At 75.2% G+C, this 115,343-nt stretch carries 102 protein-coding genes, 2 pseudogenes and 1 riboswitch (2 of these 105 cut by a window edge); of the genes and pseudogenes, 60 read left to right on the plus strand and 44 right to left on the minus strand.

Features of this window, described 5'->3' with window-relative positions:
- Positions 1-91, plus strand: partial view of a tRNA (adenosine(37)-N6)-threonylcarbamoyltransferase complex transferase subunit TsaD gene (gene tsaD, locus SJY06_RS10250; RefSeq protein ID WP_380167197.1) — the 3' end only. It extends 977 nt beyond the left edge of the window; 91 of the gene's 1,068 nt are visible here — the last part of the coding sequence; its start codon lies beyond the left edge, outside the window; it ends in the stop codon at positions 89-91.
- Between the two features lie 99 nt (positions 92-190).
- Positions 191-1,087, plus strand: a complete 897-nt coding sequence (locus tag SJY06_RS10255; RefSeq protein WP_380167199.1) for a PAS domain S-box protein — start codon at positions 191-193, stop codon at positions 1,085-1,087.
- Positions 1,088-1,102: 15 nt separating this feature from the next.
- Here the strand turns inward: SJY06_RS10255 and SJY06_RS10260 are convergent, their stop codons facing one another.
- On the minus strand, positions 1,103-2,377 hold the full coding sequence (locus SJY06_RS10260) for a hypothetical protein (protein WP_380167201.1): 1,275 nt from the start codon (positions 2,375-2,377) through the stop codon (positions 1,103-1,105).
- 228 nt (positions 2,378-2,605) lie between these two features.
- On the opposite strand from SJY06_RS10260, the gene groES reads away from it, so the two are divergent.
- Positions 2,606-2,905, plus strand: coding sequence for a co-chaperone GroES (groES, locus tag SJY06_RS10265; protein WP_336920765.1), 300 nt, complete (start codon positions 2,606-2,608; stop codon positions 2,903-2,905).
- Positions 2,906-3,097: 192 nt separating this feature from the next.
- A complete protein-coding gene (groL, locus tag SJY06_RS10270; protein ID WP_380167203.1) occupies positions 3,098-4,720 on the plus strand; it encodes a chaperonin GroEL in 1,623 nt (540 codons plus the stop codon).
- A gap of 160 nt (positions 4,721-4,880) precedes the next feature.
- On the opposite strand, the gene SJY06_RS10275 is transcribed toward groL, so the two are convergent.
- Positions 4,881-5,177 (minus strand): WhiB family transcriptional regulator, encoded by a 297-nt coding sequence (locus SJY06_RS10275; protein WP_380167205.1) that lies wholly within the window; start codon positions 5,175-5,177, stop codon positions 4,881-4,883.
- A gap of 255 nt (positions 5,178-5,432) precedes the next feature.
- Here SJY06_RS10275 and SJY06_RS10280 point away from each other — a divergent pair, with 255 nt between their 5' ends.
- The 6 genes from SJY06_RS10280 to SJY06_RS10305 all read left to right on the plus strand — a co-directional run bounded on the left by SJY06_RS10280 (position 5,433) and on the right by SJY06_RS10305 (position 12,383).
- Positions 5,433-6,698: a MerR family transcriptional regulator gene (locus SJY06_RS10280; protein WP_380167207.1), complete on the plus strand. Its 1,266-nt coding sequence runs from the start codon at positions 5,433-5,435 to the stop codon at positions 6,696-6,698.
- A gap of 84 nt (positions 6,699-6,782) precedes the next feature.
- Positions 6,783-7,391, plus strand: a complete 609-nt coding sequence (locus tag SJY06_RS10285; RefSeq protein ID WP_380167209.1) for a response regulator — start codon at positions 6,783-6,785, stop codon at positions 7,389-7,391.
- A 154-nt stretch (positions 7,392-7,545) separates the two neighbouring features.
- The gene (gene shbA / locus SJY06_RS10290; protein ID WP_380167211.1) at positions 7,546-8,154 is read left to right on the plus strand and encodes an RNA polymerase sigma factor ShbA; all 609 of its coding nucleotides are present in this window, start codon (positions 7,546-7,548) and stop codon (positions 8,152-8,154) included.
- Positions 8,151-9,650 carry a hypothetical protein gene (locus SJY06_RS10295; protein WP_380167213.1) on the plus strand — a complete coding sequence of 500 codons (1,500 nt, stop codon included), beginning with the start codon at positions 8,151-8,153 and terminating at the stop codon, positions 9,648-9,650. The genes shbA and SJY06_RS10295 overlap by 4 nt, the downstream gene beginning before the upstream one ends.
- A gap of 47 nt (positions 9,651-9,697) precedes the next feature.
- A complete protein-coding gene (gene guaB / locus SJY06_RS10300; protein ID WP_380167215.1) occupies positions 9,698-11,215 on the plus strand; it encodes an IMP dehydrogenase in 1,518 nt (505 codons plus the stop codon).
- A gap of 46 nt (positions 11,216-11,261) precedes the next feature.
- The gene (locus SJY06_RS10305) at positions 11,262-12,383 is read left to right on the plus strand and encodes a GuaB3 family IMP dehydrogenase-related protein (RefSeq protein WP_380167217.1); all 1,122 of its coding nucleotides are present in this window, start codon (positions 11,262-11,264) and stop codon (positions 12,381-12,383) included.
- Here the strand turns inward: SJY06_RS10305 and glpK (SJY06_RS10310) are convergent.
- Both glpK (SJY06_RS10310) and SJY06_RS10315 read right to left on the minus strand, forming a co-directional pair.
- A complete protein-coding gene (gene glpK / locus SJY06_RS10310) occupies positions 12,368-13,927 on the minus strand; it encodes a glycerol kinase GlpK (RefSeq protein WP_380167219.1) in 1,560 nt (519 codons plus the stop codon). The two genes, SJY06_RS10305 and glpK (SJY06_RS10310), sit on opposite strands and share 16 nt — an antisense overlap.
- Positions 13,928-13,933: 6 nt before the next feature.
- A complete protein-coding gene (locus tag SJY06_RS10315) occupies positions 13,934-14,704 on the minus strand; it encodes an IclR family transcriptional regulator (protein ID WP_380167221.1) in 771 nt (256 codons plus the stop codon).
- A 158-nt stretch (positions 14,705-14,862) separates the two neighbouring features.
- Here SJY06_RS10315 and SJY06_RS10320 point away from each other — a divergent pair, with 158 nt between their 5' ends.
- The 7 genes from SJY06_RS10320 to guaA all read left to right on the plus strand — a co-directional run bounded on the left by SJY06_RS10320 (position 14,863) and on the right by guaA (position 25,271).
- Positions 14,863-15,600 (plus strand): MIP/aquaporin family protein, encoded by a 738-nt coding sequence (locus SJY06_RS10320; protein WP_380167223.1) that lies wholly within the window; start codon positions 14,863-14,865, stop codon positions 15,598-15,600.
- A gap of 84 nt (positions 15,601-15,684) precedes the next feature.
- Positions 15,685-17,205 carry a glycerol kinase GlpK gene (gene glpK, locus SJY06_RS10325; RefSeq protein ID WP_380167225.1) on the plus strand — a complete coding sequence of 507 codons (1,521 nt, stop codon included), beginning with the start codon at positions 15,685-15,687 and terminating at the stop codon, positions 17,203-17,205.
- Between the two features lie 65 nt (positions 17,206-17,270).
- The gene (locus tag SJY06_RS10330; protein WP_380167227.1) at positions 17,271-19,043 is read left to right on the plus strand and encodes a glycerol-3-phosphate dehydrogenase/oxidase; all 1,773 of its coding nucleotides are present in this window, start codon (positions 17,271-17,273) and stop codon (positions 19,041-19,043) included.
- 67 nt (positions 19,044-19,110) lie between these two features.
- Positions 19,111-20,733, plus strand: a complete 1,623-nt coding sequence (locus SJY06_RS10335) for a succinic semialdehyde dehydrogenase (protein WP_380167229.1) — start codon at positions 19,111-19,113, stop codon at positions 20,731-20,733.
- Positions 20,730-22,439, plus strand: a complete 1,710-nt coding sequence (locus SJY06_RS10340; RefSeq protein ID WP_380167231.1) for an FAD-dependent oxidoreductase — start codon at positions 20,730-20,732, stop codon at positions 22,437-22,439. The genes SJY06_RS10335 and SJY06_RS10340 overlap by 4 nt, the downstream gene beginning before the upstream one ends.
- Before the next feature lie 70 nt (positions 22,440-22,509).
- Positions 22,510-23,664: a hypothetical protein gene (locus SJY06_RS10345; protein ID WP_380167233.1), complete on the plus strand. Its 1,155-nt coding sequence runs from the start codon at positions 22,510-22,512 to the stop codon at positions 23,662-23,664.
- 26 nt (positions 23,665-23,690) lie between these two features.
- Entirely contained in the window at positions 23,691-25,271 is a 1,581-nt protein-coding gene (gene guaA / locus SJY06_RS10350) for a glutamine-hydrolyzing GMP synthase (RefSeq protein ID WP_380167235.1), read from the plus strand.
- A 61-nt stretch (positions 25,272-25,332) separates the two neighbouring features.
- Here guaA and SJY06_RS10355 read toward each other — a convergent pair whose 3' ends face one another.
- Positions 25,333-25,821, minus strand: a complete 489-nt coding sequence (locus SJY06_RS10355; RefSeq protein ID WP_380167237.1) for a GNAT family N-acetyltransferase — start codon at positions 25,819-25,821, stop codon at positions 25,333-25,335.
- A 190-nt stretch (positions 25,822-26,011) separates the two neighbouring features.
- Between SJY06_RS10355 and SJY06_RS10360 the strand changes: the two genes are divergently transcribed.
- The 7 genes from SJY06_RS10360 (at position 26,012) to SJY06_RS10390 (ending at position 30,587) form a co-directional block, all read left to right on the plus strand.
- On the plus strand, positions 26,012-26,335 hold the full coding sequence (locus SJY06_RS10360; RefSeq protein ID WP_380167239.1) for a hypothetical protein: 324 nt from the start codon (positions 26,012-26,014) through the stop codon (positions 26,333-26,335).
- A 104-nt stretch (positions 26,336-26,439) separates the two neighbouring features.
- A complete protein-coding gene (locus SJY06_RS10365) occupies positions 26,440-26,994 on the plus strand; it encodes a peptidase (RefSeq protein ID WP_380167241.1) in 555 nt (184 codons plus the stop codon).
- Between the two features lie 99 nt (positions 26,995-27,093).
- Positions 27,094-27,915, plus strand: coding sequence for an SURF1 family protein (locus tag SJY06_RS10370; RefSeq protein WP_380167243.1), 822 nt, complete (start codon positions 27,094-27,096; stop codon positions 27,913-27,915).
- Positions 27,912-28,253, plus strand: coding sequence for a DUF3817 domain-containing protein (locus SJY06_RS10375; protein WP_380167245.1), 342 nt, complete (start codon positions 27,912-27,914; stop codon positions 28,251-28,253). The genes SJY06_RS10370 and SJY06_RS10375 overlap by 4 nt, the downstream gene beginning before the upstream one ends.
- Positions 28,250-29,224 (plus strand): NUDIX hydrolase, encoded by a 975-nt coding sequence (locus SJY06_RS10380; protein ID WP_380167247.1) that lies wholly within the window; start codon positions 28,250-28,252, stop codon positions 29,222-29,224. Before SJY06_RS10375 ends, SJY06_RS10380 begins: the two co-directional genes overlap by 4 nt.
- A gap of 321 nt (positions 29,225-29,545) precedes the next feature.
- The gene (locus tag SJY06_RS10385; RefSeq protein ID WP_380167249.1) at positions 29,546-30,205 is read left to right on the plus strand and encodes a glutathione S-transferase C-terminal domain-containing protein; all 660 of its coding nucleotides are present in this window, start codon (positions 29,546-29,548) and stop codon (positions 30,203-30,205) included.
- A 22-nt stretch (positions 30,206-30,227) separates the two neighbouring features.
- A complete protein-coding gene (locus tag SJY06_RS10390) occupies positions 30,228-30,587 on the plus strand; it encodes a hypothetical protein (RefSeq protein ID WP_380167251.1) in 360 nt (119 codons plus the stop codon).
- A gap of 4 nt (positions 30,588-30,591) precedes the next feature.
- Here the strand turns inward: SJY06_RS10390 and SJY06_RS10395 are convergent, their stop codons facing one another.
- Positions 30,592-31,425 (minus strand): SMP-30/gluconolactonase/LRE family protein, encoded by an 834-nt coding sequence (locus SJY06_RS10395; RefSeq protein WP_380167252.1) that lies wholly within the window; start codon positions 31,423-31,425, stop codon positions 30,592-30,594.
- 154 nt (positions 31,426-31,579) lie between these two features.
- A complete protein-coding gene (locus SJY06_RS10400) occupies positions 31,580-32,305 on the minus strand; it encodes a PIG-L deacetylase family protein (protein WP_380167254.1) in 726 nt (241 codons plus the stop codon).
- A gap of 147 nt (positions 32,306-32,452) precedes the next feature.
- Here SJY06_RS10400 and pcrA point away from each other — a divergent pair, with 147 nt between their 5' ends.
- The 3 genes from pcrA (at position 32,453) to SJY06_RS10415 (ending at position 35,919) form a co-directional block, all read left to right on the plus strand.
- Entirely contained in the window at positions 32,453-34,906 is a 2,454-nt protein-coding gene (gene pcrA, locus SJY06_RS10405; protein WP_380167256.1) for a DNA helicase PcrA, read from the plus strand.
- A gap of 64 nt (positions 34,907-34,970) precedes the next feature.
- Positions 34,971-35,357, plus strand: a complete 387-nt coding sequence (locus SJY06_RS10410) for a PadR family transcriptional regulator (RefSeq protein ID WP_380167258.1) — start codon at positions 34,971-34,973, stop codon at positions 35,355-35,357.
- A gap of 1 nt (position 35,358) precedes the next feature.
- A complete protein-coding gene (locus tag SJY06_RS10415; RefSeq protein WP_380167260.1) occupies positions 35,359-35,919 on the plus strand; it encodes a hypothetical protein in 561 nt (186 codons plus the stop codon).
- A 40-nt stretch (positions 35,920-35,959) separates the two neighbouring features.
- Here the strand turns inward: SJY06_RS10415 and SJY06_RS10420 are convergent, their stop codons facing one another.
- Positions 35,960-36,424, minus strand: coding sequence for a cobalamin B12-binding domain-containing protein (locus tag SJY06_RS10420; RefSeq protein WP_380167262.1), 465 nt, complete (start codon positions 36,422-36,424; stop codon positions 35,960-35,962).
- A 184-nt stretch (positions 36,425-36,608) separates the two neighbouring features.
- Here SJY06_RS10420 and sucC point away from each other — a divergent pair, with 184 nt between their 5' ends.
- From sucC to SJY06_RS10435, 3 genes are all read left to right on the plus strand, one after another.
- Complete coding sequence (sucC, locus tag SJY06_RS10425) at positions 36,609-37,781, plus strand: ADP-forming succinate--CoA ligase subunit beta (RefSeq protein WP_380167264.1); 1,173 nt, start codon at positions 36,609-36,611, stop codon at positions 37,779-37,781.
- A 16-nt stretch (positions 37,782-37,797) separates the two neighbouring features.
- Complete coding sequence (gene sucD / locus SJY06_RS10430; protein WP_380167266.1) at positions 37,798-38,697, plus strand: succinate--CoA ligase subunit alpha; 900 nt, start codon at positions 37,798-37,800, stop codon at positions 38,695-38,697.
- A gap of 88 nt (positions 38,698-38,785) precedes the next feature.
- Positions 38,786-40,225 (plus strand): DUF6350 family protein, encoded by a 1,440-nt coding sequence (locus SJY06_RS10435; RefSeq protein WP_380167268.1) that lies wholly within the window; start codon positions 38,786-38,788, stop codon positions 40,223-40,225.
- Here the strand turns inward: SJY06_RS10435 and SJY06_RS10440 are convergent.
- Positions 40,206-40,658, minus strand: coding sequence for a hypothetical protein (locus tag SJY06_RS10440; protein WP_380167270.1), 453 nt, complete (start codon positions 40,656-40,658; stop codon positions 40,206-40,208). The genes SJY06_RS10435 and SJY06_RS10440 overlap by 20 nt on opposite strands.
- Before the next feature lie 76 nt (positions 40,659-40,734).
- On the opposite strand from SJY06_RS10440, the gene purN reads away from it, so the two are divergent.
- On the plus strand, positions 40,735-41,406 hold the full coding sequence (gene purN, locus SJY06_RS10445) for a phosphoribosylglycinamide formyltransferase (protein ID WP_380167272.1): 672 nt from the start codon (positions 40,735-40,737) through the stop codon (positions 41,404-41,406).
- A 10-nt stretch (positions 41,407-41,416) separates the two neighbouring features.
- Entirely contained in the window at positions 41,417-43,069 is a 1,653-nt protein-coding gene (purH, locus tag SJY06_RS10450; RefSeq protein WP_380167274.1) for a bifunctional phosphoribosylaminoimidazolecarboxamide formyltransferase/IMP cyclohydrolase, read from the plus strand.
- A gap of 245 nt (positions 43,070-43,314) precedes the next feature.
- Here the strand turns inward: purH and SJY06_RS10455 are convergent, their stop codons facing one another.
- Entirely contained in the window at positions 43,315-44,322 is a 1,008-nt protein-coding gene (locus SJY06_RS10455; protein WP_380167276.1) for a malate dehydrogenase, read from the minus strand.
- Positions 44,323-44,472: 150 nt separating this feature from the next.
- Between SJY06_RS10455 and SJY06_RS10460 the strand changes: the two genes are divergently transcribed.
- The 4 genes from SJY06_RS10460 (at position 44,473) to SJY06_RS10475 (ending at position 48,484) form a co-directional block, all read left to right on the plus strand.
- Positions 44,473-45,690 (plus strand): NADP-dependent isocitrate dehydrogenase, encoded by a 1,218-nt coding sequence (locus SJY06_RS10460; protein ID WP_380167278.1) that lies wholly within the window; start codon positions 44,473-44,475, stop codon positions 45,688-45,690.
- Between the two features lie 92 nt (positions 45,691-45,782).
- Positions 45,783-46,316 (plus strand): NUDIX hydrolase family protein, encoded by a 534-nt coding sequence (locus SJY06_RS10465; protein WP_380167280.1) that lies wholly within the window; start codon positions 45,783-45,785, stop codon positions 46,314-46,316.
- 61 nt (positions 46,317-46,377) lie between these two features.
- Positions 46,378-47,886: a GntP family permease gene (locus SJY06_RS10470; RefSeq protein WP_380167282.1), complete on the plus strand. Its 1,509-nt coding sequence runs from the start codon at positions 46,378-46,380 to the stop codon at positions 47,884-47,886.
- A gap of 1 nt (position 47,887) precedes the next feature.
- A complete protein-coding gene (locus tag SJY06_RS10475) occupies positions 47,888-48,484 on the plus strand; it encodes a gluconokinase (RefSeq protein ID WP_380167284.1) in 597 nt (198 codons plus the stop codon).
- Here the strand turns inward: SJY06_RS10475 and aqpZ are convergent.
- Positions 48,417-49,130, minus strand: coding sequence for an aquaporin Z (gene aqpZ / locus SJY06_RS10480; RefSeq protein WP_380167286.1), 714 nt, complete (start codon positions 49,128-49,130; stop codon positions 48,417-48,419). The two genes, SJY06_RS10475 and aqpZ, sit on opposite strands and share 68 nt — an antisense overlap.
- Before the next feature lie 94 nt (positions 49,131-49,224).
- Positions 49,225-50,127: a formyltetrahydrofolate deformylase gene (gene purU / locus SJY06_RS10485; RefSeq protein ID WP_380167288.1), complete on the minus strand. Its 903-nt coding sequence runs from the start codon at positions 50,125-50,127 to the stop codon at positions 49,225-49,227.
- 56 nt (positions 50,128-50,183) lie between these two features.
- Positions 50,184-50,266, plus strand: a riboswitch (ZMP/ZTP riboswitch).
- Between the two features lie 26 nt (positions 50,267-50,292).
- On the opposite strand from purU, the gene glyA reads away from it, so the two are divergent.
- Together glyA and SJY06_RS10495 are read left to right on the plus strand one after the other, a co-directional pair.
- Entirely contained in the window at positions 50,293-51,612 is a 1,320-nt protein-coding gene (glyA, locus tag SJY06_RS10490) for a serine hydroxymethyltransferase (protein ID WP_380167290.1), read from the plus strand.
- Complete coding sequence (locus SJY06_RS10495) at positions 51,609-52,490, plus strand: bifunctional methylenetetrahydrofolate dehydrogenase/methenyltetrahydrofolate cyclohydrolase (protein WP_380167292.1); 882 nt, start codon at positions 51,609-51,611, stop codon at positions 52,488-52,490. Before glyA ends, SJY06_RS10495 begins: the two co-directional genes overlap by 4 nt.
- A gap of 225 nt (positions 52,491-52,715) precedes the next feature.
- On the opposite strand, the gene SJY06_RS10500 is transcribed toward SJY06_RS10495, so the two are convergent.
- On the minus strand, positions 52,716-53,951 hold the full coding sequence (locus SJY06_RS10500; RefSeq protein ID WP_380167294.1) for a M20 family metallopeptidase: 1,236 nt from the start codon (positions 53,949-53,951) through the stop codon (positions 52,716-52,718).
- 24 nt (positions 53,952-53,975) lie between these two features.
- Between SJY06_RS10500 and SJY06_RS10505 the strand changes: the two genes are divergently transcribed.
- Both SJY06_RS10505 and SJY06_RS10510 read left to right on the plus strand, forming a co-directional pair.
- A complete protein-coding gene (locus SJY06_RS10505) occupies positions 53,976-54,887 on the plus strand; it encodes an exodeoxyribonuclease III (RefSeq protein WP_380167296.1) in 912 nt (303 codons plus the stop codon).
- Entirely contained in the window at positions 54,887-55,813 is a 927-nt protein-coding gene (locus tag SJY06_RS10510; RefSeq protein ID WP_380167298.1) for an SDR family NAD(P)-dependent oxidoreductase, read from the plus strand. Before SJY06_RS10505 ends, SJY06_RS10510 begins: the two co-directional genes overlap by 1 nt.
- A 6-nt stretch (positions 55,814-55,819) precedes the next feature.
- On the opposite strand, the gene SJY06_RS10515 is transcribed toward SJY06_RS10510, so the two are convergent.
- From SJY06_RS10515 to SJY06_RS10570, 12 genes and pseudogenes are all read right to left on the minus strand, one after another.
- Positions 55,820-55,993, minus strand: a complete 174-nt coding sequence (locus SJY06_RS10515; RefSeq protein ID WP_380167300.1) for a hypothetical protein — start codon at positions 55,991-55,993, stop codon at positions 55,820-55,822.
- 48 nt (positions 55,994-56,041) lie between these two features.
- Complete coding sequence (locus SJY06_RS10520; protein WP_380167302.1) at positions 56,042-57,025, minus strand: hypothetical protein; 984 nt, start codon at positions 57,023-57,025, stop codon at positions 56,042-56,044.
- The gene (locus tag SJY06_RS10525) at positions 57,022-58,398 is read right to left on the minus strand and encodes a hypothetical protein (protein ID WP_380167304.1); all 1,377 of its coding nucleotides are present in this window, start codon (positions 58,396-58,398) and stop codon (positions 57,022-57,024) included. Before SJY06_RS10525 ends, SJY06_RS10520 begins: the two co-directional genes overlap by 4 nt.
- On the minus strand, positions 58,395-59,237 hold the full coding sequence (locus tag SJY06_RS10530; protein ID WP_380169694.1) for an alpha/beta fold hydrolase: 843 nt from the start codon (positions 59,235-59,237) through the stop codon (positions 58,395-58,397). The genes SJY06_RS10525 and SJY06_RS10530 overlap by 4 nt, the downstream gene beginning before the upstream one ends.
- Positions 59,238-59,434: 197 nt before the next feature.
- Entirely contained in the window at positions 59,435-60,493 is a 1,059-nt protein-coding gene (locus SJY06_RS10535; protein ID WP_380169695.1) for a Gfo/Idh/MocA family protein, read from the minus strand.
- Positions 60,490-61,137, minus strand: a pseudogene (locus SJY06_RS10540) (Gfo/Idh/MocA family oxidoreductase); the annotation flags it as partial. The pseudogene SJY06_RS10540 and the gene SJY06_RS10535, both read right to left, overlap by 4 nt.
- Positions 61,138-61,189: 52 nt before the next feature.
- A pseudogene (locus tag SJY06_RS10545) lies at positions 61,190-61,735 on the minus strand (Gfo/Idh/MocA family protein); the annotation flags it as partial.
- A 474-nt stretch (positions 61,736-62,209) separates the two neighbouring features.
- Positions 62,210-63,736, minus strand: a complete 1,527-nt coding sequence (locus tag SJY06_RS10550) for a dihydrolipoyl dehydrogenase family protein (protein ID WP_380167306.1) — start codon at positions 63,734-63,736, stop codon at positions 62,210-62,212.
- 23 nt (positions 63,737-63,759) lie between these two features.
- Positions 63,760-64,989, minus strand: coding sequence for a galactokinase (gene galK, locus SJY06_RS10555; RefSeq protein WP_380167308.1), 1,230 nt, complete (start codon positions 64,987-64,989; stop codon positions 63,760-63,762).
- Positions 64,986-66,185 (minus strand): galactose-1-phosphate uridylyltransferase, encoded by a 1,200-nt coding sequence (gene galT, locus SJY06_RS10560; protein WP_380167310.1) that lies wholly within the window; start codon positions 66,183-66,185, stop codon positions 64,986-64,988. The genes galK and galT overlap by 4 nt, the downstream gene beginning before the upstream one ends.
- The gene (locus tag SJY06_RS10565) at positions 66,182-67,027 is read right to left on the minus strand and encodes a DeoR/GlpR family DNA-binding transcription regulator (RefSeq protein WP_380167312.1); all 846 of its coding nucleotides are present in this window, start codon (positions 67,025-67,027) and stop codon (positions 66,182-66,184) included. The genes galT and SJY06_RS10565 overlap by 4 nt, the downstream gene beginning before the upstream one ends.
- Positions 67,024-69,090 carry a beta-galactosidase gene (locus SJY06_RS10570; RefSeq protein ID WP_380167314.1) on the minus strand — a complete coding sequence of 689 codons (2,067 nt, stop codon included), beginning with the start codon at positions 69,088-69,090 and terminating at the stop codon, positions 67,024-67,026. Before SJY06_RS10570 ends, SJY06_RS10565 begins: the two co-directional genes overlap by 4 nt.
- Positions 69,091-69,372: 282 nt before the next feature.
- Between SJY06_RS10570 and SJY06_RS10575 the strand changes: the two genes are divergently transcribed.
- The 7 genes from SJY06_RS10575 to SJY06_RS10605 all read left to right on the plus strand — a co-directional run bounded on the left by SJY06_RS10575 (position 69,373) and on the right by SJY06_RS10605 (position 77,627).
- On the plus strand, positions 69,373-70,725 hold the full coding sequence (locus tag SJY06_RS10575) for an ABC transporter substrate-binding protein (RefSeq protein ID WP_380167316.1): 1,353 nt from the start codon (positions 69,373-69,375) through the stop codon (positions 70,723-70,725).
- Between the two features lie 4 nt (positions 70,726-70,729).
- A complete protein-coding gene (locus SJY06_RS10580; protein ID WP_380167318.1) occupies positions 70,730-71,656 on the plus strand; it encodes a carbohydrate ABC transporter permease in 927 nt (308 codons plus the stop codon).
- Positions 71,653-72,567 carry a carbohydrate ABC transporter permease gene (locus SJY06_RS10585; protein WP_380167319.1) on the plus strand — a complete coding sequence of 305 codons (915 nt, stop codon included), beginning with the start codon at positions 71,653-71,655 and terminating at the stop codon, positions 72,565-72,567. The genes SJY06_RS10580 and SJY06_RS10585 overlap by 4 nt, the downstream gene beginning before the upstream one ends.
- A gap of 62 nt (positions 72,568-72,629) precedes the next feature.
- Positions 72,630-74,813: an alpha-galactosidase gene (locus SJY06_RS10590; RefSeq protein WP_380167321.1), complete on the plus strand. Its 2,184-nt coding sequence runs from the start codon at positions 72,630-72,632 to the stop codon at positions 74,811-74,813.
- A 12-nt stretch (positions 74,814-74,825) separates the two neighbouring features.
- Positions 74,826-75,869, plus strand: a complete 1,044-nt coding sequence (gene trpS / locus SJY06_RS10595; protein WP_380167323.1) for a tryptophan--tRNA ligase — start codon at positions 74,826-74,828, stop codon at positions 75,867-75,869.
- Positions 75,870-75,876: 7 nt separating this feature from the next.
- Positions 75,877-76,470, plus strand: coding sequence for a 2'-5' RNA ligase family protein (locus SJY06_RS10600; protein WP_380167325.1), 594 nt, complete (start codon positions 75,877-75,879; stop codon positions 76,468-76,470).
- Positions 76,467-77,627 (plus strand): YihY/virulence factor BrkB family protein, encoded by a 1,161-nt coding sequence (locus tag SJY06_RS10605; RefSeq protein ID WP_380167327.1) that lies wholly within the window; start codon positions 76,467-76,469, stop codon positions 77,625-77,627. The genes SJY06_RS10600 and SJY06_RS10605 overlap by 4 nt, the downstream gene beginning before the upstream one ends.
- Before the next feature lie 60 nt (positions 77,628-77,687).
- Here the strand turns inward: SJY06_RS10605 and SJY06_RS10610 are convergent, their stop codons facing one another.
- The 7 genes from SJY06_RS10610 to SJY06_RS10640 form a co-directional block, all read right to left on the minus strand.
- Positions 77,688-79,118, minus strand: a complete 1,431-nt coding sequence (locus SJY06_RS10610) for a threonine/serine exporter ThrE family protein (RefSeq protein ID WP_380167329.1) — start codon at positions 79,116-79,118, stop codon at positions 77,688-77,690.
- A gap of 13 nt (positions 79,119-79,131) precedes the next feature.
- Positions 79,132-80,526 (minus strand): D-alanyl-D-alanine carboxypeptidase family protein, encoded by a 1,395-nt coding sequence (locus tag SJY06_RS10615; RefSeq protein WP_380167331.1) that lies wholly within the window; start codon positions 80,524-80,526, stop codon positions 79,132-79,134.
- A gap of 7 nt (positions 80,527-80,533) precedes the next feature.
- Positions 80,534-81,373, minus strand: coding sequence for a succinate dehydrogenase iron-sulfur subunit (locus tag SJY06_RS10620; protein ID WP_380167333.1), 840 nt, complete (start codon positions 81,371-81,373; stop codon positions 80,534-80,536).
- On the minus strand, positions 81,373-83,190 hold the full coding sequence (gene sdhA, locus SJY06_RS10625) for a succinate dehydrogenase flavoprotein subunit (protein ID WP_380167335.1): 1,818 nt from the start codon (positions 83,188-83,190) through the stop codon (positions 81,373-81,375). Before sdhA ends, SJY06_RS10620 begins: the two co-directional genes overlap by 1 nt.
- Before the next feature lie 61 nt (positions 83,191-83,251).
- Entirely contained in the window at positions 83,252-83,686 is a 435-nt protein-coding gene (locus SJY06_RS10630; protein ID WP_380167337.1) for a succinate dehydrogenase, read from the minus strand.
- Between the two features lie 4 nt (positions 83,687-83,690).
- Positions 83,691-84,098, minus strand: coding sequence for a succinate dehydrogenase, cytochrome b556 subunit (gene sdhC / locus SJY06_RS10635; RefSeq protein ID WP_380167339.1), 408 nt, complete (start codon positions 84,096-84,098; stop codon positions 83,691-83,693).
- 176 nt (positions 84,099-84,274) lie between these two features.
- Complete coding sequence (locus SJY06_RS10640) at positions 84,275-85,456, minus strand: glycosyltransferase family 4 protein (protein ID WP_380167341.1); 1,182 nt, start codon at positions 85,454-85,456, stop codon at positions 84,275-84,277.
- A gap of 39 nt (positions 85,457-85,495) precedes the next feature.
- Between SJY06_RS10640 and SJY06_RS10645 the strand changes: the two genes are divergently transcribed.
- From SJY06_RS10645 to SJY06_RS10685, 9 genes are all read left to right on the plus strand, one after another.
- Positions 85,496-86,656 carry a mannose-1-phosphate guanylyltransferase gene (locus SJY06_RS10645; RefSeq protein ID WP_380167343.1) on the plus strand — a complete coding sequence of 387 codons (1,161 nt, stop codon included), beginning with the start codon at positions 85,496-85,498 and terminating at the stop codon, positions 86,654-86,656.
- A 26-nt stretch (positions 86,657-86,682) separates the two neighbouring features.
- Positions 86,683-88,299, plus strand: coding sequence for a methylmalonyl-CoA mutase (locus SJY06_RS10650; RefSeq protein WP_380167345.1), 1,617 nt, complete (start codon positions 86,683-86,685; stop codon positions 88,297-88,299).
- A gap of 183 nt (positions 88,300-88,482) precedes the next feature.
- Positions 88,483-89,589, plus strand: coding sequence for a BMP family protein (locus SJY06_RS10655; protein WP_380167347.1), 1,107 nt, complete (start codon positions 88,483-88,485; stop codon positions 89,587-89,589).
- 97 nt (positions 89,590-89,686) lie between these two features.
- Positions 89,687-91,297 (plus strand): ABC transporter ATP-binding protein, encoded by a 1,611-nt coding sequence (locus SJY06_RS10660; protein WP_380167349.1) that lies wholly within the window; start codon positions 89,687-89,689, stop codon positions 91,295-91,297.
- Positions 91,294-92,520 carry an ABC transporter permease gene (locus SJY06_RS10665; protein WP_380167351.1) on the plus strand — a complete coding sequence of 409 codons (1,227 nt, stop codon included), beginning with the start codon at positions 91,294-91,296 and terminating at the stop codon, positions 92,518-92,520. The genes SJY06_RS10660 and SJY06_RS10665 overlap by 4 nt, the downstream gene beginning before the upstream one ends.
- Positions 92,517-93,812 (plus strand): ABC transporter permease, encoded by a 1,296-nt coding sequence (locus SJY06_RS10670; protein ID WP_380167353.1) that lies wholly within the window; start codon positions 92,517-92,519, stop codon positions 93,810-93,812. Before SJY06_RS10665 ends, SJY06_RS10670 begins: the two co-directional genes overlap by 4 nt.
- Entirely contained in the window at positions 93,809-94,258 is a 450-nt protein-coding gene (locus SJY06_RS10675; RefSeq protein ID WP_380167355.1) for a cytidine deaminase, read from the plus strand. The genes SJY06_RS10670 and SJY06_RS10675 overlap by 4 nt, the downstream gene beginning before the upstream one ends.
- 82 nt (positions 94,259-94,340) lie before the next feature.
- Entirely contained in the window at positions 94,341-95,651 is a 1,311-nt protein-coding gene (locus SJY06_RS10680; RefSeq protein WP_380167357.1) for a thymidine phosphorylase, read from the plus strand.
- Positions 95,652-95,701: 50 nt separating this feature from the next.
- The gene (locus tag SJY06_RS10685) at positions 95,702-96,796 is read left to right on the plus strand and encodes an adenosine deaminase (protein WP_380167359.1); all 1,095 of its coding nucleotides are present in this window, start codon (positions 95,702-95,704) and stop codon (positions 96,794-96,796) included.
- A gap of 46 nt (positions 96,797-96,842) precedes the next feature.
- Here SJY06_RS10685 and SJY06_RS10690 read toward each other — a convergent pair whose 3' ends face one another.
- Positions 96,843-97,565: a response regulator gene (locus tag SJY06_RS10690; RefSeq protein WP_380167361.1), complete on the minus strand. Its 723-nt coding sequence runs from the start codon at positions 97,563-97,565 to the stop codon at positions 96,843-96,845.
- Positions 97,562-98,872 (minus strand): sensor histidine kinase, encoded by a 1,311-nt coding sequence (locus SJY06_RS10695; protein WP_380167363.1) that lies wholly within the window; start codon positions 98,870-98,872, stop codon positions 97,562-97,564. The genes SJY06_RS10690 and SJY06_RS10695 overlap by 4 nt, the downstream gene beginning before the upstream one ends.
- A gap of 153 nt (positions 98,873-99,025) precedes the next feature.
- Here SJY06_RS10695 and SJY06_RS10700 point away from each other — a divergent pair, with 153 nt between their 5' ends.
- The gene (locus SJY06_RS10700) at positions 99,026-100,039 is read left to right on the plus strand and encodes a CPBP family intramembrane glutamic endopeptidase (protein ID WP_380167365.1); all 1,014 of its coding nucleotides are present in this window, start codon (positions 99,026-99,028) and stop codon (positions 100,037-100,039) included.
- 30 nt (positions 100,040-100,069) lie between these two features.
- Here SJY06_RS10700 and SJY06_RS10705 read toward each other — a convergent pair whose 3' ends face one another.
- The 5 genes from SJY06_RS10705 to deoC all read right to left on the minus strand — a co-directional run bounded on the left by SJY06_RS10705 (position 100,070) and on the right by deoC (position 106,577).
- Positions 100,070-102,277 (minus strand): MMPL family transporter, encoded by a 2,208-nt coding sequence (locus SJY06_RS10705; protein WP_380167367.1) that lies wholly within the window; start codon positions 102,275-102,277, stop codon positions 100,070-100,072.
- Between the two features lie 107 nt (positions 102,278-102,384).
- Complete coding sequence (locus SJY06_RS10710) at positions 102,385-103,032, minus strand: uridine kinase (RefSeq protein ID WP_380167369.1); 648 nt, start codon at positions 103,030-103,032, stop codon at positions 102,385-102,387.
- Positions 103,029-103,976 (minus strand): aldehyde dehydrogenase family protein, encoded by a 948-nt coding sequence (locus SJY06_RS10715; protein ID WP_380167371.1) that lies wholly within the window; start codon positions 103,974-103,976, stop codon positions 103,029-103,031. Before SJY06_RS10715 ends, SJY06_RS10710 begins: the two co-directional genes overlap by 4 nt.
- A gap of 11 nt (positions 103,977-103,987) precedes the next feature.
- Complete coding sequence (locus tag SJY06_RS10720; RefSeq protein WP_380167373.1) at positions 103,988-105,463, minus strand: aldehyde dehydrogenase family protein; 1,476 nt, start codon at positions 105,461-105,463, stop codon at positions 103,988-103,990.
- A 67-nt stretch (positions 105,464-105,530) separates the two neighbouring features.
- Entirely contained in the window at positions 105,531-106,577 is a 1,047-nt protein-coding gene (gene deoC, locus SJY06_RS10725) for a deoxyribose-phosphate aldolase (RefSeq protein ID WP_380167375.1), read from the minus strand.
- A 33-nt stretch (positions 106,578-106,610) separates the two neighbouring features.
- Between deoC and SJY06_RS10730 the strand changes: the two genes are divergently transcribed.
- Positions 106,611-107,273: a PH domain-containing protein gene (locus SJY06_RS10730; RefSeq protein ID WP_380167377.1), complete on the plus strand. Its 663-nt coding sequence runs from the start codon at positions 106,611-106,613 to the stop codon at positions 107,271-107,273.
- Between the two features lie 27 nt (positions 107,274-107,300).
- On the opposite strand, the gene SJY06_RS10735 is transcribed toward SJY06_RS10730, so the two are convergent.
- Both SJY06_RS10735 and SJY06_RS10740 read right to left on the minus strand, forming a co-directional pair.
- Positions 107,301-109,124, minus strand: coding sequence for a phospho-sugar mutase (locus SJY06_RS10735; protein WP_380167379.1), 1,824 nt, complete (start codon positions 109,122-109,124; stop codon positions 107,301-107,303).
- Positions 109,121-110,017 carry a purine-nucleoside phosphorylase gene (locus tag SJY06_RS10740; protein WP_380167381.1) on the minus strand — a complete coding sequence of 299 codons (897 nt, stop codon included), beginning with the start codon at positions 110,015-110,017 and terminating at the stop codon, positions 109,121-109,123. Before SJY06_RS10740 ends, SJY06_RS10735 begins: the two co-directional genes overlap by 4 nt.
- 36 nt (positions 110,018-110,053) lie before the next feature.
- Here SJY06_RS10740 and SJY06_RS10745 point away from each other — a divergent pair, with 36 nt between their 5' ends.
- Complete coding sequence (locus tag SJY06_RS10745; protein WP_380167383.1) at positions 110,054-111,292, plus strand: DUF418 domain-containing protein; 1,239 nt, start codon at positions 110,054-110,056, stop codon at positions 111,290-111,292.
- On the opposite strand, the gene SJY06_RS10750 is transcribed toward SJY06_RS10745, so the two are convergent.
- On the minus strand, positions 111,247-111,699 hold the full coding sequence (locus tag SJY06_RS10750; RefSeq protein WP_380167385.1) for a gamma-glutamylcyclotransferase: 453 nt from the start codon (positions 111,697-111,699) through the stop codon (positions 111,247-111,249). The two genes, SJY06_RS10745 and SJY06_RS10750, sit on opposite strands and share 46 nt — an antisense overlap.
- A gap of 77 nt (positions 111,700-111,776) precedes the next feature.
- Here SJY06_RS10750 and SJY06_RS10755 point away from each other — a divergent pair, with 77 nt between their 5' ends.
- Positions 111,777-113,183: an NAD(P)H-quinone dehydrogenase gene (locus tag SJY06_RS10755; protein ID WP_380169696.1), complete on the plus strand. Its 1,407-nt coding sequence runs from the start codon at positions 111,777-111,779 to the stop codon at positions 113,181-113,183.
- Positions 113,184-113,262: 79 nt separating this feature from the next.
- On the opposite strand, the gene SJY06_RS10760 is transcribed toward SJY06_RS10755, so the two are convergent.
- Both SJY06_RS10760 and SJY06_RS10765 read right to left on the minus strand, forming a co-directional pair.
- A complete protein-coding gene (locus SJY06_RS10760) occupies positions 113,263-114,129 on the minus strand; it encodes a sugar phosphate isomerase/epimerase family protein (protein WP_380167387.1) in 867 nt (288 codons plus the stop codon).
- Between the two features lie 190 nt (positions 114,130-114,319).
- Positions 114,320-115,343, minus strand: partial view of a biotin carboxylase N-terminal domain-containing protein gene (locus tag SJY06_RS10765; protein WP_380167389.1) — the 3' portion only. The gene runs 779 nt beyond the window's last position; 1,024 of the gene's 1,803 nt are visible here — the last part of the coding sequence; the start codon falls outside the window, past its right edge — the gene reads right to left on this strand; its stop codon occupies positions 114,320-114,322.

Below are 115,343 nucleotides of genomic sequence, written 5' to 3' on the forward strand. Positions count from 1 at the left end.
GGGCAGCATGCTCGTCGCCGCGGGCCGCGAGCCGTCACCGCTGGGCCTGGGCACCGACCCGTCGATGCCGGTCACCAGCATCCAGGGCTGAGCGGGGCGGGCGGCCCCGGCCCGCCCGGGTCCTCGGCCGACCGGCTGACGGGCGGGCCGGGGGGTCAAGACGGGCCCCGAGCCGGCCGACGATCCCGAGGTGCAGCTGGACCCGGGCCTGGAGCGGCTCATGGCGGTGTTCGACCGGACGTCGGTCGCCATGGGCCTCGTCGCCGTCGACGGCAGCTGGCTGCGGTTCAACGACCGGCTCTGCGAGCTGCTGGGGGCCGACCGGGCCACCGTGGCCGCGCGCCTGCCCCGTGACCTGATCCACCCCGAGGACCGCCCGGCGGCCGTGGAGGCCACCGCCCGCCTGCTGCGCGGCGAGGTGGGCTCGGTCGACGCCGAGCGCCGCTACCTGCGCGCCGACGGCCGGCCGCTGCGGGCCCGGGTGACCACGACCGTCGTGGTGGGCGCCGACGGCACGCCCGACTGCCTGCTCACCCAGCTCGTCGCGGTGGCGGGGCCGGCGGCCGAGGCCGCCGGGCACCGGGACCCCGGGACGGGAGCGGTCACGCTGCCGGCGCTGACGGCCCACGTCCACCTGGCCCAGCAGCGGCTGCGACGCAGCGGCGGCCAGCTGGTGCTCGTCACGCTGGACGTGGCCGACGTCGACCCGGGGACCAGCCGGGGCACGCGGGTGCTGGCCTGCCTGGTGCAGCGGACGACGGCCGCGCTGCGGGGCTCGGACCTGGTCGGACGCACGGGCCCGCTCCGCCTGGTCGCCTGCTGCGAGGACCTGCGCAGCGACGCCGACGTCGAGGTGGTCCTGGCCCGGCTGCTGGCCAGCACGTCACGCCCGCTGGAGGTCGCGGGCGAGGTGCTGCAGGTGAGGACGACGGTGTCGGTCACGGTGTCGACGCCCGACGAGCCCGCCCACGAGCTGGTGTCCCGACCGGGCTGGCCCGTCTCGCCCGCCGGGCCGGGCCCGGGGGCCGAGGTCCCCGACCAGCGCGGCGGTCGGCGGGCGCGACGGCGCGCGGCCTCCTCGCTCTGAGCCTGCCGTCCGGTCTCAGGGACCCGGCAGCGGCGCCACGACCAGCACGACGCGCTCGTCGCCGCGGCGGGTCAGCACCACGGTGGCCTCGCCGTCGCCCTCCAGGCGCAGCGCCCGGCGCAGCTCCTCGGGGTCGATCGGGCTGCCCCGTCGCTTGACGGTCACCCGGCCCACGCCGTGCTCGCGCAGGTGGGCCCGCAGCCGCTTGAGGCCCCACGGCAGCACCGCCTGCACGGCGTAGGAACGGGCCCACACCGTCGGCACGTGCTCGTCACCGGTCACGTAGGCGATCATCGGGTCGATGAGCCGGCCGCCGACCTCGGCCGCGACGTGGCCCACCAGGCCCGCCCGGATGACGGCACCGTCCGGCTCGTACAGGTAGGCGCCGACCTCGCCGACCGCCGCCTCCGGCAGCCCGGCGTCGCTGAGCGTCCCCGCCTCCTGCACCTGGACGGTGGCCTCGCCGTCGGGGCCGGCGGAGCCCACGCTGCGCAGCACGGTCGCGCTGCGCCGCACGCCGGTGGTGGCCGCCGAGCCCCACCAGAGCACGGCCTCGACGACGTCGCCGTCGACCGACGTCCAGGCGGCGGTCCAGCCGGCCGCGGGGCCGTCGGGCTCGACCAGGTCGCGCTCGATGCCGGGCGCGACCTTGACGCCGACGGCACCCACCCCGGTGCCGGGCAGCGACAGGGCCCACGACAGGGGAGGCGACCACTGCTGCGGGTCGAACAGCCGCCGGCCGTCCCGGCGCCGGGCGGGGTCGACCCACGCCGCGTCGACCCCGCCCGGCGTGCCCGGGCGGGCCACGGGCAGCGGGTCGGGGAAGTCGGTGACGTCGGCCAGGTGGACGCGGGCGCGCTCGAAGTGGCGCAGGTTGACGGTCGCGACGGCCGCGGTGGTCTCGTCCCGCTCGACCGCGTCGACCGCCAGGTCCATCCCGGCCATGGCCATGGCGTCCACCCCGATGCCGCAGCCCAGGTCGACCACCCGGGTGGCGCCGCCGCGCCGGAACCGGTCGGCGTGCCGCGCGGCCACCGGCAGCCGGGTGGCCTGCTCCAGGCCCTCGGTGGTGAACAGCATCCCGGCGGCGAAGGCACCGACCTTGCCCCGGGCCGCGGCCCGCAACCGGGACTGCGTGAGCGCCGCCGCGACGGTGGCCGCGGGCTGGCCGGCCTCGCGCAGCCGGCTGCCCAGGCCCAGGGCGGCCGCGGCGTCGTAGGGCGGCAGGGCCTCCAGCAGCGCCCAGCCCTCGGGACGCAGCAGCGGGGCCACGTCCTCCTCGGCGGTCATCCCCCGATCCTGCCAGGCCCGCCGGAGCCACCTGGACGGGCTCGTCTCTGGCACTCAGGTTGACCGAGTGCTAAGCCCTGGCTAGTGTCGTTTCTGGCACTCGACGGCATCGGGTGCCAATCGCCTGACGACGGGTCGGCACCCGCGACGACGTCCCGTCCACGGCGGACCCAGACCGCTTCGGTCGACCACTCGGTCGGCCGGCAAGTCGCGAAAGAGAGGCATTACGTGGCTGTCTCCATCAAGCCGCTCGAGGACCGGATCGTCGTCCAGACGCTCGAGGCCGAGCAGACGACCGCCTCCGGGCTGGTCATCCCCGACACCGCCAAGGAGAAGCCCCAGGAGGGCAAGGTCCTGGCGGTCGGCCCGGGTCGCTTCGACGAGGACGGCGAGAAGCGCATCCCGCTCGACGTCCAGGTCGGCGACACCGTGCTGTACAGCAAGTACGGCGGCACCGAGGTCAAGTACGGCGGCGAGGAGTACCTGATCCTCTCCGCGCGCGACGTCCTCGCCGTCATCGAGAAGTGAGCTGAGCGCGACCTCACGGTCGTGACGCAGCGACGACGCCGCCCCGGCCCCAGTGGTCGCGGGCGGCGTCCGTCGCTGGCCACCGCACCACCCCGCGAGGCGGCCGGACCCGGTCCTGCCCCCGTCGCCCTCGGGCCTGCTCCGCAGCGCCCGTCACGAGTCAGTTCCCCCAGCGCCACCACCAGGAGTCTCATGTCCAAGAGCCTGTCCTTCGACGAGTCCGCGAGGAAGTCGCTCGAGCGCGGTGTCGACGCCCTCGCCGACGCCGTCAAGGTGACCCTCGGCCCCAAGGGCCGCAACGTCGTCCTCGCCAAGTCCTTCGGTCCGCCCGTGATCACGAACGACGGCGTCACCATCGCCCGTGAGATCGAGCTCGAGGACCGCTACGAGAACCTCGGCGCGCAGCTGGCCAAGGAGGCTGCGACCAAGACCAACGACGTCGCGGGCGACGGCACCACCACCGCGACCGTCCTGGCGCAGGCCATGGTCCACGAGGGCCTGCGCAACGTCGCCGCGGGCGCCTCGCCCGGTGGCCTCAAGCGGGGCATGGACGCCGCCGTCGCCGCCCTCGAGGCGCGCCTGGACGACATCGCCGTCGAGGTCACCGACTCCGCGTCGGTCGCCCACGTCGCCACCGTCTCCGCCCAGGACCCGTCGGTCGGCGAGACGCTGGCCGAGGCGTTCGACAAGGTCGGCCGCGACGGCGTCATCACGGTCGAGGAGGGCTCCACCACCGGGGTCAGCCTCAACTTCACCGAGGGCATGCAGTTCGACAAGGGCTACCTGAGCCCCTACATGGTCACCGACACCGAGCGCATGGAGGCGGTCCTCACCGATGCCCACGTGCTGCTGGTCGGCGGCAAGATCTCCACCGTCAAGCAGCTGCTGCCGCTGATGGAGAAGGTCCTGCAGACCTCCAAGCCGCTGTTCGTCGTCGCCGACGACATCGAGGGCGAGGCCCTGTCCACGCTGGTCGTCAACAAGATCCGCGGCACGTTCACCGCCGTGGCCGTTAAGGCCCCCGGCTTCGGCGACCGCCGCAAGGCGATGCTGCAGGACATGGCCGTGCTGACCGGCGCGCAGGTCGTCACCTCCGACGTCGGTCTCGACCTGGAGCAGGTCGGCCTCGAGGTGCTGGGCTCCGCCCGTCGCATCGTCGTCACCAAGGACGAGACCACCGTGATCGACGGTGGCGCCGACGCCTCCGAGGTGTCCGCCCGGGTCGGCCAGATCAAGGCCGAGATCGAGCGCACCGACTCCGACTGGGACCGCGAGAAGCTCCAGGAGCGCCTCGCCAAGCTGTCCGGTGGCGTCGTGGTCATCGAGGTCGGCGGCCACACCGAGGTCGAGGTCAAGGAGCGCAAGCACCGCGTCGAGGACGCGGTGTCGGCCACCCGGGCCGCCATCGAGGAGGGCATCGTCGCCGGCGGCGGCTCCGCCCTCGTCCACGCCCGCACCGCGCTCGAGGGCGACCTCGGTCGCACCGGTGACGAGGCCGTCGGTGTCGCGATCGTGCGGCGCGCGGTGAGCCGCCCGCTGTGGTGGATCGCCTCCAACGCGGGTCACGAGGGCTCCGTCGTCGTCGACAAGGTCGCGGCGCTGCCCCCGGGCCAGGGCCTGGACGCGGCCACGGGCGAGTACGGCGACCTGATCGCGGGCGGCATCGTCGACCCGGTCAAGGTCACCAAGGCCGCCCTGCGCAACGCGGCGAGCATCGCCGCGATGGTCCTCACCACCGAGGCCCTCGTCGTGGACAAGCCGGAGCAGTCCGAGGACGCCGGTCACAGCCACGGCGGTCACGGTCACTCGCACTGACCTGACCTGAGCACGCAGAAGGCCCCCACCGGATTCCGGTGGGGGCCTTCTGCGGTCTGTGTTCAGCGGGACGTCCTGTGCTCAGCGGGACGAGGCGCCGTGGCCGCCGAACGCCCCGCAGGAGCGCCGCAGCGGCGGTCCTGGCGGGGCGGTTGGCGGGTCAGCTGACGGCGGCGAGCTTGCGTCCGCGCGAGTAGGCCGCCTCGCGCTCGTCCTCGGTCATGCCGCCCCACACGCCGTAGGGCTCGCGCACGGCGAGGGCGTGCTCGCGGCACTGCACCATCACGGGGCAGGCCTGGCAGATGGCGACCGCCGCCGCGTCCCGGTTGCGACGGGCCGGGCCGCGCTCGCCCTCGGGGTGGAAGAACAGGGACGTCTCCTCTGCGCGGCAGGCGCCGTCCATCTGCCACTCCCAGACCTCGGCGATGGGTCCGGGGAGTCGTGAGATCTCGGCCATGTTTCCTCCTGCTGCGTCGAAGCGTCCTCGCGGTCGACCGGCCGGATCAAGGCGACTCCGGTGTCGTTCGCTCGTGCTGAACAACTTAGCAATCGCTTCAGACATTGTTCAAGGTGTCCGGCAAGTTGTTCTGAATCGATCACTACCCCGTCCGGCCGCACTTCAACCCTGGATCTACCCCCCAAACCGGTCGGCTGACCGGTTCCTGGCCCGGTTGCGCATGCGATCACCGGCCGAGGTCGTCACAATCGCTCCATGGTTGAGGCACCCGTGGGTCGACGAGGCGGTGAGCAGGTCCCGCGACCGATGCTGACCGTGGCCGCCGTGGCCCGGCGTCTCGGGGTGGCGCCGGCGACGCTGCGCACCTGGGACCGGCGGTACGGGCTGGGTCCGTCGGAGCACACGGCCGGCTCGCACCGGCGGTACTCGGGGGTCGACGTCGCCCGCCTCATGGTCATGCGGCGGCTCACCCTGGACGGGGTGCCGCCGTCGGAGGCGGCGTCCATCGCCCGGGTCAGCGACGTCGACGGGGAGGTGGTCCTCGCCAGCGTCACGACCCTCGCCTCGCGACCGGTCCCCGTGGGCGGTCCGGCCGCGCCCGTGGCCGACGGGACGCCCGACGGGGCCGAGCCGGTCGCCCCCGACGACCTGCTGGGACCCGACGACCTGCTGGGACCCGACGACCTGCTGGGCCCTGACGACGTCCTGGGCCCTGACGACGTGCTGGGCGCCGGCGTGCTGGGTGCCGACGAGCTGTCGGGGGCCGACGACCTGCCAGGGGCCGACGACCTGCTGGGGGGCGGCGTGCCGGGCCCGGGCGAGCGCGCCCACCTCGGCCCGGCCCGTACGGGCGACCGCCCGGCCGGGCGCCCCGCGCGCGCCGGAGGGGGCCGCGTGGTGTCCCTGCCCGACGGCACCCCGGCGGCCCGTGGGCTGGCCCGGGCGGCCATGAGCCTGGACTCCCACGAGTGCATCCGCCTGGTCCGGCAGCACGTCGAGCGGCACGGCACGGTCTCGACCTGGGACCACCTGATCTCACCGGTCCTGGTGGCCCTGGGGGAGCGGTGGCGCACGACCGGGACCGGGGTCGAGGTCGAGCACGTGCTGAGCGAGAGCATCCTGTCGAGCCTGCGGACGGTGTCCGCCGGGCTGCGCCACCCCCGCAACAGCCGGCCCGTGCTGCTGGCCGCGGCCGAGCACGAGCAGCACGGCCTGCCGCTGCACGTGCTCACCGCGTCCCTGGCCGAGCAGGGGGTCTCGTCCCGGCTGCTGGGCGTCCGGGTGCCCCGCACGGCCCTCGCGGCCGCCATCCGGCGCAGCGGCCCGGCCGTGGTCTTCGTGTACGCCCACATGCGTGTGGCGCAGCCGGAGCAGCTGGACGAGCTGCCCCGGCTGCGCCCGAGCCCGCTGCTGCTGCTCGGTGGCCCGGGGTGGAACGGGGTCGACACCCCGCCCGGGGCGGAGCGCGTCGACGACCTGGGTCAGGCCACGGAGCGCATCGCCGCCGCCGTGGGTGCCTGAGCCGGGCCGACGCTCAACCACGGGCGACGTCCTGCCGATAGGTCCCTCGGAGCACCCACCCGGGTGCGGATGAGGAGTTCCCTGGTGGCCACCGTCCTGGTAGTCGACGACACCCCGATCGTGCGCGAGCAGCTGCGCAGAGCGGTCGCGGGCCTGCCCGGCATCACCCGGGTGGTCGGCGCGGCCTCCGGGGAGGAGGCGCTGTCCCGCTGGCCCGTCGAGCGTCCCAGCGTGGTCCTGCTCGACGTGCGCATGCCCGGGATCGGCGGGGTCGAGACCGCCAAGCGGCTGCTCACCCGCCACCCCGAGGCCAACGTGCTCATGACCACCATGGCCGAGGACGCCGACGGCCTGGCCCGTGCCGTGGCCGCCGGGGCCCGCGGCTACGTCGTCAAGGACGCCAGTCCCGAGGAGCTGTCCATCGCGCTCGCGGCCGCCCTGAGCGAGGCCGCCCGTCGCCAGGTCCCGGCCCAGTCCCGGGGTCGCGCCGGGGCCGGCGTGCAGCTGACCGAGCGCGAGGTGCAGGTGCTGGACGGCATGTCCCGCGGCTGCAGCAACGCCGCCATCGGGCGCGAGCTGTTCCTGTCCGAGGACACCATCAAGACCCATGCGCGCCGGCTGTTCCGCAAGCTGGACGCCGCGGACCGGGCCCAGGCCGTGGCGGCCGGGTTCCGCCTCGGGCTCGTCCGCTGAGGTGACCCCCGGCCGTCGTCCGGCCGGGCGGTAGTCTCCTGCGACCACCCGGGGCGGGTGGACCCGCGGGGATCGGAGCCGGCATGGCAGCTCGTCGAGGTGTCGGCCCACGGCCACTGCGGCCGGGTCTGTAACGGCGGGCGGGGTTCGTCCGATGTCCGGTCTGGAGTCCCACGACCTCGTCGAGGACGACGGGAGGGGCCTGTGGTCCCGCCTCGTGGTCCGCGCCGTGGCGGGGGAGTCCGATGCGATCGAGACCTTGATCACCGGCGTCCGGCAGCGTGTCCACCGGTACTGCAGGGCCCGGTTGCGCGGTTACCCCGGCGCCGACCAGGCCGCCGACGACGTGGCTCAGGAGGTGTGTGTCGCCGTGCTGACGGCCCTGCCGACCTACACCGACACCGGGCGCCCGTTCGAGGCCTTCGTCTTCCGGGTCGCGGGGTACAAGGTCGCCGACGCCCAGCGCGCGCTGCTGGGCCGCGAGCAGCCCACCGACGAGCTGCCGGACGGCCCCAGCCACGCCCTGGCGGACAGCCCGGAGCAGACCGCGGTCGTGCTCTCGGAGGCCGACCGCGTGACCAGGCTGATGGAACGGCTGCCCGGCCAGCAGCGTGAGGTGCTGGTGCTGCGCGTGGCCGTCGGGATGTCGACGGAGGAGACCGCGGCCGCGCTCGGCACCACCACGGGCTCGGTGCGGGTCATCCAGCACCGGGCGCTGACGAGGCTGCGGGCGATGCTGGCCGAGGACGGGACGGACTCGTGACCCGGCCACCGCCGAGGCTGCTCGGTGCGGGCGGCCCGGGGCGCCCGTCACCGGTCGGCGAGGCCGCCTCGCTGGCCGCCGTGCGCCGCTCCGACGAGCTCGTCGACCGGCTCGCCCACCGTCACGTCGGGTCCCACGACGACGGGTCCCACGACGACGGGTCCCGGGCCGGGCACCCGGACGGCACGGCCCCGGAGCACGCCCGGCCCGACGACGCGCTCGTACGGGCGCTGGACGGCTGGGTCGCCACGATCGACGACGAGGTGATGCTGGCGCTGGCCGCCCGCGGTGCCGTGCTCGGCCGGACGGAGGCAGCGGCACCGGTGGGCACGGTCGTCGTCGACCGCCCGGACCCGGCGGGGGAGCCGGTCCGCGCCGCGGTGGCCGCGGGGTCCCGGACCGGACGCCCCGTCGCGTCCCGGCTGCCCTGGCGGGTCGTGTCCGCCTCGGCCGCCGCGGTCATCGCCGTGCTGGCCGTGGGCGTGGGGCTCCAGGACGCCGCGCACCAGGGTCCGGGCGCCCGGACCGTGGCCGAGTCGGTGGAGTCGGTCGAGGCCACGCTGGTCGCCTCGATGCTGGCCGCCGAGTCCGGCGACGTGGCGGGGGCGCGCGTCCTGCTCGAGCAGGCCCGGAGCCTGGTGGCCGCGCTGCCGGAGGACCAGCGCGTGGTGTGGGAGACCGCGCTCGGGCACACCGAGCGCGGCCTGCTCAGCGCCGAGGCCGCGATCCGCTCCGGCCGTCCGGTCCCGGACCTGGTGGGGCTGGTGCCCGGTGCGTCGTCGGTCGTCGGGGCCGAGGGGTACCTGGGCGACGTCGGGTTGGAGCGGCTGGGCCGGCCGGACCCGGCCGCTGACCCCGCCGGTACCGGGGACCGCCCGGTCGGGGACGGCGCCCAGGCGGGCGGCAACGGCAACGGGAACGGCAACGGGAACGGCGGCGGCAACGGGAACGGCGACGACGGTGCCGTCCCCGGTGCGCCCGCGGCCGGCGGGTCCGGCGACGGGCAGGTCGGGACCGCCCCGGTCGACCCGGGGACGACCCCCGGGCGGCAGGACCCGCGGCCCGACCGGGGCGTCGGGGCCAGCCCGGAGACCCGCCCCGGCACACCCGCGGCGACCCGGCCGACGACCCCGCGGGGCGGTACCCCGGCCCGGCCGACCTCGACCCCCTCGTCCGGCACGTCGGCCACGCCCGAGCCGACGGCCGTCCCGGAGAGCACGGCCCCGCCCGCGGACCGACCGACCGGCCGGCCCACCGACCGGCCGGGGCGGACCCCCCAGCGACCGACGGCCCCGGCCACCGAGCCCGGCGCCACGGTCACGACGACCGTCACCACCCCGGCCACCCCGGCCACGACCCCCCGCCGCCCGGACGCGCCGGCCCGGCGCGCCGCACCGTCGGCGGCCCCGGTTGCCCCGGACGGCGGTCAGGTCGAGCGCGCGGTCCCGGGGTCCCGGTCGTCCGGGGCGGGGGGAGCCTCGCCGCGGCGACCGTGACGCCGGCGGCGGGTCGGGCCGCACCACGGAGCGCCTACCATCGACCCGTGGTCACCGAGCCTTCCGAGCCCGCCCTGCACGACCCGTTCGCCACCGTCGGCCTGACGTACGACGACGTCCTGCTGCTGCCGGGCGAGAGCGACGTCGTGCCCAGCGCCGCCACCACCCGGTCGCGGGTGTCCCGGCGGATCAGCGTCGAGGTGCCCCTGCTGTCCAGCGCCATGGACACCGTGACGGAGTCCCGGATGGCCATCGCCATGGCGAGGCAGGGCGGCCTGGGCGTGCTGCACCGCAACCTGTCGGCCGAGGACCAGGCGCAGCAGGTCGACCTGGTCAAGCGCTCCGAGGCCGGCATGGTGAGCCACCCCGTGACGACGAGCCCCTCGGCCACGCTGCGCCAGGTGGACGAGCTGTGCGGCCGCTACCGGGTCAGCGGTCTGCCGGTCGTGGACGAGGCCGGTGTCCTCCTCGGCATCGTGACCAACCGCGACCTGCGCTTCGAGTCCGACCACAGCCGGCCCGTGCACGAGGTCATGACCCGCATGCCGCTGGTGACCGCGCCGGTGGGCACCGCCCCGGAGCAGGCCATGGCGCTGCTCGCGGCGCACAAGATCGAGAAGCTGCCGCTGGTGGACGACGGCGGCCGGCTCCGGGGCCTGATCACCGTCAAGGACTTCACCAAGCGGGAGAAGTACCCGCTGGCCACCAAGGACGACTCCGGCCGCCTGCGCGTGGCCGCCGCCATCGGCATCTTCGAGGACGCCTGGAAGCGTGCCCAGCTGCTGGTGGAGGCCGGGGTCGACCTGCTGGTGGTCGACATGGCCCACGGGCACAGCAAGGCCGTGCTGGAGATGATCCGGCGGCTCAAGGCCGAGCCGTCGGTCGCCCACGTCGACGTGGTGGGCGGCAACGTCGCCACCCGCGCCGCGGCCCAGGCCCTGGTCGACGCCGGGGTCGACGGGGTCAAGGTCGGGGTGGGGCCCGGCTCGATCTGCACCACCCGGGTGGTGGCCGGGGTGGGTGTGCCGCAGGTGACCGCGATCCACGAGGCCGCCAAGGCGTGCGGCCCCGCCGGCGTGCCGGTGATCGGCGACGGCGGGCTGCAGTACTCCGGCGACATCGCAAAGGCGCTGGTCGCCGGCGCGGACACCGTGATGCTGGGCTCCCTGCTGGCCGGCTGCGAGGAGAGCCCGGGCGAGCTGGTGTTCGTCAACGGCAAGCAGTACAAGTCCTACCGGGGCATGGGCAGCCTGGGCGCGCAGCAGACCCGGGCCGGGGCGCGGTCGTTCTCCAAGGACCGCTACTTCCAGAACGACGTCGTCGCCGACGACGAGTTCGTCCCCGAGGGCGTCGAGGGCCAGGTGCCCTACCGCGGGCCGCTGGCCGCGGTGGCGCACCAGCTGGTCGGCGGCCTGCGGCAGTCGATGTTCTACGTGGGCGCCGAGGACGTGGGCATGCTCAAGGCCAACGGCCGCTTCGTGCGGATCACCTCCGCCGGGCTCAAGGAGTCCCACCCGCACGACATCCGGATGACCAACGAGGCCCCCAACTACACCGTGCGCTGACGCGGGCCGGCCACGGCCGCGGCCCGGGGCTCGCTAGGGTGCGCGGGTGAACGAGCTGGAGATCGGACGGGCCAAGCGCGGCCGCAGGGCCTACTCGCTGGACGACGTGGCCATCGTGCCCTCGCGCCGGACCCGTGACCCCGAGGACGTGTCGACCGCCTGGCAGATCGACGCCTACCGGTTCGAGCTGCCGCTGCTGGCGGCCCCGATGGACTCGGTGATGAGCCCGGCCACCGCGGTCGAGGTCGGCCGGCTCGGCGGGCTCGGCGTGCTGGACCTGGAGGGCCTCTGGACCCGCTACGAGGACCCCGAGCCGCTGCTGGCCGAGATCGCCGGGCTGGACGCCGAGGCCGCGACGACGCGGATGCAGCAGATCTACGCCGCGCCGGTGCGTCCCGACCTGGTCGCGGCCCGGATCGCCGAGGTCCGCGCCGCCGGGGTGACCGTCGCCGGGGCGCTGAGCCCGCAGCGGACGCAGGAGCTCTGGCAGACCGTGGCCTCGGCCGGGGTCGACCTGTTCGTCATCCGCGGCACCACCGTGTCGGCCGAGCACGTGTCGGCCCGCAGCGAGCCGCTCAACCTCAAGCGGTTCATCTACGAGCTCGACGTGCCGGTCATCGTCGGCGGGGCCGCCACCTACACCGCGGCGCTGCACCTGATGCGCACCGGGGCGGCCGGGGTGCTGGTCGGCTTCGGCGGCGGGGCGGCGCACACGACCCGGCAGACCGTGGGCATCCACGCCCCGATGGCCACGGCCGTCGCCGACGTCGCGGCCGCGCGCCGGGACTACATGGACGAGTCCGGCGGGCGCTACGTGCACGTCATCGCCGACGGCGGGCTGGGCCGCAGCGGCGCCATCGTCAACGCCGTGGCCTGCGGGGCGGACGCGGTCATGCTCGGCACGGCGCTGGCGCGGGCCGACGAGGCGCCCGGCCGTGGCTGGCACTGGGGCCCGGAGGCGCACCACCCGGTGCTGCCGCGCGGGGAGCGGGTCCACGTGGGCACGGTCGCCCCGCTGGCCGAGATCCTGCTGGGCCCGGGCCGCAGCGCCGACGGGACCAGCAACCTGTTCGGGGCGCTGCGTCGGGCGATGGCCACCACCGGCTACCTCGACGTCAAGGAGTTCCAGCGCATCGAGATGGTCGTCTCGCCCTACCGCCCCGGCTGAGCCGACGGCGCCCCGCCGTCGTGGGACGACGGCTCCCGCGACCAGCCGAAGCTGTGCTGCACGGCCCGGGTCCAGTCCTCGTGGCCCCGGGCCACGGCGGCGGGGTCGGCGTGCGGCAGCCACTCCCCGGCCCGGTGCCAGTTGCGGCGCAGCCCCTCCAGGTCCGGCCACCAGCCCACCGCGAGGCCCGCCGCGTACGCGGCACCGAGGGAGACCGTCTCGCTCACCATCGGTCGCACCACCGGCACGCCCAGGACGTCGGCCACGGTCTGCATGAGCAGGTTGTTGCTCGTCATCCCGCCGTCGACCCGCAGCGACGTCAGCCGCAGCCCGGAGTCGGCGTCCATGGCGTCGACCACGTCCCGGGTCTGCCAGGCGGTGGCCTCCAGCACCGCCCGGGCCAGGTGCGCCCGGGTGACGAACGAGGTCAGGCCGACGACGACGCCGCGGGCGTCGGGGCGCCAGTGCGGGGCGAACAGGCCGGAGAACGCGGGGACGATGTAGCAGCCGCCGTTGTCCGGCACGCTCAGCGCCAGGCCCTCGATGTCGGGGGCGGTGGCGATCATGCCGAGGCCGTCGCGGAACCACTGCACCAGCGACCCCGTCACCGCGATCGCCCCCTCCAGGGCGTACGCGGCCGGCTCGTCGCCGATCTGGTAGGCCACGGTGGGCAGGGTGCCGTGCTCGGCCGTGACCGGGGTGGCGCCGGTGTTTATGAGCACGAAGCTGCCGGTGCCGTAGGTGCACTTGGCCTCACCGGGGGCGAAGCAGGTCTGCCCGAACAGCGCCGCCTGCTGGTCGCCCAGCGCCGCCGCGACGGGCACCCCGGGCAGCACCTCGGCCACCGGGCCCCCGGTCAGGCCGTACACCTCGGCCGAGGAGCGGATCTCGGGCAGGATCTGCATGGGCACCCCCATGGCCTCGCACAGCGCGGGCGACCAGTGCCGGCCGGCCAGGTCCATGAGCATGGTCCGGCTGGCGTTGGTGACGTCGGTGACGTGGACCCCGCCGTCGGGGCCGCCGGTCAGGTTCCACACCAGCCAGCTGTCGACCGTCCCGAACAGGACGTGGCCCGCGGCCGCGGCGTCGCGCAGCCCGGGGGTGGCGTCCAGCAGCCACGCGATCCGGGGCCCGGCGAAGTACGTGGTCAGCGGCAGGCCGCAGACGTCGCGGAACCGGTCCCTGCCGCCGTCGGCGGCCAGCTCCTCGACCCGGGCCTCCGTCCGCAGGTCCTGCCACACCACCGCGTGGCCGTACGGCTGCCCGGTGCGGGGGTCCCACAGCACCGTCGTCTCCCGCTGGTTGGCGATGCCCAGCGCCACGACCTGCCCCGGTCCGGCCCCCACGTCCTGGACGGCCTCGCCGACCACCCGCAGCACGTTGCGCAGGATCTCCTGCGCGTCGTGCTCGACCCAGCCGGGGCGTGGCAGGTGCTGGCGGTGCTCGCGCTGCGCGACGGCGGCCAGCCGGCCCGCGTGGTCGAACAGGATGCAGCGGGTCGACGTCGTGCCCTGGTCCACGGCGGCGACGTAGCGGTCAACCACGGCGCGTCACGACTGCAGCTGCCGGGTCAGCGTGGCGGCGACCTCGCGCACCTGGCGCACGTACCGCTCGCGCACCGCACCGCGGCCGTCGCAGACCCGGTCGCCCGGCCCGGACAGCCCCACGGCCGCGACGACGAGCCCACCCCGGCCGCGTACCGGGGCGGCCACCGCCGCGGTGCCCGGCCGGTAGGTGCCGACGGCCGTGGCCAGCCCACGCCGGCGGACCTCCGTCAGGACCGGACGCAGGTCGGCGGCGGGGTCGTCGGCCCCGGACCGCCCGCGGGCCTCGGCCGTCGCGGCGGCCAGCCGGGCCGCCGCCGTCGGGTGGAAGGCCAGCAGCGCTCGCCCCAGCGCCGTCCTCGTGGCGGGCAGCACCTGCCCGGTCTGCAGCGTCTGCGGGCTGCCGTCGGGGCGGAACACGTGGTGGACGACCTCGACGCCGTCGGCCGTGAGCATGCCCACCCGGACGGTCTCGCCGGTGCGGGCCGCCAGGGTGTCGGCCCAGTTGGTCGTGACCGAGCGCAGGGCGTGCCGGTCCAGCGGGGTGCCGGTGCCGTCGGACAGCGAGGTCAGGGCCGGCCCCACCCGGTAGCGCGCGGTCCGCTCGTCCTGCTCGACGAAGCCGACGTCCACCAGCGTGCGCAGGATGCCGTGGGCCGTGCCCTTGGCCAGGCCCAGGGCACCGGCGACCTCGTTCAGGGTGAGGTGGCGGGGACCGGCCGCGAGCAGGCGGAGCACGGCCGCCCCCCGCTCGATGGACTGGATCGACCCCGGCACAGCGGAAGGCTAGGGCGTCGCCCGGACCCCCGCAGGGCGACCGTTCGACAATGCCGACCTGTCCGGGTTGTCCGGCATGCACCCCCTCCATAGCGTCGTCGGCCAGGACGTGACAGCGTCCCGGTCCCGTCACGGGGCCCCTGAGCGAAGGAGCTCGTATGGAGGAGACGTCTCTGGCGACGGTGTTCGTCTCGGAGGTCATCGGGACCGGGCTGCTGCTGCTGCTCGGCTGCGGCGTGGTCGCCAACGTGTCGCTGGCCCGGAGCAAGGGAGCCGGTGGCGGCTTCCTGCTCGTCAACTTCGGCTGGGGGCTCGGCGTGTTCGCCGGGGTCTACGGGGCCTACAAGTCCGGCGCCCACCTCAACCCGGCCGTCACGGTCGGCCTGCTGGCCAACGGGGCGGGGGAGTACGCCCCCGGCGTCCCGATCACGGCCGCGTCGACCCTGACGTACCTCGTGGCCACCGTGCTGGGCGGGGTGCTCGGCGCGACGCTGGCCTACCTGGCCTACAAGAAGCAGTTCGACGCCACCGAGGACCGGGCCGTGCTGCTCGGGGTGTTCTCGACCGCGCCGGAGGCCCGCAGCCCGGTGTGGAACCTCACCACCGAGGTGATCGGCACGTTCGTGCTGGTCTTCGTCATCATCCTGTTCGGCGAGACCCCGGCCGAGCTGGGGGCGCTGCCCGTGGCGCTGCTCGTCGTCGGCATCGGCGCGTCGCTGGGCGGGCCCACGGGCTACGCCATCAACCCCGCCCGCAACCTGGGTCCCCGCATCGCCCACGCCCTGCTGCCGATCCGGGGCAAGGGCAGCAGCGACTGGGGCTACGCCTGGGTGCCGGTCGTCGGCCCGCTGCTGGGCGGGGCCCTCGGCGGGCTCGCGGCCGCGGCCTACATCTAGTGACCCACGACCAGGCACGACATCCTGAGGGCAGCGCAGGCCGCCGCCCCACCCGCACCAACTCAACGGAGAGGACGTACTGACATGGCTGACTTCGTCGGAGCCGTCGACCAGGGGACCACCAGCTCACGCTTCATGATCTTCGACCACCAGGGCAACGAGCGGGGCAAGTACCAGCTCGAGCACGAGCAGATCCTGCCGCAGGCCGGCTGGGTCGAGCACAACCCGGTGGAGATCTGGGAGCGGACCTCATCGGTCATCAAGACCGCCCTCAACCGCGCCGGGCTGACCGGCAGCGACCTGGCCGCGCTCGGCATCACCAACCAGCGCGAGACGGCCGTGGTGTGGGACCGGCGGACCGGCCGGCCGTACTACAACGCGATCGTCTGGCAGGACACCCGCACCGACCGGATCGCCAAGCGGCTGGACGCCGACGGGCGCGGCGACGTGATCCGCCACAAGGCGGGCCTGCCCCCGGCCACGTACTTCTCCGCCGGCAAGGTCCAGTGGATCCTGGAGAACGTCGACGGCGTCCGCGAGGCGGCCGAGCAGGGCCACGCGGTCTTCGGCAACACCGACAGCTGGCTGCTGTGGAACCTGACCGGCGGCGCCGACGGCGGGGTCCACGTCACCGACCCGACCAACGCCTCCCGCACGATGCTGATGAACCTGGAGACGCTGGACTGGGACGACGAGCTGCTGGGCTTCTTCGACATCCCCCGGCAGATGCTGCCCGAGATCAAGCCGTCGTCCCTGGCCGAGGGCTACGGCACGACGCTGCGCAACGGACCCGCGGGGGCCGAGGTGCCGCTGACCGGTGACCTGGGCGACCAGCACGCCGCCATGGTCGGCCAGGTGTGCTTCGCCCCCGGCGAGGCCAAGAACACCTACGGCACCGGCAACTTCATGCTCCTCAACACCGGCGAGGAGCTGGTGCGGTCCGAGGCCGGCCTGCTGAGCACCGTCTGCTACCAGTTCGGCGACGACAAGCCCGTCTACGCCCTTGAGGGCTCCATCGCCGTGACCGGCTCGGCCGTGCAGTGGCTGCGCGACCAGCTCGGCGTCATCAGCGGCGCCTCGCAGTCGGAGTCGCTGGCCCGGCAGGTGCCCGACTCCGGCGGGGTCTACTTCGTGCCCGCGTTCTCCGGGCTGTTCGCGCCCTACTGGCGCTCCGACGCCCGCGGGGCGATCGTGGGCCTGTCCCGGTTCAACACCAACGCGCACCTGGCCCGGGCGACGCTGGAGGCCATCTGCTACCAGTCCAAGGACGTCGTGGACGCGATGGAGAAGGACTCCGGGGTGCACCTGGAGGTGCTCAAGGTGGACGGCGGCGTGACCGCCAACGACCTGTGCATGCAGATCCAGGCCGACGTCCTGGGCGTCGAGGTCTCCAAGCCCGTCGTGGCCGAGACCACGGCGCTGGGTGCCGCGTACGCGGCCGGTCTCGCGGTCGGGTTCTGGCAGAACACCGACGAGCTGCGCGAGAACTGGAACGAGGGCGCCCGCTGGAGCCCGGAGTGGGACGACCAGCAGCGCGCGACGGGCCACGCCCAGTGGAAGAAGGCGGTCCAGCGGACGTTGGACTGGGTGGACGTCGACGACTGAGACCACCCGCACCATGGACAGCACGCACCCGCACCCGGCCCCACCGACCCCGAGGACGTGACCCCGTGACCGAGACGGCGAGCACCGCCCCCCTGACCCCCGCCCCCGAGATGATCGGCCGAGAGCTGTCCCACCGGGGCCGGCTGGGCCCGGTCGACCGAGAGCACGCCCTGGAGCGCATGCAGAGCCAGGAGCTCGACGTCGTCGTGGTCGGCGGCGGCGTGGTCGGCACGGGTGCGGCGCTCGACGCCGCCACCCGCGGCCTGACCACCGCGCTCATCGAGGCGCGGGACTACGCCTCGGGCACGTCCAGCCGCTCCAGCAAGCTCGTCCACGGCGGCCTGCGCTACCTGGAGATGCTCGACTTCGGCCTGGTCCGCGAGGCGCTGCGCGAGCGCGGCCTGATCCTGACCCGGCTGGCGCCCCACCTGTGCCGGCCGGTGCCGTTCCTGTACCCCCTCACCCACCGGGTCTGGGAGCGCGCCTACATCGGCTCGGGGATCATGCTCTACGACCTGATGAGCCTGGGCGGCGGCCACTCGACCGGGGTGCCGTTCCACAAGCACCTGACCGGCAAGCAGGTGCAGAAGCTCGTCCCGTCGCTGCGCAAGGACGCCATGGTCGGGGCGATCCAGTACTACGACGCCCAGATCGACGACGCCCGCCACACCATGGGCCTGGCCCGCACCGCCGCCGCCTACGGCGCGTTGGTGGCCAGCCGCACCCGGGTCACCGGGTTCCTGCGCGAGGGCGAGCGCGTCGTGGGCGTCGTGGCCACCGACCTGGAGTCCGGGCGCACCATCGAGGTCCGGGCCAAGCAGGTCATCAACGCCACAGGCGTGTGGACCGACGACACCCAGGACATGGTCGGTGGGCGCGGGCAGTTCAAGGTCCGGGCCAGCAAGGGCATGCACCTGGTGGTGCCCAAGGACCGGATCCAGTCCACCACCGGCATGATCATGCGGACCGAGAAGTCGGTGCTGTTCCTGATCCCGTGGGGCCGGCACTGGATCATCGGCACCACCGACACCGACTGGGAGCTGGACAAGGCGCACCCGGCCGCGTCCAGCACCGACATCCAGTACCTGCTCGACCACGTCAACGCCGTGCTCGAGCGGCCCCTGCACAAGGAGGACGTCGAGGGCGTCTACGCCGGGCTGAGGCCGCTGCTGTCGGGGGAGTCGGACTCCACGTCCAAGCTGTCGCGCGAGCACGTCGTGGCCCACCCGGTGCCGGGACTGGTCGTCGTGGCGGGCGGCAAGTACACGACCTACCGGGTGATGGCCAAGGACGCCGTCGACGAGGCGGTGCGCTCGCTGCCGTTCCGGGTGCCGGACTCGTGCACCGAGAACGTCCCCATGGTCGGGGCCGCGGGGTACACGGCCGCCTGGAACTCCCGGGTCCGCAAGGCCGAGGCCTCCGGGGTGCACGTGGCGCGCGTCGAGCACCTGCTGGGCCGCTACGGCACCGACGTCGACGACCTGCTGGCCCTGGTGGCCGGGGACGACGACCTCGCCCAGCCGCTGCCCGGGGCCGAGGACTACCTGCAGGCCGAGGTGGTCTACGCCTGCAGCCACGAGGGCGCCCGGCACCTGGAGGACGTGCTGGCCCGCCGGACCCGGATCTCGATCGAGACCTTCGACCGGGGGGTGGCCGCGGCCCGGCCCGCGGCGGAGCTGATGGCCCGGGTGCTCGGCTGGGGGCAGGAGCAGGTCGACCGCGAGGTCGAGCACTACCTGGCCCGGGTGGCCGCGGAGCGCGAGAGCCAGGAGCAGCCCGACGACGAGACCGCCGACGCCGTGCGGCTGGGGGCCCCGGAGGTCGTGCCGCTGCGCTGAGCGGGCCGCGGGGTGCGCCACGCGTCGACCGGCCCCGGCCGGGGGCCGCGGACGTACGCTGGCGGGCGTGTCCACACCGACGTCGGGCCTCCGGCCCGCAGCGACCTCCGACGCGGGGCCCGCGGCCCGGCGTGCCGTGGTCGGGGCGGGCGAGGTGGTGGACCCCGGGCTGGTCCGGGACCACCTGGCCCGGCTGAGCGGTCGGGGGGCGCCGCTGGCGGTCCTGGCCCCCGCCACGGGGGAGACCGTGGCCGCCGTCACCGGCAGCACCCCGGGCGACGTCGCGGCTGCGGCCGCCCGGGCCCGGGCGGTGCAGCCCGGCTGGGCGGCGCGAGGGGTGCGCTCGCGGGCCCGGGTGGTGCTGGCCGTGCACGACCGGGTGCTGGCCCGCCGCGACGAGCTGACCGACCTCGTCCAGCTGGTGACGGGCAAGGCCCGGGCCGACGCCTTCCTCGAGGTGGTCGGGGTGCTGCAGGTGTGCCGGTGGACGGCGCGGCGGGGCCCGGCCCTGCTGGCTCCGCAGCGCCGGGCGGGGTTCGTGCCCGGGGCGACCACGGCCGTGGTGCGGCGTGAGCCGGCCGGGCTGGTGGGCAACGTCGCAGCCTGGAACTACCCGCTGGTGTTCCTGCTCGGCGACACCGTGCCGGCCCTGCTCGCCGGCAACGCGGTGCTGCTCAAGCCCGACCTGCGCTCGACCCCGCTGGCCGGTGCCGTGCTGGGGCTGCTGGCCGAGGCGGGGGTGCCCGAGGGCCTGGTGGCCGGCCTCGCCGGTGGCTCGGCCGAGCTGGGCGAGGCCGTGGTGGACAGCGTGGACCACGTGCTGTTCACCGGTTCCGAGCGGGTCGGGCGGCAGGTGGCGGCCCGCGCCGGGGCCCGGCTGGTGGGCTGCACCCTGGAGCTGGGTGGCAAGAACGCGCTGTACGTGGCCGCCGACGCCGACGTCGGGCGGGCCGCGGCGGCCGCGGTGCGGGACTGCTTCGGCGGCGCGGGGCAGACCTGCACCTCCAGCGAGCGGCTGTACGTGCACGCCGACGTGGCCGAGGAGTTCACCCGGGCCTTCGTCGCGGGTGTCGAGGCGCTGCGGCTGGGCTGGCGGCGCGACCACGAGGTCGACCTGGGCAGCCTGGTCTCGCCCGAGCACGTCGAGCACGTCCTGTCCCACGTGCGCGACGCCACCGACCGCGGCGCGCGCGTGCTGACCGGGGGCACGGCCCGGCCGGACCTGGGGCCGTCGTTCATGTCGCCCACCGTGCTCGCGGACGTCCCGGCCGACGCGGTGTGCGCCCGCGAGGAGACCTTCGGACCACTGGTGTCGCTGCGGGTGGTGACCGACGACGCGCAGGCCCTGGCGCTCATGAACGACACCGCCACGGGCCTGATGGCCAGCATCTGGTCCCGCGACGTCGCCCGCGCGCAGGCGCTCGCGGCCCGGGTGCGCACGGGGACGGTCGTCGTCAACGAGGTGCACCTGGTGGCGTGGGGGTCCATCGCGGCGCCGATCGGCGGCTGGGGTACCTCGGGCCTCGGGCGCCGCTACGGCGTGGAGGGGCTGCACGAGGTCACCCGCACCCGCACGGTCGTCACCCAGCGGACCCCGGTCACCGGCTGGGTGATGGGGGCGCGCCCCGCGACGCGCGGCCGGCTGCTCGGGGCGGCCGCGACGCTGCAGCGACGGCTGGGGCTGCCGTGAGCGGGTCGGACGCACCGGCCGGGGCGCCCCGCCTCGACCACGACGTCGTGGTCGTCGGGTCGGGGTTCGGGGGCTCGGTGGCGGCGCTGCGCCTGGCCGAGAAGGGCTACGACGTGCTGGTCCACGAGGCCGGGCGACGCTTCGCCGACGCCGAGCACGCCCGCACCTCGTGGGACCTGCCGCGCTACCTGTGGGCGCCGCGGCTGGGCTGGTTCGGGGTGCAGCGGATCCACCGCCTGCCCCACGTGCTGGTCCTGGCCGGGGCGGGGGTGGGCGGCGGCTCGCTCAACTACGCCAACACGCTGTACCGGCCGCCGTCGGCGTTCTACCGCAGCGGGCCGTGGGCCGAGGTCGCGGACTGGGAGCGCGAGCTGGCGCCGCACTACGACACCGCCGAGCGGATGCTGGGGGTGACCACCAGCCCGTTCGACGGCCCGGTCGAGCAGGCCATGCGGCGCACCGCCGAGGACATGGGGGTGGGCGACACCTTCCGCTCCGTGCCGGTCGGGGTGTTCCTGCCCACGCCGACCGTGCCCGCCGGGCGGACCACGGCCGACCCGTACTTCGCCGGGGCGGGGCCGGCCCGGACGGCCTGCACCGGCTGCGGCAACTGCATGGTCGGCTGCCGGGTCGGGGCCAAGAACACGCTGGTCAAGAACTACCTGCACCTGGCCGAACGGGCGGGGGCGCGGATCGAGCCGCTGCGCACGGTGACCCGGGTGGAGCCGCTGGACCGGGACGACCTGACCCGGGGCTGGCGGGTGAGCACCGAACGCACCGGGGCGCCGGGCCTGGGCGGGCTGCGGCGGCGGCGGACCTCCGTCACCTGCCGCGACGTGGTGCTGGCGGCCGGTGCCTGGGGGACCCAGTCGCTGCTGCACCGGATGCGGGCCGAAGGCGTGCTGCCCGACCTGCCGGCGGCCCTGGGCACCCTGACCCGCACCAACTCCGAGGCCCTGGTCGGGGCGGTGGCCGACCGGGTCCCGCCCGGGGTCGACCTGACCCGCGGGCTCGCGATCACGTCCTCGTTCCACCCAGACGCCGACACCCACGTGGAGAACTGCCGCTACGGGGCCGGCTCGGACGCAATGGGCCTGCTGGCGACGCTGCTGGTGGACGGCGGGGGCCGGTCCCGTCCGCTCGGCTTCGTCGCGCAGGCGGTGCGGCACCCGGTGCGCTGGCTGCGCAGCCTGGGGGTGCGGGGCTGGAGCCGGCGGGCGGTCATCGGGCTGGTCATGCAGTCGCGCGACAACTCGCTGACCACGTCGTGGCGACGGGGCCGGCTGACCTCCGCCCACGGCCACGGCGAGCCCAACCCCACCTGGATCCCGGCCGGTCACGAGGCCGTCCGCCGGCTCGCGCTGCGGCTGCAGCAGACGACGGGGGTGCGGACCCGGCCCGGGGGCACGGTGGTCGACGTCCTGGACATCCCGATGACGGCGCACTTCCTGGGGGGCTGCCCGATCGGGGCCGACCCCGCGACGTCGGTGCTGGACGCCCGGCAGCAGGTGCACGGCCACCCCGGCCTGCACGTGGTCGACGGGGCCGCGGTGAGCGCCAACCTCGGCGTCAACCCGTCGCTCACGATCACGGCCCAGGCCGAGCGGGTGTTCGCGGCGTGGCCCGCCCGGACCCCACCCTCGGCGCTCACGCAGCGCGACGGGACCACTCCGTCGGGTCAGCAGACCACCCGGAAGGTGACGTAGGGGGACGACTCGCCCCCCGAGCAGGGCCGAACGCATGACAGGGCGTGCACCGACGCGGTCTGATCAGCCCATGCGCGCACCCGGGGGCCGACCCGCCCGCCCCGCCGTCCTGCTGCTGTCCGTCGGGACGGCCCTCGGGCTGCTGCTGGGCGGCGCCGCCCCCGCGCTCGCCGCCGTGCCCGGTACCGGCGAGGTCGCCCCGGCGGGTGAGGTCCTGCACCGCTCCACCCTGACGCCGGGTCTGGCCGTCGCCGCCGACTGCTCGGGCGCGACGGTCGAGCTGCCGCTGGTGGGACCGGTGACCTGGTGGGTCGACTCGGCCACCGGCAGCCGGGTGGCGCGGGCGACCACCGTCACCGTCGACCCGCGCGGCACCACGGGCCTGCGTGCCGTCCTGTCGCAGGGGGCCGTGTTCGCCGACGGCGGCACCAGCACCGCCTGGAGCGTGGGGCCGGGCGGCGACCTGGCCACCGGGTGCAGCAGCACGCCGCCGCCCCCCGAGCCCGTGCCGCCGACGACCACCCCGTCGCCCGTCCCGCCGGCGACCGCCGGACCAGTCCCGGCCAAGCCCGTGCCGCCCAAGCCCGTGCCGCCCAAGCCTGCGCCGGTCAAGCCCGTGCCGGTCAAGCCCGTGCCGGTCAAGCCCGTGCCGGTCAAGCCCGTGCCGGCCGAGCCTGCGCCGGTCAAGCCCGTCCCGACGGAGCCGGCCCCGACGGAGCCGGCCCCGGCGGAGCCCGTCCCGACGAAGCCTGCGGTCCCTTCGGCGACGGAGCGGCCCGAGCCGTCCGAGTCGGGCGAGCCGTCGCCCGCCTCCGCGGGGTCGTCGACCCGTCCGAGCACGGGGGCCGGGTTCGCGACGCCCGCAGCCGCACGCGCCGAGCACGGGACCGCGCGTCGGTCGGCCTCGCCCATGGTGCCCGCCGCACCGGTCGGCCCGGCCTCGGTCGGCGCGCAGACCCGGGCCGACGCCGCCGCGGCGACCACCGGCACCAGCCCGGCCGCCGCTCGCGGCACCCTGCCGGGTGGGACGGCCGACGTGCGGCCCGTCGCCGCTGCCGACCGGCCCGCTGCCGACCAGCCCGTCGCCATCCAGGCCGTCGCGGCCCCGGCCCCCGCCCTGGACCCTGCGGGCCCGGGGACCGGCCCGACGGTGGGGCTGGCGGTCGGGCTGCTGGCGCTGCTGCTGGGTGCCGGGGCCGTCACCGTCGCCCGTCGCGCCCGGTGAGCGTGGCCCGCCACTAGCCTGGCCGGGTGACCGAACCCGCCACGACCCACCCGACCGTCCTCGTCGTCGACTTCGGCGCCCAGTACGCGCAGCTGATCGCCCGGCGGGTCCGCGAGGCCCGCGTCTACAGCGAGATCGTGCCCCACACGATGCCGGTCGGCGAGATGCTCGAGCGCAACCCGGCCGCCATCATCCTGTCCGGCGGGCCGTCGTCGGTGTACGCCGAGGGAGCGCCCGACGTGGGTGCCGAGCTGTTCGAGGCCGGGGTGCCCGCGTTCGGCATCTGCTACGGCTTCCAGGCCATGGCCCGCGCGCTGGGCGGCACCGTGGAGCAGACCGGCCGGGCCGAGTTCGGCGGCACGGAGCTCGACGTCGTCTCCGGCGACTCGACCCTGTTCCACGGCCTGCCGATGCAGCAGTCGGTGTGGATGTCGCACGGCGACGCCGTCACGCAGGCCCCGGCCGGCTTCGAGGTCGTCGCCCGCACCGCCGGCACCCCCGTCGCCGCGTTCGAGGACCCGGAGCGCAGGCTGGCCGGGGTGCAGTTCCACCCCGAGGTGCTGCACTCCGCCCACGGCCAGGCCGTCCTCGAGCACTTCCTGCACGAGATCGCCGGCATCGCCCCGACCTGGACCATCGGCAACGTCATCCACGACCAGGTCGAGGCCATCCGCGCGCAGGTCGGCGACTCCCGCGCGGTGTGCGGGCTGTCCGGGGGCGTGGACTCCTCCGTCGCCGCGGCGCTGGTGCAGCGGGCCATCGGCGACCGGCTCACCTGCGTGCTGGTCGACCACGGCCTGCTGCGCGAGGGCGAGGTCGAGCAGGTCGAGCAGGACTTCGTCGCCGCCACCGGGGTCGACCTGGTCGTGGTCGACGCCTCCGAGCGGTTCCTGGCCGCGCTGGCCGGGGTGACCGACCCCGAGACCAAGCGCAAGGTGATCGGTCGGGAGTTCATCCGCGTCTTCGAGGCCGCCGCGGCCGACGTCGTCGCCGCGTCGCAGGCCGAGGGCGAGACCGTCGAGTTCCTGGTGCAGGGGACGCTCTACCCGGACGTCGTGGAGTCCGGCGGCGGCAACGGCACCGCGGTCATCAAGAGCCACCACAACGTGGGCGGGCTGCCCGAGGACCTGCAGTTCTCGCTGGTCGAGCCGCTGCGGACGCTGTTCAAGGACGAGGTGCGCCGCGTCGGCCTCGAGCTGGGCGTGCCGGAGGACATCGTCTGGCGCCAGCCGTTCCCCGGGCCCGGCCTGGGCATCCGGATCATCGGCGAGGTGACCGCCGACCGCCTCGCCACGCTGCGCCGGGCCGACGCGATCGTCCGGGAGGAGCTGACCGCCGCCGGCCTGGACCGCGAGGTGTGGCAGTGCCCGGTCGTGCTGCTGGCCGACGTGCGCAGTGTGGGCGTGCAGGGGGACGGGCGCACCTACGGCCACCCGGTGGTGCTGCGGCCGGTGAGCAGCGAGGACGCCATGACCGCCGACTGGACCCGGCTGCCCTACGACGTGCTGCAGAAGGTGTCGACCCGGATCACCAACGAGGTCCGCGAGGTCAACCGGGTCGTCCTCGACGTCACGAGCAAGCCGCCGGGCACCATCGAGTGGGAGTGACGCGGCCCGTCGAGGGCAACTACACCTAGGCCGGGTCGCCCGCTCAGGTCGGGTCGCCCGCTCAGGTCGGGTCGGCGCGCAGCAGCACGCCCTGGCCGCCGGCGACGAAGCCCTCGCCGAGCAGGCGGGGGGCCCGGAGCACCTCGACGAAGCCCAGGTCCGCATGCAGGGCGAGGGACGCCTCGTTGTCGGCCGCGGCCATCGACCACACCGGCTCGCCGGCTCCGCGCAGCTCGGCCAGCAGCAGCCCGAGCAGGCGGCGGGCGTGGCCGCGTCGACGGTGGGCCGGGTCCACCACGGCCCCGGTGAGCCACCGGCCGGCGGGGGCCGGGTCGTCCGGGTCGGCGGGGGCACGTACCCCGCAGCGGGCGTAGGCCACGACGACGTCGTCCTGCTCGGCCACCAGCACGCGCTCCCCACCGGCCAGGGCCTGCTCCAGCCGGGCCGCCCAGCCCTCGGGGTCGGCCCCGTGGTGGGCGTGGACCAGCCGGGCCAGGGCGGGCACGTCGTGCCGGGTCGCGACGCGGTGCGAGCAGGGCCCCGGTGGCATCGCCCGACGGTAACCGGGCCCTGCGGGGGTCGCAGGTCAGTGCGGCGCGGTGCGGTGGTCGTCGCGGCGGGGTGGTCGTGGCGGTGCGGTCCGGCGGGGTCGGCGTACCGACCAGCGACACCGGACGGGGGTCGGGCGGTCGTGACCGCCTGACGCGGGCAATCGTGTCGCTGGTCGGTACCCTCCCGCGGTGCGAGCGCTGACCGAGGGCGAGCTGCAGGCCACCGTCAGCCCGCGGCCCCGGCCCTGCGGGGTCGGCGAACAGCTGTGGACCGCGGTGGAGACGTACGTCGCGGCCGTCCCGGCCGCCGACTGGCAGGGCCACCTGCCCCGCGAGCTGGGGGTACCCAAGGCGTACGCCATGCGGGGCGGTCGCTGGGTGCACGTGCTCGTGGACACCGTCGAGCCCCGCGTGGCCATGGTCGTGGTGCTCAACCTCAGCGACGGCGTCGTGCACGGGCACCGGCTGCTGGACCTGCGCCGGCCCCCGGTCGCGGGCCCGTCGGCGGGGTGAGCGAGCGGCCTGGCACTCAAGGGATCTTGTGTGCCAGCCGATGCAGCACGCACGCTGTCGCCCCCGCGGGACCGCACGGTCCCCGGCGTCAGGGGAGGTGTGCCGTGGACCCACGACAGGACAGGCCCGACCGGACCAGCGCGCCCGCGGTGGGCGTCGCCCCGCTGCACCGGGCCGGTGACGGCTTGGCCGGCTTCCTCGTGTCGGGCCGGTGGCCCGACAGCACCCGGGAGTGGGTGCAGCTGCTCACCCTGGCGGTGCGGGTGGCCACCACGCCCGGGCTGCTGCCGACCACGTCGCTGTTCAGCGCCAGCGAGACCCGCCCCGACGACGACGGCGTCCCCGACGCGGTGGGCCTGGTGCGCCTGGTCGGACGGGCGCTGGACCCCTCGGCGACCTCGACCCGCCCGCAGCGCCCGCCCGTGGCCCTGCTGCTGCTGCACCCGCCCGCCGAGACGCCGTCCACCACCCCCGAGGTCGACGGCGTGGCCAGCGGCTGCGTCCTGCTGCCGGGCGCACCTCACCTGGGCCTGGACCACCGGGCGGCCTGGGTGGAGGCCGAGCCGGACGGCACGGTCACGCGCCTGGTCAGCCGCCGCGGCATCGACCCGTCGCAGGACGTCGACACCGCCGTGCTGGCGCTGCTCATGGCGGCCTGAGGCGTCCGGGCGCCCCGGGCGGCCGGCGCGACCCGGCCGCCGCCCGGGTGCCCCGGGGCCGCGGGACCCACCGGCCCCCGGGGTCCGTACGCTGGGGGTGTGGCCCGCACCCTGCTGACGTGGCGATGGGCGGCGTCCACCGCCCTGCTCCTCGCGGCGGTGGTGACCATGGTGCTGCTGGGCAACTGGCAGTGGGAGCGCAGCGTCCCCGTCCCGACCGAGGCGGCCGTCGACCTGGCCGAGGTCCGCCCCGCCGACCTGCCCGAGGTCACCACCGTGTCCCGCGAGGCCGGCGACGGCGCCCTGGTGCCCGAGGGGGCGTCGGGGGAGCTGGTGCGCGTCGAGGGCCGCTGGCGCGCCGACCGGTCGACGCTGGTCGCCCAGCGCGAGCTCGACGGCCGTGACGGGCTCTGGCTGGTGACCGCCGTCGAGCTGGCCGACGGCGGGCTCGTCCCGGTCGTGCGTGGCTGGGTGCCCGCCGGCACGACCGCCGCGGACGTCCCGGCCCCGGCCGGGGGCACGGTGCAGGTCGTGGGCTGGGTGCAGCAGTCGGAGCCGCTGGACATCCCCGTGCCCGTGGTGCAGCCCGACGGCGTCGTCCCGCTGCTGTCCACGGCCGACCTGGCCAACCGCTGGCCCGAGCAGCTGGTCCCCGGGTTCGTCGTCGTGGCCCCCACCCCCGGGCAGGCCGACGCGGCCGGGGTGGTCGTGCTGCCGCAGCCGCCGACCGAGCTCACCGAGGCGCGCGACTGGCGCAACCTCGCCTACTCCGCCCAGTGGTTCGTGTTCGCGGCCTTCGCGGTCGTGCTGTGGTGGCGCATGCTGCGCGACGACGTCGCCCGCCGGGAGGCCGCCGCGGAGGCGGCCGTGCGGGCCCGTCCGAGCGATCGTCCCGTCCCGTCCGAGAGGAGCACCGCGTGAGGTCGGCCCTGCTGAGGTTCCGTGTCGTCGCCTGGGTCGTGGGGGTGTTCCTCATCCTGCTGACCGTCGGGATCCTGCTGCGCTACACCGACCTGTTCGGCTACCGCACCGACGTCGTGTCCACCACCGTCAGCCCCATCCACGGCTTCGGGTACATGCTCTATCTGGCCACCGGCATCGACCTGGCCAGCCGGCGCCGGTGGCGCCCGCTCACCACGCTGGGCGTGCTGCTGGCCGGCACCGTGCCGTTCCTGTCGTTCTACGCCGAGCGTCGGGTCAGTGCCGACGTCCGGGCCGCCCTGGACGAGCGCGAGGCGGCCGGCACCGGCGCCACGTGAGGGCGGTCCAGCGGCTGGCGGCCTACGCCCTGCTTCGGCCCGGTCCCGGCGACGACGTGGTCCTCGTCGAGGCGTCCCGGCGCTCCGACCTGGCGGGCCGCTGGTTCCTGCCCGGCGGCGGGGTGGACCACGGCGAGCACCCCGACGACGCCGTCGTGCGCGAGGTCGCCGAGGAGACCGGGCTACGGGTCCGGCCGGAGCGGCTCGTGCAGGTGCTCACCGACGTGCTCGACCTGCCCCACCGGGGGGTCCAGGTGCACACCGTGCGCTGCGTGTACCAGGTGGCCGTCGTCGGGGGCAGGCTCCGCCCCGAGCGGGACGGCTCCTCCGAGCAGCTCGCCGTCCTCGGCCCCGCGTCCGCCGCCCGGCTGCCCCTGGCGCCCTACGTCGCGCGGGCGCTGGGCCTGCCCGAGGTGCCCCTGGGGCCGCTGCGTCCCGACCTCGACGCGCTGCAGCCGCTGTCCGGGGTGGGCGGGGCCGAGCAGGGCCCCGGCGTGGCGGGCGACGCGGTGCCGAGGCTGCGGATCGGCGTCTACGGCCTGGCCCTGCGCGGCACGGGTCCCGCGGAGCAGCTGCTGCTGACCCGGCTGGCCGACCACGTCGGCGGCGAGCAGCGGTGGACGCTGCCGGGCGGCGGGCTCGACCACTGCGAGACCGTCGAGGCCGGGCTGCACCGCGAGCTGCACGAGGAGACCGGGCTGCGGGTCGAGGCGGCCGAGCTGCTGGGCCTGAGCAGCACCCACTTCACGGGTCGGGCCCCGACGGGTCAGCTCGAGGACTTCCACGGCGTGCGCCTGGTGCACCGGGTGGCCGTCGGTGACGGCCTGCCGCGGGTGGTGGAGGTCGGCGGCTCCACGGCCGAGGCGCGCTGGGTGCCCCTGGCCGAGGTGGCCGGGCTGGGGGTGGGCACGCTCGTGCACGACGCGCTCGACCTGCTGGGGCACCCGCTCGCTCGTAGCATCGGGGAGTGAGCACCCCGCCGACGACGGCCCAGTTCGCCACCGAGACCTCGGCCCGCGGGGAGTGGACGCGTCAGGCGAACCACTTCACGGGCCGCACCAGCCGCGACAGCACGTCGGGACCGGGGGAGGGCCCGGACCCGCAGGGCCGCTGGCCCGTGGAGCCCGGCCGCTACCGCCTGGTGGTGTCGCTCGCCTGCCCCTGGGCCCACCGGGCCGTGATCGTGCGCGGCCTGCTCGGCCTGCAGGACGCGATCTCCCTGGCCGTGGTCGACCCGATCCGCGACGAGGCGGGCTGGCGGTTTCTGGCTCGACGAGGGCCGCCGCGACCCGGTGCTGGGCGTCGAGCACCTGTCGGAGGTGTACCTGGCCAGCGACCCGTCGTTCGCCGGCCGGGTGACCGTGCCCTGCCTGGTCGACACCCTGACCGGCCAGGTCGTGACCAACGACTACCCGCAGATCACCCTCGACCTGTCGACCGAGTGGGTCGAGCACCACCGCGCCGGTGCCCCCGACCTGTGGCCCGAGGCCGAGCGCGAGGCCATGCAGCCGCTGATCGACGCCGTCTACGCCGACGTCAACAACGGGGTGTACCGCTGCGGCTTCGCCACCGAGCAGGACGCCTACGAGCAGGCCTACGACCGGCTGTTCAGCCGCCTCGACGAGCTGGAAAGGCGGCTCGGCGCCTCCCGGTTCCTCATGGGGGACGAGCCGCGTGAGGTCGACGTCCGGCTCTTCACCACGCTGGTGCGCTTCGACGCGGCGTACCACGGCCACTTCAAGTGCAACCGGTCGAAGCTGACCGAGCTGCCCAACCTGTGGCGCTACGCCCGTGAGCTGTACGCACGACCCGGCTGGGGAGACACGGTCGACCTCGACCACATCAAGCGGCACTACTACGGCACCCACGCCCAGATCAACCCGACCGGGATCGTGCCGAAGGGTCCCGACCCGTCGGGCTGGCCCCCCGCCGCGCCTGCCGCGACGGGCTGATCACGGCCCGTAGGGTGCCGGCATGACGATCCTCTACGGCGTCCTCGTGGTGGTCCACCTCATCGGCATGGCCGGTGTCGTCGGGGGGTGGATGTCCGCCGTCCGCGAGCCCCGGATCGTGCCGGCGATGGTGCACGGCGCCCTGACCGCGCTGGTCACCGGGCTGCTGCTCGTCGGCCTCAGCTACCCGGTGTTCGACGGGGACAACATCGACAACGCCAAGATCACGGTCAAGCTGGTGGTGGCGCTCGCGATCGCGGTGCTGGTGTGGGTCAACCGCGGCAAGGACGGCATCCCCAAGGGGCTGCTGCACGGCATCGGCGGGCTCGCGCTGGTCAACGTGGCCGTGGCCGTGCTGTGGAGCGACCGCTTCCTCGGCTGAGCCGTCAGCCGGGGGCAGCCGGGACGTCGACCTGCACCGCGACGACCTCTCCGGCCACCCCCGTCGCCTCGCCCCAGTCCTGCACCACGACGAACAGGGTGCGTCCGTCGGGCCCGCCGAGCACGCACGAGAAGCAGCCCCGCCCGAGCTCGACCGTCTCCAGCACCTGCCCGCCCTCGAGGACCCGGACGCAGCGGCGGGCCGGCACGTCGGCGTACCAGAGGGCGCCCTCGGCGTCGACGCAGACGCCGTCGGGGGTGCCGTCGCCCAGGTCCGCCCAGACCCGCCGCCCGTGCAGCGCGCCGCCCGGCCCGACCGCGAACGCCGTCACCCGGTGGGCGTGCGACTCCGCCACCAGCAGCGTGGCGCCGTCGTCGACCAGGGCCATGCCGTTGGGGAACCGCAGGTCCTCGGCCACGCGGGTCACCGTGCCGTCCGCGGCGACCGCGGCGAGGAACCCGGCACCCTCCTGCACCCGGGGGAAGTCGAAGCCGATCGCGTTCACCCACGCCGTGCCGTCCGGGCCGACGAGCACCTCGTTCCACGGCGGGTCGCCCACGATCCCCAGCTCGGCGTGCACGGCCAACGAGCCGTCCCGCTCCTGCCGCAGCAGCTGGCCGGTGGTCGAGCTGACGACGTGGAGCCGACCCGCCGCGTCGAGGTCGACGCAGAGCGGGAACGAGTCGCACCGGGCCACCACCTCGTCGTGGCCGTCCCCGTCGAGGCGCCGGACCTCGCCCGCCCCCCAGTCCGACACGTACAGCGACCCGCCGTGCCAGCGGGGGGACTCCCCGAACGACAGCCCCGACAGCACCACCCGGCCCGTCCGACGCGCCACGGCCCTCACCTCCCGGTCAGGGGCCGGCCCGGGCGGGCCGGCCGTCGGGGTGGGGACCGCCGGACCGGGCGGAACTGATCGGTGGTCGCGGGCGGTGGGTCGGCCCAGCCGGGCCCAGTCGGGCCCAGTCGGGCCCAGCCGGGCCCAGCCGGGCTCAGCCGAGCTCGGACACCAGGTAGGTCTCGGCCAGACGACCGACGTCCAGCCCGGCCAGGACCGCGTTCCGCGTGCCCCAGTCCCGCAGCAGCGGCTCCAGCCGGTCGGCCATGTGCGTGGTCTGGCTGCGGTGCTCGCGCAGCGCGGCCAGCTTGCGCTCGAACGTGTCGGTGACGTCGACGGCGTGGTCGGCCCCCGGGTGCCCGGCGATGAACACCTCCGTGACGACCCACGGCTCCAGCCCCTCGTCGGCCAGCATCTCCGGCCACGCGAACGGGTTGCGGGCCGTGGGGTAGATCGCGCGGATCGCGGCCTCGCCGGCGGCCAGGTGGTCGGAGTGCGAGGCGGGCAGGCGCTGGTAGTTGCGCTCCGGGCTCTGGATGATCATCCGCTGCGGCCGCACCTGGCGGATCACGCGGGCGATGTCGCGCTCCAGCTCACGGGTGGGCTCGACCCAGCCGTCGCGGTAGCCGTCGAGGAAGCGGACGTCGCTGACGCCCACGGCCGCGGCCGCGGCCCGCTGCTCCGCCTCGCGCAGCGCCGCCATCTGCTCCCGGGGCGTGTCGTCGAAGCCACCCTGGTCGCCGCGGGTGACGAGCAGGTACGTGACCTCGACGCCGGCGTCGACCCAGGCCGCGACCGTCCCCGCGCAGCCGAAGTCGATGTCGTCCGGGTGCGCGGCCACGGCCAGGGCGCGCTCGATCTCGGTGTCGGGTCTGGGCACGGCGGTGTCTCCTGGGGTGGTCGCGGTGTCGACGGTTCCACGGGCTGCGTCAGCGTAGGTGCGGACCGCGGCACCCGCACGACCCGCCCCGGTCGGCCTGTGGGCGAGGCGTGGCCGGGGCCCCGGCCGCCGTAGGATCGGACGAGCATGAGCACCCTCTTCGACGACCTCCCCCAGGTGCCCGTCCTCGGCGCGGTGCGGCAGCGCCACCCCGCCGCCGGCGGGGTGGCCGACCTGGACGCCCTGCTCGCCGACCTCAACCCCGCCCAGCGCGAGGCGGTCACCCACGCCGGCTCGCCGCTGCTGGTGGTGGCGGGGGCGGGCTCGGGCAAGACCCGGGTGCTGACGTACCGGATCGCGCACCTGCTGGCCGCGCGCGGCGTCCGTCCCGGCGAGGTGCTGGCCATCACGTTCACCAACAAGGCCGCCGCCGAGATGCGCGAGCGGGTCGAGGCGCTGGTCGGGCCGCGGGCCGCCTCGATGTGGGTCTCCACGTTCCACTCCGCCGCGGTGCGCATCCTGCGCTACGAGGCCAAGCGGCTGGGCCTGCGCTCGCAGTTCTCGATCTACGACGCCGCGGACTCCCAGCGCCTGGTCGGGATCACGGTCCGCGACCTGGACCTGGACCCCAAGAAGTACCCGGCCCGGGCCCTGGCCTCGCGCATCTCCACCCTCAAGAACGACCTGCTCGACCCCGACGACTACGCCGCCACGGTGGCCGACGGCACCACCGACGAGCAGGTGCTGCTCGACGTCTACCGCGGTTACACCCGACGGCTGCGCGAGGCGCACGCGCTGGACTTCGACGACCTGATCATGCAGGTCGTCCGTCTGTTCCAGACCTTCCCCGAGGTGGCCGAGCACTACCGCCGCCGGTTCCGGCACGTGCTCGTCGACGAGTACCAGGACACCAACCACGCCCAGTACACGCTGGTGCGGGAGCTCGTGGGCGGCTACGACAAGGAGCTGCCGGGCACGGACCAGGAGCTGGCCGAGGCCGAGGCGTCCCGGCCGTCGGGGCCGAGCGGCTCGGCGCCGCCGGTGGGTCCGAGCGAGCTGACGGTGGTCGGTGACGCGGACCAGTCCGTCTACGCCTTCCGCGGCGCCACCATCCGCAACATCGAGGAGTTCGAGGCGGACTACCCCGACGCCCACGTGGTCCTGCTGGAGCAGAACTACCGCTCGACCCAGACCGTCCTGGACGCCGCCAACGCCGTCATCGCCCGCAACCCCAACCGCAAGGAGAAGCGGCTGTGGACCGCGGCCGGGGTGGGCGAGAAGATCGTCGGCTACGTCGCGGACTCCGAGCACGACGAGGCCGCGTTCGTGGTCGAGGAGATCGACCGGCTGCGCGACGAGCACGGCCTGTCCTACGGCGACGTCGCGGTCTTCTACCGGACCAACAACCAGTCGCGGGCCATGGAGGAGGTGCTCGTCCGCACCGGGGTGCCCTACGTCGTGGTGGGTGGCACCCGGTTCTACGAGCGGCGCGAGATCAAGGACGCCATGGCCTACCTGCGGGCCCTGGCCAACCCCGACGACTCGGTCAACCTGCGTCGGATCATGAACGTGCCCAAGCGCGGCATCGGCGACCGGGCCGAGGCCCTGGTCGCGGGCCACGCCGACGGGCGCCGGATCAGCTTCGGCGCGGCCCTGGCCCAGCTGGACGACGTGCCGGGCCTGGCCGCCCGCTCGTTCAACGCCGTCAAGGCGTTCACCGAGATGATGGACGAGCTGCGCACGGTCGTGGAGTCCGGCGCCAGCGTCGAGGCCGTGCTGGCCGCGGTGCTGGACCGTTCCGGCTACCTGGCCGAGCTGCGCGGCAGCGCCGACCCGCAGGACGAGGGCCGCCTGGACAACCTGTCCGAGCTGCTGGGCGTGGCGCAGGAGTACGACGTGGCCAACCCCGACGGCAGCCTGGCCGAGTTCCTGGAACGCACGTCGCTGGTGGCGGACTCCGACGCCATCCCGGACCGGCCCGAGGGCGAGGACGATGAGCCGATGGGGCCCGCCGACGCCGGTCAGGTCACGCTGATGACGCTGCACACGGCCAAGGGCCTGGAGTTCCCCGTCGTGTTCCTCACCGGCATGGAGGACGGCACGTTCCCGCACATGCGGTCCCTGGACGACCCGGTCGGCATCGCCGAGGAGCGGCGGCTGGCCTACGTCGGCATCACCCGGGCCCGCGAGCGGCTCTACCTGTCCCGGGCGGGCGTGCGCAGCGCCTGGGGCCAGCCGCAGTACTTCCCGGCCAGCCGGTTCCTCGACGAGGTGCCGAAGGAGCTCGTCACCTGGAAGCGCGACGCCTCGGCGGTCGACGCGGCCGGCATGGGCATGCGGTCCGGCTCGGAGGCCTACAGCACCGGGCGCGCGCTGACGCCGGCGATGGCCGCGCTGGCCATGCGGCCCGGGGTGCGCAGCACGGGCAACCGCGCCGTGGTCCGGCTCGAGCCGGGAGACCGGGTCAGCCACGACTCGTTCGGGCTCGGCTCGGTGGTGACGGTGTCGGGCGAGGGCGACAAGGCGGTGGCCACGATCGACTTCCGGGGGCTGGGGGAGAAGCGGCTGCTGCTGCGCTACGCCCCGGTGGAGAAGCTCTGAGGCGCTGCACTGGTCGACGTCGAGTACTTGACATAGCAAAGTAGAGGCTCGTACGGTCCTGGGCATGCCGACGGTGGAGCCGCAGATGCTCAAGGGCGTCCTCGCCCTGCTCCTGCTGCGACTCGTCGCCGAGCAGGAGGACTACGGCTACTCGCTGGTCCAGCGGCTGCGCGCCGCCGGCCTGCCGGACGCGGCCGAGGGGAGCGTCTACCCGGCGCTGGCCCGGCTCGAGGCCCGGGGGCTGCTGGTCCCGCGCATGGTGCGCGAGGGCCGGGGGCCCGGGCGGCGGTACTACTCGCCGTCCGTCGCGGGGCTGGAGGAGGCGACGCGGCTCGAGCAGTCGTGGGAGGCCGTCGGGGCCGCGGTCCGGGCCACCGCCCGCCGGACCGACGTGCCGGTGGGCGCGGACGAGGGGGCCGGCAGGGCGCCGGTCCCCACCAGGGGAGGCTGACATGGACGCTGCAGGGATCGACGGGACCACGGGCCTGGACCGGGGCGCCGACGAGGCCGGACGGCGGCCCGGCGGCCGCGACCGGGCGCGGATCTGGTGGGCGGTGCTGCGGCTCGACGGGTGGCAGACCTGGTACGCCGTCCCCGGTCGTACGGGCCGGGCGATGCGGCAGGAGCTCGCCGCCAACCTGCGCGACGCCGCGGGCTCCGCCGGCGGGGTGGCGGCGGCCGTGCACCGCCTCGGTGGCCTGCGCGAGCTGGCCCGCGAGGCCGCCTTCGACGACGGCAGGCCGGGCTGGGAGCGGGGCGCGATGGCCGCCGTGGTGGCCTTCACCCTGGTCCTGCTGGTCCAGCTGCTGCTGTCGTTCGTGTACGTCGACGGGCTGCTGTCCGCGGGCGGCGGGCAGGGCGTCCTGCTGGGCAACGAGGTCAGCGCCCGGGAGGACGCGGACTCCCTGACGGTGGCGACGGGACTGGGCGGCTGGGCCCTGCTGGTGGTCCCGGTCGTCTTCGTGCTCGTCGCCCGGCCGTGGCGGCTGCTGCGCCGCGCACCGGCCGGCTGAGGCGGGGCGCCTGAGGCGGGTGTGCGGCCGGCTCCACGCCTCAGACGTTGGCTCGGACCCAGTCGACGATGCTGGCCATCGTCGTGCCGGGCGTGAACACCATGGCGACCCCGGCGTCCTTGAGCAGCGGGATGTCGTCCTCGGGGATGATCCCGCCGCCGAACACGACGACGTCGTCGGCACCGGCCTCCGCGAGCAGGGCGATGACCTTGGGGAACAGCGTCATGTGCGCCCCTGACAGCACGGACATGCCCACGGCGTCGGCGTCCTCCTGGACGACGGCGGCCACGATCTGCTCGGGGGTCTGGTGCAGCCCGGTGTAGACGACCTCGACCCCGGCGTCGCGCAGCGCCCGGGCCACCACCTTGGCGCCGCGGTCGTGCCCGTCCAGGCCCGGCTTGGCGATCACCACGCGGACCGGGGGGCGCTGCTCGTCCTGCTGGGGTGCCGCTGACCGGCCCGGCGTGGGTGCCTGGTCGCGTGCCGTCTCTGCCACGTCGTCCACGCCTCGAGACTAGCCCGCCCCGCACCCCCTCCCCAGCCGCGGTGCCCGCGGGTGTGAGCACCGTCTCCCCGGCGCGCGCGGTGGCTGTCGCATCCGGCGATAGGGTTGCCACGCGCGGTAACGGCGCTACGACGCGCCCGGACCGCCTCCCGACGTCACCCACCCCAGAGGACGTGAACCAGACGTGGACCTGTACGAGTACCAGGCGCGCGACATGTTCGAGAAGCACGGCGTCCCCGTGCTCGCCGGCGAGGTCGCCACGACCCCCGAGGAGGCGCGGGCCGCGGCCGAGCGCATCGGCGGCGTCGTGGTCGTCAAGGCGCAGGTCAAGGTCGGCGGTCGCGGCAAGGCCGGCGGCGTCAAGGTCGCGAAGACCGCCGACGAGGCCGAGGCCCACGCCCGCGCCATCCTGGGCATGGACATCAAGGGCCACACCGTGCACCGCGTGATGATCGCGCAGGGCGCGGACATCGCCGAGGAGTACTACGTCTCCTTCCTGCTCGACCGCTCCAACCGCACCTACCTGGCGATGGCCAGCAAGGAGGGCGGCGTCGAGATCGAGACGCTCGCCGTCGAGCGGCCCGAGGCGCTGGCGCGGGTGCCCGTCGACGCGCTCACCGGGGTCGACGCGGCCAAGGCCGCCGAGATCGCCGCCGCGGGCGGGTTCACCGGTGACCTGGCCGACAAGGTCGCCGGCGTGCTCGAGAAGCTGTGGACCGTGTTCACCGCCGAGGACGCCACCCTGGTCGAGGTCAACCCGCTGGTGTCCACGGGGGCCGGCGACGTGGTCGCCCTGGACGGCAAGGTGACCCTGGACGAGAACGCCGGGTTCCGGCAGTCCTCCCACGCCGACCTCGTGGACTCCTCCGCGGAGGACCCGCTGGAGCAGGCCGCCAAGTCCAAGGGCCTGAACTACGTCAAGCTCGACGGCTCGGTGGGCATCATCGGCAACGGCGCCGGCCTGGTCATGAGCACCCTCGACGTGGTCGCGCAGGCGGGCGAGAAGCACGGTGGGGTCAAGCCCGCCAACTTCCTCGACATCGGCGGCGGCGCCTCGGCCGAGGTCATGGCCAACGGCCTGGAGATCATCATCTCCGACGCCCAGGTCGACAGCGTGTTCGTCAACGTGTTCGGCGGCATCACCTCCTGCGACGCGGTCGCCAACGGCATCGTCAGCGCCTTCGAGCTGCTGTCCTCGCGCGGTGAGGCCGTCACCAAGCCCCTCGTCGTCCGCCTCGACGGCAACAACGCCGAGCTGGGCCGGCAGATCCTCACCGAGGCGGCGCTCCCGGGCGTCGAGCAGGTGGACACCATGGACGGTGCGGCCGACCGCGCCGCCGAGCTGGCAGCTAGCTGAGAGGGCACGAGCAGACGTGGCAATCTTCCTGACAGGTTCTTCCAAGGTCGTCGTGCAGGGCATGACCGGCTCCGAGGGGCGCAAGCACACCCAGCGGATGCTGGCCTCGGGCACCGCCGTGGTCGGTGGGGTCACCCCCGGCAAGGGCGGGCAGAGCGTCGAGTTCACCGGCGCGGACGGCGCTCCGGTGCAGCTGCCCGTGTTCAACTCCGTCGGTGAGGCCATGGCCGCCACCGGAGCCGACACGACCGTCATCTTCGTCCCCGCCAAGTTCACGCGCGGCGCCGTGGTCGAGGCCGTCGAGGCCCAGATCCCGCTGGCCGTCGTCATCACCGAGGGCGTGCCGGTCAAGGACTCCGCGGAGTTCTACCAGCTGGCCGCCGACAGCGGCACGACCCGGCTCGTCGGCCCCAACTGCCCCGGCCTGATCAGCCCCGGGCTGGCCAACGCGGGCATCATCCCCGCCGACATCACCAAGGCCGGCCCCATCGGCCTGGTCAGCAAGTCCGGCACGCTGACCTACCAGATGATGTACGAGCTGCGGGACCTCGGCTTCACCACCTGCGTGGGCATCGGCGGCGACCCCGTCATCGGCACGACCCACATCGACTGCCTCGAGGCCTTCGAGGCCGACCCCGACACCAAGGCCATCGTCATGATCGGCGAGATCGGTGGCGACGCCGAGGAGCGCGCGGCGGCCTACATCAAGGACCACGTCACCAAGCCGGTCGTCGGCTACGTGGCCGGGTTCACCGCCCCCGAGGGCAAGACGATGGGCCACGCCGGCGCCATCGTCTCCGGCTCCGCGGGCACCGCGGCCGCCAAGGCCGAGGCGCTGGAGGCGGTCGGCGTCCGCGTCGGTCGCACCCCCAGCGAGACCGCGCGCCTGATGCGGGAGATCATCACCGCCGGCTGAGCCGGCCCCCGCCGCCCGGGCACCGACCCGGGCGGCGGTGGGGCGTGTCGCTGACCGCCCCCGCGTCGCCGCCCGCCACCATGGACCGGTGAGTGGCGTGCGCACCGACAGGACCCGTCCGGGCACCACCGGGCGGTCGCGCGGGGCGGACGCGGCCCGGCGGACCGGGTCGGGGACGCAGGCCGGGACGCAGGCCCGGAGCACGGTGCGACCGCCCGTGCGCGAGTCCCGGCCGGGGCCCTGGAGCCAGGCGTTCGCCGACCTCCGGCTCGCCGTCTCGCACGCGTCGGGAGCCGTGGCCGTGGGGCTCGTGGCCGCCGTCGGGCTGGTCGTCCTCGGCTGGGCCACGGACGCCTCGTCGGGGACCGCCTGGTCGCAGGCGGTCCGGCTCGGGTCCCACGTCTGGCTGCTGGGGCACCTGGGCGAGCTGGCGGTGCTCAGCGAGGTCGCAGCCTCCACGTCGCCCGCCGACCCGGCCACGCAGGTGGCCGGCACCGTCTCGGCCGCCCCGCTCGGGCTGTCCCTGCTGGGCGCCGCGCTGGCGTGGCGGGCCGGCCGCCGCACGGCCCGGCGCTGCGCCCCGGTGCGCTCGCTGCTGCTGTGCCTGGTGGTCGCCGCGGTCTACGCCGGGGCCGCGTGGGGCGTGGCCTGGGGCACGGACACGGCCGTCGTCACCCCCGACCCCACCGCGAGCGCGCTGGGTGCGGCGGCGCTGGCCCTGCTGGGGGCGGTGACCGGGGTGCTGGGCGTGCACGCGGACGCGCTGCTGGACCGGCTGCCGCACGTGGCCGCGGTGCAGCTGCGCCGGGTCCTCCCGGCGGCGGGGGTCGCGCTGACCGCCTGGCTGCTGGGCGCGGCCGTGCTGCTGTCGGTGGCGCTGCTGCTCGACCTGCCCACGGTCGCCGGCGTCCACGGCGCCCTGGCGCCCGGCGCGGCGGGCGGGGTGCTGCTCCTGCTGGGCCAGCTGGCCTACCTGCCCACGGCGGTCGTGTGGTCCGGTGCGGTCCTCGCCGGCCCGGGCACGAGCCTGGGCGACGGGGTCGTGACGCTGTCCGGGTCGACCGTCCTGGACGTGCCGGCCGTGCCGCTGCTGGCCGCGCTGCCCGACCCGGGCCCGTTCCCGCTGTGGGCCTACCTGGGACCGCTCGTGGTCGTGCTCGCCGGGGCGCTGGCGGGCTGGCACGCGCACCGGCACCCGAGCAGCCGCGGCGCCACCCTGACCGACCGGCTCGCGGACGCGGTGGCGGTGGCCGCGCTGGTCGGTGTCGTCACGGCCGGCCTCGCCTGGCTCGCGCGGGGCGCCCTGGGCCCGTGGGGGCCGCTGGGTCCGGACCTGCTCCTGCTGGTGGCGGCGGTGACGGCCGAGGTGCTCGTGGGGGCCCTGCTGGCCGGCGGGGCGCTGCACCTGACGTCGGGGCGTCCCATCGCGCGCCGGCGCGACGGGGCGGGGCGGGGTCAGGGTCCGCTGCGGCGGGCCCGCGCGGCCGGGAGCCGGGCCGCCGGGGCGCTCAGGGCCGGGGGACGCTGACCCCGCCGAGCTCCTCCAGCTCGTCGAACAGGGCCTGGTCGCAGCTCTCCAGCGCGGTCCGGGTCAGGGCCCGCTCCCGGCAGGACTCCTGCTCCTGCACCAGCGGGTAGGCGGCGAGCAGCACCACCTGCAGGACGGTCAGCCCCGCCGCGACCACCAGCCCGACCCCGATCAGGGCACCCGCCCCGGGACCGGGCGGCAGGCCGTCGCGGTTGCTGCGGCGGTGGGCCCGCAGCGCGCGCAGGGCGCGGACGCCCTGCACCAGGGCGAGCACCGAGAACACCAGCCCGGCCAGGCGCCACGGCATCGGCAGCGTCCGGGTGAGCTCGGCCCCCAGCACGAGCAGGAGCATCTCCAGGCCGAGCCGGACGTGCGGTCGGGAGAGCAGTGCCGCCGTGGTCCTGGTGCTGCCGCTGTCGCCGTCGTCCGCCACGGCTGCATCGTCGCAGACCCGGGCCGGGGGTCCTGCGGTCGGCCGGGGTGGCCCCGGCCCGTCTACCCTGGCGCGCGTGCCCCGTCTCGTCGTGCTCGCCTCGGGCACCGGAAGCCTGTTCGCCACCCTCGCCGACGCCGTGGCCGACGGCACGCTGCCCGCCGACCTGGTCGGCCTGGTCACCGACCGGCCGTGCGCGGCGCTGGAGCGGGCCGCGGCGGCCGGCGTCCCCGCGCTGAGCGTCGCCCCGCGCGAGCACGCCGACCGGGCGGCGTGGGACGCGGCCCTGGCCGGACGGCTCCTGGCCCTGCGGCCCGACTGGGTGGTCAGCGCCGGGTTCATGCGCATCCTGGGCCCGGCGGTGCTGGCGGCGTTCCCGCAGCGGATCGTCAACACCCACCCGGCCCTGCTGCCGTCGTTCCCCGGCGCCCACGCCGTGCGGGACGCGCTGGCCTACGGCGTGCGGGTCACCGGCTGCACGGTGCACCTGGTCGACGAGGGCACCGACACCGGACCGGTGCTGGCCCAGCGGGCGGTCGACGTCCGGCCCGACGACGACGAGCAGACGCTGCACGAGCGCATCAAGGTCGTCGAGCGGGACCTGCTGGTGCGGGTGTGCGCGGGCCTGCTGGCCGACGGCACCCGGGTCGAGGGCCGGCACGCGTCGTGGTGGCCGGCGGCCGGCGGGCCGGGCGCCGGCGGTGCCCCCGTGGTGCCGGCGGACGGGAACGGGACCGCGCGTCGATAGGCTCGCCGCCGTGAGCCAGCCGACCTCCCCGTCCGAGACCGTCGCCCGCCCCGAGCGGCGCCCCGTCCGTCGCGCCCTCGTCAGCGTCTACGACAAGACCGGCCTGGAGGACCTCGCCGCCCGGCTGCACGCCGCCGGCGTCGAGATCGTCTCCACCGGCTCCACCGCGGCCCGCGTCGCCGCCGCCGGGGTCCCCGTCACGGGGGTCGAGCAGGTGACCGGGTTCCCCGAGTGCCTGGACGGCCGGGTCAAGACCCTGCACCCGGGTGTGCACGCCGGGCTGCTGGCCGACAGCCGCAGGCCCGAGCACGTCGCGCAGGTCGCCGAGCTGGGCATCGACACCTTCGACCTGGTCGTGGTCAACCTCTACCCGTTCGCGGCCACCGTCGCCTCGGGCGCCGCCCCCGACCAGGTCGTCGAGCAGATCGACATCGGCGGTCCCGCGATGGTCCGGTCCTCGGCCAAGAACCACCCGAGCGTCGCCGTGGTCGTCGACCCCGCCCGCTACGACGACGTCGTCGCCGCGGTCACCGGCGGCGGGTTCACCCTGGCCGAGCGCACCCGGCTGGCCGCGGACGCCTTCGCGCACACCGCGGCCTACGACGTGGCCGTGGCCACCTGGTTCGCCGAGCAGGTCGCGGCCGCCGACCAGGTCGCTGCGGACCGGGCCGCCGGGGACGAGGGGCCGGCCGAGCGGGTGGCCCCGGCCTTCACCGGGACCGTCGGGACGCTGGTCGCGGGGCTGCGGTACGGCGAGAACCCCCACCAGCAGGCCGCGGTGTACGCCGTCGACGGCGCCCCGGGCGGGCTGGCCTCGGCGCAGCAGCTGCACGGCAAGGCCATGTCGTACAACAACTTCGTCGACACCGACGCCGCCGTCCGGGCCGCCCACGACCACGAGGCGCCCGCCGTCGCGATCATCAAGCACGCCAACCCGTGCGGCATCGCGGTGGCCTCGGCCGGCGCGGTGGACGACATCGCCGACGCCCACGCCCGGGCCCACGCCTGCGACCCGGTGAGCGCCTTCGGTGGTGTGGTGGCCGCCAACCGGCCCGTCACCCGCGCGATGGCCGAGCAGCTGGCGGAGGTCTTCACCGAGGTCGTCGTCGCGCCGGCCTTCGACGACGACGCCCTGGCGGTGCTGACCGCCAAGAAGAACGTCCGCCTGCTCGTCGTGCCCGCGCCGGGCGGGAGCGGGCAGGAGTGGCGCCGGATCGACGGCGGTCTGCTCGTGCAGCAGGTCGACCGGGTCGACGCCGCCGGCGACGACCCCTCGGGCTGGACCCTGGCCGCCGGCGAGGCCCTGGACGAGGCCGGCCTCGCCGACGCGGTCTTCGCCTGGCGCGCGGTCCGGGCCGTGAAGTCCAACGCGATCCTGCTGGCCCAGGACGGTGCCTCGGTCGGCATCGGGATGGGCCAGGTCAACCGGGTCGACTCCTGCCGGCTCGCGGTCACCCGGGCCGGCGAGGAACGGGCCCGCGGCTCGGTCGCGGCCTCGGACGCGTTCTTCCCGTTCGCCGACGGCGTGCAGGTGATGCTGGACGCCGGGGTCCGCACGATCGTGCAGCCCGGCGGGTCGGTCCGCGACGCCGAGGTGGTCGCCGCGGTCGAGGCCGCCGGCGCCACGATGTACCTCACCGGCGTCCGCCACTTCGCCCACTGAGCGTCCCGGCGGTGACCGCGCGTCTGGAGGTGAGGTCGGCCGGCTGACGGCCCGGGCCGGCGCGTCGGCGTCGTCCGCCGGATCTCACCGGCCCGGGGTCCGGCGGTCGCGGGTTCCGGCCCCGGGCGCGGGTTGCGACGCAACGGCACACGGCGTCGCATCCGTTCCGACGCAACGGCACCCTGCGTCGGATAGGTCGACGCAGGGTGCCGTTGTGTCGTAAGGGGACGGGCGGGCGGGGTGGCTCAGGCGCCGAGCAGGCCCATGCCGGCGACGGCGTCGCGCTCCTCGGCGAGCTCGGCGACGCTGGCGTCGATCCGGCCGCGGCTGAACTCGTCGAGCTCGAGGCCCTGGACGATCGAGTACGACCCGTCGGAGCAGGTCACCGGGAAGGACGAGATCAGGCCGTCCGGCACGCCGTAGGAGCCGTCGCTGGGAACGGCCATCGACGTCCAGTCGTCGGCCGGGGTGCCGTGCACCCAGTCGCGGACGTGGTCGACGGCGGCGCTGGCCGCGCTGGCCGCGGACGACGAGCCGCGGGCCTCGATGATGGCCGCGCCGCGCTTCTGCACGGTCGGGATGAACGTGCCCTCGAGCCACGCCTGGTCGTCGACGACCTCGGCCGCGACCCGGCCGCCCACCTCGGCGCGGAACAGGTCGGGGTACTGCGTGGCGGAGTGGTTGCCCCAGATGGTCATGTGGCGGATGTCGGTGACGGGCGAGCCGGTCCGGGCCGACAGCTGGGCCAGGGCGCGGTTGTGGTCCAGCCGCGTCATGGCGGTGAAGCGCTCGCGCGGCACGTCGGGGGCGTTGTTCATGGCGATCAGGGCGTTGGTGTTGGCCGGGTTGCCCACGACGAGCACCTTGAGGTCGTCGGCGGCGTGGTCGTTCAGGGCCTTGCCCTGGCCGGTGAAGATGGCGCCGTTGGCGCTCAGCAGGTCGCCGCGCTCCATGCCCTTGGTGCGGGGGCGCGAGCCGACGAGCAGGGCCACCTGCGCGCCGTCGAAGGCCACGTTCGGGTCGTCGCTGATCTCGATGCCGGACAGCAGCGGGAACGCGCAGTCGTCCAGCTCCATCGCCACGCCCTGGGCCGCCCCCAGCGCCGGGGTGATCTCGAGCAGGCGGAGCTTGACGGGGGTGTCGGGGCCGAGCATCGCGCCGCTGGCGATGCGGAACAGCAGGCTGTAGCCGATCTGGCCGGCGGCGCCCGTCACGGCGACGGTCACGGGGGAGGTGCTGGCGGGGGTGGTCACGACGATCTCCTCGACGAGTCGGGTGCAGGGCGGCGGTGCGGAAGTCTCCCCTGGACGCTAGCGGCTGCGCCGGGTCCGGGCGGCTCGGGACGGCCCCGGCGTTCGTTAGGCTCATCACGCAGCCCACCCGATGAGGAGTCGAATCCACCCATGGCGAAGATCAAGGTCAACGGGCCCGTCGTCGAGCTCGACGGCGACGAGATGACGCGGATCATCTGGCAGTTCATCAAGGACCGCCTGATCCACCCCTACCTCGACGTCGACCTCAGGTACTTCGACCTGGGCATCGAGAGCCGCGACGCGACCGACGACCAGGTCACGGTCGACGCCGCCCACGCGATCCAGGAGCACGGCGTCGGCGTCAAGTGCGCCACCATCACGCCGGACGAGGCCCGGGTGGAGGAGTTCGGCCTCAAGAAGATGTGGGTCTCGCCCAACGGCACGATCCGCAACATCCTGGGCGGCGTCGTCTTCCGCGAGCCCATCATCATCAGCAACATCCCGCGCCTGGTGCCTGGCTGGACCAAGCCGATCATCATCGGCCGCCACGCCCACGGCGACCAGTACAAGGCGACCAACTTCAAGGTCCCCGGCGCCGGCACGCTGACCATGACCTACACCCCGGCCGACGGCTCCGCGCCGATCGAGCACGAGGTCGTGAACTTCCCCGAGGACGGCGGCGTCGCCATGGGGATGTACAACTTTAACAAGTCGATCGAGGACTTCGCCCGGGCGTCGCTGGCCTACGGCCTCAACCGCGGCTACCCGGTCTACATGTCGACCAAGAACACGATCCTCAAGGCCTACGACGGCGCCTTCAAGGACATCTTCGAGGACGTCTTCACCCGTGAGTTCAAGGCCGACTTCGACGCCGCGGGCCTGACCTACGAGCACCGCCTGATCGACGACATGGTCGCCGCGGCCATGAAGTGGGAGGGCGGCTACGTCTGGGCGTGCAAGAACTACGACGGCGACGTGCAGTCCGACACCGTGGCGCAGGGCTTCGGCTCGCTCGGCCTGATGACCAGCGTCCTGATGACGCCGGACGGCCGGACCATGGAGGCCGAGGCGGCGCACGGCACCGTGACGCGCCACTACCGCCAGCACCAGCAGGGCAAGCCCACCTCGACCAACCCGATCGCGTCGATCTTCGCCTGGACCCGGGGCCTGGCCCACCGCGGCCGCCTGGACTCCACGCCCGAGGTGGTCGGCTTCGCCGAGGCGCTCGAGCAGGTCGTCGTGGAGACGGTCGAGAAGGGCCAGATGACCAAGGACCTCGCCCTGCTCATCAGCAAGGACCAGCCGTACCTGAGCACCGAGGAGTTCCTCGCCGCGCTCGACGAGAACCTCGCCGCCAAGCTCGGCTGAGCCGCACCACCGCCGCACGTCGCCGACGGCCCGCCCCCCTCGCTGGTGGCGGGCCGTCGGCGGGACCAGGACCGGACGATGGAGGCCGCACGATGACGGATTACGTGACCGAGGCCGGCAGCCGCTGGCTCAGCCGCGAGGAGCTGGACTCCGCCCGCGACAAGATGCCCATCCTGTACGTCGACGCCCTGCCCGTCCGGGTGGACGAGACCGGCACGGTGACCGCCTTCGGCCTGCTGCTGCGGGCCACGGGCGCCGGCGAGATCAGCCGGGCGCTGGTGTCGGGACGTGTGCTGCACCACGAGCGGGTCCGCGGGGCGCTGCTGCGGCACCTGGAGAAGGACCTGGGCCCGCTGGCCCTGCCCAAGCTGCCGGCGCACCCGCAGCCGTTCACCGTGGCCGAGTACTTCCCCGTGCCGGGGGTGACGCCGTTCCACGACCCCCGCCAGCACGCCGTGTCGCTGGCCTACGTCGTGCCGGTCGAGGGCGACTGCGCCCCCCAGCAGGACGCGCTGCAGCTGACCTGGGTGAGCCCGGAGGAGGCGGCCGACGCCGGCCTGCAGGCCGAGATGGCCAACGGCCAGGGCACGCTGCTGCGCCAGGCGCTGGCGGTCTGCGGCTTCTAGCCCGGTCCGTCCCGCCCCGGCGGAACTTGCCTCCCCCCGCCCCGCAGACCACGGTGTGGGGATGGATCCGATCGAACCGGTCTTCTCGGCCCCGGTGCTGCTGGGCATCGCCGCGGTCGCCGTGGCGGTGCTGCTCTTCCTGGTCATCCGGGTCAAGCTGCACGCGTTCATCGCCCTGGTGCTGGTGAGCCTGCTCACCGCGCTGGCCACGGGGATCCCGTTGGCCGACGTGCCCATGGCGCTGACCAGCGGGTTCGGGAGCACGCTGGCCTCGGTGGCGCTGCTGGTCGGCTTCGGCGTGATGCTCGGCCGGCTGCTCGAGGTCACCGGTGGGGCGCAGGTGCTGGCCGACACGCTGGTGTCGCGGTTCGGCGAGAAGCGCGCCCCGCTGGCCCTCGGCGTGGCGTCCCTGATCTTCGGGTTCCCGATCTTCTTCGACGCCGGCCTCGTCGTCTTCCTGCCGATCATCCTCACCGTCGCCCGCCGCTTCGGCGGGTCGCTGCTGCTGTACGCGCTGCCCTCGGCCGGCGCCTTCGCGGCCATGCACGCCTTCGTGCCGCCGCACCCGGGCCCGGTGACCGCCGCGACGTTCCTCGAGGCCAACATCGGCCTGACGCTGTTCGTGGGACTGCTGGTGGCCGTGCCGTCGTGGTACGTAGGCGTGTACCTGTTCTCGCGCTGGGCCGGGCACCGCTTCGACATCCCGATCCCGCAGGTCGTGGGTCGCTCCGACGACGCGGGTGAGGGCGGACCGGCCGGGGGCGGCGACGACGACGGCGCAGGTGGTGCCCAGGGGGACCGCGACGGTGCCCGGCCGGAGCGCGGCGGGGTGGCCACGGCCACCCGTCCGGCCGGTGGCGTCAGCAGCACCCGGGACGACCTGCCCTCGTTCGGCACCGTGCTCGGGCTGCTCCTGCTGCCCATGGTGCTGATCGGGCTCAACACCGTCACCGACACCCTCGGCGAGGCCGGGGTCGTCGACCCCGAGACCCCGGTGGCCCAGGCGCTGGTGCTGATCGGCCAGACACCCGTCGCGCTGCTCATCGCCCTGCTGGTCGCCATCGTCGTCCTCGGCCGGCGGCAGGGCCGCAGCTGGGGCGACGTGGAGGGCCTGCTCAACGACTCGCTCGGGCCGATCTGCTCGATCATCCTCATCACCGGCGCGGGCGGCATGTTCGGCGGGGTGCTGCGCACGTCCGGCATCGGGGCGGCCCTGGCCGACTCCCTCAGCGACCTGGGCCTGCCGATCATCGTGGCCGCGTTCCTCATCGCCACCGCGCTGCGCGTGGCCCAGGGGTCGGCCACGGTGGCCCTGACGACGGCCGCCGGCCTGATCGCCCCCGCCGTGCAGGCCACCGACGGCCTGAGCGACCTGCACCTGTCGCTGCTGGTCATGGCCATCGCCGCCGGGGCCACGGTGCTGAGCCACGTCAACGACTCGGGGTTCTGGCTGGTCAGCCGGTTCTTCGGGATGGACGAGAAGACCACCCTCAAGACCTGGACGGTGATGGAGACCACGCTGGGCACGACCGCGTTCCTCATCGCCTTCGCCGTCTGGGTGGTGATCTGACGTGGCGGACGACGCGCTGCACGGCGTGGCGACCGACTCTCCGGTCCACCTGGTGGTCATGGGGGTCTCGGGCACGGGCAAGACCACGATCGCGCTTCAGTTGGAGGGGCTGCTGGGCTGGGAGTTCCTCGAGGGCGACTCGCTGCACCCGCGGCGCAACGTCGAGAAGATGGCCGCCGGCCACCCGCTCACCGACCAGGACCGCGCCCCCTGGCTGCAGGCCCTGGCCGACTGGACCGGGGTGCAGCACGCCGAGGGCCTGTCGACGGTGATGACCTGCTCGTCGCTGCGGCGCAGCTACCGCAACATGCTCACCGCCGACGCCCCGGGGACGTTCTTCGTGCACCTGGTGGGGGACCCGGACCTGATCCTGGCCCGGATGCAGAGCCGGGAGCACTTCATGCCGCCGTCGATGCTCGAGTCCCAGCTGAAGACGCTGGAACCGTTGCAGCACGACGAGTCGGGGGCCGAGTTCGACGTGGCCGACCCGCCGGACGCCATCGCCCGGCGGGTGGTCGAGCACCTGGGTCTCAGCCCTGCTGGGCCTCCCGCAGCGGAGCCGGCTCCGCCACGCGACCCAGCAGGAACCCGTAGCTGAGCCCCGCGATCGCCGCGCCCAGCAGCGGGGCCAGCACGAACAGCCACAGCTGCTCCAGCGCCACCCCGCCGGCGAACACGGCCTGGCTGAACGAGCGGGCCGGGTTGACCGAGGTGTTGGTCACCGAGATGGAGATCAGGTGCACCAGGGTCAGGGCCAGGCCGATCGCGATCGGGGCGAAGCCCTTGGGGGCGCGGGTGTCCGTGGCGCCGAGGATGACGAACAGGAACACCGCCGTGAGCACGACCTCGACGACCAGGGCCGCCAGCAGGCCGTAGCCGCCGGGTGAGGCCTCGCCCCAGCCGTTGGTCGCGAAGCCGGTCGAACGGTCGAAGCCGTCCTGGCCGGACACCACCGCGAAGATGACGGCGGCGGCGAGCGTGGCCCCGACGAGCTGGGCCCCGACGTAGGCCGGGACGTCCTTCCAGGCGAACCGCCCCGCCAGGGTGACCCCGACCGTCACCGCCGGGTTGAAGTGCCCGCCGGACACGTGGCCGACCGCGTACGCGGCGGTCAGGACCGCCAGGCCGAACGCGAACGCCACCCCCAGGAAGCCGACGTCGGCGCCGGCGATGATCGCGGTGCCGCAGCCGCCGAGGACCAGCCAGAAGGTCCCGAGGGCCTCCGCTCCGAGTCTGTTCGTCATGGCCAGACCGTCGTGGTGACGAGGGCCCGCCCGCCTCACCCCGTGGGGGTGAACCGGGACCCGCCCGCGCGCGGTGCTGGTCGGGAGGCGCTGGTCAGCGGAAGACGACGGTCCGGTTGCGGTCCACCAGCACCCGGCGCTCGGCGTGCCAGCGCACGGCCCGGGCCAGGGCCCGGCACTCGACGTCCTGGCCCAGCCCGACCAGGTCGTCCACGGCGTGGGAGTGGTCGACCCGCTCGACGTCCTGCTCGATGATCGGGCCCTCGTCCAGGTCGGCGGTCACGTAGTGCGCCGTCGCGCCGATCAGCTTGACGCCGCGCGTGTGGGCCTGGTGGTAGGGGCGCGCACCCGCGAAGCTGGGCAGGAACGAGTGGTGGATGTTGATGGCCCGGCCCGCCAGCGCCGCGCACACCCGCGGGCTCAGCACCTGCATGTAGCGGGCCAGCACGACCAGCTCGACCCGCAGGTCGGACACCAGACCCAGCAGGGTGTCCTCGGCCGCCGCCTTGGACCCGGCGTCGCCCGCGGTGACCGGGACGTGGTGGAAGGGCACCTCGTAGAAGTCGGCCAGGCCCTCCAGGTCCCGGTGGTTGCTGACCACGGCGACCGGGTCGACCGGCAGCCGACCGGCGCGCTGGCGGAACAGCAGGTCGTTGAGGCAGTGCCCGGCGCGACTGACCATGATCAGGGTGCGGGTGGGGTCCGTGACGGCGTGCAGCTGCCAGTCGAAGTCGAACTCCGCGGCCACCCCCCGCAGGGCCGCGTCGAGGCGCTCGGGCGCGGCCGGGCAGGTGAACTGCACGCGCAGGAAGAACAGCCGCGTGTCCGGGTCGCCGAACTGCTGCGACTCCGTGACGTTGGCCTGGTGGCGCAGCAGCGCGCCGGTCACCGCGTGGACGATGCCGGGGCGGTCCGGGCACGACAGCGTCAGCACGTAGTGCGGGGCGTCCGGGGTCGGGGAGGCCGGGGCGGCGTCGGGGCCGGGCGGGAGGGTCACGGGGTCGCAGCGTACGCGGACGTCCCGGCCGCCACCGGGCCGTCCGGTTGCTAGTCTCGTCCCACCGTGACTGGCGTTCAGGGGGTCACCCCCGGGGAGCGGTAGGCAGCCTGCTGGGTCGTTCGCCTGGGCCCAGGGACCGACCTGACGCATGTGGAGACCCCCATGACCGACACCGCTGTTCCCTCCCTGACGAGCGCCCACCTGACCGACGCCCCGCTGTCGGAGGTGGACCCCGAGATCGCGGCCGTCCTCGACGGCGAGGCGGACCGCCAGCGCGGCACGCTGGAGATGATCGCCAGCGAGAACTTCGCGCCCCGCGCGGTCCTGGAGGCCCAGGGCAGCGTGCTGACCAACAAGTACGCCGAGGGCTACCCCGGCAAGCGGTACTACGGCGGCTGCGAGCAGGTCGACATCGCCGAGGAGCTGGCCCGCGAGCGGGCCAAGCAGCTGTTCGGTGCCGAGCACGCCAACGTCCAGCCGCACTCCGGCGCCAGCGCCAACGCCGCCGTGCTGCAGAAGCTGCTCACCCCCGGCGACACGATCCTGGGCCTCGACCTGGCCCACGGCGGCCACCTGACCCACGGCATGCGGCTCAACTTCTCGGGCATGCTCTACGACGCGGCCAGCTACGGCGTGTCCGAGACCGACCACCGCATCGACATGGACCAGGTCCGTGCGGTCGCCCTCGAGCGCCGACCGAAGATGATCATCGCGGGCTGGTCGGCCTACCCCCGCCACCTGGACTTCGCCGCGTTCCGGGCCATCGCCGACGAGGTCGGCGCGTACCTGCTGGTCGACATGGCCCACTTCGCCGGCCTGGTCGCCGCGGGCGTGCACCCCTCGCCGGTGCCGTACGCCGACGTCGTCACCACGACGACGCACAAGACCCTGACCGGCCCGCGCGCCGGCATCATCCTGTGCAAGCAGGAGCTGGCCAAGAAGATCGACTCCGGGGTGTTCCCCGGCCAGCAGGGCGGCCCGCTGATGCACGTCATCGCGGCCAAGGCCGTGGCGTTCCGGCTGGCCATGACCCCGGAGTTCCGCGAGAAGCAGGAGCGGACCCTGCGCGGCGCGTCGATCCTGGCCGACCGGCTGCTGGCCGACGACGCCAAGGCCACCGGGGTGGACGTCGTCACCGGCGGCACGGACGTCCACCTGGTGCTCGCGGACCTGCGCAGCTCCGAGCTGGACGGCCGCCAGGCCGAGGACCGGCTGCACGACGCCGGGATCACGGCCAACCGCAACGCCGTGCCGTTCGACCCGCGCCCGCCCATGGTCACCTCCGGCGTGCGGCTCGGGACCCCCGCCCTGGCGACCCGCGGCTTCGACGACGCCGAGTTCACCGAGGTCGCCGACATCGTCGCGGGCGCGTTCGACCCCGCCTCCGACGTGGCCGCGCTGCGCGAGCGGGTGGACGTGCTCACCGAGCGCTTCCCGCTGTACTCCTCCGTCGGCAGCTTCTCCGCCGGCTCCCTCGCGTGACCGCGCAGGTCCTGGACGGCAAGGCCACCGCGGCGACCATCCGCGTCGAGCTCACCGAGCGCGTCACGGCGCTGCGCGAGCGCGGGGTCGTGCCCGGGCTGGGCACGCTGCTGGTGGGGGAGGACCCGGGCTCGGCGTCGTACGTGGCGGGCAAGCACCGCGACTGCGCCGAGGTCGGGATCACGTCCATCCGCGAGGACCTGCCCGCCGACGCGTCGCAGGCCGACGTGCTGGCCGCGGTGGCCCGGCTCAACGCCGACCCTGCGTGCACGGGCTACATCGTCCAGCTGCCCCTGCCCGCAGGCATCGACCAGCAGGTCGTGCTGGAGGCCGTCGACCCCGACCGCGACGCCGACGGGCTGCACCCGACCAACCTGGGCCGGCTGGTGCTGCAGGTGTCCGGCGACATCACCTCGCCGCTGCCGTGCACCCCGCGCGGCATCGTCGAGCTGCTCGGTCGCTACGGCGTGCCGCTGTCCGGGGCGGAGGTCTGCGTGGTCGGGCGCGGGGTGACCGTCGGCCGTCCGATCGGGCTGCTGCTGACCCGCCGCGGCGTCGACGCGACGGTGACGCTGACCCACACCCGGACCCGCGACCTGGCCGCCGCGGTCCGTCGCGCCGACGTGGTGGTCGCGGCCGCCGGCGCCGCGGGCACCATCAAGGCGGAGTGGGTCAAGCCGGGCGCCGCCGTGCTCGACGTGGGCGTCACCCGGGTCGTCGACCCGGAGACCGGCAAGGCCCGGCTGGTGGGCGACGTGGACCCGGGCGTCCGCGAGGTCGCCGGCTGGCTCGCGCCGATGCCGGGCGGGGTCGGGCCGATGACCCGGGCCATGCTGCTGGCCAACGTCGTCGACATGGCCGAGCGCGCCGCCGGCTGACCGGCCGGGTCTGGCGAGGCGCGTTCCGGGCCGGGCTGGACGCGTCCGGCGAGGCCGTTCCGGGCCTCGCCGTGCACCGACCAGCGACACAGGACGGGGGTTCGGCGGTCGATCGCCGCCGTGAGCCCCTCGTGCGTCGCTGGTCGGTACGGCGGAGGGCGGGCAGGGGCGCGCCGGGCAGGGCGCGCCGGGCAGGGGCGCGCCGTCCGGGCCCGACCCCGGGCCTCAGCGGGCGAGCTGGTCCAGCCGGCGCTCGGCGAGGTGGGCGAGCAGGGCCGCGCCGTCCGGCAGCACCGAGTCGTCGAAGCCGGCCAGCGCGGAGTGGTTGTCCGGGGCGGTCTGCCAGTCCCGGCCCTCGAGCGCCGCGCCCAGGAACACCATGACGCCCGGCACCTCGGCCAGCACCCGGCTGAAGTCCTCGGCGCCTGCGATCGGGTCCGGCATCGGCGAGAACCGGTCCGGGCCGAACAGCTCGCCCAGGGTGGCGGCGACGAAGTCGTACTCGGCCGCGTCGTTGACCGTCACGGGGTACTCGGGCTCGAAGCGGACCTCGGCGGTCAGGCCGTGGGCGGCGGCGACGCCCTCGCAGTAGCGGACCAGCGCGTCGCGGAGCCGCTCGCGCACGGCCGGGTCGACGGTGCGGATGGTCGCCTCGGCGTAGGCGGTGGACGGGATGACGTTGCGGCGGGTGCCGGCCTTGAGGTGGCCGAAGGTGACCAGCCCGGTCTGGAACGGCCCGACCACCCGGGTGGCCACGGCCTGGGCCCCGAGGACGATCTCGCCGAGCGCGGGCACCGGGTCGGCCGCGTTGTGGGGGGCCGAGCCGTGCCCGCCACGACCGTGCAGGGTGACGAACAACCCGTCGCTGGCCGACAGCATCGGCCCGGGGCGCGACACGACGTGCCCGCGCGGGGCGAGGGACGACATGACGTGCAGCGCGTAGGCCGCGTCGGCCCGGCGTCCGGCGGCGTCCAGCACGCCTTCGGCGATCATGTGCCCGGCGCCGTCGAAGCCCTCCTCACCCGGCTGGAACATGAGCACGACGTCGCCGGGCAGAGAGTCCCGCTGCGCCGACAGCAGGTGAGCGGCGCCCACCAGCGACGTGACGTGCAGGTCGTGGCCGCAGGCGTGCATCACGCCGTCGACCTCGCTGCGGTAGCCGACGTCGAGCTCCTCGGTGACGGGCAGGGCGTCCATGTCGGCCCGCAGCAGCACCACCGGGCGCTGGCCGGGGTGGGCGCCGGGGCCGCTGCGACCCGCGGTGCCGCCGCCGCGCAGCACGGCCGTCACGCTGGACAGCGCGTCGCCGGTCGTGATCTCCAGGTCGAGACCGGCCAGGGCCTCCAGGACCGTCTGCTGCGTGCGGGGCAGGTGGAGCCCGATCTCGGGGTGACGGTGCAGCGCGTGGCGCAGGCGCACCAGGTCGTCGGTCAGGGCGAGGGCGTCGTCGGCGACGGTCATACCGCCAGCCTAGGGTGGTGACCCGTGCTGGTCGTCGCGAGCGTCAACGTCAACGGGGTCCGTGCGGCCCACCGCCGGGGCATGCCGGCCTGGCTGGAGCAGCGGCGCCCCGACGTCCTGCTGCTGCAGGAGGTGCGGGCCGACGCCGACACCGTGGCGGAGCACCTGGGGGAGGACTGGCACGTGGCGGAGGCGGTCTGCGCCACCAAGGGGCGCTCCGGGGTGGCCGTGGCGTCCCGCACCCCGCTGCGTGACGTGGTCCTCACCCTGCCCGGCTTCGAGACCGACGGCCGGTGGGTCGAGGCGACGGTGGGCGAGGGTGCCGACGCCGTCCGCATGGTGAGCGCGTACGTCCACTCCGGCGAGGCGGGTACCGACAAGCAGGTGGCCAAGGTCCGGTTCCTGGCCGCGGCGAGCCTGCGGATGGGCGAGCTGCGCGCCGCCGAGGCGGCCGGTGGGCCGCCCGTGCTGCTGGCCGGGGACCTGAACATCGGCCACACCGAGCGCGACATCAAGAACTGGAAGGGCAACCGGAAGAAGGCCGGGTTCCTGCCGGAGGAACGGGCCGTGCTCGACAGCTGGTTCGCCGCCGGCTGGGTGGACGTCTGCCGCCGGCTGGCCGGGGACGTCGAGGGGCCGTACTCCTGGTGGTCGTGGCGCGGGCAGGCGTTCGACACCGACACCGGCTGGCGGATTGACCTGCACGTGGTCACCGAGGCGCTCGCCGCCCGGGCCGGGTGGTCGGTGGTCGACCGGGCGGCGACCTACGACGCCCGCTTCAGCGACCACGCCCCGGTCGTGGTCGCCTACGCCGGCGTCGGGGAGGCCCTTCCCGTCGCCGAACCGCGCCCGGTGGCCGAGCCGCTCCCCGAGGCAGGCGCACCCGAGGCAGGCGCACCCGTCGCAGGTGCACCCGTCGCCGACGGGCCCGCCTGATGGGCTGGACCCTGGCGGACGCGCCGACCCAGCACGGCCGGGTGGCCGTCGTCACCGGCGCCAGCTCCGGGCTGGGGCTGGAGGCCGCCGCCCAGCTGGCCACGGCCGGGGCGCACGTGGTCCTCGCCTGCCGCGACGCGGGCCGGGGCACCCGGGCGCTGGAGCAGGTCCGCGAGCGCGTCCCCGGCGCCTCGGCCGAGGTGTCCCTGCTGGACGTGGCCTCGCTCGACTCCGTGCGGGCCTTCGCCGAGCGGACGCGGGACGAGCACCCCCGCCTGGACCTGGTGCTGGCCAACGCCGGGATCATGGCCGTACCCCGGGCGCTCACGGTCGACGGCACCGAGCTGCAGCTGGCCACCAACCACCTCGGGCACTTCGCCCTGCTGGCCCGGCTGTGGCCGGCGCTGCGGGACACCGCGGGGGCCCGGGTGCTGTCGGTGACCAGCGTGGTCCGCCACACCGGTGCCGTGCCGGGCCCGGCGGACCTCGACCCGCCCCGCTACGACCCGTGGCTGGCCTACTCCCGGTCCAAGACGGCGTGCGCCGTGACCGGCGTGGAGCTGGACCGGCGGATCCGGCACGCCGGCGGCGGGGGGCCGGGCACGGTGGCCAGCGTCCTCGCCCACCCCGGCTTCACCCACACCGACCTGCAGCACCGCAGCGCCCGGGAGCAGGGCGGCCTGGCGGCGCGGTTCTTCTCGGCCACGGTGCGCTCGCAGGGGATGCCCGTGCACCACGGCGTGCTGCCGCTGCTGCGGGCCGTCCTGGACCCGACCGTGACGTCGGGGCAGATGGTCGCGCCGCGGCTCGGCACCCACGGTGCGCCCGTCGTGCGCCGGCTCGAGCGACGGCTGCGCGATCCCCGCGCGGGTCGGCGGCTGTGGGAGCTAAGCGAGCAGGCCACCGGGGTGACCTGGGACGTCTGAGGCCGGTCAGAGCCCGCCGCCCTCGGCGCCCATCAGGGTGATGAGCGGGCCTTGGCCCTTGTCGCGGCCGCAACGGCGGCAGCGGTAGACCCACGCGTCCTGCAGCCGGACCCGGCGGTCGAGGTGCAGGTGCAGCCGGCACAGCAGCGGGCGACGGACCAGCGACGGGTGACGGACCATGACGACCTCCGGGGACCTGGCCGTCGTCCCTGACGACCGTCTCCGACGCTACGGCAGCAGCGGGGCGATCCACCAGCGCACGGCGTGCTCCTCACCCGGGGCGAGCAGCACCAGGTCGGTGCCGGAGCGGAACGCGTCACCGGGGCAGGACATGGGCTCGACGGCCACGCCGGCCCGGAACCGGTCGCCCGGGACGGTGTCGGAGGTGAACACCTGCCACCACCGGGCCCAGGAGGCGTCGGCCCCGATGGCCGTGCCGTGACCCTGCCCGTCGCGCAGCTCGGCCACCACCTCGCCCGCCGGGTCGGCCTGCACGCCGGTGAGCAGGTGGTCCAGCTCCAGACCGGCCAGGGGGCGCGGCTCGCGCAGGTCCAGCAGCGTCCCGTCGACGGGGTCCAGCTCGCCGGTGGGCAGGCTGGCCCCGTCGAGTTCGGCGACCTCGGCCGCGTCCAGGCGCAGCGTCCACGCGTCGACCGGGCCGTCTCCGGCCACCAGGTACGGGTGGGTGCCCACGCCGTAGGGCGCGGTCCGGTCCCCGACGTTGCGGACGTGGACGTCCACCACCAGGCGGCCGGGCTCCAGCGAGTGGTCGACGGTGATCACCAGCCCCGAGGGGTAGCGGTCGTCGGCGGGCAGCACGGACCGCAGCCGCACCCGGTCCGGGGACCGCTCGACCACCTCGGCCACCACGGCGTCGAGCAGGCCGTGCAGGGCGTTGTCGTGGTCCGGGTCGTCGGTGGGCGTCCGGTACGTCACGCCGGCCACGTCGTACTCACCGCCGCCGAGCCGGTTGGGCCAGGGGACCAGCAGCGAGCCCGCGAACGCCGGCCGGGCCGCTCCGTCCGGGTAGCCGAGCACCAGGTCGCGGCCCTCGACGTCCAGGTGGGCCAGGGCCGAGCCGAGCGGGTCGACGCGCGCCGTCAGGCCGTGCGCCTGCAGCAGGACGTGCGAGGGGCGCGCCTCGGTGGGGGTCCCGTCGGCGGGAGTCGCGTCGGCGGACGTCGCGTCGCCGGGAGTCGCGTCGGCGGTCACGTCGCGTCCCCGGACAGCACCCAGGTGGCGCCCTCGGGGGCGTCGCGCACCTCGACCCCCAGCGCGGCCAGGGCGTCGCGGACCCGGTCGCTGGTGGCGAAGTCCTTGGCCGCGCGCGCCTGCGCCCGCAGCTCCAGCAGCAGGTCGACGTAGCCGCCGACGACGTCGCGCGGGTCGGCGGCCCCCGTCACGGCCAGCTCGCCGAGACGGACCACCATGGCCCGCAGCACCCGGCGGGCGTGGTCGCGGTCGTCGCTCTGCAACGTGTCGCCGGACCAGTCCTGCAGGGCCTGCTCGGCGGCCAGGGTGGCCCCGACGGCCGCCTCGACGTCGGAGTCCTGCATGGCGACGTCGAACCGCTCGCGCTCGGCCTCCACGGCCTTCCGCAGCGACGTCGGGGCGGCCGCGGCGGCGGGTGCGGAGTCGGTGGCGTCGTCGGCCACCACGCCCGCGCCGCCGGCCCGGCCACGAGACCCGTCAGCAGCCCCGTCACCCGGCCCCCGGCCGTCGGCCGCCGCGGACCCGGGGGAGCCGACGCCGGCCGGGGGAGCGGCCCCGGGCTCGGCGTCCCCGCGCCCGGCGACCACCTCGGCCAGCCAGCCCAGCTCGACGGTCCGACCGCCCTCGAGCTCCACGGAGCGGTCCCGGTACCGCAGGGTGACCACACCGTTGCCGGCGACCGTCGCGGTGCCGGCCGCCGTGTCCACGAGCAGGGCCGTGTGCTCGTCCACGCCGAGCACGCCGACGTCGTCGGGCAGCAGTCGCTCCATCGCGGCCAGCCGGGTCTGGCCGAGGTAGCAGGCGGTGGTGTCGTAGCTGCCGCCCTCGGCGTTGTCGAAGTGGGGCACCAGCGCCGCCCGGATGCCCGTGAGCGCCCCGAGCACGTCGAGCCCGTCGGCCCAGTGCAGGTCGGCGCCGGCCTTGTAGATCTCGTAGACCGGCACCGCGTGGGAGCCGATGGTGCAGGCGGCGGCCGAGCCCACCACCAGCGTGCCGCCCCGGGCGGTGACGTCGGTCATGGCGGCGGCGACACCGGTGCCGTGCCAGTGCCGCAGCGCGTAGGTGGGGCTGCCGGGACCGGCGAACAGCCAGCGAGCCCGGCTCAGCTCGGCCAGGGTGCGCTCGGCCTGCGCGGTGGGCAGGTCGGAGCGGCGCCAGGACGCCACCTGCACCCGGTGGCCCACGCTCTCCTCGAAGTAGCGGACGGTCTTGCCGACGAGCTCCTCGGCGTTGTCCTGGAACCCGAACGTGGTGTCCAGCACCAGCGCCGAGCCGCGGGCGTCGCCGGCGAAGGTGTCCGCCAGCACCGCGCGGTGGGTGCGCACCATGGTGGGGGCGGTCTCGCCGGACCCCATGACGATGAGTCGGCTCATCGGTCCTCGCTCTCGTCGTCGGTGGTGCCGTCGGTGGTGTCGTCGGTGTGCCGCTGCGGGGCGTGGACCGGCCGGGCCCGGGCCCGGTCGAGCAGGTCGAGCAGGTCCGCGGCCAGCCGCGCCGGGTGCTGCAGGTGCAGGTCGTGGTGGGCGTCGTCGTAGCGCCGCAGCACGGCGTCGGGCAGCGCCGCGACGGCCTCGTCCACCAGGGCCGACGCGGGTCCGCCGCCCGCGGGGGCCAGCAGGACGGGCACCCGCACCCGGGGGTAGGACGGTCGCGGGTCGTCGTCGTACATCGAGCGGAGGATGTGCTCGTGCGCCTGGGGGGCCAGGACGTTGCGGACGGAGCCGTCGGGGCGGGTCGTCAGGTTGGCCAGCACGGCGGGCACGGCGTGCGGGCCCCACCCGTCCAGCACGGGCCGCAGCCTCGCGGTGAGCTCGTCCCAGGTCGTGCCGTCCCACGTGGGCGGGGCCAGCCGCGCCCACAGCCGCTCGAACGGCTCGTCTCGGTCGAAGCGCAGCCAGCCGCCGTCGACCAGGGCCAGCGCGTCGACCCGGGCCCCGCTGGCTGCGGCGGTGAGGACGACGTTGCCCCCCCAGGACTGGCCGGCCAGCACCACGGGCCCGGGCAGGGTGCCGTCGGCCCGCAGGACGTCGACCAGGGCGGACACGTCGGCCGCCGCCGTCGGGGTGCCGTGCGGCCCCGCCCGGCCCGCCTGGCTCACGGCGGTGCGACCGTGCCCGCGCAGGTCGACCGCCACGCAGGTGACGCCGGCCCGGGCCAACGCCTCGGCGCAGGCGTCCCACATCCGGGCGTTGGAGGCCAGGCCGTGGACCAGGACCGCGCTGCCGGCGGCGCCCGCGTCAGGTCCGCCCGCGTCAGGTCCGCCCGCGTCAGGTTCGCCCGCGTCAGGTCGACCCCCGCCCGGCCGGTGGACGCGGACGGCCAGCGTCGTGCCCGCCACGTCGCCCGTCACCCCCTGCTCGTCCGACCCGCGCCGGGCCGGCAGGGGGACGAGCCGCTCCTGCGGGTGGCTCACCCGCGCGCCGGGGCGCCGAGCACGAGCTCGCGGAACCGGTCGGTCACGGCGGCGACGTCGAGGCTGTCCTGGGCGGTCGGCAGCCAGACGTCCTCCCCTCGGACCGCGGCCGCGACGCCCTCGACCATCAGCCGGTAGGGGTCGACGGCCGCGAAGTCCTCGTGGCGCCCGGGTCCCCGTGCCGGGTGCAGGTAGAGCGTGCACGGTGCGTCCTTGGCCGTGAACGACTCGCCGCCGAGCACCAGCGTGGCGTCCTCGCCGTACACCGCGACCAGCTGCTCCGGCCGGGTCCCGATGCCGCAGCGGACCTCCACCACCGGGCCGTCGCCCGCACCGGGGGCCTCCGGCGACCCGGGCCCGTCCAGCGGCGGCGGTTCGGCGGCGGCGGCGCGGCCGTCGCGGGGCAGGGCCAGCCGGGCGGAGGCCCGCACGTCCACCCCGTCGCGGACCTCGCCCTCGGCCGACAGCACGTCCGGCGCCCCGGCCAGCAGGGCCCACCGCGCGGCGTCCACCGCGTAGCAGCCGACGTCGTAGATGCCGCCGCCCCCGCGGGCGGGGTCGACGCGGTAGTTGCCGCTCAGGTCGGCGTCGAAGCTGAACTCGGTCTCGACCCGGTCGACCCGGCCCAGCGCCCCGGCACGCACCAGCTCCACCGCGCGGACGGTGCGCGGGTGCCAGCGGTACCACCAGGCCTCCACCAGGAGCCGGTCCGCCGCGGCCGCCGCGTCGGTCATCCGGCGCACCTGGGCGACGTCGAGACCGAGCGGCTTCTCGCAGAGCACGTGCTTGCCCGCCTCGAGCGCGGCCACCGTCCAGCGCTCGTGCAGGTCGTTGCTCAGCGCCACGTACACGACGTCGACGGCGTCGTCGGCCAGCACCGCCGCGTAGTCGTCGTAGGCGCGGCCCACGGGCTCGAGGGCGGCCGCCCGCTGCGCCGAGCGGGCGGCGACGGCCTGCAGGTGCGCGCCGTGCGCCGCGTGGACCGCCGGGGCCAGGGCGCCGGTGGCGATGCCGCCCGCACCGAGGAAGCCGAAGCCCGTGCTGCGCGGGCTCACCGCGGCACCACCGGTCGGCCGCCGTCCAGCGCCGAGGCCGTGGCGGCCTCCATCACCGACAGCACGCGTCGGCTGGTGGCGCCGGTCACCGACATGGGCAGGCCGAGCAGCAGGTGGTCGGCGAGCTCGCGGTGGAACGGGTGCGGGGCGGAGGCGGGCGTGGCCAGCCGGGTCACCGACCCGTCGCCGTCGTGCAGCTCGAGCACGGGCGGGGAGTCGGCCGGGGCGAGGACGTCCTCGGCCAGGGTGCCGACCGCGTTGCGGGCGATCACCCGCTCGGTGCGCCAGGACCCGACGAGCGCGGCCTCGGTGCCCAGCACGTACCAACGGGGCTTGAGCGCCGCGGCCAGGTCGGAGTGGACGAACTCGGCCTCGGTGCCGTCGTCGAAGCGGACCAGGACCCGGGAGTGGTCGGCGTTGGTGACGTCGAACCAGCGCCGCTTGTGCGTCGTCGCGCTGACGTGCTGCACGGGGGCGGGGACGAGGTCGAGGACCTGGTCCAGGACGTGCGCGCCCCAGTCGTAGAACGCCCCGCCCGAGGCCCCGGCGTCGGAGTGCCACAGGTTGCAGGGGTGGCCGTAGCCGCCCACGAACGTCTCCAGGTGGAACACCTCGCCCAGCCGCCCGGCCAGCACGGCCCGGCGGACCGCCTGGTGGTCGGGGTCCCAGCGGCGGTTTCTGGTAGACCACGGCCACCAGGCCGGCGGCGTCCGCCTCGGCCAGCACGGCGTCGGCCTCGTCGGTGCGGATGGCGAAGGGCTTCTCGACGACCACGTGCTTGCCGGCCCGCAGCGCTCGCAGCGCCCACGTGGCGTGGGTGTCGGGCGGCGTGGACACCACGACCAGGTCGACGTCGGGGTCCTCTATGAGCGCATCGGGGTCGGTGGTGCCGCGCACCCCGGGGAAGGCCTCCTGCGCGGCGTCCACCCGGGCCTGGCTGCGGTCGCACACCAGGTCCAGCGACAGCCCGCTCACGGCGCGGAACGCGGCCGCGTGCTCGTGGCCGATGGCGCCGTAGCCCAGCAGCCCGGCGCGGACCACCGGGCGGACCACGGCCGTGCGGGGCAGGTCCGCCAGGACCAGCGCCAGCAGCCGGCGTGTGGTGGGCGCCGCCACCGAGGCCGGGGTCGTGCCGAGGGTCCAGGCCAGCACGTCGCCGCGACGCGCCAGGACCGGGTGCACCTGCAGCCCGAGCGAGGCCGTGAGCAGCACCCTCACGTCGTCGGCGACCTTGTCCACCATCAGCACCCGGTCGGCGACGTGCACGTGCTCGCCCAGGTGGGCGCCGTGGCCGTGGCTGTGGTCGCTGAGCCGGTCGGCCAGCGGGCCCGCGTCGCGGCCCGCGCGCACCCGGACGTCGTGCGGCGGGCTGGCCGAGGCCGTCAGCAGGCCGGTGGGCTCGGCCCAGACGCCGTCGGTGTCCGCGTGCAGGGTGGGGCCCAGCAGCAGCAGCGGGACGCCGAGCCCCTGCAGCTGCGCGACCAGCGCCGGGCCGCTGCGGCGGTCGGTGACCACGAGCACGGCGTCGGGCCCCTGGCCGTCCGGTGCCGCGGTGTCGGTCCCGTCGCCGTCGGCCCCTGCCGGGCCCACGTCGCCGAGGTCACCGCCCAGGTCGGCGCGCAGGCTGCGGACGGCCGCGGCCAGCCGGTCGTCGTCGAGGTCGATGTACCAGCGCAGCCGAGGCCGACCGGATCCGGTGGTGCTCACGGGGTCAACCTACGAGACGGGGTGCCCTACCCGCTCGGCCAGGTCGAGCGCGGCCGGGGTGATGGCCTCCGACCAGGACGGGAACGCCCGGACGTGCTCGGCCAGCAGGTGCACGGGCAGGCCGGCCGTCAGGGCCAGCGCCAGCTCCCCGGCCCAGGAGTCCGCGTGCGGCCCGACGGCCGCCGCCCCCAGGAACCGGCCGTCGGCGTCGGCCACCAGCCGCACGCCCGCGGGGCCGTGGGCGGCCGGCCCGTCGGGTGAGGCGATCCGCTCGACGAACGCGCGCGCCGTCTCGGTGACGTCCTGGTGGGCGGTGACCACGTCGTGGCCGGCCTCGCGGGCCGCCGCCTCGGACAGGCCGACCGAGAACACGGGCGGCTCGGTGTAGACCGCCCGGGGGATGCCGGCGTCGCGCCGCCGGACGTCGTGGCCGGCCAGCTGGGACAGCACCACGCGGGCGTGGTGGTTGGCCGTGTGGGTGTAGGGCGACAGGTTGGTCACGTCGCCCACGGCGACCACGCCGTCGACCGCCCGGCCGTCGCCGTCCAGGGCGCGGCACCGGTCGTCGACCCCCACCGCGCCGTCCTGCACGTCGACGCCCAGCAGGTCCAGGCCCAGGTCGGCGCCGTTCGGCCGGCGCCCGGTCACGACCAGGACCCGGTCGACCTCCAGGTGCTCCTCGGCGCCCTCGCCCGACTCGTCGTCGGCGGCCGTGCGCAGCGTCGCCCGCACCCCGCCGTCGACCGACGCCACGCGCTCCAGGCTGGTGCCGGTGCGCACCGTGACGCCGGCACCGGCGAGGTGCTCCGCCAGGGCCTCGCCCACCCAGGGGTCCTCCCGGGGCAGCAGGTGCCCCGACGTCTCGACCACCGTGACCTCGACACCGAACGACGCGTAGACCTGCGACAGCTCGCAGCCGACGGCCCCGCCGCCCAGCACCAGCAGCCGCCGGGGCAGGTCGGGGCTGGTCAGCGCCTCGTCGGAGGTCCAGGTGGGCACGTCCGCCAGGCCGGGCAGGTCCGGCACGACCGGGGCGGCCCCGGTCCCCACGACCAGGGAGCGGGTCCAGCGCAGCGTGCGGGTCCCGCCGTCGGACAGGTCCACCTGCACCGTGCCGGGCGCGCTGACCCGGCCGCGGCCGCGGACCAGGAGGACCCCGGAACCCTCCAGGTCGTCGGCCTTGTCGGAGTCGTCCTGGTGCTCGGCGGCCTCGTCGCGGGCCGCGACGGCCTCGCGCCACGCGTCGGCCAGGGCGGTCCCGGAGCGCCGGGCACGGGCGGCGGCCAGCAGCAGCACCTTGCTGGGCACGCAGGCCAGGAACGGGCACTCGCCCCCCACCAGGCGGGACTCGACCGCCGCCACCGACAGGCCGCGCCGGGCGGCGGTGGAGGCCACGTACTCCCCGCCGGAGCCCAGCCCGAGCACGACCAGGTCGAACGTGCCGGTGGCAGTGTCGGCGTCGGTGCCGCTGCCGGGGGAGGAGCCGTCGGTGGGGCGGGGGGCGGTGGGGTTCGGGTCGCTGGTGGTGTCGGGCATGCCCGCCAGCCTGCCCCGCGGACTCAGACCACGCGACCGGCAGCCGCCGAGACGGTCACCGGCAGCAGCCCGGGCGCGGGGAGGCCGGCGGCCAGGAACGCCGTGTGCACCGCGGCGCCCACCGGGCCGGCCCCGCCCTCGGCGCACAGCACGACGGCCGAGCCGCCGAACCCGCCCCCGGTCATCCGGGCCCCCAGCGCCCCCGCCGCCACCGACGCCGCGACCACCAGGTCCAGCTCGGGCACCGAGATCCGGAAGTCGTCCCGCATGGACGCGTGCGAGGCCAGCAGCAGGGGCCCGGTCGAGGCCAGGTCGCCCCGGCGCAGCAGGTCCGCCACGCGGTGGACCCGGTCGGTCTCGGTGACGACGTGGCGCACGACCCGTCGCAGCTCCTCGTCGCCCAGCCGGTCCGAGGCCCCGGCCAGGTCGTCAGGGCCCAGGTCGGTCAGCCGCTCCAGGCCCAGGTCGGCCGCCGCCCGCTCGCACGCGGCCCGCCGCCCGCCGTAACGGCCGTCGACCAGCGCGTGGTGGGCACGCGTGTCCACCACCAGCAGCTCGACCTGACCGGGCCCGCCCGCGGGCAGCGGCAGGTGCTCGGCGTCGAAGGTGCGGCAGTCCAGCAGCAGGGCGTGCCCGGCGCGGGCCCGCAGCACGACCGCCTGGTCCATGCCGCCGGTCGGGGCCCCGGCGAACTCGTTCTCGGCCCGCACGCAGGCCGCGGCGAGCGACCGGCGCCCCGGCTCGTCACCCGCGTCGGCCCCGGGCAGGCCGAGCAGGTCGGCGGCGGCGACGGCCACCCCGCAGGTCAGCGAGGCCGAGGACGACAGACCGGCCCCCACGGGCACCCGGCCGTCGACGACCACGTCGAGCCCGGGCAGCGGGCCGTGCTGCCGGCCCAGGGCCCACACGACCCCCGCCGCGTACCCGGCCCAGCCGGGCACCGCGCCGGGGGCGAGGTCGGCGACCGGGCCCTGCCAGACGGCGTCGTCCTGGGCCGAGACCAGCCGCAGCACGCCGTCGGTGCGTCGGCCGGCCGCGACCAGGCCGCGGTGGGCCAGGGCGAGCGGCAGCACCGGCCCGCCGTTGTAGTCCAGGTGCTCGCCGACCAGGTTCACCCGCCCGGGCGCGCCCCACACCCCCTCGGGGGCGGTGCCGGTGAGCGTCCGGTACGCCGCCGTCACGTCCGCCAGGTGGGCCCGGGGCACCGCCGGGAGGACCAGGTCGGGTTCGGTCGCGGCGTCCGGGCCGGTCACGGCCGGACCACCGCGCCGGGCAGCTCCGAGGGCAGCTCGCGGATCCGGTCGGCGATGCGCTCCGGCGTGGTGTCGGAGACCCAGGCGCCCTGCCCGGACTCCGAGCCCGCGAGGAACTTGAGCTTGCCGGCGTCGCGCAGGACCGAGAACACCTGCAGGTGCAGCCGCGGCAGCGCCGCCCGCTCGCCGTCGCGCTCGGGCCCCACGGGGGCCGCGAACCAACCGGCGATGTAGGGCAGCGTGATGGCCTCTCCGGCGGGACCGGTGAAGAACCCGTCCAGGCGGGCGAGCAGGTCGGGGTACAGGTGGGCCAGCTCGTCGCGCTCGCCGTCGTCCAGCTCGGCCAGGTCGAGCACGTGCCGGTGGGGGACGACGTGCACCTCGACGGGCCAGCGCGCGGCCGCGGGGACGAACGCGGTCCAGTGCTCGCCACGGGCCACGACGCGGCGCCCGCTGCGGACCTCCGCGGCCAGCACGTCGCCCAGCAGGTCCCGGCCGGTACGGGCGTGGTGGGCGGCGGCGTTCGCGGTGTGCTGCGCGGTCCGGGCCGGCACGTACGGGTAGGCGTACACCTGCCCGTGCGGGTGGGCCAGGGTGACGCCGATCTCGCGACCGCGGTTCTCGAAGCAGAACACCGAGCGCACGTGCGGCAGCCGGGACAGCTCCGCGGTGCGGTCCGCCCAGGCCTCGACCACCGTGCGGGCCCGGGACGGCGGCAGCTGGGCGAAGGACGAGTCGTGGGCGGAGGTGAAGCAGACCACCTCGCAGCGCCCGGCGGCCGCGCGCTCGGGCCAGACCGGGTCGGCGTCGACCAGGGAGTCGGGCTGCTCGTCCCGGGTCGACAGCGACGGGAACCGGTTCTCGAACACGACCACGTCGTAGTCCTCGGCCGGGATCTCCGTCGCGGCGCTGCCGGTGGCCCCGGCCGGGGTCGGGCACAGCGGGCAGAGCTCGCGCGGCGGCAGGTGGGTGCGGTTCATCCGGTGCGAGGCCATCGGGACCCACTCGCCGGTCAACGGGTCGCGACGCATCCGCGAGCCCCCGCCGGCCGGCGGCAGGTCGCGCGTGTCCGCGCCGGGGCGGGTGCGCCCGGACAGCCACGGCTCGGTGTCGTCGTAGTAGAGGAGGTCGCGCCCGTCGGCCAGCGTGATCCGGCTGCGGTGCACGGCGGCGCGGGGCCCTTCGGGTCCGGTCACGGTCGGGTCCTCCTGACCCGCCCGGGCTGCCCGGGCTGCCCGGGCTGCTCGGTCCGCTCGGGCAGCTCGGCGACCAGCAGCCGGCCCACGTGCCCGGCCAGCATGGCCTGGTCCTCCGGACCCAGCCCGGAGTCGCTGACCAGGACGTCCACCTCGTCGAGGCCGACGATGGTGGCCAGGCCCACCAGGCGCAGCTTGGTGTGGTCGGCGACGACCACGGTCTTGCCGGCCGCCGCGATGAGCGCGCGGTTGGTGGCCGCCTCGGTCATGTTGGGGCTCGTGCAGCCCGTGCGCTCGCTGAACCCGTGCACGCCGAGGAACAGCAGGTCCACGTGCAGGTCCCGCAGCGCCTGGACCGCCACCGGGCCCACCAGGGCGTCGGAGGGGGTGCGGGTGCCGCCGGTCAGCACGACGCTGCGGTCACGACGGTCCGGGTCGTGCAGCGCGTCGGCCACCGGCACCGAGTTGGTCACGACCGTCAGGTCCGGCACGTCGCGCAGCTGCTCGGCCAGGGCCAGGGTGGTCGTGCCCGCCGACAGCGCCACGGCCGAGCCCGGCGTGACGAGCTCGGCCGCGGTCCGGGCGATGGCCAGCTTCTCCTCGCGCTCCTCGCCCAGCTTGGTCCGGAAGCTCGGCTCGTAGCTGGAGTGGGGGGCGTCGGCCAGGGTCGCCCCGCCGTGCACCCGCACCACCAGGCCGCGGTCGGCCAGCTGGGAGATGTCCCGGCGGACCGTCATGTCCGACACCTGCAGGGAGTCCACGAGCTCGCTCACCCGGACGCCGCCGTTGCGCCGGATCTGCTCGAGGATCTGCTCCTGCCGCTGCCGGGCCAGGGTGCTCATGGCCCGATCGTCCCCGGTCGGGGGGCGTCCTCGCGAACCACGGCCACGCCTCCGGGCGCCAGCGACAGCGGCCGACCCGGCCCGCACACCGCGCCGCTGACGAGGTCCGTGCCGCTGAGCGCGACCTCCGCGCCCCGCCCGGAGTGGTCGAGCAGGAACACCCAGCTGCCGGCGGGGCCGGACCGGCGCACCGCGTCGACCCCGGGCGGCAGGCCGGGCACGGTGGGACGGGCCCGGTCCGGACCGGCGGCCGCCGCCAGGGCGGCGACCACGGCGTCGGTGCCGGCGGCGGTCAGCCGGGTCGCGCAGTACCAGGCCGCACCGGCACCCACCGCGCGGCGGGTCAGCGCGGGGTCCCCGGCGGCCGGGCCGTCGGCGAAGGTGGCGACGACGTCGGTGCCGGGCGCCACCTGGAGCCACTCCGACCAGACGCTGCCGCTCACCCGGTCCAGCGCCGGCACGGGTGAGCCGGGCGGGGTCCGCAGCGTCGTGGTCTGCCGCGCCAGCAGCGGGGCGAACTCCTCGACCCGCACGCCCAGCAGGTCCCGGAAGGCCCCGGGGTAGCCGCCGAGCCGGATGTGGTCGTCGGGGTCGACCGTGCCGGAGAAGTACGTGAGCAGCACCTGGGCGCCCGCCTGCGCGGCCCGGGCGATGCCGGCGGCGGCCGCGTCGGAGACCAGGTGCAGGCTGGGGGCGACCACCACGGCGTAACCGGTGAGGTCCTGCTCGGCGTGCACCCCCACCACCCCGAGACCGGCCCGCCACAGCGCCTCGTACCAGGACCGCAGCTCCTCGGTGTAGCGGTGCAGGGTGGTCGGGGTGGACGCCGCGTCGGTGGTCCACAGCGACTCGTAGTCGACCACCAGCGCCACGTCGGCCTCGGTGCGGCTGCCGGCGACCTCGGCGGCCGCGGCCAGGACGCGGCCGAGCTCGACGACCTCGCGCCAGCGCCGGGTGTCCGTCCCGGCGTGGGGCAGCAGCGCCGAGTGGTACTTCTCGGCGCCGGCGGCCGAGGCGCGCCACTGGAAGAACCCGACGGTGTCCGCCCCGCGCGCCACGTGGCTCAGGCTGTCGCGCAGCATCTGCCCCGGCGGCTTGACCGGGTTGACCGGCTGCCAGTTGACGGCGGAGGTGGAGTGCTCCATGAGCACCCACGGGTCGCCGCCGGCCAGGCCGCGCGTGATGTCGGCGCTCAGGGCCAGCTCGACGTGCGGCTGCTCGAGGTGGGCGCCCAGGTAGTGGTCGTTGGACACCACGTCCTGGTGCGGCGCCCACGACCAGTAGTCGAGGCCCTCGAAGGAGAACCCGACCATGAAGTTGGTCGTCACGGGCACCCCGGGGGAAAGCTCGTGCAGCAGGTCGCGCTCGGCCAGGTGCTGGGCCAGGGCGGCGTCGGAGCAGAACCGGCGCCAGTCCAGCTCCGCGGTCGGGTTGGGGATGGCGGTCGTCGTCCGGGGCGGCACGACGTCGCCCAGGTCGGTGTAGCGCTGCGACCAGAACGTGGTGCCCCAGGCGTCGTTGAGCCGGTCCAGGTCGCCGTAGCGCTCCATCAGCCAGGACCGGAAGTGCTCGGCCGAGGTGTCGCAGAAGCACATCAGGTTGTGGCAGCCGAACTCGTTGCCGACGTGCCACATGCCCAGGCCCGGGTGGTCGTGGTAGCGGTCGGCCAGGCGGCGCACCAGGGCCAGGCTGCGGCGCCGGTAGTCCGGCGAGGACGGGCACCAGGTCTGGCGGCTGCCGTGCGACAGCCGCCGCCCGTCGCGCGTCACCGGCAGCGCGTCGGGGTGCAGCCGGGCGAACCACGGCGGGGGAGAGGCGGTGGCCGTGGCGAGGTCGACGACGACGCCACCGGCGTGCAGCGCGTCCATCACCCGGTCCAGCCATGCGAGCTCGTAGCGCTCGGGCTCGGGCTCCAGCAGCGCCCAGGAGAACACCCCCACCGTGGCGAAGCCGACCCCGGCCTCCTGCATGCGTGCGACGTCGTCGTCGAGCGTCTCCGCGGGCCACTGCTCGGGGTTGAAGTCCCCGCCCAGCAGCAGGCGGTCGGCCGGCCATTGCCTCATGGCGCGACACTCTTCCCCGCAGTGTTGAATAAGTCAACACAACCCAACAGCAAGGGGTCGTGTGGTCGATCCAGTTGATTTGGTCGTACGCCCGAACGAACTGGTGTACGGGCTCGAGCCGGGATCACGCCCCGGTAACGGTTGACGATGTGAGCGTCCACCAGCCTTGACATGGTTCGGGAGCGGTGTTTAGGTCACCGACATCCGCTGTCGAGTTGTGTTCGACTCTGAGGGAATGTTCAGAGCGGACCCACTCAGTGAAGAGTGACTCAGGAGGGCCCCGTGCCTACTCGTCCCCGCTCCACCAACAAGCTGTACCTGCCCTCGTCCGGCCTGCGGACCCCCGTCGCCCGCCGCAGCGTGCTCCACGGCGCCATGGGGGTCGGCGCCGTCGGCGCGCTCGCGGCCTGCGGTGGTGACGACACGTCGTCGGGCACCGCCTCCGGGGGCAGCGGTGAGGCCGCCGGCTCGACCAGCCTCGGCTCCAACAAGGGCGACGAGGTCCCCCGCGCGGCGGAGGACGCCACGATCGCCGCGTTCACCGAGGCCACCGGCATCGAGGTCGAGACCAACGTCCAGGACAACGAGACGTTCCAGGAGTCGATCAACAGCTACCTGCAGGGCACGCCGCAGGACACCTTCACCTGGTTCGCCGGCTTCCGGGCCCGCTTCTTCGACGACCAGGGCTTCATCGGCGACATCACCGACGTGTGGGACGAGATCGGCGACGGGTTCACCGACGGCTTCCGCGAGGCCTCCGCCAACGGCGACAAGCAGATCCTCGTGCCGCTGTACAACTACCCGTGGGCGATGTTCTACCGCAAGAGCGTCTTCGAGGAGAACGGCTACGAGATCCCCGAGGACCGCGACGGGCTCGTCGCGCTGTGCGAGCAGATGCAGGGCGACGGCCTCAACCCGATCGCCCTCGGCGACTCCGACGGCTGGCCCGCCATGGGCACCTTCGACATCCTCAACATGCGGCTCAACGGCTACGACTTCCACATCGACCTGATGGCCGGCGACGTGGACTGGGACACCCCCGAGGTCCGCCGGGTGTTCGAGGAGTGGGCCACCCTGCTGCCGTTCCACCAGCCGGACCCGGTCGGTCGCACCTGGCAGGACGCCGCCGCGTCGCTGCTGCAGCGCGAGTCCGGCATGTACCTGCTCGGCATGTTCGTCGGCGAGCAGTTCCCCGAGGGCGAGGACCGCGACGACCTCGACTTCTTCAACTTCCCCGAGCTGGACTCCAGCATCGGCGCGGGCGCCATCGACGCCCCGATCGACGGCTACATGATGACGGCGAGCCCCGAGAACGAGGAGGCCGCCAAGGAGTTCCTCAAGTTCATCGGCTCGGCCGAGGCCGGCAACATCTACATCGAGACCAACCCCAACAACATCGCGGCCCACAGCGACGCCGACACCAGCGCGTACAGCCCGCTGCAGCTCAAGGCGGCGGAGCTGATCGGCAACGCCGAGAACATCGCGCAGTTCCTCGACCGGGACACCCGGCCGGACTTCGCCTCGACGATCGTCATCCCCACCCTGCAGACGTTCCTGCAGAACCCCACCGACATCGACCGGGTGGTGTCGGACCTGCAGGCCGGCAAGGAGCGCCTGTTCACCGGGGAGGCCTGAGCGCATGGCCACGACGACGGCCCCGAGCCGCCCGAAGGGCCGCGGCCTGCAGCTGCTGACCCGTCGCGACAAGACGGTGCTGACCCTGATGGTGGGGCTGCCCGCGCTGCTGGTCGGGGCCGTCGTCTGGGTCCCCGTGGTGCTGACCGTCCTGCTGTCGTTCACCAGCTGGAACGGGTTCGGGCTGCCCGGGCCCTCCGACTGGGTCGGTACGCAGAACTACGTCGACATCACGACCAACTACCCGCCGTTCTGGATCGCCATCCGCAACAACGCGCTGTGGCTCGTCGTGTTCTTCCTGATCGCCACGCCGCTGGGCATGCTCATGGCCGTCCTGCTGGACCGCGAGCTCAAGGGCTCGTGGTTCTACCGCAGCGCGCTGTACATGCCCGTCGTGCTGTCGCTGGCGCTCGCCGGGTTCATCTGGCAGCTCATCTACAGCCGCGACCAGGGCCTGCTCAACCGCGTCCTCGGCCTGGACGGCGCCGAGCGGATCGACTGGTACGGCGACCCGGACGTCAACATCTGGGCCGTGCTGCTCATCGCCTCGTGGCGTCACGTCGGCTACATCATGCTGCTGTACCTGGCCGGCCTGAAGTCGGTCGACCCGGCGCTCAAGGAGGCCGCGGCCGTCGACGGGGCGTCGGAGGGGCGCACGTTCTTCAGCGTGGTGTTCCCCACGCTGCGGCCCATCAACGTCGTCGTCCTCGTCATCACCGTCATCGAGTCGCTGCGGGCCTTCGACCTGGTCTGGGTCATCAACCGGGGCCGCAACGGGCTGGAGGTGCTGGGCGCGCTCATCACCGCCAACCTCATCGGCGAGGCGAGCCTGGTCGGGTTCGGCTCGGCCCTGGCCTCGATCCTCATCGGCGTGAGCCTCGTGTTCATCGTCATCTACATGGTCAACATCCTGCGGGAGGACAAGCCGTGAGCACCTCGACCGACCTCGACCGCAGCAGCGGGACCAGGGGCGCCGGCGGGGCGGGCCACGACGCCGGCCCCGGGCAGCGACCGCACCGCCGGGTGACCCCGGGCCGCGTCGTGCTCTACGTCGCCCTGGTCGTCGTGTCGCTGGCCTGGCTGTTCCCCGTGGCGTGGGCGGTGATGACGTCGTTCCGCTCCTACGAGTTCACGGCCGTCAACGGCTACGTGTCCTTCGGCGGGTACACCCTCGACAACTACGTCGACGCGTGGAGCCAGGGCAGCTTCGCCCAGTACTTCCTCAACACGCTCATCATCACGGTGCCGTCCGTGCTGGCCACGCTGGCGCTGGCGTCGATGGCCGCGTTCGTGCTGGCCCGGTTCAGCTGGAAGCTCAACGTCGCGATGCTCGTCTTCTTCACCGCGGCCAACCTGCTGCCGCAGCAGTCGCTGCTGGTCCCGCTGTACCGCTTCTACCTCTACGTGGGCCTGTACGACACCTACTGGGCCGTGATCATCACCCACATCGCGTTCCAGATGGGGTTCTGCACCTTCGTGCTGAGCAACTACATGAAGACGCTGCCCAAGGAGCTCGGCGAGGCCGCGTTCGTCGACGGGGCGGGGGTGTGGCGGCAGTACTGGCAGATCGTGATGCCGCTGTGCCGGCCGCCGCTGGCCGCGCTGGCCACGCTCCAGGTGACCTGGGTCTACAACGACTTCTTCTGGGCCGTGGCGTTCCTGTCCACGGGCGACAAGTTCCCCGTCACCAGCGCGCTGCAGAACCTGCAGGGGCAGTTCTTCGTCGACTACAACCTGGTCAGCGCCGGGTCGGTCATGGTCGCCGTCCCCACGCTCGTGGTGTTCTTCGCCCTGCAGCGGCACTTCGTGTCCGGGCTGACCCTGGGCGCCAACAAGGGCTGAGCCCCGGCTCCCACGGCCCGCACGGCCCACCTGCCCGACCCACCACGGAGGACCACCACCGCATGAGCACGCCCAGCCACGCCCACCGTCTGCACCGGCTCCGCGCGGCGGGGGTGGACCTGCTGCTGCGCGAACGGGCGGACGGCCTGCCCGAGTGGGTCCACCTGGGGACGGACCTCGGTGACGACGTCGTCGACCTGCTGCGGGCCGGTACGCCCCCGGTGCCCAACAGCGGCCTCGACGAGCCGTGGCCGCTCACCCTGCTGCCGACCGAGGCCGACGGCTGGTCGGGCCGCCCCGCGCTGCAGGCGCACCGCGGCGGGCAGGCCGTCGTCCCCCGCTGGCACGCGGTCGTGCAGGGCGCGCCCGACGGCCCCGGGCCCGGCACGCTGCGGGTGGAGGCCACCGACGAGGACGCTGGCGTGGCGCTGGTCACCGAGCTGCACCTGGACGGGGCCGGTGTGCTGCGGGTGCAGCACACGCTCACCAACACCGGTGCCGACGTGCTGGACCTGGCCGCGCTGCTGGCGGTCGTCCCGCTGCCCGTCGAGGCCACCGAGACGCTCGACCTGACCGGGCGCTGGTGCCGGGAGCGGAGCCCGCAGCGGCTTCCGCTGGTGCACGGCGGGCGGGTGCGCGAGTCCCGCCGGGGCCGGACCGGGCACGACGCGACCCTGCTGCTGCTGGCCGGGCAGGCCGGCTTCGGCTTCGACCACGGCGAGCTCGCCGCGGTGCACGTGGCCTGGAGCGGGGACCACGTGCACCTGGTGGACCGGCTGCCCGAGGGGGCCGGCCGCCACGCCGGCGTCCTGGGCGGCGGCGAGCTGCTGCGCGCGGGCGAGGTCCGCCTCGGGGCGGGCGCGTCCTACACCGGCCCGCCGGTGCTGTTCACCCACGCCGTCGACGGCCTGGACGGCGTCAGCGCCCGGCTGCACGACCACGTCCGGGCCCGCGCGGCCCACCCGAGGTCCGACCGTCCCGTGACCCTCAACGTGTGGGAGGCGGTCTACTTCGACCACGACCACGACCGGCTCGCGGCCCTGGTCGACGTCGCCGCCCGGATCGGCGTGGAGCGCGTCGTGCTGGACGACGGCTGGTTCCTGGGCCGGCGCGACGACACCGCCGGCCTGGGCGACTGGGAGGTCGACCCGCAGGTGTGGCCCGGCGGGCTGCACCCGTTCGCCGACCGGGTCCGCGGCCACGGCATGCAGGTGGGCCTGTGGGTCGAGCCGGAGATGGTCAACGTCGACTCCGAGCTGGTGCGGGCCCACCCCGACTGGCTGCTCGGCGCCCGGCCCGGCCCGGACGGCAGCCCCGGCGGCACCCGCTCCTGGCGCACCCAGCAGGTCCTCGACCTGACCCGCACCGAGGCCTACGACCACGTGCTGGCCCGCCTGGACGCCGTGATCACCGCGGAGCGCCCCGACTACCTCAAGTGGGACCACAACCGCGACCTGCACGAGGCGCTGGACGCCGACGGCGCCCCGGCCGTGCACCGGCAGACCCTGGCCGCCTACCGGCTGATGGCCGAGCTGCAGGTCCGGCACCCCGGCCTGGAGATCGAGTCCTGCTCCTCGGGCGGCGCCCGGGTCGACCTGGGCGTGCTCGAGCACACCCAGCGGGTGTGGGCCAGCGACTGCAACGACGCCCTGGAGCGGCAGTCGATCCAGCGCTGGACCGCGATGCTGCTGCCCCCGGAGCTGGTGGGCACCCACGTCGGCCCGCCCCGCTCGCACACCACCGGCCGCGTGGCGGACCTGCAGCTGCGCTGCCTGACCGCGCTGTTCGGCCACGCCGGCATCGAGTGGGACGTGACGTCCTGCACGGACGAGGAGCTCGACCGCCTCACCGGCTGGATCGCGCTGCACAAGCGGCTGCGTCCCCTGCTGCACCACGGCCGGACGGTCCGCACGCAGGAGCACGACGGGGCCTGGGCCCACGGCGTGGTGGCCCCGGACCGCAGCCACGCCGTGTACGCCTTCGTCCGCCTCACCACCGGGGCCGACGCCCTGCCCGGCCTGCTGCGCCTGCCGGGGCTGGACGCGGCCACGCGGTACCGGGTGCGGGCGCTCGACGTGACCGGCGCGACGCCGCTCCAGGTGCGGGGCACCGGCAACGCCCTGCCGCCCTGGTGCGACGACGACGGGGTCACGCTCACCGGCGGCGTGCTGGCCGGCCACGGCCTGCCCATGCCGGTGCTGGACCCGGAGGCCGGGCTGCTGATCGAGGTCACGGCGCTCGGCTGACATGATGACCGGGTGAGCCTCGCACCCGCCCCGGAGCCGGACACCGCCCAGCCGACGGGGCCCCGGCCCCGGGTCCTGTCGGGCATGCAGCCCACCTCGGACTCGCTGCACCTGGGCAACTACCTGGGGGCCCTGCTGCAGTGGGTGGCCCTGCAGGAGACCCACGACGCGTTCTACTGCGTCGTCGACCTGCACGCCATCACGGTGGAGACCGACCCCGCGGTGCTGCGGGAGCGGACCCGCCGGACCGCCGCGCAGTACCTGGCGGCCGGGGTCGACCCCACCCGCAGCGCGCTGTTCGTGCAGAGCCACGTGGCCGAGCACGCGCAGCTGGCCTGGGTGCTCGGCTGCATGACCGGGTTCGGCGAGGCGAGCCGGATGACCCAGTTCAAGGACAAGTCGGCCCGTGGCGGCGCGGCCAGCGTCGGGCTGTTCACCTACCCGGTGCTGCAGGCGGCCGACATCGTCCTGTACGGCGCCCAGCGGGTGCCGGTCGGCGAGGACCAGCGCCAGCACCTCGAGCTGACCCGGGACCTGGCGCAGCGCTTCAACGCCCGTTACGGCGACACCCTGGTGGTGCCCGAGGCCCACATCGTCGCCGGCACCGCCAAGATCATGGACCTGCAGGACCCGACGGCCAAGATGAGCAAGTCGCTGCCCGCCGGCGTCGTGGACCTGCTCGCCGACGACAAGGTCGTCGCCAAGCGGATCCGCTCCGCGGTGACCGACACCGAGCGCGAGGTCCGCTTCGACCGCGAGGCCAAGCCCGGCGTCTCCAACCTGCTGGCCATCCTCGCCGCGTTCACCGGCACCACCCCCCAGCAGGCCGCCGGGGCCTACGAGGGCCGCGGCTACGGCGACCTCAAGGCCGACGTGGCCGAGGCCGTGCTGAGCGGGCTCGCCCCGTTCCGCCGCCGGGCGGCCGAGCTGCTGGACGACCCCGCCGAGCTGGACCGGATCCTGGCCGACGGTGCCGACCGGGCCCGCTCGGTGGCCGCGGACACCCTGTCCCGGGTCTACGACAAGGTCGGGTTCCTGCCGGCCGGGCGGGCCTGAGGGCCAGGTGACCGCCTCCTGGGACGACGCCGTACTCGACGCCGACGGGACCGCCGACGGCGGGGCGGTCACGCTGGGCGTGGCCGTGGCCGTGCCCGAGCCGTTCGCCTCCGCGCTGCGGGACAGCCGCGCCGCCACGGGCGACCCGGTGGCCCTGGCCGTCCCGCCGCACGTCACCATCGTCCCGCCGGTCCTCGTGCCCCCCGCCGAGGTGCCGGCCATCGTCGAGCACGTCCGCCGGACCGCCGCGCTGCTGCCCCGCTTCGCCGTGGTGCTGTCGGGCACGGACACGTTCCGCCCCGTGTCGGAGGTGGTGTTCGTCCGGGTGGTCGACGGCGGGCAGGCGTGCGACCGGCTGCAGCAGGCCGTGCGCACCGGACCGCTGCAGCGTGACCTGAGCTTCCCCTACCACCCTCACGTCACGGTGGCCCACGACGTCCCCACCGCGGCGCTCGACCGGGTGCAGAGCGCGCTGTCCGGGTTCCACGCCGCGTTCGACGTGCACGAGGTCGCGGTGTTCCGCTGCGCGGGCGACGGGGTCTGGCGGTCGCTGTCGCCGGCCCCGCTGGCCGAACCGGGTCCGGGGGAGGGGGCCCGGTGAGCGGCGCCGCGGCTCGTCCGGCCGCCCCCGAGGCCGACGCCCGGTCCGCCGGCGGTCCCGTCGCCGCCGTGACGGGTCTCGTCGGTCGGGTGCTGCGCAGCCGGCCGTACCGGGCCAACGTGCGGCTCGGCCAGGCGCGCGGCGGGATCCTCGCCGCCGGGATCGCGTTCTTCGGGGTGTTCTCGCTGTTCCCGCTGCTCACGCTCGGTTTCACCGCCGTCGGGCTGTGGCTGAGCGGCAACCCGGACGTCCAGCAGCAGATCGTCGCCATCGTGCAGGGGTCCATCCCGGGCCTGCTGGGCGACGAGGCGGCGGTCGAGGACGGCTCCGCCATCGTCAGCGCCGACACGCTGCTGGCCGGGGCCACCGACTCCACCGTGCTGGGGCTGTCGGCCCTGATCGGCCTGGCCACCCTGCTCTACACCGGACTGGGCTGGATCGCGGCGCTGCGGGAGGGCATCCGCGGGGTGTTCCGGCTGCCCACCTTCCAGGTCGACGTGGTGCGGGCCAAGCTCTACGACCTGGCCGTCATGCTCACCCTGGGCACCCTGATCGTGGCCTCGGCCCTGGTCAACGTGGCCACGCAGTCCCTCATGGAGCAGGTGCTGGACCTGCTCGGCCTGGACAGCACGACCGTGGGCCGGGCGGTGGTCCGCGTGGTGGTGTTCTCGGGCTTCGTGCTGCTCAACACGGCGCTGTTCACCGTGCTGTACCGGGTGCTCGCCCGGACGACCGCGGCGCTGCGCACGGTCGTGGTCGGGGCGCTGCTCGCGGCGCTCGGGGTCGGTGCGCTGCAGCTCGGTGTCGGCCTGGTCCTGGGCAACGTCGGCTCCGGCGCCGGGTTCCTCGGCAGCGCCGCCATCCCCGTGCTCACCCTGTTCGTCTGGCTCAACCTGAACGCCCGGGTCATGCTCTACGGCGCGTCCTGGGTGGCCGTGGGCCCGGTTCCGGAGCCCGACCTGAGCGACTACGAGGTGGGCGAGCGGGTCCCGCTGCCCCGCCCGGCCGGGCCCGTGCTGCCCCGGCGGTGGTCCGACCGGGCCCTGCTGGGGGCGGGCGTGGTGCTGGGGGCCACGGCGCTCGGGGCGCTGCGGGTGGCCGACGGTGCCGCGCGCGCTGCGGGCCAGGGGGTCCGGCACCTCGTGCGCGGCGACTGAGGACGACGGCCGCACCGCCTGGGTCACCGGCGAGAGGGTCGGGACGCGCGCGGCTCGGGCTCAGGCGTCCTCGCCGCGGCGACGGGCGCCGGTCAGCCGGGCCAGCGCGACCGACGGACCGACGAACCGGCTCGGCCGGGACCGGCCCCGCGGGTGCACGGGCACCGGCTCGCCGCCACCACCGACGGGTGCGGTCTCGTCCACCGGGGCCGCGGCCGCCCGGCTGTCGCGGTCCCACAGCCGCCGCAGCCGGCGCAGCCGTCGCGCGGCCAGGTCGCCCAGCACCACGCCCGACGCCAGCGCCGTGACCACGCCGATGGCCCCCAGCACGGTCGCGATGCCCACGGCCGTCTCGCCCTGGACGATCTGGAACATGCCCCGGTACAGGGCCAGGCCTGGCAGCAGCGGCATGAACCCCGCGACGGCCGGCACCAGGGCGGGCACGTCGTAGCGGCCCGCCACCACCACCGCGACGGTGCCGGCCACCACGGCCGCGGCGGCCGTCGCGTACAGCGGTTGCACCCCCAGCAGGCTGCCGCCGGCGTAGACCAGGCCCGAGGTGGTGCCGATCGCGGCCGCCGGCACCAGCAGGCGCGGCGGGGCGTAGACGCTCAGCAGGAACAGGGCGCTGGCCAGCGCGCCGCCCGTCAGCCGCATCCACAGCGGGGCCACGGCCGGCTCGGCCGAGATCTCGCGCAGCGGCACCCCGAGCGGGACGGCCACCGCGAGCACCAGCCCCACCCCGCTGGCGATGCCGGCCAGCAGCACGAACACCTCGACCACCCGCCCGGCCGCGGTCACCACGTACCCGGCCAGCGCGTCCTGCACCGCCGACAGCATCGCCACCGACGGCAGCAGGGCGACGATGCCGCCCGCCACGACCAGGGACGGCCTGACCGGCAGTCCCACCGCGTAGGCGCCCGTGGCCACCGCGGTGACGATGGCGGCCGCCGCCGCGTTGCCGAAGAACACCGGCAGCCCCCGCGCCGCGGTCCAGCGCCCGACCACGAGCACGGCGTAGGTGACGACCCCGGCCAGCACGATGCCCAGCGGGCCACCGCCGAGCAGCAGCACCACGGCCCCGGCCAGGCCGGCGGCCCCCGCCTCGGCCGTGCGCCGGCCGTAGGGGTACTCCGAGTCACGGATCCTGGCCATGCCCGCGGCCGCGGTCCCGGCCGTCACGTCGCCCCGGACCAGCTGCCCGAGCAGGCGGTGCACCCGGATCAGCCGGGTGTAGTCCAGGCTGCGCTGCAGCACCATGCGGCGGCGGGTCCAGGGCTGGGAGTCCCGGTCGGCGGCCCAGGTGATGGCCAGCGAGGTGAAGTTGACGTCGACGTCGACCTCGCGCAGGCCGGCGGCCAGGGCCACGGCCTGCATGGTGGCGGCGGCGTCGGCCGAGCCGGCGCCGGCCGCCAGGACCTCCTCGCCGGCGTCCAGGGCCAGGTAGAGGATGCGGCCGACGTCGGCGCCGGGCGGGTACTCGGCACTCATCGGCTCCAGCCTGTCAGACGGGGCGGCCACCCCGGGCCCGGCGTCCGCGGACCACGACGGCGGCGGCCACGGCGGCCACGACGAGCACCCCCAGGGCCAGCAGCTGCGGGCCCGGTCCGGGGGCCGCCGCGCCGGCGTCCCGGGGTCGGTCGCCCGGCCCGGTGATGGCCGCCAGCGGGTCGGTGGTGGGGGCCGGGGACGGCTCCGGCGCGGCGGACGCGGGCGCCCCGGCCGACGGCGGGGCCGGCGCGGCCTCGCCGGACGGCGCCCCGGACGGGAGCGCGTCGCCCACCGCTCCGCCCGCCCCGTCGCGCGAGCGGGACGCGTCCTCGGGCGCCTGGCCGGGCTGGGCCAGCGTGCCCACCGTGCCGGCCTGCCCGCCCGTGGCGAACGCCCAGTCGAGCAGGTCCGCCGAGTGCCGCCAGGCGCTGCCCTGCGACCGCATCACGGTGGCCACGTAACGGCGGCCGTCCCGTTCGGCGGTGCCCACGTAGGACCCGCCCGAGGCGCGGGTGAAGCCGCTCTTGAGCCCGGTCGCGCCGTCGTAGTTGCGCAGCAGCCGCGACGAGGTCTGGATCTCGTAGGTCTCGCGGTCGGGGTCGCCGACCCGGCCCGAGGCGGGGAAGTCGTAGCGGACCGTGGCGGCGGGCCCGGCCACCCGGGGCTCGGCCAGCGCGGCCCGGGCCAGCACGGCCAGGTCGTGCGGGGTGCTGAACTGGCCGGGGGCGTCCAGGCCGTTCGTGGTCCGCGGCACGGTGCTCCAGGCCCCGACGCCGCGGGCCACCTGCGTCATCCGCCCCAGCGCGACCTCCTGCCCGCCCGCGACCTCGCCCAGCGCCACGGCGGCGTCGTTGCCGCTGCTGAGCATCAGCCCGTGGGCCAGGTCGTCGACGGTGTACTGCGAGCCCTGCACCAGGCCGACCCGGCTGCCGATCGCCGCGGCCGACGCCGGGCCCGCGGTGTGCACCGTGGCGGGGTCGAGCCCGGGGAGCAGGGCCAGCGCCGTCAGCACCTTGATGGTCGACGCCGGGGCGAAGGGCAGGTGGGCGTTGCAGGCGGCCAGCACCTCGCCGGAGTCCAGGTCGGCCACCAGCCAGGCCGTGGCCGTCACGGCCGGGGGAGCGGGGGCCCCGGCCGGCACCAGCAGCCCCGGCGCCGCCAGCTCGTCCCCCCGCACCGCCTCGCTCGCCTCGGGCAGCGCGGCGCGTGGTGCGTCCGGTTCCAGCGCCCCCGGGCCCAGGGGCAGCTGCCGGTCCGGGCAGGGCTGCGCCGGGGGCGCGGTCGCGGTCACCGGGACGAGCGCCGGGCCGGCCCCGGGCGCGGCCGCGGCGGGCAGCACGACGCCGCCGACGCCCAGGGCGACGGCGGCGGCGCACGCGAGCAGACGGCTCACCGGCGGCGTGGGCACGAGGGCCTCAGACGCTGCGGGCGATGAGCGCGCGCTTGACCTCCTGGATGGCCTTGGTGACCTCGATGCCGCGAGGGCAGGCCTCGGTGCAGTTGAAGGTGGTCCGGCAGCGCCAGACGCCCTCCTTGGAGTTGAGGATCTCCAGGCGCAGGTCCGAGCCCGCGTCACGGCTGTCGAAGATGAACCGGTGCGCGCCGACGATGGCCTGCGGGCCGAAGTACTGCCCGTCGGTCCAGAACACCGGGCAGGAGCTCGTGCAGGCGGCGCACATGATGCACTTGGTGGTGTCGTCGAACCGGTCGCGGTCCTCCTGGGACTGCACCCGCTCCCGGGTGGGCTCGGCGCCCTTGGTGATCAGGAACGGCATGACCTCGCGGTAGGCCGCGAAGAACGGCTCCATGTCCACGACCAGGTCCTTCTCCACCGGCAGGCCCTTGATCGGCTCGACCGTGATGGGCTTGGCCGGGTTCAGGTCCTTGAGCAGCGTCTTGCAGGCCAGCCGGTTGCGGCCGTTGATCCGCATCGCGTCGGAGCCGCAGATGCCGTGGGCGCACGAGCGCCGGAACGTCAGCGAGCCGTCGGTGTCCCACTTGATCTTGTGCAGCGCGTCCAGCAGCCGGTCGGTGCCGTAGGCGGTGACCGTGTACTCCTCCCAGTGCGCCTCGTCGTCGCGCTCCGGGTCGTAGCGGCGGATCCGGAGCGTGACGTCGAAGCTGGGGATGGCCCCGGCGCCCGCGTCGTCGGTGCGCTCCGCGGTGCCCGTGCTCTGCGCGGAGTCGTCCCGGGGCTCGGTGTCGGAGGAGGCCAGGCCGTTGGTGTCGCCGGCCGAGGTCTCGGTGGTCGTCATCAGTACTTGCGCTCCATCGGCTCGTATCGGGTCTGCACGACGGGCTTGTAGTCCAGGCGGATCTTCGACGCCCCCGTCTCGTCCACGTGCCGGTAGGCCATGGTGTGCTGCATGAAGTTGACGTCGTCGCGGGTGGGGTAGTCCTCGCGGAAGTGCCCGCCGCGGGACTCGTTGCGGGCTTTGGCGCTGGCCACCAGCACCTCGGCCAGCTCGAGCAGGAAGCCCAGCTCGACCGCCTCGAGCAGGTCGGTGTTGAACCGCTTGCCCTTGTCCATCACGCCGACGCGGGAGTAACGGTCCTTGAGCCGGGCGATGTCGACCTCGGCCTGCTTGAGCGTGCCCTCGGTCCGGTAGACCTGGGCGTTGGCGTCCATCGTCTCCTGCAGCGCGGTGCGGATCGCGGCCACGTTCTCGGTGGGGGCGCCGTCGGAGCCGCGGCTGCGCAGCTCCTCCAGCATCGTCACCACGGTCGCCTCGGGCGCCTCGGGCAGGTCGATGACCTCGGCGGTCTGCGCGTACTCGGCCGCGGCGAGCCCTGCCCGCTTGCCGAACACGTTGATGTCCAGCAGCGAGTTGGTGCCCAGCCGGTTGGCGCCGTGCACCGACACGCAGGCCACCTCGCCGGCGGCGTAGAGCCCGCCGACGGTGGTGTCGTTGTCGGCCAGCACCTCGGTGGCGATGTTGGTCGGCACCCCGCCCATGGCGTAGTGCGCCGTCGGGTAGACCGGCACCGGCTCGGTGTACGGCTCGACGCCGAGGTAGGTCCGCGCGAACTCGGTGATGTCGGGCAGCTTGGCGTCGATGTGGGCCGGCTCCAGGTGGGTCAGGTCCAGCAGCACGTAGTCCTTGTTCGGGCCGGCGCCGCGACCCTCGCGGACCTCGGTCGACATCGCCCGGGCCACCATGTCGCGCGGAGCCAGGTCCTTGATCGTCGGGGCGTAGCGCTCCATGAAGCGCTCGCCCTCGCTGTTGCGCAGGATCCCGCCCTCGCCGCGCGCGGCCTCGCTCAGCAGGATGCCGAGGCCGGCCAGGCCGGTGGGGTGGAACTGGTAGAACTCCATGTCCTCCAGCGGCAGGCCCCGGCGCCACGCGACACCCATGCCGTCACCGGTCAGGGTGTGCGCGTTGGAGGTGGTCTTGAACACCTTGCCGAAGCCGCCCGTGGCCAGCACGACCGACTTGGCGTGGACCACGTGGATGGTGCCGGTGGCCAGCTCGTAGGCGACGACGCCGTTGGCGTGACGTCGGCCGTCGGCCCCGTCGCTCAGCAGCAGGTCGAGCACGTAGAACTCGTTGAAGAACTCGACCTCGTGCTTGACGCACTGCTGGTACAGCGTCTGCAGGATCATGTGGCCGGTGCGGTCGGCGGCGAAGCAGCTGCGGCGCACCGCGGCCTCGCCGTGGTTGCGGGTGTGCCCGCCGAAGCGGCGCTGGTCGATCCGGCCCTCGGGGGTGCGGTTGAACGGCAGCCCCATCTTCTCCAGGTCGAGGACGGCGTCGATGGCCTCCTTGCACATCACCTCGGCGGCGTCCTGGTCGACGAGGTAGTCACCGCCCTTGACGGTGTCGAAGGTGTGCCACTCCCAGTTGTCCTCCTCGACGTTGGCCAGGGCGGCGCACATGCCGCCCTGCGCCGCGCCGGTGTGGGAGCGGGTCGGGTACAGCTTGGTGAGCACGGCGGTGCGGGAGCGCTTGCCGGCCTCCAGGGCGGCGCGCATGCCGGCGCCGCCGGCACCCACGATGACCACGTCGAAGCGGTGGTGCTCGACCTTGGCGCCGGTCCCGACGGTCCGGGGGGCGGGGGTGGGGGTGCTCATGCGTGCTCCTCCTCGTGCCGGGCAGCCGTCCGGTCAGCCGTGCTGCAGGTGCGGGTGCTCATCAGCCCGTGCAGACCGACAGCGTGGACGCCGGGTCGATGCAGGGGTCGAAGGTGGTGATGGTGTACGTGCCGATGGTCAGGGTGACCACGACCGCGACGACCAGGGCGCCGGTCAGCCACAGCCGGGTGGAGTCCTTCTCGGAGTAGTCGGCGATGATCGTGCGCATCCCGTTGCCGCCGTGGATCAGGGCCAGCCACAGCATGGCCAGGTCCCACAGCTGCCAGAACGGGCTGGCCCACTTGCCGGCGACGAACGCGAAGTCGATCTGCTTGATGCCCTCGCCCAGGACCAGGTTGACCAGCAGGTGGCCGAAGACGAGGACGACGAGCACGACGCCGGACAGCCGCATGAACAGCCAGCCGTACAGCTCGGCGTTGCCGCTGCGGGGGGCGCGGGAGCGGGGGGCCTCGAGGGCCGGTGCGGTGATGGCCATCAGGTCACTCCCCGAAGACGAAGCCGAGGTGGCGGACGGTGAACGGCACCATGAGGATCACCCAGAGGCCGATCACGCCGTAGAGCATCTGCTTGTGGAACCGCGGCCCGCTGCGCCAGAAGTCGACGAGGATCACGCGCAGGCCGTTGAGGGCGTGGAACAGGAACGCCCCCACCAGGCCGACCTCGGCCAGCCCGACCACGGGGTTCTTGTAGGTCTCGATGACCACGTCGTAGGCCTCGGGCGAGATCCGGACCAGGCCGGTGTCCAGGACGTGCACGAGCAGGAAGAAGAAGAGCACGACGCCGGTGATGCGGTGCAGCACCCACGACCACATGCCCTCGTTGCCCCGGTACAGCGTCCCCTGCGGCTTCCTGCTGCGGCTGGGGGCGTTGACGGCGGTGGACGCCACTGTGCGGTCCTTCCTGCAGTCCCGTTGTCACGGCCACCTGACTGGCCACCCCCGTACGGGGCGCCGGGGTGCACCGACGGGCTCAGCATACGTGCGCCCGACCCGGCACGACGGGTCGGGGCGACGTCGTGTGGGTCACAGCGTGACCGCACGTGCGCGGGGCGTGTCGACCGGGGTCAGCGTGCGAACAGGTCGCCGCCCGCCACGGTCGACAGGTCCAGCACCGTGCGGCGCGGCGTGCCGGGGTGGGCCCGGACCGCCTCGTCGTAGTAGCCGAGCAGCTGCTGGCACACGGCGTCCCAGGACCGGCCGAGCACGGCGCGCCGTCCGGCCTCGCCCATCCGCTCGCGCAGCGCGGCGTCCCGGACCAGCACCCCGACCTGCCGCGCCATCGCCCGGTCGTCCTCGCCGCCGTAGCGGTACCCCGTGACCCCGTGCTGCACGATGTCGCGCGGCCCGCCGACGTCGGGGGCCACCACGGGCAGCCGGGCGGCCATGGCCTCCTGCAGCGTCTGGCCGAACGTCTCCTCGGTGCCGGTGTGCACGAACACGTCGAGCGCGCCGTAGGCGTCCGACAGGGCCTGGCCGTCCAGGTGGCCCAGGAACGTTGTCGGCAGGCCCACCTCGGCCAGGTGGCGCTCCAGCCCGGCCCGGCTCGGGCCGTCCCCGCCCACCACCAGGCGGATGCCGGGCACGGCGGCCAGGGCGGCGAGCCGCTCGACCCGCTTCTCGGGGAACAGCCGGCCGATGTAGCCCACGACGACCTCGCCGTCCGGGGACAGCCGCTGCCGCAGGGCGCGGGCCGACCCGCTGTCGCGCTGCGCCGGGGCGAACCGCTCGGTGTCCACGCCGCGGCCCCACAGCCGCACCCGGGGCACCCGGTGGGCGCGCAGGTCGGCGGCGGCGGCCCGCGACGGCGCCAGCGTCATGTCGGCCATCTCGTGCACCCGCCGCACCCAGCGCCAGACCCCGCGCGAGGCCATCTTGAAGCCGTGCCGCGCCGCGAAGCCGGCCATGTCGGTCTGGTAGACCGCCACGGTGGGCAGGTCGAGGCGCTCGCACGCGGTCAGGCCGTAGGCGCCGAGCACGAACGGGGCGGCGACGTGCACGACGTCGGGGCGGAAGTCCTCCAGCGCCTGGGTGACGTGGGCCGTGGGCAGGCCGACCGGGAACTGCCGGTAGCTGAACGCCGTGACCTCCCGCACCGCCGCGCCGGCGTAGGACTCCGGGGCCGGGCCGGGGCAGATGACCAGGCCCTCGTGGCCGTGGCGCTCCAGGTGCTCCAGCACGCGGCAGACGCTGTTGGTCACCCCGTTGACGGTGGGCAGGAACGACTCCGCCACCACAGCGACCCGCATGCGCGTCACTGTAGTGCCCCCACCGTTACGGTCCTGGGCATGAACCACTGGCGCTCCGCCCACCCGTCCGAACGGCTGCCCGGCTTCCACGCCGTGGTCCCGGCCGGGGGCGCGGGCACCCGGTTGTGGCCGCTGTCGCGCTCGGCCCGCCCCAAGTTCCTGCACGACCTCACCGGCACGGGCCGCACCCTGATCCAGGCCACCTGGGACCGGCTGGTGCCGCTGGCCGGCGAGGACGGCATGGTCGTGGTGACCGGCTCGGCCCACGCCGTCGCGGTCGCCCGGCAGCTGCCCGGCCTGCACGACGAGGACCTGGTGGTCGAGCCCGCGCCCCGCAACTCCGCCGCGGCCATCGGCCTGGCGGCGGCGGTGCTGGCCCGGCGCGACCCCGAGGCCGTGCTGGGGTCGTTCGCGGCCGACCACGTGATCACCGACGACGACGCCTTCCGGACCGCCGTCACCGAGGCCGTGGCGGCGGCGCGGGACGGCTGGCTCGTGACGATCGGCATCGACCCCACCGGCCCGTCCACCGGCTTCGGCTACGTCCACCCCGGCGAGGCGCTCGACGTGCGGGGGGCGCCGTCGCTGCGCCGGGTGGAGCAGTTCGTCGAGAAGCCGGACGAGGCCACGGCGCGGGCCTACGTCGAGGCCGGCTGGCGCTGGAACGCGGGCATGTTCGTCGTCCGGGCGCAGGGGCTGATGGACCTGCTGGCCGAGCACGAGCCCGCCCTGGCCACCGGGCTGCAGCGGATCGCGGCCGCCTGGGACGGCGAGGACCGCGAGGAGGTGCTGGCCGCGACCTGGCCCAGCCTGCCGTCGGTGCCGATCGACACCGCCGTGGCCGAGCCGGCCGCCGCGCAGGGCCGGGTGGCCGTCGTGCCGGGCCCGTTCCGCTGGGACGACGTGGGGGACTGGACCTCGCTGGGCGACCTGCTCGCCTCCGGCCTGGAGCAGACCGTGCCCGCCGGGGACGACGCCGAGGGCCTGCGGGTGCTGGGCGACGCGAGCAAGGTCGTCGGCAACGACGCCACCGGCGTGGTCGTGCCCAACGGGGGCCGGCTCGTGGTGGTGGCGGGGATCCAGGACGTCGTCGTGGTCGACACCCTGGACGCCGTGCTGGTCACGACCCGGGAGCGGGCGCAGGAGGTCAAGCACATCGTCGACATCCTCAAGCGGGAGGGCCGCACCGACCTGGTGTGAGCGCGGACGACCGTACGATCGCCGCCATGACGCGGGAGTCGACGACGGGGTCCACGACAGGCTCCACGGGGTCGCACACCGAGTCGGGGCTGTCGCTGCCCGCGGTCGCGGGCCCGGAGGACGTCGCCGACGGGCTGCCGGGGCGCCTGGGGGAGCCGGGGCGCTTCCCGTACACCCGTGGCGTGCACCCGGGGATGTACACGACCCGGCCGTGGACCATGCGGCAGTACGCGGGCTTCGGCAGCGCCGCGGAGTCCAACGCCCGCTACCACCAGCTCGTCGCGGCCGGCACGGGCGGGCTGAGCGTGGCCTTCGACCTGCCGACCCAGATGGGCCTGGACTCCGACGACCCGCTGGCCGGAGGCGAGGTGGGCAAGGTCGGGGTGGCGATCGACTCCCTGGACGACATGCGCACCCTGTTCGACGGGCTGCCGCTGGACGAGGTGTCGACCTCGATGACCATCAACGCCCCCGCGTCGGTCCTGCTGCTGCTCTACCAGCTGGTCGCGGAGGAGAACGGCATCGACCCGGCCCGGCTGCGGGGCACGGTGCAGAACGACGTGCTCAAGGAGTACATCGCCCGGGGCACGTACATCTTCCCGCCGGCGCCGTCGCTGCGCCTGGTCAGCGACACGTTCGCCTACTGCGCCGAGCACCTGCCGGCCTGGAACACCATCTCGGTGTCGGGCTACCACATGGCCGAGGCCGGGGCCACGCCCGCGCAGGAGGTCGCGTTCACCCTGAGCGACGGCATCGCCTACCTGGAGGCCGCGCAGGCCGCCGGGCTGGCGGTCGAGCAGGTCGCGCCCCGGCTGTCGTTCTTCTTCGTGGCCCGCACCACGCTGCTGGAAGAGGTGGCCAAGTTCCGCGCCGCCCGCCGGGTCTGGGCCCACCTGGTGCGCGACCGCTTCGGCTGCGACGACCCGCGCGCGCAGATGCTGCGCTTCCACACCCAGACCGCCGGGGTGCAGCTGACGGCCCAGCAGCCCGAGGTCAACCTGGTCCGGGTGGCCCTGCAGGCCCTGGGTGCCGTGCTCGGCGGGACGCAGAGCCTGCACACCAACTCCTACGACGAGGCCATCGCCCTGCCGACGGAGAAGGCGGCCCGGCTCGCGCTGCGCACCCAGCAGGTGCTGGCCTTCGAGACCGACGTGACGAAGGTCGTGGACCCGTTCGCCGGCTCCTACGCCGTCGAGGCCATGACCGACACCCTGCAGGCCGAGGTCGAGCGCCTGATCGGCTCCGTCGACGACCTGGGCGGGGCCGTGGCCGCCATCGAGGCCGGCTTCCAGAAGTCGGAGATCGAGCGCTCCGCTTACGCCGTCGCCCAGCAGATCGACGCCGGCGAGCGGGTCGTGGTCGGGGTGAACCGCTTCCGCACCGACACCGAGGAGCCCTACGAGCCGCTGCGCCCGGACCCGGACCTGGAGCGGGCCCAGGTGGCCCGGCTGGCCGCGCTGCGCGCCCGGCGCGACGGCGCCGCGGTCGAGCAGGCCCTGGCGCGGCTGCGCGAGGCCGCCGCGGGCACGGCCAACGTGCTCGTCCCGATGCGGGACGCGCTGGCCGCCCTGGCCACGGTCGGTGAGGTCTGCGGCGTGCTGCGTGACCAGTGGGGCCGCTACGAGCCGTCAGAGCGGTTCTGACCGCTCCTGACCTGCTGTTCGAGCCCGGATCACGGGATCGTCACGACCTGGTCACGACCTCGCCGGACCGTCGTGGCGGAGCCCCCCCGGAAGGTATGTTCCCCCTCGACCGTGCGCGGGGCCCCAGCAGCCGTCACCGGCGCCACCCCGGCGGTCCATCGGCCACACCATCAGGAGGAAATTGTGAAGCAGTGGACGCGTGTGACCGCGGTCCTGGGTCTGTCGGCCCTCGCCCTCGCGGCGTGCGGCGAGGCGCCCGACGACGAGGCGGCCCCGGCCGAGAGCGGTGCCGCCGGTGCCACGGACAGCAGCGAGGCCGCCGCGGAGCCGGTGGACTTCACGGGCTGCATGGTCACCGACGCCGGTGGCGTCGACGACCGGTCCTTCAACGAGGCGGCCGACCGCGGCCTGACCCAGGCCGTCGACGAGCTGGGGATCGAGAAGAACGTCGTCGAGTCCAGCTCCGAGACCGACTACACCCCCAACGTCGAGCAGCTCGTCGCCGGTGAGTGCGACCTGATCGTCGGCGTCGGGTTCCTGCTGGCGGGCGCGGTCGGCGAGGCCGCCACGGCCAACCCCGAGGAGACGTTCGCCCTGATCGACTCCACGCTCGAGGAGCCGGCCGACAACGTCAAGCCGCTGCTGTTCAACACCGCCGAGGCCGCGTTCCTCGGTGGCTACCTGGCCGCCGGCATGACCGAGTCCGGCACCGTCGCCACCTTCGGCGGCATCCCGATCCCGCCCGTCACCATCTTCATGGACGGCTTCGTCGACGGCGTGGCCTACTACAACGAGGAGAAGGGCGAGGACGTCCAGGTCCTCGGCTGGGACAAGGAAGCCCAGGACGGCACCTTCACCGGTGACTTCGAGAACCAGGCCAACGGCCAGACCACGACGGAGAACTTCATCTCCCAGGGCGCGGACATCATCCTGCCCGTGGCCGGCCCCGTCGGCCTGGGTGCGGCCGCGGCCGCCGAGGCCGCCGACGGCGTCAACCTGATCTGGGTCGACTCCGACGGCTACGAGTCCGCCTCGCAGTACGGCTCGCTGTTCATCTCCTCGGTGCTCAAGAACATCGACGCCGCGGTCTTCACGACCACGCAGGAGACCATCGACGGCGCGTTCAGCAGCGACCCGTACGTCGGCACGCTGGAGAACGGTGGCGTCGGGCTGGCCCCGTTCCACGACTTCGAGGACACCGTCCCGCAGGAGCTGAAGGACGAGCTCACCGCGATCCAGGACGGCATCGTGGCCGGCGACATCGTCGTGGAGTCGCCCGCGTCCCCGTGACGCGCGCTCTGTGACACGGCTCCAGCTGCGGGGGCGTACCGGACCGGTGCGCCCCCGCAGTACGTTCTGACGCAGGTACCCACACGAGGAGGTGGCGGTGAAGCTCGAGCTCCGGGGCATCACCAAGCGGTTCGGTTCGTTCACCGCCAACGACGGCATCGACCTGGTGGTCGAGCCCGGTGAGATCCATGCCCTGCTGGGCGAGAACGGCGCGGGCAAGTCCACCCTGATGAACGTGCTCTTCGGCCTGCTGCGGGCCGACGAGGGCACGGTGCTGGTCGACGGCGAGCCCGTGGCCTTCACCGGGCCCCGCGACGCCATGGCGGCCGGCATCGGCATGGTCCACCAGCACTTCATGCTCGTGCCGGTGTTCACCGTGGCCGAGAACGTCGTGCTCGGCGACGAGCCCGTCAAGGGCGGCGGGTTCCTCGACCGCGCCGGCGCCGCGCAGCGGGTGCGCGAGACCGCCGCGCGCTTCGGCTTCCACCTGGACCCCGACGCCATGGTCGGTGACCTGCCCGTCGGCGTGCAGCAGCGGGTGGAGATCGTCAAGGCCCTGGTCCGCGACGCCGAGGTGCTCATCCTCGACGAGCCGACCGCGGTGCTGACGCCGCAGGAGACCGACGAGCTGCTGACGATCATGCGGGAGCTGGCCGACTCCGGGAAGGCCATCGTCTTCATCACGCACAAGCTGCGCGAGGTCAAGGCGGTCGCCGACCGGATCACCGTCATCCGCCGCGGCAAGGTCGTCGGCACCGCCGAGCCGTCCGCGTCGGCCACCGAGCTCGCCTCGCTCATGGTCGGCCGGGCCGTCGACCTGACGGTCGACAAGCAGGACCAGGAGCCGGGCGAGGTCCGCTTCAGCGTCCGCGGGCTGACGCTGGTCGAGCCGTCCGGCGTCACCAGCCTGGCCGGCGTCGACCTGGACGTGCGCAGCGGCGAGATCGTCGCCCTGGCCGGCGTCCAGGGCAACGGCCAGACCGAGCTCACCGAGGTCGTCCTGGGCCTGCACCGGCCGACCACCGGCTCGGTCATGCTCGACGGCAACGAGCTCGGCGGTCGCTCCGTGCGCCAGGTGCTCGACGCCGGGGTGGGGTTCGTCCCGGAGGACCGGTCCACCGACGGCGTGATCGGCAGCTTCACGGTGGCCGAGAACCTCGTGCTCGACCTGTTCCACGACGCGCCGTACGGCTCCGGGCTCAGCTACCGGCCGGGCGCCGTGGCCGAGAACGCCGCGCAGCGCATCACCGAGTTCGACATCCGCGCCGGCGGCCCGGAGTCCACGGCCGGGTCGCTGTCGGGCGGCAACCAGCAGAAGGTCGTCCTGGCCCGTGAGCTGTCGCGCCCGCTGCGCCTGCTCATCGCCAGCCAGCCGACCCGCGGCCTGGACGTCGGGTCGATCGAGTTCGTCCACAGCCGGATCGTGCGCGAGCGGGACAACGGCACCGCCGTCCTCATCGTCTCGACCGAGCTGGACGAGGTCGTGGCCCTCGCCGACCGGATCGCCGTCATGTACGCCGGCCGGGTGGTCGGGGTCGTCCCGGCCGACACCCCGCGCGAGGTCCTGGGGCTGATGATGGCCGGGATGTCCGCCGAGGAGGCCGCGCACGCCCACCGCAGCGAGACCGGGCACCTGCCCGCCCCCGGTGAGACCCCGCCGGGGGCCGACGCCGGTCCCGACGTCGCCCCGTCCGGAGGAGACCGATGAGCGCCCCCGTGGCCGAGACCCCCGCGCCCGCTCCGCAGCCGTCGGCCGCGCGGCCGCGGGCGACGTCGTTCTGGCGCTCCACCGCGCTGCCCTCGCTGCTGTCGGTGGTGATGGCCCTGGTCGTCGGGGCCGTGCTGATCGCCCTCAGCGACGACGACGTGCGGGCCGCCTCGCAGTACTTCTTCTCGCGGCCCACCGACACCTTCGTCGCGGTCTGGCAGAGCGTGACCCAGGCCTACGCGGCGCTGTTCCGCGGCTCGATCATCAACCTGTCGGCCGACAGCGTGGCCGGGGTGCTCGGGCCGCTGGCCAACACGCTGCTGTTCGCCACCCCGCTGATCGCCGGCGGCCTCGCCGTGGCGATCCCGTTCCGGGCGGGCATGTTCAACATCGGCACCGAGGGCCAGATCACCGTCGCGGCCGTGTTCGCGGCCTACGTCGGCTTCGCCTTCGCGCTGCCGCCGGTCGTGCACCTGGTCGCGGCCGTGCTGGCCGGCCTGCTGGGCGGGGCGCTGTGGGGGGCGATCCCCGGGGTGCTCAAGGCCACCACCGGGGCGCACGAGGTCATCACCACGATCATGCTCAACTACGTGGCCCGGTTCGGGATCCTGTTCGCCCTGGGTACCACGTACTTCCAGCGCGAGGGCCGGGCCGACCCGATCAGCCCGCCCATCCCCGACACCGCCGCGCTGCCCGCCCTGCTGCCCTTCGGGCGGCTCAACTGGGCCTTCGTCATCGCGCTGGCCGCGGCCGCGCTGGCCTGGTGGCTCATCAACCGCAGCACCGTCGGCTTCCGGCTGCGCGCGGTCGGGGCCAACCCCGAGGCGGCCCGCACGGCCGGCATGTCGGTGCCCCGCACCTACGTCACGGCCATGGTGCTGGCCGGCACCTTCGCCGGCGTCGCCGGCGTCTCGCAGGTGCTGGGCAGCGAGAAGGTGCTCACGGGCGGCATCAGCGCCGGGCTGGGCTTCGACGCCATCACGGTCGCCCTGCTCGGCCGGGCCAACCCGCTCGGGGTGGTCGCCGCGGGCCTGCTTTTCGGCGGGCTCAAGGCCGGCGGGCTCACCATGCAGGCCACCACGGGCACCTCGCTGGACATCGTCGTCGTCCTGCAGGCCCTGATCGTGCTGTTCATCGCCGCACCGGCCCTGATCTCGGCCGTGTTCCGGCTCCGCTCCACCGGCGCAGGCGTCGGTCAGCTCTCGAAGGGGTGGAACGGATGAGCGCCACCGCCACCGCTCCCGCACCGCAGGCCGACGTCCCGCAGGGCCCGCCCGTCGTGGCCGTGCGCCGCTCGTGGCGCCAGCCCGTGGTGCTGTGGGTCATGGGCCTGCTGGCCCTGCTCGGGTTCGGGCTCGGCTCGCCCGCGGGCACCACCAGCGGGTTCCGGCTGTCCGTGGAGTCGCAGCTGGTGCAGCTGCCGTCGGTGGTCGTGCCCACGCAGCTGACGGCCCTGCTGCTGGCCGTGCTCGGCCTGGGCGTGGCCGGCGTCGTCACCTGGCTGGTGGCCACCCGCCGGCCGGTGTCGACCTGGTGGTCGGTGGCCTTCGGCGTCTCGTTCGCGCTGGCGTTCCTGGTGTGGGCCATCGCCGACAACGAGATCTCGTTCGTCAGCCTGCTGCAGGGCTCGCTGTTCCTGGCCACCCCGCTGGTCTTCGGGGCGCTGGGCGGGGTGCTGTGCGAGCGGGCCGGCGTCATCAACATCTCGATCGAGGGCCAGCTGCTGGCGGGGGCGTTCGCGTCCGCCGTCGTGGCCAGCCTGACCGGCAACCTGTACGTCGGCCTGCTGGCCGCGCCGGTGGCCGGGCTGTTCTTCGGCTGGCTGCTCGCGGTGTTCGCCATCCGCTACCTCGTCGACCAGATCGTCCTCGGCGTGGTGCTCAACGTGCTCGTCCTCGGCCTGACGAGCTTCCTGTACGGCCAGGTGCTGGTGAACAACGCCGACGCCTGGAACCAGCCCGGCCGGTTCTCGCGCATCCCGATCCCGGGGCTGGTGGAGATCCCGGTGCTGGGCCCCGTGCTGTTCAACCAGTCGATCATCGTCTACCTGATGTACGTGGCCGTCGTGGTGCTGCACGTGATGCTCTTCCGCAGCCGGTGGGGGCTGCGGGTCCGCGCGGTGGGGGAGCACCCCAAGGCCGCGGACACCGCCGGCATCGACGTCAACAAGGTCCGCTACCGCAACGTGCTCATGGGTGGCGCGATGGCCGGCCTGGGCGGGGCGTTCTTCACGCTCGGCTCGGTCGGGGCGTTCGGCGAGGAGATGACGGCCGGGCAGGGGTTCATCGCCCTGGCCGCGCTCATCTTCGGCCGGTGGTCCCCGGTCGGGGCGCTCGTGGCGGCGCTGCTGTTCGGGTTCGCGCTCAACCTGGCGTCGATCCTGTCCATCATCGGCACCCCGATCCCGCTGGAGTTCCTGCTGATGGCGCCCTACCTGGTGACGATCTTCGCCGTGGCCGGTGTCGTGGGCAAGGTCCGCGCCCCCGCGGCCGACGGCGTGCCGTACCGCTCGTGACCGGGCCAGGGAACGGGCCAGAGCGCGAGTCAGGGAGCGGGTCAGGGACCGAGGCGCCCGGGCCCGAGGTCGACTGGCCGGGGCTGCGGCAGGCCGCGGTCGAGGTCATGCGCCGCGCCTACGCGCCCTACAGCGGGTTCTCGGTCGGCGCGGCCGGCCTGGTGGACGACGGCCGGGTGGTCGTGGGGTGCAACGTGGAGAACGGCGCCTACGGCGTCACGCTGTGCGCCGAGTGCGGCATGGTCTCCGCGCTGCACGCCACGGGCGGCGGTCGGCTGGTGGCGGTCAGCGTGGTCGACGCGGCCGGCGACCCCTGCCCGCCGTGCGGGCGCTGCCGGCAGCTGCTGTGGGAGGCCGGCGGGCCGACCTGCGTCCTGGACGCCGGGGACGGGGCCGCCCCCGTGGCCATGACCGACGTGCTGCCCGGGGCGTTCGTCCTGCCCTAGCCCCGAACGGTCCGACGGTTCGAGGGCCCGACGGACCGTGGCACGTCCCGGCCGGCGGCCGGGCCGTGGGATGCTGCGCGGCGTGGTGATCACTCCTGCGACCGAGGCGTTCGACGCCGTCGACATCATCCGGACCAAGCGGGACGGCGGGGTGCTGAGCACCCCCCAGATCGACTGGGTGATCGACGCCTACACCCGCGGCGCCGTGGCCGATGAGCAGATGTCGGCCCTGGCCATGGCCATCCTGATCCGCGGCATGGGCCGCGACGAGATCTCCGGCTGGACCCGCGCCATGATCGCCTCGGGCGAGCGGATGGACTTCACCGACCTGCCGCGGCCCAGCGTCGACAAGCACTCCACCGGCGGCGTCGGCGACAAGATCACGCTGCCGCTGGCGCCCCTGGTCGCCGCGTGCGGGGCCGCGGTGCCGCAGCTGTCCGGGCGCGGCCTCGGTCACACGGGCGGGACGCTGGACAAGCTCGAGTCCGTCCCGGGCTGGCAGGCCGGGTTGGACAACGACCGGATGCGACAGATCCTCGTCGACGTCGGCGCCGTGATCTGCGCGGCAGGCTCTGGCCTTGCCCCCGCCGACCGAAAGCTCTACGCCTTGCGAGACGTGACCGGGACGGTGGAGGCGATCCCGCTCATCGCCAGCTCGATCATGAGCAAGAAGATCGCCGAGGGCACCGGGGGACTGGTGCTCGACGTCAAGGTCGGCTCCGGCGCGTTCATGAAGAGCATCGAGGACGCCCGCACCCTGGCCGGGACCATGGTCGGCCTCGGGGCCGACGCCGGCGTGCCCACCGTCGCCCTGCTCACCGACATGTCCACCCCGCTCGGCCTGACCGTCGGCAACGCGCTCGAGGTCCGGGAGTCCGTCGAGGTCCTCGCCGGTGGCGGGCCGACCGACGTCGTCGACCTGACCCTGGCCCTGGCGCGGGAGATGCTGGCCCTGGCCGGGATCGACGCCGACCCGGCCGCCGCGCTGGCCGACGGCCGGGCGATGGACGCGTGGAAGGCCATGATCCGGGCCCAGGGCGGCGACCCGGACGCGGCCCTGCCCACCGCCCGCGAGAGCCACGTCGTCACCGCCCCCGCGGACGGCGTGCTGACCCGGCTGGACGCGCTGGCCGTCGGGGTCGCCTCCTGGCGGCTCGGCGCCGGTCGGGCCCGCAAGGAGGACCCGGTGCAGGCCGGGGCCGGCATCGAGCTGCACGCCAAGCCGGGTCAGCAGGTGCGCGCTGGCCAGCCCCTGCTCACCCTGCACACCGACACCCCGGAGCGGTTCGCCCGGGCCCTGGAGTCGCTCGAGGGTGCCTACGACGTCGTCGACGGCGGCACGGCGACGGTCGGCGAGGTCGTGCTGGAGCGGGTGGACACGCCGCTGGCCTGAGCCCCGCCGGCGGCTCGTCGGGGCGAGCGGGCGGGCACTACCGTGAGCGGGTGACCGCCACCCCCACGCACCCGAGCCCCGTCGACCTCGCCGCCGCCCCCAAGGTGCTGCTGCACGACCACCTGGACGGCGGGCTGCGACCGGCCACGCTGGTGGAGCTGGCCGACGGCATCGGCCACACCCTGCCCAGCACCGACCCCGACGAGCTGGCTGCGTGGTTCGTGGCCTCGGCGGAGTCCGGCTCGCTGGTGCGCTACCTGGAGACCTTCGCCCACACCGTCGCGGTGCTGCAGACCGCCGAGGCGGTCGAGCGCGTGGCCGCGGAGGCCGTGCTCGACCTGGCGGCGGACGGCGTGGTCCACGCCGAGATCCGCTACGCGCCCGAGCTGTGCACCGAGGGCGGCCTGTCGCTGGAGGCCGTGGTGGAGGCCGGGCAGGCGGGCTTCGCCCGCGGGGTCCGCGAGGCGGCCGAGGCCGGGCACCGGATCGGCGTGGGGACGCTCATCGACGCCATGCGCCAGACCGACAACCACGTGGCCGCGGCCCGGCTGGCCGTGCGCTACCGCGACGCCGGCGTCGTCGGCTTCGACATCGCCGGCCCGGAGGCCGGGTTCCCCGCCAGCCGGCAGGCCGAGGCGTTCGACCTGCTCCGGGCCGAGCACGTGCCGTTCACCGTCCACGCCGGCGAGGCCGCCGGCCTGGACAGCGTCGAGGACGCCCTGTCGGTGGGGGCGCTGCGCCTGGGCCACGGCGTCCGCGTCGCCGACGACGTCGTCGCGGCCGACGCCCCCGGCGGCACCCCGCAGCTGGGTCGCGTCGCCACCTGGATCCGCGACCGCCGCATCCCGCTGGAGGCCAGCCCCACGTCCAACGTGCAGACCGGCGCCGCCCCCAGCATCGCCGCGCACCCGTCCACCCTGCTCAAGGACCTGGGCTTCGCGGTCACCGTCAACACGGACAACCGGCTGGTGTCCGGCACGACCATGACCAAGGAGATGACGTTGCTGCGCGAGCAGGCCGGCTGGAGCGACGCCGACCTGGCGCTGGCCAGCGTCGCCGCCGCCGAGGCGACGTTCCTGCCCCTGCCGGCCCGCGAGGAGCTCGTGCTTCGGGTGCGCGACGGCTGGGCGGCGCTGGCCGGCTGAGCCGGCTGGGCCCTCGTCCCCGGCGGTCGCCGTCGGCCGAGCCCGGTCAGCCCGGGCCGTCGTGCTCCAGCACGCGGATGGCGAGCTGCACGCGGTTGGTGACGTGCAGCTTCTCGAACAGGTGCGTCATGTGGGTCTTGACCGTCGTGGTGCTCAGGTAGAGGGCCGCGGCGATCTCGGCGTTGGTGAGGCCCTGCGCGACGAACCGGCCGACCTCCCACTCCCGGGCGGTGAGCCCGCCGGGCGCGGTGCGGCTGCCCGCGGCGTCCGCGACGCCCCCACCCGGTCCGCCCTGCTGCGGTCCGGCCCGGTGCGGTCCTCCCTGCGGTCCGGCGGCCAGGGCGACCAGCCGCGCGAGCACGCTGGGCGAGAACGAGGCGCGCCCCTGCGCCGCGTCGTGGACGGCCGTGACGACGTCCTCGGGCGGGGCGTCCTTGAGCAGGAACGACACGGCCCCGGCCCGCAGCGCCTCGAGCAGGTGGTCGTCGGTCTCGAACGCGGTCAGCACGACGACCCGGGCGCGGGACCCCGCCGCGACCAGCCGGCGGGTGGCCTCGATGCCGTCGGTGCCCGGCATCCGGACGTCCATCAGGACCACGTCGGGGTCCAGGTCGCTGACGCGGCGGACGGCCTCGGCGCCGTCCGCCGCCTCGCCGACCACGCTGATGCCGGCCGCGCCGTCGACCATCAGGCGCAGGCCCGCACGCATCAGCCGTTCGTCGTCCACGACCAGGACGCGGACCGCGGCGGCGTCCGCCGGCGCGCTCACGCCTGCCACGGCAGCACCACCTGGACCTCGAACCGGCCGTCGACCGCCCCGTACCGGGCGACCCCGCCCAGCAGCCGGGCCCGCTCGCCCACCCCCACCAGCCCGAGGCCGGTGCCCAGCGCCGGGCCCGGGGTCGGGACCAGGGGGTTGGACACCCGCAGCACGAGGTCGTCACCCTCGTGGGCGAGCAGCACCGCGACAGGTGCGCCGGGGGCGTGCTTGTGCGCGTTGACCAGCAGCTCGGCAGTCATCTGGGCCACGGACACGGCCGTGGCCGGGGAGCGCCGGTCCAGGTCGACGGCGCTCAGACCCCGCCAGCCGACCTCGACCTGCTGCCCCTGCTCGAGGGCCTGGGCGGCCAGGGCGTCGACCGAGCGCGACGTCGGCAGCGGCTCCGCGCCGCCGTGGTGACCGAGCCGCTGCTCCGGGTCGGTGCTGCGCAGCGCGGTCAGCACCTCGCGCAGGACCGCGTTGGCGTCCGCAGCGGCGTCGCGCACCGTCCGGGCGGCCTCGCGGGCCCGTTCCGGGGGCAGGTCGTCGCGGGAGGCGAGGGCCCCGGCGTGCAGCGCGATCAGGGACAGCTGGTGCGACAGCGTGTCGTGCATGTCGCGGGCGATGGCGCTGCGCTCCTCCGCCCGGGTGCGGGCGATGTCGGCCTCCCGGCCGTGGGCCAGCGCCGCCCGCTCCCGCTCGGCGGCGACCGCCTGCTCCCGCAGCGACGAGACCAGCGCGGTCCGCGTCCCCCGCACCCGGCCCCACAGCAGCAGGAGCCCGGCCACGGCCGCCAGCGCGAGCACCTCGGCCCACCACGGCAGCGGGTCGGGCGCGGGCGGGCCGACCAGCCCGTGCAGCCGGCTGACGCCGAGACCGCCCGCCACCACGACGGCGACGACCAGGGCGTCCAGGGCGCCGGAGCGCCGGGCGCCGACCCGCACCAGGCCCACGACACCGGCCGGGGCGGCCCAGGTGCTGAGCGTGCCCGCCACGACCAGCGCCACCGACGCCACCCGCGAGGTCCGGAACAGCCCGGCCAGGGCCGCGGCGGTGACGCCCACGGCGGCGTCCAGCAGCAGCAGGGCGACCCACGGCCCGGGCTGCTGCGGCTCGCCGCCCTCCTCGAGCGCGGCGCCCACCAGGACCAGGAACACCAGCGGCCCGAGCACGGAGCACGCGAGCGACACGGCGACGGCCCGCAGGTGCGGGTGGCGCCCGGACCGCGGGACCGACGCGTCGTCGGCCCGGCCGGTCCCGGGGTGCGGGGCCGGCGGGGCCGGGGCGACGGCCACGGGCCCGGTGGGTGCAGTCACCGCGCCAGCCTAGGGACGTGCGCGCGGGCCGAGATCGTCCTCGAGGAGGACCCGACCTCCTCCTCACGGGCCCCCTCCGGAGGATCGACACCCGGGCCCGCATCGGGCCGGTCGGCCGATCCGCTCCCGGGCCGGCCGCGTGACGGTGGTGCCATGACCGAGACACCCACCGCAGCCGTCCAGCTCCCCGTCCAGACGCACCCCGTCCAGCCGCACCCCGTCCAGCCGCACCCCGTCGGGGCCGGTGACCCGCTCGCCTACCACCGCCTCGCGCACCTCCGGCCGCGGACGTCGCGGTGGTGGCGGCCGTTCGCGACCCTGGGGGCCGGGGCGGGCCTGCTGCTCGGTCTCGTCGTCATCGCGCTCGTCGTAGCCGTGGTGAGCGTCATCGCGGTCGAGCACTCCCCGGGCGTGACGTGGCCCGGCGCCCTCACCCCCTCGACGGACCTCGACGACCCTCGCAACCCCGTGGACCTGCTGCTGTCCCTGGGGCTGATCGCGCTCCTGCTGCCCCTGGTCGTGCTCGCCCTGCGCTGGGGCGGCGGGCAGCGGGGAACGGTGCACTCCGTCGTCGGTCGGTTCCGGTGGGGGATGGCGCTGCGTGCCGCGGCCGTCGTGCTGCCCGGGTACGCGCTGGTGCTGTGGACCGCGACGGCCCTGGCCCCGCCGGCGGACCTGTCGCTGCCGCCGCTGGACGTGTCGCTGCTGGCGGTCGTCGTCGTGGTGCTGCTGCTGACCCCGCTGCAGTGCGCGGCGGAGGAGTACGCCTTCCGGGGGCTGCCGATGCAGCTGCTGGGCACGTGGTCCCGCTGGCCCGTGCTGGGGGTCGTGCTGCCGGTCCCGCTGTTCGTGCTCGGCCACGGCTACGACCGGGTGGGCCTGGTCGACATCGCCGTCTTCGCGTTGGCCATGGGGTTCCTGGTCTGGAAGAGCGGCGGCCTGGAGCTCGCGGTGGTGGTGCACACGGCCAACAACCTGCCGCTGCTGCTCGTCTCGCCGCTCAGCCCGAGCTCGCTGCAGCAGGGGGCGGTCGACCCGTGGCTGCTGGTGGTGTCGCTGACGCCGATGCTGCTGACCACCGCCGGGCTGACCGTCTGGGTGTCCCGCACCCACGGTGTCGGGCTGCTGGAGCCCGTCCGCGGCCGGGGCCGGCCGGCGCAGCCCTGACGCCCCGGCGCGGCACCGCGCCCCGACGGCTCAGGTCCGGACCCGGCCCCCCGCGTCCGCCGGCGCCGGGTCCGGAGCGACCCGCGTGGTCCGGCGCACCTGCGGCAGCACCCAGTTCCACCGACCGAGCAGGGTCATCGCCCCGGGCAGCAGGACGCCCCGCACCACGGTCACGTCCAGCAGCAGGGCCACCGTCATGCCGATGCCGACCTCCTTGACCGCGACCAGGTCGCCGATGGCGAAGCCGAGGAACACGATCCCGATGCACACCGCGGCGGCGGTCACCACGGGGCCCGAGGACGTGATGCCGGCCAGCACCGCCCGCTGGTTGGCGGCCGCGTCGCGGATGGGTTCGGCGTCCCAGGCCTCGCGGATCCGGGACAGCAGGAACACCTCGTAGTCCATCGACAGCCCGAACACCAGGACGGCCAGCAGCAGCGGCGTGGTCACGTCGAGCCGGCCGACCGGATCGAAGCCCAGCACGGGGGCGAACCAGCCCCGCTGGAACACCAGCACCAGCACCCCCAGGGTCGCCCCGAGGGTCAGCAGGTTGAGCAGCACGGCCTTGACGGGCACCACGAGGGACCGGGTGAGCCGGCCCAGCAGGACCAGGGTCGGCACCACGACGACGAGGAGGACCAGCCACAGCCGGTCGACGACACCGTCCTTGGTGTCGACCAGCTCGGCCGCCGGGCCCCCGACGGACACGGGTACGCCGAGGTCGGCGCCGCGCACCTGCCGGACCAGCTGCTGCGCCACCGGGTCGGTGGTGGTCCCGGTGGGCGTGACCTCCAGCAGCGAGGTGCCCGCGGGGGAGGCGTCGGCCGGGCGGATGCCGTCGACCCCGTCCAGCCCGCCCACCGCCGTGGTCACCGCGGCGACGTCCGCCGGGTCCGGCGAGCCCACCAGGACGAGCAGGGGCTGGGTGGCGACCAGCGGGAACTCCTGCTCGACGAGCTCGGCGACGGTGCGGGCCTCCGTGCCCGGCGGCAGCGAGCGGGCGTCGGAGGCGCCCAGCTGCAGCGTGGACAGCGGCAGGCACAGGGCGAGCAGCAGGACCGTGCTGGCCAGCGTGGCGACGACCGGCCGGCCCTGGGCCCAGCCCGCCAGCCGGGCCATCGCCCCGGCCCGTTCGGGCCGGGGGCGGCGCCACACCCAGGTCGTGGCCCCGTGCGCCGGGACGTGCCGGTGGGTCAGCGCCACCAGCGCCGGGACCAGGGTGATCCCGGCCACGGTGACGAGCGCGGCCACGGCCACCCCGCCCAGCGCCATGCTGGCCAGCAGCGGCTCGCCGACGACCAGCAGGCCCAGGAACGCCGTGCCGACGGCCAGGCCCGAGAACAGCACGGCCCGACCCGCCTGCGCCGTGGTCCGGGCCAGCAGCTCCGGCAGCGGCGCGGCGGGGTGCCGCTCCCGCTCCTCCCGGAACCGGGACAGCACCAGCAGGCTGTAGTCGACCGCCAGGCCCAGCCCCAGCAGCGTGACGATGTTGACGGCGAACTCCGACACCGCCACCACACCCGTCAGCCCGGTCAGCAGGAGCAGCGCCGAGGCGATGACGGCCAGGGCGGTGGCCAGCGGGACCAGGGCGACCCTGACCCCGCCGAGCAGCAGGACGAGGACCACGCACAGCACGCCGAGGGCCAGGGACTCCCCGCGCACGGCGTCGGCGACCGCCAGGTCGGCGAAGTCCCGCTCGGCGAGGAGCTCCCCGCCGACCACGACCTCGGGGGCCTCGACGGTGCGGAGCATGGCCGTGACCTCGTCGGCCGTGCGCAGCGCGGCCGCCTCGTCCAGGCCGGGGTCCAGCTCGACGACCACGAGCGAGCGCTGCCCGTCCTCGCTGATCAGCCCGCCCCCGGTCCAGGCGTCGGTGACCAGCGCGACGCCGGGCACCTCACGCACCCGGAACATCAGGTCGGTCGCGCTGTCGCGCAGCACCGGGTCGAAGAAGTCGGTCCCCCCGACGACCGCGACCACCGTCGCGGCGTCGGGGTCCACCGTCCTGACCTGCGCGGCGACGACGGCGGACTCGGCGTCGGCCCGGACGTCGGCCACGGTCTCGGTCCGGTCGAAGACCGACCCGCCGACGACGCCGCCGACCAGGGCGAGCAGGACCCAGGCCCCGACCACGAGGAACGGGTGCCGGGCCACCAGCGCGCCGAGGCGGGCCAGGGCGGTGGTGGGGGCCGGGGGCGCGGGGACCGGTCGGGCCCGCGGCGGCCGCCTCTTCGTCACGGAGGACAACCTAGAGGGGGCGCCGATCCCGCCGGAGGGGTTCCGCGGCGTGGTCCACCGCCCGCGCTCCCGCCCCGGCCGGGTCTGGGCGTCAGATGGTGCGCGGGTCAGGTGGTGCGGGCGGCGGTGGCCAGGTGGGTGGCGACGACCGCCTCGACCTCGGCCTTGCTCACCGCCCGGGTGCCCAGCCGGCTCCAGCGGCGCAGCAGGGCCGGCTCCTTGCGGGCCAGCGCCAGGCCCCGCCGCAGCAGCGTCAGGGGCGGCTTGCGGTGCCCGGCCAGGTCGCGGGCCAGGCGCCGGACGAACGTCACGACCGGGCGGGAACGCAGGTGCACGGCGTCCAGCAGCAGGCCGGAGCGGGACAGGTGCTCGACGATCTCGGGGGCGAACAGGCCCTCGGCCACGACGACCGTGCCGCCGGCCGCGAGCGCAACGGGGTGCGAGCCGGTGATGCTGGAGGTCGGGATGTCGTAGACGGGGACCTCGCAGCGGCCCTGCGTGCACAGGCCGACCAGGGCCCGGTGGGCGGCGGCGGCGTCCCAGGTGGCCGGGTCGTCCCAGTCGACGATGCCGCCCCAGGCGGGCAGGCCCGGGTCGGTGCCCTCGCGGTAGAAGTCGTCGAGCTGCACCACGGTCAGCTCGGGGTGACGCTGCCGCAGCCGTCCCACGAGGGTGGACTTGCCGGAGCCGCTCGCCCCGGCCAGCAGCAGGACGGTGGCCCGGGGCGTGGCCCCGGGCGGTGGCTGGTCGCTCATCGGCCCTTCGGGTGCCAGACGGTCTTGGTCTCCATGAACGTCAGCATGCGGCGCGGGTCGGGGACCTCGGCCCAGTCCGGCTCGGCGCCGTCGGGCAGGTCGGCCGGACGCAGCACCCGGGTCAGGGTGTCCGACGCCGCGGCCTCCAGGTCGCCCCAGGTGGGCTCGGCCAGCGCCGCCGCACCGGTCAGGTCGATCGCGTCGACGTCGCGGTGCGAGGCCAGCCACGGCCCGAGCTCGGCCGCGGACCCGGTCAGCAGGTTGACCACGCCGCCGGGGACGTCGGAGGTGGCGAGCACCTCGGCCAGGGCCACCGCCGGCAGCGGCCGGTCGAACGACGTCACCACCACGCACGTGTTGCCCGTGGCGATCACGGGGGCCACGACGCTGGTCAGGCCCAGCAGGGAGGAGCCCTGGGGCGCCAGGACCGCCACGACGCCGGTCGGCTCGGGCACCGACAGGTTGAAGTACGGCCCCGCCACCGGGTTGGCGTTCCCGGCCACCTGGGTGACCTTGTCCGTCCAGCCGGCGTACCAGACCCACCGGTCGACGGCGGCGTTCACCTGCCGGTGCGCGTCCTCCAGGCTGACGCCCTCGGCGTCGGCGACGAGCTCCACGAACTGGGCGGCGCGGCCCTCGAGCATCTCCGCCACCCGGTACAGCACCTGGCCGCGGTTGTACGCGGTGGCCCCGGCCCAGCCGCCGACCGCGGCGCGCGCCGCGACGACCGCGTCGCGGGCGTCCTTGCGCGAGGCCTGGGCCGCCTGGGCGAGCAGGCCGCCGTCCGCGGCGTGCACGGCGTAGGTGCGGCCCGACTCGCTGCGGGGGAACTTCCCGCCGACGTACAGCTTGTAGGTCTTGCGGACGTCGAGGCGGGCCGCCGGCTCGGGGGCGGCGGCCTTCTTGCGGCTGCCCTTGGCGCGGCCGGTGGTCGGTGTGCTCATCGGTCCTGTGCTCATCGGACGTAGGCCTCCAGACCGTGGCGGCCGCCCTCGCGGCCGTACCCGGACTCCTTGAACCCGCCGAACGGGCTGGTCGGGTCGAACTTGTTGAACGTGTTGGCCCAGACCACACCGGCCTTGAGCCGGTCCGCGGTCCACAGGATCTTGGAGCCCTTGTCGGTCCACACGCCGGCCGACAGGCCGTAGGGGGTGTTGTTGGCCTTGGCCACGGCCTCCTCGGGCGTGCGGAAGGTGAGCACCGACAGCACGGGCCCGAAGATCTCCTCCCGGGCCACGCGGTGGCTGGTCTGCACGCCCGTGAACAGCGTCGGGGTGAACCAGTAGCCCTTGTCGGGCAGCTCGCAGTCCAGGCTCCAGCGGGTGGCGCCCTCGTCCTCGCCGGCCTGGGCCAGCTCGGTGATCCGGCCCAGCTGGGCGGCGGAGTTGATGGCGCCCAGGTCGGTGTTCTTGTCCATCGGGTCGCCGACGCGCAGCGAGGCCAGGCGCCGCTTGAGCCGGTCGACGACCTCCTCGGCCACGGCCTCCTGCACCAGCAGGCGCGAGCCCGCGCAGCAGACGTGGCCCTGGTTGAAGAAGATGCCGTCGACGATGCCCTCGACGCAGGCGTCCATCGGGGCGTCGTCGTAGACGATGTTGGCGGCCTTGCCGCCCAGCTCCAGGGTGGCCTTGGTGCGGGTGCCGGCGATGCTGCGGGCGATGGCCCGGCCCACCCCGGTCGAGCCCGTGAACGCAACCTTGTCGACGTCGCCGTGGGTGACCAGCGCCTGACCGGTGTCGCCGGCGCCGGTGACGATGTTGACCACGCCCGGGGGCAGGTCCGCCTCGGCGCAGATCTCGGCGAACAGCAGGGCCGACAGCGGCGTCGTCTCGGCCGGCTTCAGCACCACGGTGTTGCCGGTGGCCAGCGCCGGGGCGATCTTCCAGGCCAGCATGAGCAGCGGGAAGTTCCAGGGGATGACCTGGCCGACCACGCCGTGGGGCTGCGGGTCGGCGCCGAGGCCGGCCCACTGCAGCTTGTCGGCCCAGCCGGCGTGGTAGAAGAAGTGGTTCGCGACCAGCGGGATGTCGACGTCGCGGGTCTCGCGGATCGGCTTGCCGTTGTCGAGGGTCTCGACCACGGCCAGCTCCCGGGCGCGCTCGGCGACCAGGCGGGCGATCCGGAACAGGTACTTGCCGCGCTCGGCCGGGGCCATCGGGCCCCAGACCCGGGTGTGGGCGCGGCGGGCCGCGGCCACGGCCCGGTCGACGTCGGCCGCCCCGGCGTGGGCGACGGTGGACAGCCGCTGCTCGGTGGCCGGGTTGACGGTGTCCAGCGTGCGCCCGTCCGCGGCTTCGGCGAACGTGCCGTCCACGAACAGCCCGTAGCTGTCGGCGATCCGGGCGATGGACGCGGACTCCGGCGCGGGGGAGTAACGGAACGGGGTGTCCGTCAGGTCGGTCAGGCTGCCCGTCCGGGTCAGGTCGGTCACTGGCGCTCCTGGGGGTCTGGGGCGGGGGTGCGCACCGGGCGGGGCGCGGGGGCGGCGGCGGGCACGGTCAGTCGACGCTGACGTGGTCCGGGCCGGAGTAGGCGCCGGTGCGCGCCTTCTGCCGCTGCATCAGGACGTCGTTGAGCAGGCTGGAGGCGCCGAACCGGAACCGGTCCGGGTGCAGCCAGTCCGGGCCCAGGGTCTCCTGCACCATCACCAGGTAGCGCAGCGCGTCCTTGGCCGTGCGGATCCCGCCGGCGGGCTTCATGCCCACCACCTGGCCGGTGGCCAGGTGGAAGTCGCGGATGGCCTCGAGCATGACCAGCGTGACGGGCATGGTCGCGGCGGGGCTGACCTTGCCCGTGCTGGTCTTGATGGTGTCGGCGCCGGCCAGCATGGCCAGCCAGGACGCGCGCCGGACGTTGTCGTAGGTGACGAGCTCGCCGGTCTCGAGGATGACCTTGAGCTTGGCGCGGGTGCCGTCGGGGCGGGCGCAGGCGGCCTTGACCGCCACCACGTCGCCGAACACCTGCAGCCAGCGCCCGGACAGGAACGCCCCGCGGTCGATGACCATGTCGATCTCGTGGGCGCCGGCGGCCACGGCGTCCGCGGTGTCGGCCAGGCGGATCGCGCTGGAGGCCCGGCCGGACGGGAAGGCCGTGGCCACGGCGGCGATCTTCACGCCGGGGTGCTGCCCGGGCGCCGGTGGCCTCCGCCACAGCGACCCGGCCTGCTCCAGCCCGGCGGCGACCTCGGTCACCAGGTCGCCGTAGACGCAGACGGCCGCGACGGGCGGGCAGTCGGTGGCGGGGTCGGGGTGGGCGGCCTTGGCCGCCAGGGTGCGGACCTTGCCGGGGGTGTCGGCGCCCTCGAGCGTGGTCAGGTCGATCATCGACACGACGGTGTCCAGGGCCCAGGCCTTGGCGTCGGTCTTGATCGAGCGCGTGCCGAACTTGGCGGCCCGGGCGTTCGTGCCGACCTCGTCGACACCGGGCAGACCGCGCAGGAACCGGCGCAGGCCCGCCTCGTCGACCCGCGGCCCCACCAGCGCGTCGACGGCGGCACCGGGGCTCCGGTCGGCGGTCGGCGCGGCGGGGGAGGCGAGGTCGGTCACGCGCAGAGCCTAACGCCGGGGCAGGATGGGTCGGTGACCTCGCAGCGCCCGACCCGACCCGGTGGCCCCGGGGGTGAGGGCACGGGGCCGGACGCCGGTCGGGTCGTCCTGCGGCCCGGCAACGGACGCCTGCTGGCCGGGGGCTGGTGGCTGCTGGTGCTGCTGCTGTCCGGTGACCTGCTGCTGCGCGGCAGCGCGGGCTCGGTGGCGCTGGGCCTGCCGCTGCTGGCGTTCTCGGCCGCCGCCGTCCACGCGATGTTCTGGCACCCGGCCGTCGTCGTCGACGCCGACGGCGTGGAGCTGGTCAACGTGCTGCGCACCGTCCGGCTGCCCTGGGCGTCGGTGGACGACCTCGACACCCGCTGGGCGCTGACCGTCCACGCGGGCGGGACCACCTGGACGTCGTGGGCGGCGCCGTCGTCCGGGCGGCGGATCCGGCCGGTGTCCCGCCGCGAGACGCCCTGGGCCGAGCCCGAGGCCGACGCCATCAGCGGCAGCCGGGCGCCGGGCAGCAGCGCGGGGGAGGCCGCCGTGCTGGTCGGCACCCGCTGGCAGACCTGGCGGGAGCGCTCGGCCCGGGACGCGGCCGTCGGGGCCGGTCAGCCCCGGGTCGGCTGGAACGCTCCGGTGGTCGCGTCGCTGGCCGTGACCACGGCCGTCGCGGCCGCCGCCGTGCTGCGGGCGCTCACCGGCTGAGGCGGCGGACGGCCCGTCCCGTCGGGCTCAGCCGGTCTGCAGCAGCGCGCGGACCTGCTCCTGCAGGGCGGCCATGCGCTGGTTCGCGGCGACCCGGGCGGCGGGCAGGTCCTGCCCCGCCGGCACGACGACCTCCAGGTAGGCCTTGAGCTTGGGCTCGGTCCCCGAGGGCCGTACGACCACACGGGCCGCGCGCTCGGCCCGCAGCCGCACCCCCGTCGTGGCGGGCAGCCCGTCCACCCCCAGCGACAGGTCCTCCACGGTCGAGACCGGCACCCCGGCCAGGTCGGCCGGCGGGTCGGCCAGCAGCCCGGCCAGCACGGGGCCGACCACCGACATGTCGGCCAGGCGCAGCGTCACCGGCGCGGTGACGTGCACGCCATGGGTCCGGGCCAGGTCGTCCAGGGCGTCCAGCAGGCTGCGGCCCCGGGCCCGCAGCACCGCCGCCAGCTCGGCCACGAGCAGGGCCGCGGTCAGCCCGTCCTTGTCGCGCACCAGCCGCGGGGCCACGCAGTAGCCGATGGCCTCCTCGTAGCCCATGACCAGGCCCGGCACGCGGGCGATCCACTTGAACCCGGTCAGCGTGGCCGCCGAACGCACGCCGTGCTGCTCCGCCACCCGGTGCAGCAGGGACCCCGAGACGAGCGAGGCCGCGAGCGTCGCCGGCTCGCCGGGGTCCGGCGAGTCGGGGCCCGGGACCCGGGTCAGGACGTGCTCGGCCAGCAGCGCCCCGACCTCGTCCCCGGTCAGCTGGCGCCAGCCCGCGGGGCTGTCGGCCGGGCCGGCGGCGGGGTCGGGCACGGCGACGCTGCAGCGGTCGGCGTCCGGGTCGACGGCCAGCACCAGGTCGGCCGCGGAGCCTGCGGCCAGGGCGAGCGCCAGGTCCAGCGCGCCCTGCTCCTCGGGGTTCGGGAACGGTACCGTCGGGAAGTCGGGGTCGGGCTCCGCCTGCTCGGCGACGCTGCGGACGTCGTCGAACCCGGCGCCGGACAGGACCCGGCCCAGCACGTCGTCGCCGACGCCGTGCATGGCCGTGGTGACCACGCCCAGCTCGCGCGGGCCGGGCGGCAGCAGGGCGACGGCGGCCTCGACGTAGCCGGCGACGACTTCCGGGCCCGCCACCCGCCAGCCGGCCCCGGCCCGGGGGACCTGCCCGGCGGGCGGGGCCGCGGCGATGGCCTCGGCGATGCCGCGGTCGGCGGGCGGGACGATCTGCACGCCCGCCCCCGGACCGGGGGCCGCACGGCCGCCCAGGTAGACCTTGTAGCCGTTGTCGTCCTTGGGGTTGTGGCTCGCGGTCACCATGACCCCGGCGTCCGCACCCAGGCGCAGCACGGTGTGGGCCAGCACGGGGGTGGGCAGGGGCGCCGGCAGCAGCACGACCCGGCAGCCGGCCGCGGTGAGCACGGCGGCCGAGTCCTCGGCGAACGCCCGCGAGCCGCGGCGCGCGTCGAAGCCGACCGCCACCAGGGGAGCGGCCCCCTCGGCCCCGTCGGACCCGTCGGACCCGTCGGACCCGTCGGACCCGTCGGACCCGTCGGACCCGTCGGACCCGTCGGACTGCGCCGCCTCGACCGTGGTGCGCAGCCAGGCGGCGAGACCGGCCGCGGCGCGGACCACGACGGCCCGGTTCATCCGGTTGGGGCCGGGACCCATGGCCCCGCGCAGGCCGGCGGTGCCGAACCCGAGCCCGCCCGTGAACGCGTCTCGCGCCGCCTCGACGGCCGCGTCGGGCGCCTCGGCCAGCGCCCGGGTGGTGGCGGCGTCCGCGGGGTCGACGTCGTCGTCGGCCCAGCGCCGCATGCTCGCCCGCAGCGCCGCCGTCGCCCCCGGTTCGGTGGGGCCGGTCACGACGAGGCGACGAGGTCGACGACGTCGGCCAGCAGCCGGCCGCAGCGCTCGGCGGCGTCCCGGCCGGCCTGCAGCACCTCCTGGTGGTCCAGCGCCTCGCCGGTCGTGCCGGCGGCCAGGTTGGTGACCAGCGACAGGCCCAGCACCTCCAGGCCCAGCGAGCGGGCGGCGACGGTCTCCAGCGCGGTCGACATCCCGACCAGCTGACCGCCGAGCACGCCGACCATGGCCACCTCGGCCGGGGTCTCGTACTGCGGGCCGTGCAGCTGGGCGTAGACCCCCTCGGGCAGGCCGGGGTCGACCTGGTGGGCCAGCGCCCGCAGCCGGGGGGAGTAGGCCTCGGTCAGGTCCACGAAGGTCGCGCCCCGCAGCGGGGTGGCCCCGGTCAGGTTGAGGTGGTCGCGCAGCAGGACCGCCGTGCCCGGGCCCCAGTCGACGACCAGGCTGCCGCAGCCGTTGGTCAGCACCACGTGCCGGGCCCCCAGGGCGGCCGCGGTCCGGACCCCGTGGGCGACGGCGTCCACGCCGTGGCCCTCGTACAGGTGGGTGCGGGCGGCGATCAGCAGCACCCGGCGACCGTTGGCGGTGCGGACCACCCGGAGCCGGCCGTGGTGCCCGGCCACGGCGGAGGCCCGGAACCCCGGCACCTCGTCGGCGGGCAGGTCGACGACCACCTCGCCGAGCAGCTCGGCCGCCTGGCCCCAGCCCGACCCCAGCACCACGGCGGTGTCGACGGCGGCGCCCGGCGCCTCGCCGTCCGTCCCGGTCAGGGCCGCGCCGGAGCGCTCCCGGACCACGGCGGCGGCCGCGGCCGCCACCTCCTGCCAACCGCCGTCCGGCCGGTTCCCGTCCTGCCCGCTGGTCTGCCCGCTGGTCTGCCCGGTCGTCTGCACGGCGCGAGACTAGCCCCCGTCCTGAGACCATCTCCTGTGACCTGGAGCAGCCCGGCGGGCCGCCACCACGCGGTGGACGCGACCCGGGGCCTCGCCCTGCTGGGCAGCGCCGTCGCCACGGGCCTGCTGTGGCTGGGGGCCCGTCAGCTCGGCCCGGGCCACCGGCCGGTGGGGGGCACGGACGCGGACCGGCTCGTCGACGGGGTGCTGGCGCTGCTCGTGGACAACCGGGTGCTGGCCGTCTTCGCGCTGCTGCTGGGGCACGGGCTGGCGCTGCGGCTGGCGCGCCACGACGCCGAGACCGCCGCCGCGACCCAGACCGCGACCCAGACCGCGGCGCCGGCCGAGGCGGCGACGAGCGCGGCGGCGCCAGGGGCAGGGGGGCTCGTCCTGCGCCGGGCCGGGCTGCTGGTGCTCGTCGGCGCCGGGCACGCCGTGCTGCTGCTGGACGGCGACGTGCTGGCCGTGCTCGGGGTGGTGCTCGTGCTCGCCTACCCGCTGGTCCGCTCCCGCACCGCCGTGCACGTGCTGGTCGGCCTCCTGGTCGTGCCCGCGCTGCTGGTCCACGGCGTCGTCGACGGGCTGGGCGGGTCGGTGGGCCTGCCGGACCCGCCGTCGGACTACCTGCTGTCGGTGGTCGACCGGGTGGGCACGTGGCTGCTGGCGCTGGTGCTGCTGCCGTTCGCGCAGGCCGGCCTGGTGCTCGCGGCGGTGGCGGGGATCCGGCTGGCCCGGGCCGGCTGGCTGGTGGACCCGGCCGGGCACCGGCGCGGCCTGCTCCTCACCGGCGCCCTGGGCGTCGGGGCCGGGCTGGCCGGGGCGTGGCCGTACGCGCAGGTGGTGGCGGCGGGCCGGACGGGCGACGTGGCCGTCTCGGTCGGGGCCGGCGTGCTGTCCTCGCTCACCGGGCCGGCCGCGGCGCTGGGCGCGGTCTGCCTGTCGGTGCTCGCCTTGTCCGCGCTGCGCGGACGGGGCGTCGGTGGGTTGGACGGCCTGGCCCTGCTCGGGCGACGCAGCCTGCCGGTGTACCTCGCGCACTCGGCCGTGCTGGCCCTGGTGCTGGCGCCGTGGGCGGGCGGCGCCGGCAACCGGTGGGGCAGCGCGGCGGTCGCGGCCCTGGGGGCCGGGCTGTGGCTGCTGGCCCTGCTCGTGGCCACGGTCGCCGCCCGTCGCGCGGGTCGAACGGGTGGACCGGACGGCCCGGCGGGCACGGACGGTCCGGGCGGGGCTCAGCCCACCGACCGGCAGGGCCTGGCCCGCAGCTCGGCCACGTAGTCCGCCGGCGCCCCGCCCGCCTCGGCCGCGTCGGCGACCAGGCCCAAGGTCATGGCGCTGGGCAGCCCGCCCTCGTAGGCCTGCAGCACGTACAGGAACGCCGGCCGCTCGCCCTCGAGCGTCTGCACCCGCACCGTGATCCGGGCGAACAGGCCGGTCGAGGCGCCCTCCCACTCGTCGAGCCCGGCCTCGTCCTCGGGGGCGACCTCGTACAGCACGACGTAGACGGCGTCGGTGGGGTCGGGGGACTCGGCCACCGTGGCCAGCGGCCCGTCCCAGCCGTGCTCCTCCCCGCCGAAGGTCAGGCGCCAGCCGAGCAGCCAGCCCGAGTCCCGCACGGGCGAGCGCGGCGCGCGCTCGGCCATCCGGTCCGGGTCGAGGTTGCCCGCGTAGGCCGCGTAGAGCACCCGCGGAGCGTAGCGGGCATCCCGGGCACCGGACCGGTGCCGGACGGCGGGCCTGGGACACTGGCCCGGTGACTGGTATGCCGCACCGACCTCAGCAGCGTCTCGTCGTCGTCGGGGGTGGACCGGGCGGGTACGAGGCCGCCCTGGTGGCCGCCCAGCTCGGCGCGGACGTGACGGTCGTGGACACCGACGGGCTCGGGGGCTCCGCGGTGCTCACCGACTGCGTGCCCAGCAAGACCCTGATCGCCACCAGCGAGGTGATGACGCAGGTGGACGGCTCGGCGGAGCTGGGGGTGCGCTACGCCAGCACGCAGGCCTCCGGCGAGCACGTCGGGGTCGACCTGCAGGTGGTCAACAACCGCGTCAAGCAGCTGGCGCACGCCCAGTCCGGCGACATCCGGGCGGCGCTGGCCGCCGCCGGGGTCCGGCTGGTCGCGGGGCTGGGCCGGCTCGTGCCGGGCGGGGTCGAGGTGACCGGTGGCTCGGGCGTGCGGACGCTGCCCGCGGACGCCGTGCTGCTGGCCCTGGGGGCCACGCCGCGCCGGCTGGAGACGTCGATGCCCGACGGCGAGCGGATCCTGGACTGGCGCCAGCTGTACGACCTGCGCGAGCTGCCGGAGCACCTGGTCGTCGTGGGCTCGGGCGTGACGGGCGCGGAGTTCGCCTCCGCCTACCGGGCCCTGGGCAGCGAGGTGACGCTGATCTCCAGCCGCGACCGGGTCCTGCCCGGCGAGGACGCCGACGCGGCCAGGGTGCTGGAGGACGCGTTCCGCCGCCGCGGCATGAAGGTGATGTCCCGCTCGCGCGCCGAGAACGTGCGCCGCGAGGGCGCCGGGGTCGTCGTCACGCTCTCCGACGGCTCGACCGTGGCCGGCAGCCACTGCCTGATGGCCGTCGGCTCCATCCCCAACACGGCCGGCATCGGGTTGGAGGAGGCCGGCGTCGAGCTGTCGCCGTCGGGGCACGTGGTCACCGACCGGGTCTCGCGCACGTCGGTGCCGGGCATCTACGCCGCAGGCGACTGCACCGGGGTCTTGGCGCTCGCGTCGGTCGCGGCCATGCAGGGCCGGATCGCCATGCGTCACCTGCTGGGCGACAGCGTCCGGCCGCTGTCGCTCAAGACGGTCTCCAGCAACATCTTCACCGCCCCCGAGATCGCCACGGTCGGCTGGACCCAGTCCCAGCTGGACTCCGGCGAGGCCCAGGGCGTGGGCGTGATGCTGCCGCTGGCGACCAACCCCCGCGCCAAGATGCAGGGCGTCACCGAGGGGTTCGTCAAGCTGTTCGCCCGGACCGGGTCGGGCACCGTCATCGGCGGCGTCGTGGTCGGCCCGCGCGCCAGCGAGCTCATCTTCCCGGTCACGCTGGCCGTGGAGCACCGGCTGACCGTCGACGACGTGGCGCGCTCGTTCACGGTGTACCCGAGCCTGTCCGGCTCGATCGCGGAGGCCGCCCGTCAGCTGCACCCGGCCCCGCTGGCCTGAGACGACGAGGGCCCCCGCACCGGTCCGACCGGTGCGGGGGCCCCGCGGCGGGCTCGGGCCCGCCGCTACGTGCCGGGAGTCAGAACCTGACGTCGCGCAGGTAGTCGATGCCCGTGCGGGCGAACTCCAGCGGGTCGGCGGGCTGGTCGTTCTCGACGATGTACTCGATGACTCCGGACAGGCGCTGCTCGCTGAAGATCGACGGGAAGTCGATCGTGCCCTCGCCCGGGTCGGCGAAGAAGCCGGCCTCGTCGCGGTCCTTGACGTGGAACTGCAGGAACCGGCGCGGGTCGCGGCGGAACACCTCGACGGGGTCCTGGCCGCCGGTGACGGCCCAGTACAGGTCGAGCTGCATGTGGACCACGCGGTCGTCGGTCTCGGTGAGCAGCACGTCGTAGGCCTGCACCCCGTTCTCCTCGACCTCGAACTCCAGCGCGTGGTTGTGGTAGCCGTAGCGGATGCCCGCGGCCTGGCACGCCTCGCCGACCGGGTTGAGGTCGGCCGCGAGCGCGCGCCACTCGTCGAGGGTCTGGTAGGCGGCGTAGGGGAAGTTGACGAACCGGGCGCCCAGCGCGCCGGCCTCGTCGGCCACGGCCTGCGGGTCGAGGTTGCCGATGTGGGCGCTGCTGGCGCGCAGCCCGACCCGGTCGAGCATCGCCTTGAACGCGGTCGGGGTCATGCCGTAGGTGCCGGCGGCCTCGACCTTGACGAAGCCCATCTCGGCGAGCGTCTCCAGGACCACCTCGGCGGTGCTGGCGTCGGTCATGATGCTGCGCAGGCTGTACAGCTGGATGGAGATCGCGCCGCGCGGCACGCCGTTGCGGCCGCGGGTGGTGCGCCCGGTGGCGGCGTGGGCCGGGGCGACGGCGCTCGCGGCGCCGATGCCACCGATGGCGGCGACGGTGGCTGCGCGCAGGAACGCGCGACGGTCCGGGGTCATGGTCATGGGGGCCAACTCTCTGCCGTGCGGTCGGACGCCGCTGGACCGGCTGGCCGGCGACACCTGTGTCACCGGCGGTCGTCACCGAGGCGGGCGGGACCCGTCCTCGCGACGACCGATATGGACGTTATATGCCTTCAGCCGCACAGTCCACATCCTCCGCAAGCCACCTGCGAAAGTCCGGCCCGGGAGCGGCTCAGGCGATCTCGCAGACCACGGCCCCGGCCGTGACCGTGCCCCCGACCTGCACCGCGAGGCCGCGGACGGTGCCGCTGCGGTGGGCCGTCAGGGGCTGCTCCATCTTCATGGCCTCCAGCACGGCCACCAGGTCGCCCTCGGCCACCTCGTCGCCGTCGGCCACGACCACCTTGACCACCGTGGCCTGCATCGGGCTGGTCAGCGCCTCGCCGGACACGGCCGCGGTGCCCGAGCCCTTGCGGCTGCGCCGGGGGGCCCGCCCGAGGCCCGCCGCCACCGGCGCGGGGGCGGCCAGCGAGGCCGGCAGCACGACCTCGACGCGCCGGCCGTCCACCTCCACCACGACGCGGCTGCGCTCCGGGGCCGCCTCCTGCTCGCCCGCCGCCGCGGGCGGGGTCCACGCGGGCAGGGTGTTGTCGAACTCGGTCTCGATCCACCGGGTGTGCACGGTGAACGGGGTGCCGTCCTCGGCCGGGGCGAACGCCGGGTCGGACACGACGGCCCGGTGGAAGGGCAGCACGGTGGGCAGGCCCTCGACGACGAACTCGGCCAGCGCGCGCCGGGAGCGCTCCAGCGCCTGCCGCCGGGAGGCACCGGTGACGACGAGCTTGGCCAGCATGGAGTCGAAGCCGCCGCCGACGAGGCTGCCGGCCACGACGCCGGAGTCCAGGCGCACGCCGGGACCGCTGGGCGGCTGCCAGACGTCGACCGGGCCGGGCTGCGGCAGGAAGCCGCGACCGGCGTCCTCGCCGTTTATGCGGAACTCGATGGAGTGCCCGCGGACCTCGGGGTCGTCGTAGCCCAGCGGCTCGCCCGCCGCGATCCGCAGCTGTTCGCGGACCAGGTCGATGCCCGTGACCTCTTCGGACACGCAGTGCTCGACCTGCAGGCGGGTGTTGACCTCGAGGAAGCTGATGGTGCCGTCCTGGCCGACGAGGAACTCGCAGGTGCCGGCGCCGACGTAGCCGGCCTCGCGCAGGATGGCCTTGCTGGCCGCGTACAGCTGGGCGTTCTGCTCCTCG

This window comes from Jannaschia sp. R86511 (assembly GCF_042466345.1).
GTDB lineage: Bacteria > Actinomycetota > Actinomycetes > Actinomycetales > JBBAYJ01 > Aquipuribacter.

Excerpts from the sequence above, each read along its gene's own strand:
- SJY06_RS10260 (WP_380167201.1), bottom strand. The coding sequence starts at position 2,377 with ATGACCGCCGAGGAGGACGTGGCCCCGCTGCTGCGTCCCGAGGGCTGG.
- groL (WP_380167203.1), top strand. The coding sequence starts at position 3,098 with ATGTCCAAGAGCCTGTCCTTCGACGAGTCCGCGAGGAAGTCGCTCGAG.
- SJY06_RS10275 (WP_380167205.1), bottom strand. The coding sequence starts at position 5,177 with ATGGCCGAGATCTCACGACTCCCCGGACCCATCGCCGAGGTCTGGGAG.
- SJY06_RS10280 (WP_380167207.1), top strand. The coding sequence starts at position 5,433 with ATGGTTGAGGCACCCGTGGGTCGACGAGGCGGTGAGCAGGTCCCGCGA.
- shbA (WP_380167211.1), top strand. The coding sequence starts at position 7,546 with ATGTCCGGTCTGGAGTCCCACGACCTCGTCGAGGACGACGGGAGGGGC.
- SJY06_RS10320 (WP_380167223.1), top strand. The coding sequence starts at position 14,863 with ATGGAGGAGACGTCTCTGGCGACGGTGTTCGTCTCGGAGGTCATCGGG.
- glpK (WP_380167225.1), top strand. The coding sequence starts at position 15,685 with ATGGCTGACTTCGTCGGAGCCGTCGACCAGGGGACCACCAGCTCACGC.
- SJY06_RS10345 (WP_380167233.1), top strand. The coding sequence starts at position 22,510 with ATGCGCGCACCCGGGGGCCGACCCGCCCGCCCCGCCGTCCTGCTGCTG.
- SJY06_RS10355 (WP_380167237.1), bottom strand. The coding sequence starts at position 25,821 with ATGCCACCGGGGCCCTGCTCGCACCGCGTCGCGACCCGGCACGACGTG.
- SJY06_RS10390 (WP_380167251.1), top strand. The coding sequence starts at position 30,228 with ATGACGATCCTCTACGGCGTCCTCGTGGTGGTCCACCTCATCGGCATG.
- pcrA (WP_380167256.1), top strand. The coding sequence starts at position 32,453 with ATGAGCACCCTCTTCGACGACCTCCCCCAGGTGCCCGTCCTCGGCGCG.
- SJY06_RS10410 (WP_380167258.1), top strand. The coding sequence starts at position 34,971 with ATGCCGACGGTGGAGCCGCAGATGCTCAAGGGCGTCCTCGCCCTGCTC.
- SJY06_RS10415 (WP_380167260.1), top strand. The coding sequence starts at position 35,359 with ATGGACGCTGCAGGGATCGACGGGACCACGGGCCTGGACCGGGGCGCC.
- SJY06_RS10460 (WP_380167278.1), top strand. The coding sequence starts at position 44,473 with ATGGCGAAGATCAAGGTCAACGGGCCCGTCGTCGAGCTCGACGGCGAC.
- SJY06_RS10465 (WP_380167280.1), top strand. The coding sequence starts at position 45,783 with ATGACGGATTACGTGACCGAGGCCGGCAGCCGCTGGCTCAGCCGCGAG.
- SJY06_RS10470 (WP_380167282.1), top strand. The coding sequence starts at position 46,378 with ATGGATCCGATCGAACCGGTCTTCTCGGCCCCGGTGCTGCTGGGCATC.
- aqpZ (WP_380167286.1), bottom strand. The coding sequence starts at position 49,130 with ATGACGAACAGACTCGGAGCGGAGGCCCTCGGGACCTTCTGGCTGGTC.
- glyA (WP_380167290.1), top strand. The coding sequence starts at position 50,293 with ATGACCGACACCGCTGTTCCCTCCCTGACGAGCGCCCACCTGACCGAC.
- SJY06_RS10500 (WP_380167294.1), bottom strand. The coding sequence starts at position 53,951 with ATGACCGTCGCCGACGACGCCCTCGCCCTGACCGACGACCTGGTGCGC.
- SJY06_RS10510 (WP_380167298.1), top strand. The coding sequence starts at position 54,887 with ATGGGCTGGACCCTGGCGGACGCGCCGACCCAGCACGGCCGGGTGGCC.
- SJY06_RS10515 (WP_380167300.1), bottom strand. The coding sequence starts at position 55,993 with ATGGTCCGTCACCCGTCGCTGGTCCGTCGCCCGCTGCTGTGCCGGCTG.
- SJY06_RS10525 (WP_380167304.1), bottom strand. The coding sequence starts at position 58,398 with ATGAGCCGACTCATCGTCATGGGGTCCGGCGAGACCGCCCCCACCATG.
- SJY06_RS10550 (WP_380167306.1), bottom strand. The coding sequence starts at position 63,736 with ATGCCCGACACCACCAGCGACCCGAACCCCACCGCCCCCCGCCCCACC.
- SJY06_RS10565 (WP_380167312.1), bottom strand. The coding sequence starts at position 67,027 with ATGAGCACCCTGGCCCGGCAGCGGCAGGAGCAGATCCTCGAGCAGATC.
- SJY06_RS10570 (WP_380167314.1), bottom strand. The coding sequence starts at position 69,090 with ATGAGGCAATGGCCGGCCGACCGCCTGCTGCTGGGCGGGGACTTCAAC.
- SJY06_RS10580 (WP_380167318.1), top strand. The coding sequence starts at position 70,730 with ATGGCCACGACGACGGCCCCGAGCCGCCCGAAGGGCCGCGGCCTGCAG.
- SJY06_RS10590 (WP_380167321.1), top strand. The coding sequence starts at position 72,630 with ATGAGCACGCCCAGCCACGCCCACCGTCTGCACCGGCTCCGCGCGGCG.
- SJY06_RS10610 (WP_380167329.1), bottom strand. The coding sequence starts at position 79,118 with ATGAGTGCCGAGTACCCGCCCGGCGCCGACGTCGGCCGCATCCTCTAC.
- SJY06_RS10620 (WP_380167333.1), bottom strand. The coding sequence starts at position 81,373 with ATGACGACCACCGAGACCTCGGCCGGCGACACCAACGGCCTGGCCTCC.
- sdhA (WP_380167335.1), bottom strand. The coding sequence starts at position 83,190 with ATGAGCACCCCCACCCCCGCCCCCCGGACCGTCGGGACCGGCGCCAAG.
- SJY06_RS10630 (WP_380167337.1), bottom strand. The coding sequence starts at position 83,686 with ATGGCCATCACCGCACCGGCCCTCGAGGCCCCCCGCTCCCGCGCCCCC.
- SJY06_RS10640 (WP_380167341.1), bottom strand. The coding sequence starts at position 85,456 with ATGCGGGTCGCTGTGGTGGCGGAGTCGTTCCTGCCCACCGTCAACGGG.
- SJY06_RS10645 (WP_380167343.1), top strand. The coding sequence starts at position 85,496 with ATGAACCACTGGCGCTCCGCCCACCCGTCCGAACGGCTGCCCGGCTTC.
- SJY06_RS10650 (WP_380167345.1), top strand. The coding sequence starts at position 86,683 with ATGACGCGGGAGTCGACGACGGGGTCCACGACAGGCTCCACGGGGTCG.
- SJY06_RS10665 (WP_380167351.1), top strand. The coding sequence starts at position 91,294 with ATGAGCGCCCCCGTGGCCGAGACCCCCGCGCCCGCTCCGCAGCCGTCG.
- SJY06_RS10670 (WP_380167353.1), top strand. The coding sequence starts at position 92,517 with ATGAGCGCCACCGCCACCGCTCCCGCACCGCAGGCCGACGTCCCGCAG.
- SJY06_RS10700 (WP_380167365.1), top strand. The coding sequence starts at position 99,026 with ATGACCGAGACACCCACCGCAGCCGTCCAGCTCCCCGTCCAGACGCAC.
- SJY06_RS10710 (WP_380167369.1), bottom strand. The coding sequence starts at position 103,032 with ATGAGCGACCAGCCACCGCCCGGGGCCACGCCCCGGGCCACCGTCCTG.
- SJY06_RS10715 (WP_380167371.1), bottom strand. The coding sequence starts at position 103,976 with ATGAGCACACCGACCACCGGCCGCGCCAAGGGCAGCCGCAAGAAGGCC.
- SJY06_RS10755 (WP_380169696.1), top strand. The coding sequence starts at position 111,777 with ATGCCGCACCGACCTCAGCAGCGTCTCGTCGTCGTCGGGGGTGGACCG.
- SJY06_RS10760 (WP_380167387.1), bottom strand. The coding sequence starts at position 114,129 with ATGACCATGACCCCGGACCGTCGCGCGTTCCTGCGCGCAGCCACCGTC.